The organism is Pseudomonas sp. LBUM1664 (genome assembly GCF_059695895.1).
This window is the reverse complement of record NZ_CP166791.1, coordinates 6,109,008-6,224,350: the sequence shown is the minus strand read 5'-3', so window position 1 is coordinate 6,224,350 and position 115,343 is coordinate 6,109,008. Positions and strand designations below refer to the sequence as shown.

General features: G+C 60.5%; 83 protein-coding genes, 3 tRNA genes, 4 rRNA genes and 2 pseudogenes (2 of these 92 cut by a window edge). 64 read left to right on the top strand and 28 right to left on the bottom strand.

Annotated elements, in window-relative coordinates:
• Together ACA047_RS28830 and ACA047_RS28825 are read right to left on the bottom strand one after the other, a co-directional pair.
• Window positions 1-1,012: the 5' portion of a Re/Si-specific NAD(P)(+) transhydrogenase subunit alpha gene (locus tag ACA047_RS28830; RefSeq protein WP_186708188.1), read on the bottom strand. 110 nt of this gene lie to the left of the window's left edge; 1,012 of the gene's 1,122 nt are visible here — the first part of the coding sequence; the start codon lies at window positions 1,010-1,012; its stop codon lies beyond the left edge, outside the window.
• A 435-nt stretch (window positions 1,013-1,447) separates the two neighbouring features.
• A complete protein-coding gene (locus ACA047_RS28825) occupies window positions 1,448-2,344 on the bottom strand; it encodes a LysR family transcriptional regulator (RefSeq protein ID WP_497355277.1) in 897 nt (298 codons plus the stop codon).
• A 156-nt stretch (window positions 2,345-2,500) separates the two neighbouring features.
• Here ACA047_RS28825 and ACA047_RS28820 point away from each other — a divergent pair, with 156 nt between their 5' ends.
• From ACA047_RS28820 to ACA047_RS28745, 16 genes are all read left to right on the top strand, one after another.
• Window positions 2,501-3,682: an acyl-CoA dehydrogenase gene (locus ACA047_RS28820; protein ID WP_014335919.1), complete on the top strand. Its 1,182-nt coding sequence runs from the start codon at window positions 2,501-2,503 to the stop codon at window positions 3,680-3,682.
• Between the two features lie 12 nt (window positions 3,683-3,694).
• Window positions 3,695-4,915 carry a CaiB/BaiF CoA transferase family protein gene (locus tag ACA047_RS28815; RefSeq protein WP_497355275.1) on the top strand — a complete coding sequence of 407 codons (1,221 nt, stop codon included), beginning with the start codon at window positions 3,695-3,697 and terminating at the stop codon, window positions 4,913-4,915.
• A 570-nt stretch (window positions 4,916-5,485) separates the two neighbouring features.
• Window positions 5,486-7,022 (top strand): 16S ribosomal RNA (locus ACA047_RS28810).
• Between the two features lie 123 nt (window positions 7,023-7,145).
• Window positions 7,146-7,222 (top strand) — tRNA-Ile (locus ACA047_RS28805).
• A 10-nt stretch (window positions 7,223-7,232) separates the two neighbouring features.
• A tRNA-Ala gene (locus ACA047_RS28800) sits at window positions 7,233-7,308 on the top strand.
• Window positions 7,309-7,543: 235 nt separating this feature from the next.
• Window positions 7,544-10,435 (top strand): 23S ribosomal RNA (locus ACA047_RS28795).
• Window positions 10,436-10,588: 153 nt separating this feature from the next.
• A 5S ribosomal RNA gene (rrf, locus tag ACA047_RS28790) occupies window positions 10,589-10,704 on the top strand.
• A gap of 107 nt (window positions 10,705-10,811) precedes the next feature.
• Window positions 10,812-10,927: ribosomal RNA gene (rrf, locus tag ACA047_RS28785) — 5S ribosomal RNA — on the top strand.
• The 16S, 23S and 5S rRNA genes sit together here with 2 tRNA genes alongside, the layout of an rRNA operon.
• Before the next feature lie 186 nt (window positions 10,928-11,113).
• A complete protein-coding gene (locus ACA047_RS28780) occupies window positions 11,114-11,749 on the top strand; it encodes an NADH:ubiquinone oxidoreductase subunit N (RefSeq protein WP_497355273.1) in 636 nt (211 codons plus the stop codon).
• 154 nt (window positions 11,750-11,903) lie between these two features.
• Window positions 11,904-13,409 carry a YdgA family protein gene (locus ACA047_RS28775; RefSeq protein WP_497355271.1) on the top strand — a complete coding sequence of 502 codons (1,506 nt, stop codon included), beginning with the start codon at window positions 11,904-11,906 and terminating at the stop codon, window positions 13,407-13,409.
• A gap of 245 nt (window positions 13,410-13,654) precedes the next feature.
• Window positions 13,655-16,135 carry a poly-beta-1,6 N-acetyl-D-glucosamine export porin PgaA gene (gene pgaA, locus ACA047_RS28770; protein WP_497355269.1) on the top strand — a complete coding sequence of 827 codons (2,481 nt, stop codon included), beginning with the start codon at window positions 13,655-13,657 and terminating at the stop codon, window positions 16,133-16,135.
• A 12-nt stretch (window positions 16,136-16,147) separates the two neighbouring features.
• Complete coding sequence (pgaB, locus tag ACA047_RS28765; RefSeq protein ID WP_497355267.1) at window positions 16,148-18,145, top strand: poly-beta-1,6-N-acetyl-D-glucosamine N-deacetylase PgaB; 1,998 nt, start codon at window positions 16,148-16,150, stop codon at window positions 18,143-18,145.
• 1 nt (window position 18,146) lies between these two features.
• On the top strand, window positions 18,147-19,502 hold the full coding sequence (gene pgaC / locus ACA047_RS28760) for a poly-beta-1,6-N-acetyl-D-glucosamine synthase (protein ID WP_497355265.1): 1,356 nt from the start codon (window positions 18,147-18,149) through the stop codon (window positions 19,500-19,502).
• Window positions 19,499-20,002 carry a poly-beta-1,6-N-acetyl-D-glucosamine biosynthesis protein PgaD gene (pgaD, locus tag ACA047_RS28755; protein WP_497355263.1) on the top strand — a complete coding sequence of 168 codons (504 nt, stop codon included), beginning with the start codon at window positions 19,499-19,501 and terminating at the stop codon, window positions 20,000-20,002. Before pgaC ends, pgaD begins: the two co-directional genes overlap by 4 nt.
• A 271-nt stretch (window positions 20,003-20,273) precedes the next feature.
• The gene (locus ACA047_RS28750; protein ID WP_497355261.1) at window positions 20,274-20,834 is read left to right on the top strand and encodes a YbhB/YbcL family Raf kinase inhibitor-like protein; all 561 of its coding nucleotides are present in this window, start codon (window positions 20,274-20,276) and stop codon (window positions 20,832-20,834) included.
• A 171-nt stretch (window positions 20,835-21,005) separates the two neighbouring features.
• The gene (locus tag ACA047_RS28745; RefSeq protein ID WP_497355259.1) at window positions 21,006-21,179 is read left to right on the top strand and encodes a hypothetical protein; all 174 of its coding nucleotides are present in this window, start codon (window positions 21,006-21,008) and stop codon (window positions 21,177-21,179) included.
• Window positions 21,180-21,223: 44 nt separating this feature from the next.
• Here the strand turns inward: ACA047_RS28745 and ACA047_RS28740 are convergent, their stop codons facing one another.
• Entirely contained in the window at window positions 21,224-22,102 is an 879-nt protein-coding gene (locus ACA047_RS28740; RefSeq protein ID WP_497355257.1) for a LysR family transcriptional regulator, read from the bottom strand.
• A 107-nt stretch (window positions 22,103-22,209) separates the two neighbouring features.
• Here ACA047_RS28740 and ACA047_RS28735 point away from each other — a divergent pair, with 107 nt between their 5' ends.
• Complete coding sequence (locus ACA047_RS28735; protein WP_497355255.1) at window positions 22,210-23,211, top strand: zinc-dependent alcohol dehydrogenase family protein; 1,002 nt, start codon at window positions 22,210-22,212, stop codon at window positions 23,209-23,211.
• A gap of 99 nt (window positions 23,212-23,310) precedes the next feature.
• On the opposite strand, the gene ACA047_RS28730 is transcribed toward ACA047_RS28735, so the two are convergent.
• Both ACA047_RS28730 and ACA047_RS28725 read right to left on the bottom strand, forming a co-directional pair.
• Window positions 23,311-23,895: a hypothetical protein gene (locus ACA047_RS28730; protein WP_497355253.1), complete on the bottom strand. Its 585-nt coding sequence runs from the start codon at window positions 23,893-23,895 to the stop codon at window positions 23,311-23,313.
• 16 nt (window positions 23,896-23,911) lie between these two features.
• Complete coding sequence (locus ACA047_RS28725; RefSeq protein WP_497355251.1) at window positions 23,912-24,523, bottom strand: hypothetical protein; 612 nt, start codon at window positions 24,521-24,523, stop codon at window positions 23,912-23,914.
• A 223-nt stretch (window positions 24,524-24,746) separates the two neighbouring features.
• Between ACA047_RS28725 and ACA047_RS28720 the strand changes: the two genes are divergently transcribed.
• From ACA047_RS28720 to ACA047_RS28710, 3 genes are read left to right on the top strand one after another with little or no spacing between them, the layout of a single operon-like run.
• Window positions 24,747-26,420, top strand: coding sequence for a vWA domain-containing protein (locus tag ACA047_RS28720; protein WP_497355249.1), 1,674 nt, complete (start codon window positions 24,747-24,749; stop codon window positions 26,418-26,420).
• A 40-nt stretch (window positions 26,421-26,460) separates the two neighbouring features.
• Window positions 26,461-27,033: an RNA polymerase sigma factor gene (locus tag ACA047_RS28715; protein WP_497355247.1), complete on the top strand. Its 573-nt coding sequence runs from the start codon at window positions 26,461-26,463 to the stop codon at window positions 27,031-27,033.
• Window positions 27,030-27,647 carry a hypothetical protein gene (locus tag ACA047_RS28710; protein WP_497355245.1) on the top strand — a complete coding sequence of 206 codons (618 nt, stop codon included), beginning with the start codon at window positions 27,030-27,032 and terminating at the stop codon, window positions 27,645-27,647. Before ACA047_RS28715 ends, ACA047_RS28710 begins: the two co-directional genes overlap by 4 nt.
• Before the next feature lie 107 nt (window positions 27,648-27,754).
• On the opposite strand, the gene ACA047_RS28705 is transcribed toward ACA047_RS28710, so the two are convergent.
• The 4 genes from ACA047_RS28705 to ACA047_RS28690 form a co-directional block, all read right to left on the bottom strand.
• The gene (locus ACA047_RS28705) at window positions 27,755-28,279 is read right to left on the bottom strand and encodes an AidA/PixA family protein (protein WP_497355243.1); all 525 of its coding nucleotides are present in this window, start codon (window positions 28,277-28,279) and stop codon (window positions 27,755-27,757) included.
• Window positions 28,280-28,399: 120 nt separating this feature from the next.
• Window positions 28,400-28,903, bottom strand: coding sequence for an inclusion body family protein (locus tag ACA047_RS28700; protein WP_497355241.1), 504 nt, complete (start codon window positions 28,901-28,903; stop codon window positions 28,400-28,402).
• A 213-nt stretch (window positions 28,904-29,116) separates the two neighbouring features.
• Entirely contained in the window at window positions 29,117-29,362 is a 246-nt protein-coding gene (locus ACA047_RS28695; RefSeq protein WP_497355239.1) for a hypothetical protein, read from the bottom strand.
• A gap of 194 nt (window positions 29,363-29,556) precedes the next feature.
• Window positions 29,557-29,633 (bottom strand) — tRNA-Arg (locus tag ACA047_RS28690).
• Window positions 29,634-29,864: 231 nt separating this feature from the next.
• Between ACA047_RS28690 and ACA047_RS28685 the strand changes: the two genes are divergently transcribed.
• The 11 genes from ACA047_RS28685 (at window position 29,865) to ACA047_RS28635 (ending at window position 38,729) form a co-directional block, all read left to right on the top strand.
• Window positions 29,865-30,572, top strand: a complete 708-nt coding sequence (locus tag ACA047_RS28685) for a Crp/Fnr family transcriptional regulator (protein ID WP_497355237.1) — start codon at window positions 29,865-29,867, stop codon at window positions 30,570-30,572.
• 87 nt (window positions 30,573-30,659) lie between these two features.
• Window positions 30,660-31,199, top strand: a complete 540-nt coding sequence (locus tag ACA047_RS28680) for an RNA polymerase sigma factor (RefSeq protein ID WP_497355235.1) — start codon at window positions 30,660-30,662, stop codon at window positions 31,197-31,199.
• 111 nt (window positions 31,200-31,310) lie between these two features.
• A complete protein-coding gene (locus ACA047_RS28675; RefSeq protein WP_497355233.1) occupies window positions 31,311-31,544 on the top strand; it encodes a RebB family R body protein in 234 nt (77 codons plus the stop codon).
• Window positions 31,545-31,563: 19 nt separating this feature from the next.
• Window positions 31,564-32,139: a hypothetical protein gene (locus tag ACA047_RS28670; RefSeq protein WP_497355231.1), complete on the top strand. Its 576-nt coding sequence runs from the start codon at window positions 31,564-31,566 to the stop codon at window positions 32,137-32,139.
• An 88-nt stretch (window positions 32,140-32,227) separates the two neighbouring features.
• Entirely contained in the window at window positions 32,228-32,866 is a 639-nt protein-coding gene (locus ACA047_RS28665; RefSeq protein WP_497355229.1) for a hypothetical protein, read from the top strand.
• Between the two features lie 49 nt (window positions 32,867-32,915).
• Entirely contained in the window at window positions 32,916-33,389 is a 474-nt protein-coding gene (locus tag ACA047_RS28660; RefSeq protein ID WP_497355227.1) for a hypothetical protein, read from the top strand.
• Between the two features lie 83 nt (window positions 33,390-33,472).
• Window positions 33,473-33,787 carry a RebB family R body protein gene (locus ACA047_RS28655; protein ID WP_497355225.1) on the top strand — a complete coding sequence of 105 codons (315 nt, stop codon included), beginning with the start codon at window positions 33,473-33,475 and terminating at the stop codon, window positions 33,785-33,787.
• Between the two features lie 50 nt (window positions 33,788-33,837).
• Complete coding sequence (locus ACA047_RS28650) at window positions 33,838-34,152, top strand: RebB family R body protein (RefSeq protein ID WP_497355223.1); 315 nt, start codon at window positions 33,838-33,840, stop codon at window positions 34,150-34,152.
• A gap of 316 nt (window positions 34,153-34,468) precedes the next feature.
• Window positions 34,469-35,911 carry an NADP-dependent succinate-semialdehyde dehydrogenase gene (gabD, locus tag ACA047_RS28645; RefSeq protein ID WP_497355221.1) on the top strand — a complete coding sequence of 481 codons (1,443 nt, stop codon included), beginning with the start codon at window positions 34,469-34,471 and terminating at the stop codon, window positions 35,909-35,911.
• Between the two features lie 174 nt (window positions 35,912-36,085).
• Window positions 36,086-37,363, top strand: a complete 1,278-nt coding sequence (gene gabT / locus ACA047_RS28640) for a 4-aminobutyrate--2-oxoglutarate transaminase (RefSeq protein WP_497355219.1) — start codon at window positions 36,086-36,088, stop codon at window positions 37,361-37,363.
• A 148-nt stretch (window positions 37,364-37,511) separates the two neighbouring features.
• Window positions 37,512-38,729 carry an HDOD domain-containing protein gene (locus ACA047_RS28635; RefSeq protein ID WP_497355217.1) on the top strand — a complete coding sequence of 406 codons (1,218 nt, stop codon included), beginning with the start codon at window positions 37,512-37,514 and terminating at the stop codon, window positions 38,727-38,729.
• A gap of 42 nt (window positions 38,730-38,771) precedes the next feature.
• Here the strand turns inward: ACA047_RS28635 and ACA047_RS28630 are convergent, their stop codons facing one another.
• Together ACA047_RS28630 and desA are read right to left on the bottom strand one after the other, a co-directional pair.
• A complete protein-coding gene (locus ACA047_RS28630; RefSeq protein ID WP_497355215.1) occupies window positions 38,772-39,761 on the bottom strand; it encodes a GGDEF domain-containing protein in 990 nt (329 codons plus the stop codon).
• A gap of 305 nt (window positions 39,762-40,066) precedes the next feature.
• Window positions 40,067-41,251 carry a delta-9 fatty acid desaturase DesA gene (gene desA, locus ACA047_RS28625; protein WP_497355213.1) on the bottom strand — a complete coding sequence of 395 codons (1,185 nt, stop codon included), beginning with the start codon at window positions 41,249-41,251 and terminating at the stop codon, window positions 40,067-40,069.
• Window positions 41,252-41,397: 146 nt separating this feature from the next.
• On the opposite strand from desA, the gene dibA reads away from it, so the two are divergent.
• From dibA to ACA047_RS28580, 9 genes are all read left to right on the top strand, one after another.
• Window positions 41,398-43,305 (top strand): phosphodiesterase DibA, encoded by a 1,908-nt coding sequence (dibA, locus tag ACA047_RS28620; RefSeq protein WP_497355211.1) that lies wholly within the window; start codon window positions 41,398-41,400, stop codon window positions 43,303-43,305.
• A 147-nt stretch (window positions 43,306-43,452) separates the two neighbouring features.
• On the top strand, window positions 43,453-43,635 hold the full coding sequence (oscA, locus tag ACA047_RS28615) for a sulfur starvation response protein OscA (RefSeq protein WP_497355209.1): 183 nt from the start codon (window positions 43,453-43,455) through the stop codon (window positions 43,633-43,635).
• Between the two features lie 133 nt (window positions 43,636-43,768).
• Window positions 43,769-44,782: a sulfate ABC transporter substrate-binding protein gene (locus ACA047_RS28610; RefSeq protein ID WP_497355207.1), complete on the top strand. Its 1,014-nt coding sequence runs from the start codon at window positions 43,769-43,771 to the stop codon at window positions 44,780-44,782.
• A gap of 149 nt (window positions 44,783-44,931) precedes the next feature.
• The gene (gene cysT, locus ACA047_RS28605) at window positions 44,932-45,750 is read left to right on the top strand and encodes a sulfate ABC transporter permease subunit CysT (protein ID WP_013692011.1); all 819 of its coding nucleotides are present in this window, start codon (window positions 44,932-44,934) and stop codon (window positions 45,748-45,750) included.
• Between the two features lie 12 nt (window positions 45,751-45,762).
• A complete protein-coding gene (gene cysW / locus ACA047_RS28600) occupies window positions 45,763-46,632 on the top strand; it encodes a sulfate ABC transporter permease subunit CysW (protein WP_497355205.1) in 870 nt (289 codons plus the stop codon).
• A 3-nt stretch (window positions 46,633-46,635) separates the two neighbouring features.
• Complete coding sequence (locus tag ACA047_RS28595) at window positions 46,636-47,625, top strand: sulfate/molybdate ABC transporter ATP-binding protein (RefSeq protein ID WP_497355203.1); 990 nt, start codon at window positions 46,636-46,638, stop codon at window positions 47,623-47,625.
• 280 nt (window positions 47,626-47,905) lie between these two features.
• The gene (locus ACA047_RS28590) at window positions 47,906-49,273 is read left to right on the top strand and encodes a cytochrome C (protein WP_497355201.1); all 1,368 of its coding nucleotides are present in this window, start codon (window positions 47,906-47,908) and stop codon (window positions 49,271-49,273) included.
• Window positions 49,263-49,775: a sorbitol dehydrogenase gene (locus ACA047_RS28585; RefSeq protein WP_497355199.1), complete on the top strand. Its 513-nt coding sequence runs from the start codon at window positions 49,263-49,265 to the stop codon at window positions 49,773-49,775. Before ACA047_RS28590 ends, ACA047_RS28585 begins: the two co-directional genes overlap by 11 nt.
• Window positions 49,772-51,991, top strand: a complete 2,220-nt coding sequence (locus ACA047_RS28580; RefSeq protein WP_497355198.1) for a GMC family oxidoreductase — start codon at window positions 49,772-49,774, stop codon at window positions 51,989-51,991. The genes ACA047_RS28585 and ACA047_RS28580 overlap by 4 nt, the downstream gene beginning before the upstream one ends.
• 41 nt (window positions 51,992-52,032) lie before the next feature.
• Here the strand turns inward: ACA047_RS28580 and ACA047_RS28575 are convergent, their stop codons facing one another.
• Window positions 52,033-52,557 (bottom strand): Mpo1 family 2-hydroxy fatty acid dioxygenase, encoded by a 525-nt coding sequence (locus ACA047_RS28575; protein WP_497355196.1) that lies wholly within the window; start codon window positions 52,555-52,557, stop codon window positions 52,033-52,035.
• Window positions 52,558-52,644: 87 nt separating this feature from the next.
• Here ACA047_RS28575 and ACA047_RS28570 point away from each other — a divergent pair, with 87 nt between their 5' ends.
• A complete protein-coding gene (locus ACA047_RS28570; RefSeq protein ID WP_497355194.1) occupies window positions 52,645-53,331 on the top strand; it encodes a Crp/Fnr family transcriptional regulator in 687 nt (228 codons plus the stop codon).
• Window positions 53,332-53,393: 62 nt separating this feature from the next.
• Here ACA047_RS28570 and ACA047_RS28565 read toward each other — a convergent pair whose 3' ends face one another.
• Window positions 53,394-54,398 (bottom strand): AraC family transcriptional regulator, encoded by a 1,005-nt coding sequence (locus ACA047_RS28565; RefSeq protein WP_497355192.1) that lies wholly within the window; start codon window positions 54,396-54,398, stop codon window positions 53,394-53,396.
• Window positions 54,399-54,498: 100 nt separating this feature from the next.
• On the opposite strand from ACA047_RS28565, the gene ACA047_RS28560 reads away from it, so the two are divergent.
• Window positions 54,499-55,578, top strand: a complete 1,080-nt coding sequence (locus ACA047_RS28560) for a fatty acid desaturase (protein WP_497355190.1) — start codon at window positions 54,499-54,501, stop codon at window positions 55,576-55,578.
• Window positions 55,579-55,722: 144 nt separating this feature from the next.
• Here ACA047_RS28560 and ACA047_RS28555 read toward each other — a convergent pair whose 3' ends face one another.
• From ACA047_RS28555 to ACA047_RS28545, 3 genes are all read right to left on the bottom strand, one after another.
• Window positions 55,723-58,227: a TonB-dependent siderophore receptor gene (locus ACA047_RS28555; protein WP_497355188.1), complete on the bottom strand. Its 2,505-nt coding sequence runs from the start codon at window positions 58,225-58,227 to the stop codon at window positions 55,723-55,725.
• A gap of 85 nt (window positions 58,228-58,312) precedes the next feature.
• Window positions 58,313-59,314, bottom strand: a complete 1,002-nt coding sequence (locus ACA047_RS28550) for a FecR domain-containing protein (protein WP_497355186.1) — start codon at window positions 59,312-59,314, stop codon at window positions 58,313-58,315.
• On the bottom strand, window positions 59,304-59,804 hold the full coding sequence (locus tag ACA047_RS28545; protein ID WP_497355184.1) for a sigma-70 family RNA polymerase sigma factor: 501 nt from the start codon (window positions 59,802-59,804) through the stop codon (window positions 59,304-59,306). The genes ACA047_RS28550 and ACA047_RS28545 overlap by 11 nt, the downstream gene beginning before the upstream one ends.
• A 282-nt stretch (window positions 59,805-60,086) precedes the next feature.
• Between ACA047_RS28545 and ACA047_RS28540 the strand changes: the two are divergent.
• Both ACA047_RS28540 and ACA047_RS28535 read left to right on the top strand, forming a co-directional pair.
• A pseudogene (locus ACA047_RS28540) lies at window positions 60,087-61,064 on the top strand (HAMP domain-containing protein); the annotation flags it as partial.
• Window positions 61,065-61,181: 117 nt separating this feature from the next.
• A complete protein-coding gene (locus ACA047_RS28535) occupies window positions 61,182-61,967 on the top strand; it encodes a methyl-accepting chemotaxis protein (protein WP_497360578.1) in 786 nt (261 codons plus the stop codon).
• A gap of 184 nt (window positions 61,968-62,151) precedes the next feature.
• Here the strand turns inward: ACA047_RS28535 and ACA047_RS28530 are convergent, their stop codons facing one another.
• From ACA047_RS28530 to ACA047_RS28510, 5 genes are all read right to left on the bottom strand, one after another.
• A complete protein-coding gene (locus ACA047_RS28530; protein ID WP_497355182.1) occupies window positions 62,152-62,616 on the bottom strand; it encodes an SRPBCC family protein in 465 nt (154 codons plus the stop codon).
• A 31-nt stretch (window positions 62,617-62,647) separates the two neighbouring features.
• Complete coding sequence (locus tag ACA047_RS28525; RefSeq protein ID WP_497355180.1) at window positions 62,648-66,184, bottom strand: amino acid adenylation domain-containing protein; 3,537 nt, start codon at window positions 66,182-66,184, stop codon at window positions 62,648-62,650.
• Window positions 66,185-66,194: 10 nt separating this feature from the next.
• Window positions 66,195-67,127 carry a diiron oxygenase gene (locus ACA047_RS28520; protein WP_497355178.1) on the bottom strand — a complete coding sequence of 311 codons (933 nt, stop codon included), beginning with the start codon at window positions 67,125-67,127 and terminating at the stop codon, window positions 66,195-66,197.
• Window positions 67,124-67,900: a DUF3050 domain-containing protein gene (locus ACA047_RS28515; RefSeq protein ID WP_497355176.1), complete on the bottom strand. Its 777-nt coding sequence runs from the start codon at window positions 67,898-67,900 to the stop codon at window positions 67,124-67,126. The genes ACA047_RS28520 and ACA047_RS28515 overlap by 4 nt, the downstream gene beginning before the upstream one ends.
• A gap of 687 nt (window positions 67,901-68,587) precedes the next feature.
• Entirely contained in the window at window positions 68,588-69,280 is a 693-nt protein-coding gene (locus ACA047_RS28510) for a GntR family transcriptional regulator (RefSeq protein WP_497355174.1), read from the bottom strand.
• A 203-nt stretch (window positions 69,281-69,483) separates the two neighbouring features.
• Here ACA047_RS28510 and lapG point away from each other — a divergent pair, with 203 nt between their 5' ends.
• Window positions 69,484-70,176: a cysteine protease LapG gene (lapG, locus tag ACA047_RS28505; protein ID WP_497355172.1), complete on the top strand. Its 693-nt coding sequence runs from the start codon at window positions 69,484-69,486 to the stop codon at window positions 70,174-70,176.
• Window positions 70,177-70,190: 14 nt separating this feature from the next.
• Entirely contained in the window at window positions 70,191-72,137 is a 1,947-nt protein-coding gene (lapD, locus tag ACA047_RS28500) for a cyclic di-GMP receptor LapD (protein WP_497355170.1), read from the top strand.
• 112 nt (window positions 72,138-72,249) lie between these two features.
• Here lapD and ACA047_RS28495 read toward each other — a convergent pair whose 3' ends face one another.
• Both ACA047_RS28495 and ACA047_RS28490 read right to left on the bottom strand, forming a co-directional pair.
• On the bottom strand, window positions 72,250-72,588 hold the full coding sequence (locus tag ACA047_RS28495; protein WP_497355168.1) for a tryptophan synthase subunit beta: 339 nt from the start codon (window positions 72,586-72,588) through the stop codon (window positions 72,250-72,252).
• Window positions 72,589-72,728: 140 nt separating this feature from the next.
• Window positions 72,729-85,370, bottom strand: a complete 12,642-nt coding sequence (locus tag ACA047_RS28490; protein ID WP_497355166.1) for a retention module-containing protein — start codon at window positions 85,368-85,370, stop codon at window positions 72,729-72,731.
• 357 nt (window positions 85,371-85,727) lie between these two features.
• Here ACA047_RS28490 and ACA047_RS28485 point away from each other — a divergent pair, with 357 nt between their 5' ends.
• The 7 genes and pseudogenes from ACA047_RS28485 to ACA047_RS28455 all read left to right on the top strand — a co-directional run bounded on the left by ACA047_RS28485 (window position 85,728) and on the right by ACA047_RS28455 (window position 93,761).
• Window positions 85,728-87,077: a TolC family outer membrane protein gene (locus ACA047_RS28485; RefSeq protein WP_497355164.1), complete on the top strand. Its 1,350-nt coding sequence runs from the start codon at window positions 85,728-85,730 to the stop codon at window positions 87,075-87,077.
• Between the two features lie 39 nt (window positions 87,078-87,116).
• On the top strand, window positions 87,117-89,273 hold the full coding sequence (locus ACA047_RS28480) for a type I secretion system permease/ATPase (RefSeq protein WP_497355162.1): 2,157 nt from the start codon (window positions 87,117-87,119) through the stop codon (window positions 89,271-89,273).
• Window positions 89,263-90,630 (top strand): HlyD family type I secretion periplasmic adaptor subunit, encoded by a 1,368-nt coding sequence (locus ACA047_RS28475; protein ID WP_497355160.1) that lies wholly within the window; start codon window positions 89,263-89,265, stop codon window positions 90,628-90,630. Before ACA047_RS28480 ends, ACA047_RS28475 begins: the two co-directional genes overlap by 11 nt.
• A 321-nt stretch (window positions 90,631-90,951) precedes the next feature.
• Window positions 90,952-91,854 carry a TauD/TfdA dioxygenase family protein gene (locus tag ACA047_RS28470; protein WP_497355158.1) on the top strand — a complete coding sequence of 301 codons (903 nt, stop codon included), beginning with the start codon at window positions 90,952-90,954 and terminating at the stop codon, window positions 91,852-91,854.
• A 61-nt stretch (window positions 91,855-91,915) separates the two neighbouring features.
• Window positions 91,916-92,017, top strand: a pseudogene (locus ACA047_RS28465) (hypothetical protein); the annotation flags it as partial.
• 5 nt (window positions 92,018-92,022) lie between these two features.
• Entirely contained in the window at window positions 92,023-92,883 is an 861-nt protein-coding gene (locus ACA047_RS28460; protein WP_497355156.1) for an ABC transporter ATP-binding protein, read from the top strand.
• Window positions 92,884-92,894: 11 nt separating this feature from the next.
• A complete protein-coding gene (locus tag ACA047_RS28455) occupies window positions 92,895-93,761 on the top strand; it encodes an ABC transporter permease (protein ID WP_497355154.1) in 867 nt (288 codons plus the stop codon).
• Window positions 93,762-93,864: 103 nt separating this feature from the next.
• On the opposite strand, the gene ACA047_RS28450 is transcribed toward ACA047_RS28455, so the two are convergent.
• Window positions 93,865-94,236 (bottom strand): DUF6124 family protein, encoded by a 372-nt coding sequence (locus tag ACA047_RS28450; RefSeq protein WP_497355152.1) that lies wholly within the window; start codon window positions 94,234-94,236, stop codon window positions 93,865-93,867.
• Between the two features lie 448 nt (window positions 94,237-94,684).
• On the opposite strand from ACA047_RS28450, the gene ACA047_RS28445 reads away from it, so the two are divergent.
• From ACA047_RS28445 to ACA047_RS28430, 4 genes are read left to right on the top strand one after another with little or no spacing between them, the layout of a single operon-like run.
• On the top strand, window positions 94,685-95,464 hold the full coding sequence (locus tag ACA047_RS28445; protein ID WP_497355150.1) for an efflux RND transporter periplasmic adaptor subunit: 780 nt from the start codon (window positions 94,685-94,687) through the stop codon (window positions 95,462-95,464).
• Complete coding sequence (locus ACA047_RS28440; protein ID WP_497355148.1) at window positions 95,461-96,780, top strand: efflux RND transporter periplasmic adaptor subunit; 1,320 nt, start codon at window positions 95,461-95,463, stop codon at window positions 96,778-96,780. The genes ACA047_RS28445 and ACA047_RS28440 overlap by 4 nt, the downstream gene beginning before the upstream one ends.
• Window position 96,781: 1 nt before the next feature.
• Window positions 96,782-98,878, top strand: a complete 2,097-nt coding sequence (locus ACA047_RS28435; RefSeq protein WP_497355146.1) for a site-2 protease family protein — start codon at window positions 96,782-96,784, stop codon at window positions 98,876-98,878.
• A 9-nt stretch (window positions 98,879-98,887) separates the two neighbouring features.
• Complete coding sequence (locus tag ACA047_RS28430) at window positions 98,888-99,379, top strand: GNAT family N-acetyltransferase (protein ID WP_497355144.1); 492 nt, start codon at window positions 98,888-98,890, stop codon at window positions 99,377-99,379.
• A 117-nt stretch (window positions 99,380-99,496) separates the two neighbouring features.
• Here ACA047_RS28430 and ACA047_RS28425 read toward each other — a convergent pair whose 3' ends face one another.
• Window positions 99,497-99,808, bottom strand: a complete 312-nt coding sequence (locus tag ACA047_RS28425; RefSeq protein ID WP_497355142.1) for a DUF6916 family protein — start codon at window positions 99,806-99,808, stop codon at window positions 99,497-99,499.
• A gap of 46 nt (window positions 99,809-99,854) precedes the next feature.
• Entirely contained in the window at window positions 99,855-100,442 is a 588-nt protein-coding gene (locus tag ACA047_RS28420; RefSeq protein ID WP_497355140.1) for a phage tail protein, read from the bottom strand.
• Window positions 100,443-100,767: 325 nt separating this feature from the next.
• Between ACA047_RS28420 and ACA047_RS28415 the strand changes: the two genes are divergently transcribed.
• Genes ACA047_RS28415 through ACA047_RS28395 form a run of 5 tightly spaced genes read left to right on the top strand, consistent with a single transcriptional unit; the run spans window position 100,768 to window position 113,124 of the window.
• Entirely contained in the window at window positions 100,768-101,613 is an 846-nt protein-coding gene (locus tag ACA047_RS28415) for a sulfotransferase (RefSeq protein ID WP_497355138.1), read from the top strand.
• Window positions 101,614-101,665: 52 nt separating this feature from the next.
• On the top strand, window positions 101,666-109,822 hold the full coding sequence (locus tag ACA047_RS28410; RefSeq protein ID WP_497355136.1) for an Ig-like domain-containing protein: 8,157 nt from the start codon (window positions 101,666-101,668) through the stop codon (window positions 109,820-109,822).
• Between the two features lie 42 nt (window positions 109,823-109,864).
• Window positions 109,865-111,376 (top strand): TolC family protein, encoded by a 1,512-nt coding sequence (locus ACA047_RS28405; protein WP_497355134.1) that lies wholly within the window; start codon window positions 109,865-109,867, stop codon window positions 111,374-111,376.
• A 12-nt stretch (window positions 111,377-111,388) separates the two neighbouring features.
• Window positions 111,389-112,174, top strand: coding sequence for an aspartyl/asparaginyl beta-hydroxylase domain-containing protein (locus ACA047_RS28400; protein ID WP_497355132.1), 786 nt, complete (start codon window positions 111,389-111,391; stop codon window positions 112,172-112,174).
• Complete coding sequence (locus ACA047_RS28395) at window positions 112,162-113,124, top strand: sulfotransferase family protein (protein ID WP_497355130.1); 963 nt, start codon at window positions 112,162-112,164, stop codon at window positions 113,122-113,124. Before ACA047_RS28400 ends, ACA047_RS28395 begins: the two co-directional genes overlap by 13 nt.
• Window positions 113,125-113,262: 138 nt before the next feature.
• On the opposite strand, the gene ACA047_RS28390 is transcribed toward ACA047_RS28395, so the two are convergent.
• Entirely contained in the window at window positions 113,263-114,024 is a 762-nt protein-coding gene (locus tag ACA047_RS28390; protein ID WP_497355128.1) for a slipin family protein, read from the bottom strand.
• Between the two features lies 1 nt (window position 114,025).
• Window positions 114,026-114,547, bottom strand: coding sequence for an NfeD family protein (locus tag ACA047_RS28385; protein WP_497355126.1), 522 nt, complete (start codon window positions 114,545-114,547; stop codon window positions 114,026-114,028).
• A gap of 144 nt (window positions 114,548-114,691) precedes the next feature.
• On the opposite strand from ACA047_RS28385, the gene ACA047_RS28380 reads away from it, so the two are divergent.
• The gene (locus tag ACA047_RS28380; RefSeq protein WP_497355124.1) at window positions 114,692-114,937 is read left to right on the top strand and encodes a DUF2789 domain-containing protein; all 246 of its coding nucleotides are present in this window, start codon (window positions 114,692-114,694) and stop codon (window positions 114,935-114,937) included.
• Window positions 114,938-115,088: 151 nt separating this feature from the next.
• Window positions 115,089-115,343 carry the 5' end (the start) of an alpha/beta hydrolase gene (locus tag ACA047_RS28375; protein ID WP_497355122.1) on the top strand. It continues 327 nt past the right edge of the window, so only the first 255 of its 582 coding nucleotides appear in the window; the start codon lies at window positions 115,089-115,091; its stop codon lies beyond the right edge, outside the window.

Here is a 115,343-nt window from a genome sequence, read left to right as displayed (position 1 = left end):
GGAAGTCCAGCAGGTTGCGGGCGTACAGTGCCGAGGCATCGGCCGCGACTTCACCGGCCAGGTTGGTCGGACCGGCGATGGTGACGCCGTTCTCGATAACGACCTGATCGGCCACGGTCAGCGGGCAATTGCCGCCCTGGGCGGCTGCGAGGTCGATGACCACCGAGCCGGGCTTCATCTGCGCCACCGTTTCGGCGCTCAGCAATGTCGGTGCCTTGCGCCCTGGAATCAGCGCAGTCGTGATGACGATGTCAGCCTGTTTGGCGCGCTCGTGCACGGCCTGGGCCTGGCGCTGCATCCAGCTGGCGGGCATGGGTCGGGCGTAGCCGCCGACACCGACGGCGCATTCACGCTCTTCGTCGGTTTCATAAGGCACATCGACGAACTTGGCGCCCAGGGATTCGATTTGTTCCTTCACCGCCGGACGTACGTCCGAAGCCTCAATCACAGCGCCCAGGCGCTTGGCCGTGGCAATCGCCTGCAGCCCGGCCACGCCAGCACCGAGAATCAGCACGCGCGCCGCTTTCACGGTACCCGCAGCGGTCATCAGCATCGGCATGAAGCGTGGATAGTAGTGGGCAGCAAGCAGGACGGCTTTATAGCCGGCAATGTTCGCTTGAGACGACAGCACATCCAGGCTCTGGGCGCGGGAGGTACGTGGGGCGGCCTCGAGGGCGAACGCGGTAATCCCGCGTTCGGCCAGTTTGGCGATGGTTTCGTTATTGAACGGATTGAGCATGCCCACCAGAACGGTGCCGCTCTTGATCAGCGTCAGCTCGCTGTCGCTGGGGGCGACCACCTTGAGGATCAGTTCGGCCCCGAACGCATCACTGGCGCTGCCAATGGTTGCGCCTGCGGCTTCATAAGCACTGTCGATAACGCTGGCTTTGATGCCGGCGCCGCTCTGAACAGTGACTTTATGGCCCTGGCCGATCAGCTTCTTGATGGTTTCCGGGGTTGCAGCAACCCGTGTTTCACCCGTCTGGGTTTCGAGAGGAACACCAATGTGCACGTCAAATCTCCTGCGTGATCTTATTGAGTAAACCCAGGCACTTCGGATGGTGCGGCTGGGGCGGCCGATCAGCACGATCCCGCCGAATCAGGCGGGGCGCGGCATTTTGCAGGCGAAAATTCAGCCCTTCAAGGAATTATGACGGGTGACGGAAAATTAACTACAAGTCACCCTGTGACCGAATGTCGCAACTGTTGACGCGCACACCTTGAGGGCTAAGCGTTACAGGGGTGTTACGGGCGAATCAGTAAGCTTTTCCATCGGTCAGATGAATGAGCTGTCATGGGCGCTCCGATATGGCTCAAAGCCACGTATTTAAACGGTTATTGGACGCTTGTGCTGGTTTCGTAACCGTTTGGCTTAATGCGACAAATACTTATATCTGTAGCGATTTATACAGGGTGACTACAAAGTCATGAATTTTGATTTCCCTTTCTAATCAAGACGATAGGCCATAGCCTGTTTTACTAGCCAGTCGCGGAAGGCTCGTAGAGAGGCGGATTCGACCTTTCGCTCCGGAATCATCAGGTAATAGGCCTTAATGCTCGACAGTGCGTTGCGGTTGGCAATGACCAAGCGTTTCTCTGCTAGCTCGCGCTGAATCAAAAAGGGTGGGATCAACGCGATCCCCATGTCGTGCATGGCCGCCTGGGCAAGCATGGAGAATAGTTCATAACGCGGGCCTGTCAGGTCTCGCGCAATGTTGAGCGCTTGTGAGTTGAACCACTGACGCCATGCATAGGGGCGAGTGGTCTGCTGGAGCAAGGGCAGTTCGGCGATTGCTTGCGGTGTCAGGGTGCTTTGGTTGCCCAGTAAGGCAGGGCTGCAAACCGGCATCGGATTTTCGCCCATCAGTTTGTGGGATTCGGTACCGGACCAGTCCGCATCACCGAAATAGATGGCCGCGTCAAAATCTGTGTCGGCAAAGAGGAAGGGGCGCGTGCGGTTGGTCAGATTGACGGTGACTTCCGGATGCTGCTGCTGGAAATCCTTGAGGCGCGGCAATAGCCACTGAGTGCCGAACGTCGGCACCACAGCCAACTCGATCACGTTCGCGCCGGTGTGCCCCATCACCGAAAGAGTATCGCGCTCGACGGCGTCCAGTTGGGTGGCAACCCGGCGGCTGTAGGAAAGGCCCGCCTCGGTCAGTTTGACTCCGCGCCGTGAGCGTCGGAACAGCTCCACGCCGAGGAAGTCTTCCAGGCTGGCAATCTGTCGGCAAATAGCCCCTTGCGTAAGAGAAAGCTCCTGCGCTGCCTTGGTGAAACTTTCGTGGCGCGCGGCGGCCTCGAAACTGATCAGGGCGGCGGTGCTGGGGATTTTACGGCGCATGTACGGCAACCTCACTCATCGTAGGCATAGACGGGGTTTTTGGCGTTTACGGAGTGAGAAATTAGCACAAGAGCGTGCGTAATCCTCGTTTGCCCTAGTAGGAAACGACGCCTAGGATCAATCCACGATTTTCATTTAATTGGCGAGGACTCTTTCATGGCCGGTAAAGCGAGCTTCAACTGGATCGATCCATTGTTGCTGGACCAGCAACTCACCGAAGAAGAACGCATGATCCGCGACACTGCCGAGCAGTTCGCCCAACAGAAGCTCGCGCCGCGAGTACTGGAAGCGTTCCGTCATGAAAAAACCGACCCGGCGATCTTCCGTGAAATGGGTGAAGTGGGCCTGCTGGGTGCAACCATCCCAGAACAATATGGCGGCAGTGGCTTGAACTACGTCAGCTACGGTCTGATCGCTCGTGAAGTGGAGCGCGTCGATTCTGGCTACCGCTCGATGATGAGCGTGCAGTCCTCGCTGGTCATGGTGCCGATCAATGAATTCGGCACCGAGGCCCAAAAGCAGAAGTACCTGCCGAAGCTGGCCTCTGGCGAGTGGATCGGTTGCTTCGGTCTTACCGAGCCTAACCATGGTTCCGACCCGGGCGCGATGATTACTCGTGCGCGCAAAGTGGAAGGCGGCTACAGCCTGACGGGCAGCAAGATGTGGATCACCAACAGTCCGATCGCCGACGTATTTGTTGTCTGGGGCAAGGATGACGCCGGTGATATCCGGGGCTTCGTTCTCGAGAAGGGCTGGAAGGGCCTGAGTGCGCCGGCCATTCATGGCAAGGTCGGGTTGCGGGCGTCGATCACTGGCGAAATCGTCATGGATAACGTGTTCGTTCCGGAAGAAAACATCTTCCCGGATGTGCGTGGCCTGAAGGGGCCGTTTACCTGTCTGAACTCGGCGCGCTATGGCATTTCCTGGGGCGCCTTGGGTGCCGCCGAATTCTGCTGGCACACCGCTCGCCAATACACACTGGATCGGCAGCAGTTCGGTCGTCCCTTGGCTGCCAATCAGTTGATCCAGAAGAAATTGGCCGATATGCAGACTGAAATCACCCTCGCCTTGCAAGGATGCCTACGTCTGGGTCGTATGAAAGATGAGGGGACGGCCGCAGTTGAGATCACCTCGATCATGAAGCGCAACTCCTGTGGCAAATCCCTGGATATCGCACGCATGGCGCGGGACATGCTGGGCGGCAATGGAATCTCCGATGAGTTCGGCATCGCTCGTCATCTCGTGAACCTGGAAGTGGTGAACACTTACGAAGGCACGCACGACGTTCACGCGCTGATTCTGGGTCGTGCGCAAACCGGTATCCAGGCGTTCTATTAATAGGGGGACGTTATGGGCGCGCTTTCGCACCTGCGGGTACTGGATTTATCGAGGGTATTGGCTGGGCCGTGGGCCGGGCAGATCCTGGCGGACCTGGGGGCTGAGGTTATCAAGGTCGAGCGTCCCGGCAATGGTGACGATACGCGCGCCTGGGGGCCGCCCTTCCTGAAGGATGCGTATGGCGAGAATACGACCGAGGCGGCCTATTATTTGTCGGCCAATCGGAATAAGCAGTCGGTCACCATCGACTTCACGCGTCCCGAGGGGCAGAAGCTGGTGCGAGAGTTGGCGGCCAAGTCCGACATCCTGATCGAGAACTTCAAGGTGGGTGGCCTGGCGGCTTATGGGCTGGACTACGATTCGCTGAAGGCGAGCAACCCGCAATTGATCTATTGCTCCATTACCGGGTTTGGTCAGACCGGTCCTTACGCCAAGCGCGCCGGGTATGACTTCATGATTCAGGGGCTCGGTGGCTTGATGAGCCTCACTGGCCGGCCTGAAGGGGATGAAGGGGCGGGGCCGGTGAAGGTCGGGGTCGCGCTGACGGATATCCTCACCGGTGTTTATTCGACCGTTGCCATTCTGGCGGCGCTGGCTCACCGCAATCATGCGGGCGGTGGGCAGCATATCGATATGGCCTTGCTGGATGTTCAGGTGGCTTGCCTGGCTAACCAGGCAATGAATTACCTGACCACGGGTAATGCGCCAAAGCGGTTAGGTAACGCTCATCCGAACATCGTGCCGTATCAGGATTTTCCTACTGCTGACGGTGACTTCATCCTTACCGTGGGTAATGACGGCCAATTCCGAAAGTTTGCCGAGGTTGCCGGTCAGCCGCAGTGGGCTGATGACCCGCGTTTCGCGACCAACAAGCTGCGGGTGGCGAACCGGGCGGTATTGATTCCACTGATTCGCCAGGCGACGGTCTTCAAGACCACTGCCGAGTGGGTGGTTCAGTTGGAGCAGGCCGGTGTGCCGTGCGGGCCAATCAACGATCTGGCCCAGGTGTTTGCCGACCCTCAGGTGCAGGCTCGTGGATTGGCGATGGAGTTGCCTCATGCGCTGGCCGGGAAAGTGCCGCAGGTGGCCAGCCCAATTCGACTGTCCGAGACGCCAGTGGAGTATCGCAGTGCGCCTCCTTTATTAGGGGAGCACACGTTGGAGGTGCTGCAACGAGTGCTGGGGTTGGAGGAAGCGACGGTAACGGCTTATAGAGAGGCGGGGGTCCTTTGAATCTGTCTTCTATATAGAAGGAGGTCTTAGAGGGCGCAAGCGGCTGTTTTCAGGTGTTCTGCAACTTATTGATAGAAAAGCAAAATTAAGGGTTGACGGCAGATTCTGGAAGTCTATAATTCGCCCCACTTCCGGCGCAGTCGAAACGGAAAACTCCTTGAGTTTCAATGAGTTACACGGTTTTCGACGGCGGCCCGCTTCAGTTCATCGAAGCCTGGAAGGGGTTGAAAAAGAGGTGTTGACAGCAGCGAGTAACGCTGTAGAATTCGCCTCCCGCTGATGAGAGATCAGAAGCGCAAGTGGTTGAAGTTGCAGAGGAAACTTTGAAAACTTCTTAAAATAACCGCTTGACAGCAACACCAGGCGCTGTAGAATGCGCGCCTCGGTTGAGACGAAAGGCTCAACCCACCGCTCTTTAACAACTGAATCAAGCAATTCGTGTGGGTGCTTGTGGAGTCAGACTGCTAGTCAACAGATTATCAGCATCACAAGTTACTCCGCGAGAAATCAAAGATGTAACCAACGATTGCTGAGCCAAGTTTAGGGTTTTCTCAAAACCCAAAGATGTTTGAACTGAAGAGTTTGATCATGGCTCAGATTGAACGCTGGCGGCAGGCCTAACACATGCAAGTCGAGCGGTAGAGAGGTGCTTGCACCTCTTGAGAGCGGCGGACGGGTGAGTAATGCCTAGGAATCTGCCTGGTAGTGGGGGATAACGCTCGGAAACGGACGCTAATACCGCATACGTCCTACGGGAGAAAGCAGGGGACCTTCGGGCCTTGCGCTATCAGATGAGCCTAGGTCGGATTAGCTAGTTGGTGAGGTAATGGCTCACCAAGGCGACGATCCGTAACTGGTCTGAGAGGATGATCAGTCACACTGGAACTGAGACACGGTCCAGACTCCTACGGGAGGCAGCAGTGGGGAATATTGGACAATGGGCGAAAGCCTGATCCAGCCATGCCGCGTGTGTGAAGAAGGTCTTCGGATTGTAAAGCACTTTAAGTTGGGAGGAAGGGCATTAACCTAATACGTTGGTGTTTTGACGTTACCGACAGAATAAGCACCGGCTAACTCTGTGCCAGCAGCCGCGGTAATACAGAGGGTGCAAGCGTTAATCGGAATTACTGGGCGTAAAGCGCGCGTAGGTGGTTCGTTAAGTTGGATGTGAAATCCCCGGGCTCAACCTGGGAACTGCATTCAAAACTGTCGAGCTAGAGTATGGTAGAGGGTGGTGGAATTTCCTGTGTAGCGGTGAAATGCGTAGATATAGGAAGGAACACCAGTGGCGAAGGCGACCACCTGGACTGATACTGACACTGAGGTGCGAAAGCGTGGGGAGCAAACAGGATTAGATACCCTGGTAGTCCACGCCGTAAACGATGTCAACTAGCCGTTGGGAGCCTTGAGCTCTTAGTGGCGCAGCTAACGCATTAAGTTGACCGCCTGGGGAGTACGGCCGCAAGGTTAAAACTCAAATGAATTGACGGGGGCCCGCACAAGCGGTGGAGCATGTGGTTTAATTCGAAGCAACGCGAAGAACCTTACCAGGCCTTGACATCCAATGAACTTTCTAGAGATAGATTGGTGCCTTCGGGAACATTGAGACAGGTGCTGCATGGCTGTCGTCAGCTCGTGTCGTGAGATGTTGGGTTAAGTCCCGTAACGAGCGCAACCCTTGTCCTTAGTTACCAGCACGTAATGGTGGGCACTCTAAGGAGACTGCCGGTGACAAACCGGAGGAAGGTGGGGATGACGTCAAGTCATCATGGCCCTTACGGCCTGGGCTACACACGTGCTACAATGGTCGGTACAGAGGGTTGCCAAGCCGCGAGGTGGAGCTAATCCCACAAAACCGATCGTAGTCCGGATCGCAGTCTGCAACTCGACTGCGTGAAGTCGGAATCGCTAGTAATCGCGAATCAGAATGTCGCGGTGAATACGTTCCCGGGCCTTGTACACACCGCCCGTCACACCATGGGAGTGGGTTGCACCAGAAGTAGCTAGTCTAACCTTCGGGAGGACGGTTACCACGGTGTGATTCATGACTGGGGTGAAGTCGTAACAAGGTAGCCGTAGGGGAACCTGCGGCTGGATCACCTCCTTAATCGACGACCGCAGCTGCTTCATGAGCTCCCACACGAATTGCTTGATTCATTGAAGAAGACGATAGAAGCAGCTTTAAGCTCCAAGCTGATAGCTCATGGCTAACAGTTACAAGCTCGAAATTGGGTCTGTAGCTCAGTTGGTTAGAGCGCACCCCTGATAAGGGTGAGGTCGGCAGTTCGAATCTGCCCAGACCCACCAATTTTGTTATGGGGCCATAGCTCAGCTGGGAGAGCGCCTGCCTTGCACGCAGGAGGTCAGCGGTTCGATCCCGCTTGGCTCCACCACTACTGCTTCGATTGTATAAAGCTTAGAAATGAGCATTCCATCAAGGTGATGGTGAATGTTGATTTCTAGTCTTTGACTAGTTCGTTCTTTAAAAATTTGGGTATGTGATAGAAAGATAGACTGAACATCACTTTCACTGGTGATGGCTCAGGCTAAGGTAAAATTTGTGAGTTTAATCGCGAATTTTCGGCGAATGTCGTCTTCACAGTATAACCAGATTGCTTGGGGTTATATGGTCAAGTGAAGAAGCGCATACGGTGGATGCCTTGGCAGTCAGAGGCGATGAAAGACGTGGTAGCCTGCGAAAAGCTTCGGGGAGTCGGCAAACAGACTTTGATCCGGAGATGTCTGAATGGGGGAACCCAGCCATCATAAGATGGTTATCTTGTACTGAATACATAGGTGCAAGAGGCGAACCAGGGGAACTGAAACATCTAAGTACCCTGAGGAAAAGAAATCAACCGAGATTCCCTTAGTAGTGGCGAGCGAACGGGGACTAGCCCTTAAGCTTCTTTGATTTTAGCGGAACGCTCTGGAAAGGGCGGCCATAGTGGGTGATAGCCCTGTACGCGAAAGGATCTTAGAAGTGAAATCGAGTAGGACGGAGCACGAGAAACTTTGTCTGAATATGGGGGGACCATCCTCCAAGGCTAAATACTACTGACTGACCGATAGTGAACTAGTACCGTGAGGGAAAGGCGAAAAGAACCCCGGAGAGGGGAGTGAAATAGATCCTGAAACCGTATGCGTACAAGCAGTGGGAGCCCACTTTGTTGGGTGACTGCGTACCTTTTGTATAATGGGTCAGCGACTTATTTTCAGTGGCGAGCTTAACCGAATAGGGGAGGCGTAGCGAAAGCGAGTCTTAATAGGGCGTCTAGTCGCTGGGAATAGACCCGAAACCGGGCGATCTATCCATGGGCAGGTTGAAGGTTGGGTAACACTAACTGGAGGACCGAACCGACTACCGTTGAAAAGTTAGCGGATGACCTGTGGATCGGAGTGAAAGGCTAATCAAGCTCGGAGATAGCTGGTTCTCCTCGAAAGCTATTTAGGTAGCGCCTCATGTATCACTGTAGGGGGTAGAGCACTGTTTCGGCTAGGGGGTCATCCCGACTTACCAAACCGATGCAAACTCCGAATACCTACAAGTGCCGAGCATGGGAGACACACGGCGGGTGCTAACGTCCGTCGTGAAAAGGGAAACAACCCAGACCGTCAGCTAAGGTCCCAAAGTTATGGTTAAGTGGGAAACGATGTGGGAAGGCTTAGACAGCTAGGAGGTTGGCTTAGAAGCAGCCACCCTTTAAAGAAAGCGTAATAGCTCACTAGTCGAGTCGGCCTGCGCGGAAGATGTAACGGGGCTCAAACCATACACCGAAGCTACGGGTATCACGCAAGTGATGCGGTAGAGGAGCGTTCTGTAAGCCTGTGAAGGTGAGTTGAGAAGCTTGCTGGAGGTATCAGAAGTGCGAATGCTGACATGAGTAACGACAATGGGTGTGAAAAACACCCACGCCGAAAGACCAAGGTTTCCTGCGCAACGTTAATCGACGCAGGGTTAGTCGGTCCCTAAGGCGAGGCTGAAAAGCGTAGTCGATGGAAAACAGGTTAATATTCCTGTACTTCTGGTTATTGCGATGGAGGGACGGAGAAGGCTAGGCCAGCTTGGCGTTGGTTGTCCAAGTTTAAGGTGGTAGGCTGGAATCTTAGGTAAATCCGGGATTCTAAGGCCGAGAGCTGATGACGAGTTACCCTTTGGGTGACGAAGTGGTTGATGCCATGCTTCCAAGAAAAGCTTCTAAGCTTCAGGTAACCAGGAACCGTACCCCAAACCGACACAGGTGGTTGGGTAGAGAATACCAAGGCGCTTGAGAGAACTCGGGTGAAGGAACTAGGCAAAATGGCACCGTAACTTCGGGAGAAGGTGCGCCGGTGAGGGTGAAGCATTTACTGCGTAAGCCCACGCCGGTCGAAGATACCAGGCCGCTGCGACTGTTTATTAAAAACACAGCACTCTGCAAACACGAAAGTGGACGTATAGGGTGTGACGCCTGCCCGGTGCCGGAAGGTTAATTGATGGGGTTAGCTAACGCGAAGCTCTTGATCGAAGCCCCGGTAAACGGCGGCCGTAACTATAACGGTCCTAAGGTAGCGAAATTCCTTGTCGGGTAAGTTCCGACCTGCACGAATGGCGTAACGATGGCGGCGCTGTCTCCACCCGAGACTCAGTGAAATTGAAATCGCTGTGAAGATGCAGTGTATCCGCGGCTAGACGGAAAGACCCCGTGAACCTTTACTATAGCTTTGCACTGGACTTTGAATTTGCTTGTGTAGGATAGGTGGGAGGCTTTGAAGCGTGGACGCCAGTTCGCGTGGAGCCAACCTTGAAATACCACCCTGGCAACTTTGAGGTTCTAACTCAGGTCCGTTATCCGGATCGAGGACAGTGTATGGTGGGTAGTTTGACTGGGGCGGTCTCCTCCTAAAGAGTAACGGAGGAGTACGAAGGTGCGCTCAGACCGGTCGGAAATCGGTCGTAGAGTATAAAGGCAAAAGCGCGCTTGACTGCGAGACAGACACGTCGAGCAGGTACGAAAGTAGGTCTTAGTGATCCGGTGGTTCTGTATGGAAGGGCCATCGCTCAACGGATAAAAGGTACTCCGGGGATAACAGGCTGATACCGCCCAAGAGTTCATATCGACGGCGGTGTTTGGCACCTCGATGTCGGCTCATCACATCCTGGGGCTGAAGCCGGTCCCAAGGGTATGGCTGTTCGCCATTTAAAGTGGTACGCGAGCTGGGTTTAGAACGTCGTGAGACAGTTCGGTCCCTATCTGCCGTGGACGTTTGAGATTTGAGAGGGGCTGCTCCTAGTACGAGAGGACCGGAGTGGACGAACCTCTGGTGTTCCGGTTGTCACGCCAGTGGCATTGCCGGGTAGCTATGTTCGGAATAGATAACCGCTGAAAGCATCTAAGCGGGAAACTAGCCTCAAGATGAGATCTCACTGGGACCTTGAGTCCCCTGAAGGGCCGTCGAAGACTACGACGTTGATAGGCAGGGTGTGTAAGCGCTGTGAGGCGTTGAGCTAACCTGTACTAATTGCCCGTGAGGCTTGACCATATAACACCCAAGCAATTTGCATCGGCTCTTTAACACAGGGCAGCAGATTGCGGTGTGTGAAGACGACATGAACCGAAAGTTCGAGACAAACACACAAACTATCGCATACCCATTCGCTGGAACGTGTTTAGACACGCGCCGGCTACCGAATTTCTTGACGACCATAGAGCATTGGAACCACCTGATCCCATCCCGAACTCAGCAGTGAAACGATGCATCGCCGATGGTAGTGTGGGGTTTCCCCATGTGAGAGTAGGTCATCGTCAAGATTAAATTCCGAAACCCCTATCTGCTGATGCAGGTAGGGGTTTTGTTTTAGTAGAAGTTATCGATTTTCACTGGCACGTTGCTGTTGAACGGGCCGGTCACAGAATTTCTTGACGACCATAGAGCATTGGAACCACCTGATCCCATCCCGAACTCAGCAGTGAAACGATGCATCGCCGATGGTAGTGTGGGGTTTCCCCATGTGAGAGTAGGTCATCGTCAAGATTGAATTCCCCAAACCCCTGTCTGCTGATGCAGACAGGGGTTTTGTCGTTTTGGGCCGGTAATCGGATCAAGCCCCTGATTGCTGTCGACACCCCGGCAAACCCTGAGGCCGTTGCTATGCTGTGATTGTCGGGGCACTGATAAAAAAAGCGGCCCACGACGTCACTGGTCATGGGGATTCCAATAATGAAAAACCCTTATGCTCCCGGCTTCTGGTGCGCCATTGCGGCGTTGATGCTGCTTTCAGCCACTTATTTCTATGGCGTCATGCTGACTCACCAGATCGACAGGGCGCTGCTATTCCTGGATAGCGCAGCTGCGCTGATCGGCGTGATATCCATCGCAATCGTGGCCTGGGCGTCCTTTCAGGGCCAACGCATCAAGAAAAAACACCTTGAGCAAGGCAAGACGCTGGTGTTGATCTGGGACACCAAGGTTGCGCTCCGTCGGGTCGAGACGGTGTTCGACCGTTATTTCTGGGGCAGCTACTGGCAGCCTGGCCGCACATTCCAGGAAGTCATGGGTGAGCTCACCGGTACCCCGCTGGAAAAAAGCCTAGAAGCCCTGAAGACCCAATGTGCTGTCTTGGACAAGCAAGTCACCCAGGATGGCTGGCATTGGCTCAACAACGCCCGTGAGCTGTGTGACGTCGCTAATGCCATGGCTCGGGAGCGCTACCAACTGGACTTCTGCGACTCTCGGGCAGAGTCATCAGGCGCGGCAGTGATCAATCGCGATTTCGAAGTGCTGGTGTACACCTGGACCGCCCGGCTCAAGACCTTTGACCATCAACTGGACGAGATTGAAGTCCAATATTCGTAGATTACCTCTCAAGAACACTCTTTACCCCTTTAAACATTGGGCCCGCTGGTGCGCCTGATGGTAATCTCCCTCCACTTCACGGCGTCGAGCCACACCCTTTGCGGGTCAGGGAAGACGACGACATTTTTAACCATGGATATCGATCGGGTCACTCATGAATAAATCAGCAAGCGTACTTCTGGGAATCGTTGTGGTTATCGGTGCAGTCAGCGCAGGTGGCGCCTGGTACACCGGCACGAAGCTCGAAGGAGTGCTGCAAACCGCTATCGCCGACAGCAACAAACAGATGCAAACGGCCTTGGCCGGGTCCAATGGCACCGCGTCGATCGAGCTGGTTTCCCTGGATCGCGGGATTTTCAGCAGTACCGCCCGTTACCGCCTCAAGGGCGAAGGCGAAATGTTTGGTGCAGAACCGGTTGAGCTGCTGTTCGTCGACAATATCGAACACGGCCCGCTACCGTTTTCGCGCTTGATGACGCTCAGGTGGTTGCCGGTCATGGCCACCAGCCACAGCGAGCTTGAGCGGACCCCGCTGACTGAAAAGTGGTTTGTCGCCGCCAAGGACAAGTCGCCGCTCAAAGGCGTGATCAACCTGGGTTACGACCAATCCACCAACGGTACCTTTGAGCTGTTGCCCCTGGATATCAAGCTGGATGAGCAATCCCAGCTCACCTTCTCTGGCCTGAAACTCGACCTGGCCGCCAGCGCCCAGGCACAGAAAATCAAGGCTGACGGTTATATGGACAGCTTCAAACTGACCACCGTCGCCGAAGATCAGACCCCGGTGCAGGTTGAACTGAACGGCCTGACACTGGCCAGCAACCTGAGCAAAAGCCCTTACGGTTACTACATGGGTGATAACACCCTGCTGCTGAGCAGCACCAAGGCCACCTTCGGTGAGAAGAAGTCGGTGCTGGGCCTGAAGAATTTCGAGATGAAGAACAACAGCACCGAGAGCGGCACCAGTGCTTCGGGGCGTGCCGATTACAAGATCGGTGAATTGTCGTTCAACGATAAGGTCATTGGTTCGGCGCAGATGGCGGTCAGCCTGAAGAATCTGGACATCCCTGCGACCATGTCGCTGATGCAGATCTACCAGACCAAGCTGCAACCCTACGAAAAGGCTGCTGCCGAGGCTGCTGAAGCTGGCGAACCGACGCCGGAGTTGAACCTGACCGAGGCCGAAGAAACGCAGGTCAAGGCCGACCTGGAAAAACTCTTGGCTGGCGGCCCGCAAGTGGCGTTGGAAAACCTGTCGTTCAACACCACCAATGGTGAAAGCCGCGCGACCTTGGTCGTCGATCTGGCCAAGCCGCAATCCATGGACCTGCCACCCGATGAACTGGGTCGTCAGTTGCTCGCCCTTCTGGATTTCAACCTGAAAGTATCCAAGCCGATGCTGGTGGATCTGCTGACCGTGCAGGCGCAAATGGAAGGTCAGACCGACGCCAAACTGATCGCCGACCAGGCCATCGCCACCAGCGACATGTTCAGTGCCATGGCGGTGGGTACAGAATTGGCGACGCTTGAAGGTAGCGATGTTGTCACAAAACTGCATTACGCCAACAATCAGGTCGACTTCAACGGCCAGAAAATGACCGTTGAACAATTCTCGGCATTTGTAATGAGCAAGCTTGGCGGCGGCGTCGCTATCCAGTAACGCCTCTCAGGCAACCTCCAAAGCCTGGCCCGCGCAATGCGCACGGGCCAGGCTTTTTTTTGTCCGCACAATCCCATCGCCGGAGTTTGTGTCGATTCTGAAGAATTGTGGCGTTCTGAAAAATGACCTGTCCGGGAGTGCAAAACTAGGCCTATTAGAGCTTGGCTGGATTCCTTTGATCCGGCTTCCTGTTTGATGGGCAAGGGGGCACTGCGACCCGGCTGGCCATGTAAGGATGCTGACGAATGCCGCGTACTGTGGGTCCTTTTATTCAATGTGGTTTACGCCCGTTGTTTCGCGTAGTGCTGTGCAGCCAATTGTGCTGGCCGGCGCTGGCATTTGCCGATACCGCCTATGATCAAATGGTCCGTGATGCCCGGGCAGGCCATTACACGCCTGCGTTGACCGTGTTGCGCCAGGTACCGGCCGGCCAGGCCAGCGCCGCGCAGATCAGCGATCATCTGCAGATCGCCAGTTGGGCCGGTCTCGACGCCGAAGTGGTGAAGGTCTATGAAACCCAGGGCCGCTATCGCGACCTGCCGGTCCAGGCGCTGACCGCAACAGCCCGCGCCTATCGCAACCTCAAGCGCTGGGATTGGGCTACCGAACTGTATCGCCAGGCGCTGGCGATCGACCCTCAGAACCCCGACCTGCAACTTGGCCTGGCCTTGACCCAGGCCGATGCCGGCAAGCCCGACGAAGCTGTCAACCGCGCCAGGGCCATGGTCACCGCCAAACCTGAAGATCCGACGCGCCGACTGGCCTTGGGCTATGCCCTGACCCGCGCCGGCAACCCCCACGAAGCGTTGTTCGAATACGACCAGGCCTTTACCCGCGCTGGTAACAAGCCCGAGGTTGCGCGCGAATACATCGTCGCCCTGCAACGTGCCCGCTTGCCGGAGCCGGCGTTGCGCCTGGCTCGTTTACAGCCGGGACTGATCGACCATGGCGTGCAACGGCGGTTGGAAGGCGATGTGGCGGCTGAACGGGTGCGTCTGGCGGACATGGCGAGCCGCACCGAAAAGGATCGCTTCGTCATTGCTGACCGCGCCCTGGCCGATTACGACAAGTTGCTCGCCACCTGGACCCCGGTGGCCGAGGCCCATGACGACGTGCTCCGCTGGCGCATCGACCGCATGGGCGCGCTCAACGCCCGCGCCCGTCGGGCGCAAGTGATTGCCGAATATCAGAAGCTGGTCGCCGAAGGTGTAGGCATTCCGACTTATGCCCTGCGCTGGGTGGCTTCTTCCTACCTGGAGCAGCGTGAGCCGGAGATCGCCGTCGAGCTGTACCGCCGTGTACTGACGGCGCCCGATGCCGATGCTGCGGACCGATTCGAAGACAGCACGGCGCTCTACTACGCGTTGCTGGAAAGTGAAAAATCCGAAGAGGCCCGTGTGCTGGCCGAAGACCTGGCCAAATCCCAGCCGCCACGCGTCGAGCTCAAGGGGTTGCCAATCGGTAACCCCAACGATGAATGGATGGACGCCCAGCAGCTCGCGGCCCAGGCCGGTACTTACGGCGCCGACCTGCCTTCCGCCGAGGCGCATCTGGACGATCTGGTTAATCAAGGGCCCGGCAACACCGGTATGCGCCTGGCCCAGGCCGACTTGTACCAGGCCCGTGATTGGCCGCGTCGTTCCGAAGGCCTGCTCAAGGAAGTCGAGGCTACGATCCCACGCAATCGCGACTTGGAAATCACCCAGGCCCGTGCGGCCATGGATTTGCAGGAGTGGCGGCAGATGGATGCGCTGACCGACGACGTGGTCGACCGCTACCCGGAAGACGCTCATGTCAAACGCCTGCAACGCCAGCGCGACGTGCATGACATGGCTGAACTGCGCATCGAAACCTACACCGGCAAGAGTTACGGCGGTGGCAACGGTGACGCCGGGGCGGTCACTGGCAGTCGGGATTTCGGTATCGAAACGCTGCTCTACAGCCCACCCATCGACGAAGACTGGCGCTTATTCGGTGGTGCCGGCTACGCCACCGGCGACTTTGAGGAAGGCACCGGCCATCACCGCTGGCAGCGTCTGGGCGTGGAACGCCGCACCCGTGACATGACGCTGGAAGCCGAGGTGTCCAACCACTCGTACGGTTCTGGTGACAAACAGGGCGCTCGCTTGGCCGTGGCTCGGGACATCAATGACCACTGGCAGTACGGCGGCAGCCTGGATTACCTCTCGGCCGAGACCCCGCTACGGGCGCTCAACAGTGGCATTCGTGCCAACGGCGGCAGCGGTTTTATCCGCTGGCGTGCCAATGAAAGTCGCGAGTGGCGGCTGGCTGTCAGCCCGTCTCATTTCAGCGACGGCAATAACCGTCTCGAAGCCCTGCTCACCGGTCGCGAAGGTCTCTACAGCGCCCCGCGGCTGCAAGTTGAGCTGGGCCTGGAGGTGGGGGCCAGCCGCAACAGCGGTTCCGAGGAAGTGCCGTACTTCAACCCCAAGTCGGACTTCACCGTCATGCCGACCGTGAGCGCCAACCACGTGTTGTACCGCCGCTACGAAACCACCTGGAGTCAGCAGTTCCAAGTGGGGGCCGGTACCTATAGCCAGCGCGACTACAGCACCGGTGCCATGGGATTGCTCGGCTACGGCCAGCGTTTCATCTGGAACGACGTGTTAGAGGCAGGCGCCATGCTGAGCTGGCTCAACCGTCCGTATGACGGCGACCGCGAAAGCGATCTGCGCCTGCTTGTCGACCTCACCTACCGCTTCTAGAAGAGTTTGAAGATGCCTGTCATTTCGCGATTCATCCTTCTGCTGGGGGTCTTGCTGATCAGCGCTTGTGCCCAGCAGGCCCCGGCGTTCACGCCGCCCACACAGCGTCCGCTGGCGGCCAACGACGCCCCGTGGCCGAAGAACCATGTGCTTGGCATTGCCTATCACGATGTCGAGGACCGAGACCCGGACCAGGCGCTGGTGGCCGTGCGCACTGAGCGCCTGATCGAACAACTGGCGTGGCTGCGGGAAAATAACTACCAGCCGGTCACGGTGGACCAGATCCTCGCTGCCCGCAATGGCGGCCCGAACCTGCCGCCGCGTGCGGTGTTGCTGAGTTTCGACGACGGTTACTCGAGCTTCTACACCCGGGTCATGCCCATTCTGCGCGCCTATAACTGGCCGGCGATATTGGCCCCGGTCGGTAGCTGGGTCGATACGCCGCTGAATCAAACGGTGGACTTCGCCGGTGTGCCGCGCAAGCGTTCCGAGTTTCTGACCTGGGAGCAGATTCGCGAGGTTTCGAAATCGGGCCTGGTGGAAATCGCCGCCCACACCGACGCCAATCACAAAGGTGTACTCGCCAACCCACAAGGCAACCAGCAACCTGCGGCGACCACCCGACGCTACGACCCCGCTACCGGCCGCTATGAAAGCGAAGCCGATTTTCAGGCTCGCTTGCGCAAGGACGTGGCGGCCATTTCCGAGAAGATCCGCAAGGTCGCCGGTTACAGTCCGCGCGTTTGGGTCTGGCCATATGGGGAAGCCGACGGTACCGCGTTGCAGGTGATCGGCAGCGAAGGCTATCAAATGGCCCTGACCCTGGAGGACGGCCTCGACAGCCTCGATAATCTCATGAGCGGCCCGCGCTTTCTGGTGGCCTCCGATCCGGATGGCGCTCACTTCGCCGAAAGCATCGTTTCGGTGCAGGCGCTTGACCCGATGCGGGTGGTCCATGTCGACCTGGATTACGTCTACGACCCTGACCCCGTGCAGCAGGAGGAGAACGTAGGCAAGCTGGTCCAGCGCATTTATGACCTGGGCGCCAACACCGTATTCCTGCAGGCCTTCGCCGATCCGAAAGGCGACGGCTTGGTGCGCTCGCTGTATTTCCCCAACCGTCACCTGCCGGTACGGGCCGACTTGTTTGACCGGGTTGCGTGGCAGTTGCGCACCCGGGCCAACGCCAAGGTCTATGCCTGGATGCCCGTGCTCAGTTTTGCCTTGGACGCGAAGCTGTCGCGCGTACAGCGTTGGGATCCGGAAACCGGCAAAACCGGCATCGCCCCGGACCAATACGTACGCTTGTCGCCCTTCGACCCGAACGTACGGCGGGTCATCGGCGAAATCTATGAAGACCTGGCGCGGATGAGTTCGGTGGACGGTGTTCTGTACCATGACGACGCGGTGTTTTCCGATTTCGAGGATGCCAGTCCCGCCGCCCTGAAAGTGTATGCCGCCAATGGCCTGCCGACGTCCCTCGCTGCCCTGAGGGACGACCCGGCGACACTGCAACGCTGGACCCGTTTCAAGAGCCGCTACCTGATCGACTTCACCCATGAACTCACCGCCAAGGTCCGGGCGATTCGTGGCCCGCAGGTGCTGACGGCGCGCAATATTTTTGCCGAACCGATGCTCAATCCTGAAAGCGAAGCCTGGTTCGCCCAGAACCTCGACGACTTCCTCGGCGCCTATGACTGGACGGCACCGATGGCCATGCCGTTGATGGAAAAACAGACCCTTCAGCAATCCGGCCCCTGGCTTGAACGCCTGGTGGATACCGTCAAGGCCCGTCCCGGTGCGCTCAAGCGCACGGTGTTCGAACTGCAGGCCCGTGACTGGCACAGCAAACCGGTCAGGGATATCGACGGTAAACAACTGGCCGAATGGATGGGGCGCCTCAAGCGTTCAGGCGTGACCAGTTTCGGCTACTACCCGGACAACTTCATCGAAGACCAGCCCGCCGTGAAAGCCGTGCGGCCCGCGCTCTCCAACAAATGGAATCGTTGACATGTTCGACAGACTGCTCGCCCTGCTGGTGCTGGCGATTGTCCTTGGGGTACCCCTGGGCCTGATCTTCCTGGTCACCGGGCAATTCCTGATGGACTTCGTGTTCTTTTACCCGCTGTTCATGTCCGCGCTGTGGATCGCCGGCGGCCTGTATTTCTGGCTGCACTGGGAGCGCCACTGGCCGTGGAAGGACGACACCCTGCCGCCGCCCCTGGCCGGCGAGCCGCTGATCAGCATCCTGATCCCGTGCTTCAACGAGGGCGACAACGTCGCCGACACCATTCACGCGGCGCTGGGCCAGCATTACCCGAACATCGAAGTCATCGCCATCAACGACGGTTCGAAGGACAACACCGCCCAGATGCTGGACCAACTGGCGGCTGAAGACCCACGCCTGCGCGTGCTGCACTTGGCGGAAAACCAGGGCAAGGCCGTGGCCCTGCGCATGGGTGCCATCGCGGCGCGCAGTGAATACCTGGTGTGCATCGACGGCGACGCGCTGCTGGCGCCCAATACCTGCGCCTATCTGGTAGCCCCGCTGCTGGAAAACGCCCGCCTCGGCGCGGTGACCGGCAACCCGCGTATCCGCACCCGGTCTACCCTGGTGGGCCGGGTCCAGGTCGGTGAGTTCTCCTCGATCATTGGCCTGATCAAGCGTACCCAGCGGGTCTTCGGACGGATCTTTACCGTCTCCGGCGTGATCGTCGCTTTCCGTCGCACGGCCCTGCATCGGGTCGGCTACTGGAGCCCGGACATGATCACCGAAGACATCGACATCAGTTGGAAGCTGCAACTGGACCACTGGAGCATCTTCTACGAACCCCGCGCCCTGTGCTGGATTCTCATGCCTGAAACCCTGCGCGGTTTATGGCGGCAACGGCTGCGCTGGGCCCAGGGCGGCGCGGAGGTGCTGTTCAAAAACATTCGAGGCATCTGGCAATACCGTCATCGCTACCTGTGGCCGCTGCTGTTCGAATATTGTCTGTCCACCGGTTGGGCGTTCACTTTCCTGCTGTCGGTGATCTTCTGGGGCGCCGGTAAATTCGTTGAAATGCCGGCGGCCATCGCGGTCGATCACCTCCTGCCGCCAGCCTTCACCGGGCTGTTGTTGGCGGCGGTGTGCCTGATGCAATTCGCGGTGAGCATCCTGATCGACCGCCGCTACGAAAAAGGGCTGTGGCACATCATGTTCTGGGTGGTCTGGTATCCGTTGGTGTTCTGGTTGATCAGCCTATTCACCACACTGGTGAGTTTTCCAAAAGTGCTGTTCGGGCAGCATCAGAAGCGTGCGCGCTGGGTCAGCCCGGATCGCGGCATCAAACCGTTCGATGATGAAGAAGAGGAAGCGATCCGATGAAAATTATCAGGACCCGACAAAGGCCTTTTCTGGTGGTCATCGATGTTTTCTTCACGGTGCTGGCGTGGGTCGGGCTGCTGTATCTGCTGGTCAACGGTCTCTGGCCACTCTTCGCCAGCCATTCAGGCCCGCGCCTCGGCGGCTCGTTACTGGACACCCTCGGGACGTTGCAGATCTATGGCTGGGTGGCGCTGGTCAACGCGGCGATCCTGATCACCTGGGCGCGCTATCAGCAGCGTAAAAGCCGTAGCTTCGCCCAGCGGCGACTGCCCGCCCCGGTGGTGGACGATCAAGGTTTGAGTGACAGTTTCAAATTGACCGAGGAGCGTCTGGACACGTTGCGTCAGCCGGGCTCAAAGATCATCCATAACAACCCGGAGGGTGACATCAGCCACGTCGTGCCACACTTCCATTTGCTCAGCCCGGACCTTCAACTGCCGCCTCTCGCGCCACTGGAACGGCCCCGCGTTATCCATCTCTCGGCCGATCATTCCGCGTAGGGGGCGGCCGAGGGCTGCGCTCAGTCGGCATCGATGCAAGCTGAATCGACGCTATCGCGAGCAAGCTCGGCTCCTACAGGTTCTGCGTCGTGCTCGTGAACATCGAGAAATCGCAGCCTTCGACCGCTCCTGCGATGATGAAAAAAAACGGATAAGGCGCCTTGCGACCTGAATTCCAGCGCACAGCAGCATAATTGTCACTGCAACCTAGTGGGCGCTGCGGCTATAGTTCGCAAGCCGTCCATGGCCTGATCCGCATAAGGTGCCCGGTATGACCCGATTGAACTCCCTCACCCCCTGGTTGGCGGCCGTCGCCTTGGTGCTGTGTGCACAAGGGGCTGCCCAGGCCGAGGAGCGTTTCACCCTCAACATCCCTGGTGTGTCAGACGACCGCCTCTTCACCGCTGCGGCCGCCAGTGATGCCAACAATTGCGGTGGCAAGAACATTTCCCCGGCCCTGAGTTGGAACGCCGGCCCACCCGGGACCCTCAGCTATGCCATCGTCATGTTGGACCCTGACGGCCAAAGGGGTCAGGGCGTCGACCACTGGGTCCTTTACGGCATCAAGGCTTCCACGCGGCAAATTCCCGCGGGTGCGGGCACTAAATCCGTGCTGGAAGGCATGGGCGGTATCAACAGCAAGAACACCCGTGGCTACATCGGCCCTTGCCCGCCCATTGGCGACAGTGCTCATCACTATGTGATTCAGCTCTTTGCCCTGGACCTGCCACCGGAGGCCTTGCCCGCAGGTCTTACGCGCGCCCAATTGATGGAAAAAATCAACGGCCATGTGCTGCGTAACAGCAGCGTAGTACGGCGCTATCACCGTTAATCCAACCCCTGCGGCTAGGGATTTATTCCTGCTGGGCTGCGAAGCAGCCCTAACAGTGGCGCGGGAGCTTGCTCCCGCTGGCTTGCGCAACGACCCTCCAGCCACAAAATTGGCATCACGCGCCAAAAGCGAGCACTATCGAGCTCTGTTCACTTCAGCCGGAGGATGGCGATGACGCAGAAACCCGACGGCATCGCCCGCCTCAAGAACTGCCCCACCAAGGGCGACGAAATACGCCGGGCCATCGCCCAGAGCCGCAAGGATTTCCTGCCAGCTGACGAGACCGAAGACGCCGAGCCAGGCCAACCGCCGGTACAGCCCGTGGACAACGGTCCCGACGCTTGAACCGTTGCCCGTTCTCAACTTTTTTCAATTTGCCGATCGGTCTTTCAAAGGCGCTCGCGCAGAAAGTCCACGAAGGCGCGGGTTCGTGCCGAGCGACGTCGGTCGTGGCTGAACACGGCGCTGATGGGCAGTGCCACCGGCCGGTAATCGGCAAGCAGGGTAGACACGGTTCCCTGGCGAACATCCGCGGCGAACAACCACTGCGGTGAAAGCGAAACGCCCAGCCCGCAAAGCACCATTTCCCGGATCGCCTCACTACTGTTGCTGGTGACATTGCCTTTGATCGTCACACAGTGCTGTTTGTCATCCTGGTTGAATCGCCAGACGTCGTAATGTTCCAGCAGCGTGAAACCCAAGCAGTTGTGGCGGGCTAAGTCAGCCGGCTCGTGCGGCGTGCCGTGTTGTTGCAAATACTCGGGAGAGGCATAGACCCGGCGCGGACTGTCGCCGAGGGAGACCGCCACCAGCCCTTCGTTTTTCACCACGCCGATACGAATGGCGACGTCGATGTTTTCCTTCAGCACGTCTTCGTTTTGATCGCTCAGCCTCAAGTCGATCCGGACTTGTGGATGGCGCGCCAGAAACTCGCCCACCAAGGGCGCAATGCACAACCGCCCGAAACTCACCGGCGCTGCCACGCGCAGGGGGCCGGCGATCTGTTCCTGCCCGCTGGCGAAACTGAGCCGGGCCGTGTTCAGGCTGGCGAGGATTTCCTTGCTCTGGGCGTAGAAGCGCTGTCCCTGATCGGTCAGCGCGAGATGGCGGGTGCTACGGGCAAACAACGCCCCGCCAAGATGTTGCTCCAAGGCGCGGATCTGCTTGCTCACCGCCGGTTGGCCAAGGTTCAGCTCCCTGGCGACCGCCGAGAACGAGCCGCGCTCAACCACCCGAACAAATACCTGCATTGCCTCGAACAGATCCATAAAGATTTGGCCTCTATCTGGAATAAATTCTATCCATTGCTCCTTACTTATCGGAATGCGCCGGTGCTCGCAATATGAACCTGCCCACTCATTGGAGGTTTACCGTTATGAACAACACCATGTTCGCCGCCGTTGCCCAAGCCGCCCAGGCTCCGCTGGTTGTCCGCCACATCCCCCGGCCTGTTCCCGGACAAGGACAGGTATTGATCAAGGTTCATGCGGCCGGAATCAACCCGCTGGACACCAAGATCGCGGCGGGAGGCGGTGCCCATGCCCGCCAGCCACTGCCGGCGGTACTTGGCATCGATCTGGCCGGTACGGTCGTTGAACTGGGTGAAGGCGTGAAAGACTTCGCCCCCGGCGATGACGTATTTGGCATGGCCGGCGGGATCGGCGGCGCCCAAGGTGCGCTGGCCGAATACATCGCCGTCGATGCCCGCCTGATCGCGCCCAAGCCCCGTTCACTGAGCATGCGCGAAGCGGCCGCCTTGCCGCTGGTATTCATCACCGCGTGGGAAGGTCTGGTAGACCGCGCCAACGTCCGGGTCGGCCAGCAAGTGCTGATTCACGGCGGCGCGGGCGGCGTCGGCCAAATGGCCGTGCAAATTGCCAAGGCCCGAGGCGCCGAGGTCTACGCCACCGGCTCGGCCAGCAGCCTGGATTTCATCCGCGAACTGGGCGCGACGCCCATCGACTACCGAATCCAGGACGCCGACAGCTACGTGCGCCTGCACACGGAAGGCGAGGGCTTCGACATCGTCTACGACACCGTCGGCGGCCCGACACTGGATGCGTCGTTCAACGCGGTGAAGCCCTACACCGGCCATGTCCTCAGTTGCCTCGGCTGGGGGCAGCACAGCCTGGCGCCGTTGTCGTTCCGGGGGGCGAGTTATTCCGGGGTGTTTACCTTGATGCCGCTGCTGACCGGCAGGGGGCGTGAGCACCATGGTCAAATATTGCGCGAGGCGGCGGCGTTGGTTGAGTCCGGGCAACTGCGGATCAAGGTGGATCAGCGCTGGTTTGGCCTGGGGGAAGTGAATGAGGCATTTGCGTGGGTGGCTGGGGGGCTCGGGCAGGGGAAAACGGTGGTAGAAATTGGGGTTGAGTGAGGTGGGGCCACGATGGCTGATCAGGCGTCATCCCCCACAAAAAAGCCCCGGTCCGTAAAGACTGGGGCTTTTAAACACCGCTGCCGTGGGGACAGTCAGTTACAGCAAGCGACGCTGCACCGCCTCTTCCAACGTACTGCGAGTCAGCGCCTGGACCACGTCACGGGTGTCTTGCTGGAATGGGATACCCACGATCAGCAGCAAGTGCATCCAGGTCCGCACCGATTCACTCTTTTGCACGCGTCCCAATTCCTTGCCGTCCTTGTCCTTGAACACCGTTTCGAGGGTAAAGGTGTTCTCGGCCGTGGACGGGATGATGAAGAAGGTGGCGCCGGTGATGATGGCGGAGGCCACGCTGAACTGTTCGTTGTTGTGCAAGGTGGCTTCGGCGTAGATGTCCGAGTCGACCTTGTCAGTGCTGACCCGCGCAAAGCGCCCGGAGTCGCGGAAGGTGTCGGCCACGGAGGTTTCCCAGGCGGTTGCCTGGGCGCCCGAGGAGGCAACGGCCGAGCCGCTGTTAACCTGATTCAGCGCGGTGGTGCGCACGAAAGCGGTGGGTTTTTGCTGCGCCGTGGCGGCGGGTGGCCAAGTCTGCACGGCGGGCAGTTCGTGTTGCGAATAGGACACGCAACCGGTGAGCAAAACGGCGGCGAGCACCAGGCTGTGTTTGATGAATCCCATCATGTGTTGCTCCTTGAAATTACGGTTTGGCCAGGCGCGCGGTGGCGGTATCCAGCAGTTGTGCCACCAGCTGATTCATTTGTTGGGCACCCATGGTCGGCGCCCAGTATTCGCGGCCATACAGGCCGACGTTGCGCTCGAGCTTGACCTCTTCCTTGGCCGCTGCCAGTTCCTTGCCGTCACGGTCAACGATCACCAGGTTACCGGCGACGTCGAAACTGTCGACATAGATGGGGCCGTTCACCCAGATCCAGAGGGTCAACGTCAGCAACGCCCCAGGGACGTAGCCCGGATGCACGCCGCGATGGCCTTTGAGCGAGGTCATGTTGAACTTGAGCAACACGTCGTTCTCACCCAGGCGTGTTGGGTATTCGGTGACCTGCTTGAAGTAACCGCCGGTCTGCACGTACTGATTGAGCTGGGCCGTGAGCGAGCGGCTGATGGCCGTGCGCGTTGCGTCGTTGATATCGGGTGCGGAGACGGCTACATCGGCGATCTGTGCGGTACGCGGGCTGCTGACGGGAGCAGGGTGCGCTGGAGCGCCCACCGGGCCGGTGACGGTGTAGGACACGCAACCGGTCATCGACAGAGTGGCGACGAGGGCGGTGGCCTTGAGGAGTGTTTTCAGCACGAAATGTCCTTATTGGGTTGATGGCACTTTAAGGTCTCGACCTTGGGGGCGGTAACTTGAGGGAAATCTGGAGGGTTATCAAGAGGCTGGAGAGAAGAGCGCCGCAGCGGATATACAGTGTGGTGGTTAACCGCCGGCAAAAAAAATTCCGGCCATTAACCCGAACCCCACATAACTTGCGTCTGACCTGGTGAACGGATCATTCATTCACGAGGTTCAGCCCATGTCCCGTCCACTTCCATTTCTGCGCCCTGCTGCCCAGGGCTTCGCCGTGACTTTGCTGGTGGCGTTGGCCGGCTGTGGGTTGTCTTCGTCCCGGGAGGTTGCCAAGCCGGCCGAGCCGGTGTCAGCGGCCCCCAGCCCGCAACCGCAAAGCGAGGCCACTTACGTACGTGAGCCCATGGCCAAGCGCATGGCCGCCCCGGTGCCGATGATCGCGCCAGCGGTGATGAGCGATGCCACCGCCAGGGATTACCGCGCCGAGCCGCGCGAACAGTACGAAAGGCTGCCGGACAATCCCGTCCATAGCGTTGCTGAAACACCCGTCTCGACTTTCAGTGTGGACGTCGATACCGGCAGCTACGCCAATGTGCGACGTTTCCTCAATCAAGGTAGCCTGCCGCCTGAAGGTGCTGTGCGGTTGGAGGAAATGGTCAACTACTTCCCTTACGCCTACACCCTGCCCACCGACGGTTCACCCTTTGGCGTGACCACCGAAGTGGCCCCGTCGCCGTGGAACCCCCACACTCGCTTGCTGCGCATTGGCATCAAGGCGTCCGACCGCGCCGTGGCGGATTTGGCGCCGGCCAACCTGGTATTTCTGGTGGACGTTTCCGGTTCCATGGACCGTCGCGAAGGCCTGCCGCTGGTCAAGAGCACCCTCAAACTGCTGGTGGATCAATTGCGTGACCAGGATCGGGTGTCCTTGGTGGTGTATGCCGGCGAATCCCGTGTGGTACTCAAGCCCACCTGGGGACGCGACAAAGTAAAAATCCGCAACGCCATTGATCAGTTGGACGCCGGTGGTTCCACCGCAGGCGCCTCGGGTATCGAGCTGGCTTATCAGATGGCTCGGGAAAGCTTTATCGACAAAGGGATCAACCGCATCCTGCTGGCCACCGATGGCGACTTCAACGTCGGCATCAGTGATTTCGACAGCCTCAAGCAAATGGCGGTGGATCAACGTAAAAGCGGCATCTCCCTCACGACGCTGGGTTTTGGTGTGGATAACTACAATGAGCACCTGATGGAACAACTGGCTGACGCCGGTGACGGCAACTATGCCTACATCGACACTCTGCTCGAAGCGCGCAAGGTATTGGTAGACCAGCTCAGCTCAACCCTGGCGGTGGTGGCGCGGGATGTGAAATTGCAGGTGGAGTTCAACCCCGCCCAGGTCAGCGAGTATCGTCTGCTGGGTTATGAGAACCGCGCGTTGAAGCGTGAGGATTTCAACAACGACAAGGTCGATGCGGGTGAGATCGGCGCCGGGCACACGGTGACGGCGTTGTATGAAATCGTCCCGAAAGGCGAGCAGGGCTGGTTGGAGCCGTTGCGTTATGCAAGCACGCCCAAGCTGGACGACAAGGCCGGGGAGCTGGCGATGTTGCGCGTACGCTACAAGCCCGCTGAAGGCGGTAGCAGCCGATTGATCGAGCATCCTATTGGCCGTTCGCAAAAAAATGACAAGGCCAGCGATGACCTGCGCTTCTCGGCCGCCGTGGCCGCTTTCGCCCAGCAGCTCAAGGGTGATGGGCGTTACACTGGGACGATGAGCTTGAAGGACACCGCGCAATTGGCCCGCTCCGCCCGAGGGGATGACCCGTTTGGATTGCGTTCCGAATTTGTCCAGTTGGTGGAGCTCGCGCAGAGCCTGGAACCTGCGGCCAAACACTGATCCTGAACGGCTTCAATATCGAATGGAGTTCGCCACCCTCATGCCCGTCCCGCTTGACGCCCCCAGCGACGAATCGCTGCTGGCCCGCTACCGCAATGGCGACGGGGCTTCTTTCGAAGTCCTGTACGCACGCCATCGACTGGGGCTTTACCGTTTCCTCGTGTCCTTGAGCAACAAAACCGAACTGGCCGAGGAAATCTTCCAGGACACGTGGCTCAGCCTGATCCGCAGCGCCACCCAGCCACAAGGGCGGGCGAGCTTTCGTACCTGGTTGTTCCAGATTGCCCGTAACCGTTTGATCGACCACTGGCGCAAACACGGTGTCCACAACCCGTTGCACGACAGTTACGATGAGCAGATTCACGTCCAGCCCGACGACACCAGCAGCCCCGAGCAACAGTTGAGCCTGAGTCGCGATCAGGCCCGTCTGGACGCCGCGTTGCAAGATTTGCCCGAGGACCAGCGGGAAGTCTTCCTGCTGCGTTTGCACGGCGACTTGGAACTGCCGCAGATTGCCGCGCTGACTGGCGCCCCGCTGGAAACGGTAAAAAGCCGCTTGCGTTACGCCCAGCAGAAGTTGCATCGACTGTTGGCCGAGGAGGTACCCGCATGATTGATTCCCGACATACCCCGGACCCCGCTGACGAAGTCCTGATCGAGCATTTTCGCCAACACGCCAGCGGCGAACCACCCGCTTCCCTGGACGCCTTCATCCTGGCTGCCGCCCGTGACGAAGCCCCGACTCCCACGCCGAGCCTGTGGAAACGCTGGTTACAGGCCTGCCAGCGGCCACGTTGGCAAATGGCATTCGCCACGGTCGCCGGTGTCGCGCTGATGATCGGCCTGGTGGTGCGCTCGCCGGTGCCCCAAGACGGCCTGCCCTCGCCAGCACCGCTGGAATATTCCGCCGACCGGGAGGAATCAATGGTTGCACCTGCGCCCTCGGCGGCCATGTCCGCTCCCGCGCCGATGGCCCGCTTGGCGCCTCAGGCCGAAATCGCCCAGGCCCCGGCAAACCCTGAACCGTCCCTGGCGGATAAGCCAGCGGCGAAAATGAGCAAACGCGCGTCCGTCGCACCGCCATCGCTGGAGCAAGGCCTGCTGGAAATCCTGCGCCTGCATCAGGCGGGTGATACCAAGGCCGCCGATGAAAAGCTGCTTGCGCTGCACAAGCGTTTTCCCGAGGAAGACCTGCCGGCGCGGTTGGAAGCGTTGCAAAAGCGTTGAGTAAAATACTGCCCATCAAAAAGTCCTAGGCCTCGTGACCTGGGGCTTTTTGTTTCTGCAGAGGGTTATTCGATTTCGCCGTGGCAGTGGGCGATGCCCGGCCTACTTCATTTGACCACGACTTCAACGACCCAACTGAAATACCCCACCGCCTCACACTGGCTGTTCACCAACATAAACCTCAACTCGCATTTCTCCTTTCCTTGACTGAGCGGCTGGCAACGCCAGAAGTGATCATCGGCCTCTTGGAGGATGGGTTGGGTGAGATTTTCGATATCAATGGCGGGTATGGGCTGGTTGGGGTTCACCGTCAGCTTCGGCGCTGGCAGTACCTTCCCAACCTCGACCGCGAACCCATAGATCACCACGCTGTGCTCGGCTCGAAGGGCTATGGTGCGACTGCGCAAATGGGCGACTTGGCCGAGGTTTATGGGCAACACAATACTGTCGTTTTTAACATCTGGTAGGTGGGCGCTCCCAAGGATGAAGATAAAACCTTCATCAATCGACGTCGGGTTGTCGGGGTCTTGGCTGGCTTGTGGATAACGCGAGAGCAGTGTCTGGGCGTCGACAATAAGGGAAACGTGCGCAGTGGCTGTTTCGCTGGAAATAGCGGTGGGGTCGGTAGACATCACGGCTTCCTTTCATGATGTTGGCGGTGGTCGCGGTCACGCCTGCAAGTGCGAAACATCCTGTTCGGTCGCAGCGACCGCGAGGTCGGTTGGCCCCTTGTTGCCAAGGGGCCATTTGCATCAGTTGTGAATGGAGATGAACGGATCCCACGAACAGCAGGCCACGATGCTGCAGTTGCGGTCGACGATCAGGAAGTTGAAGTGATAGGTCACTCGGCCGCAGGCCAGGGTTTCCGAAGACCAATAGTGGTTATCGACCTTTTGGCAACTGGGTACGGACGGGTTGCTGGTATTGGGTACCGCAACGCAGGCGGTAGCCTTGCGCGGGGAGGGTGGGGAGATCAGTTCGTTACCCGCGTTGCCGATGAACTTGTAGAAGATCACCGCCGTTTCGAAGCTCTGCGACAGGCTGGTTTCACGCCAGCGAATCAGATCACCGACCTGGGCCTTCAGATCGAGCTCGCCACCGGCCTGGCCGGCAACAACGTTGTCCTGATTGGTCACCATGTAAACATGTTTGTAATCGATCAGCGTTGGCGAGGCGGGGTTTTTACTAATGTTCGGGTAGTTTTTCAGGATGGTTTCAGTGTCGATGGAAACCAGCACATCCGTGACTCGAGACATTATGAAGCTCCTTTTTAGTGGGTCTTTTGGCCTGTGCCAAAAGACAACAACGTTTCACCGCGTCGCGGCCTGCGTGTGCACTATCGGAAGGAATTTTTTTGTCACGGATACGAGCTGGCCTGGCTCCATGCCGACTGGCTGACGATTCAGGTTCCTTCCTGCAGGTCGCGGTTCTGACTATAGGCACGATGATGGAGCTGTCAAAAAAACAAATCACATTAACGAGATCGGTGCTGCGCGGGAGGCGGTGGCGTGGTCTGTATCGAGGTTCTGTTTGCGCTGTTTTTTGACGATTTTTCCTGAGTTTTCCGGCAACGAAGAGACATAAATGCGGTGGGATGGAAACGTAAACTGCACCCTGAATTTCGCGATTTTTTCATCGTGGTCAGATGTGTCATCAGAAAAAAATCCCGGCTTCCTGGCTGTCCAGCGCCTGGCCTCTGGCTTCAACTCAGACAAGTATGACGGTCTATCTTCCTGACAGTAGGGCATCTTCATGTGGGAGGGGGATGCTAATCAGAGACTAGCGAGTTCGTTCTGAATCCCCCTGCGACTGACGAGTGGAGAGGGATAGCCAGAAACAACAAAGCCCGCACAGGGCGGGCTTCTTGGGGTGTTTCGTAGACTGTCTGAGACAGGTCTAGACTGCTATATGGTGCACCAGGCGGGATTCGAACCCACGACCCCTGCCTTCGGAGGGCAGTACTCTATCCAGCTGAGCTACTGGTGCATGTGCGGGCGACATCATACCCATGTCGGCTCGGGGCGTCCATGCCGGTTTGTGTCACCTGAATATTCCTCGCTGCTTCCTTCCCGACCCGCTGCGATCCGCTGATTGCGCCCGCACGGTTTCACAACTGCGTCCGCTGGACGTCCTTTTTGTTTGCTTTGCTCAATTGGCCTCAGCGCTCTAACCCGTTGCGCGGCCGCGTAGCGGTTTCCTACCAGTCAAGGCGGACGCATGCATTCCAAAGGCGCAGTAATGCTCGATTTCCCGTTGCGGCAAACCCTGTTGGCCGGCTCCGATTTGTTCAGGGATATGCCGGACAATCTGATCCGCTACGTGGCGACCCATGCCGTTGAGCGAATATTGGATGATCGAGAGGTGTTGTATCTCAAAGGCGACGCTCCGACGTTCGTGGTGCTGGTAGTGCAGGGGCATGTTTATCAGTTGATCCACGGGCCGGACGGGCGCGAGCAGATTGTCGCTACGGCGGGGTCGGGGCAGATGGTGGGCGAGTCGGCGTTGATCGATGGCCAGGTACGCGAAGTCTCGGCGATTGCCTGCGGGCAGACCCGTGTGTTGCAGCTGGGGCAGCGGCATTTCGCGGCGCTGTATGCCGAGCCGCTGTTTTTGCGACGCATGTTGATGCTGCTGATGCAGCGTTTTCTCAAGCTCGTGGAGCTGCTGGAGCTGGTTTGCCTGCACCGTCTGGAATCGCGGCTGGCGCGGTTTCTGCTGGCCAATCTGGAAGAGGCCGGGCGCACGGGCAGCGTATCGATACCCCGTAGCCAAGGGATGCTGGCCTCGATGCTTAACACCAGCCGCCCGAAGTTGAATGTGCAGTTGCAGCTCTGGCGTCGGTTGGGGTTGATCAGCGGGCAGCGCGATGTGCTGGTGGTCAACGACATCGAACATTTACGCCGCAAGGCTTATTTGCCCGGATAACGGCGGCACTGTTCCCCAGGTAACAGCGCCGCAAAATCCCAAGCCACAGACTGCCGACTCATCAGGGATGCACAGGAAGTGCTGGCGATGGGTTCTTTTGAAGACAAGGTAGCAATGGTGGCCGCCGATCGGCTGTTCGAAGCCAGTTGGCGCGCGGTGTACCCCGAACTCACGCGCCGGGCCAACCGGCGGGCCAGGGGCAATACTGCACTCGCACAGGAGTGGTTATCGGCAACGGCCATCAAAGCCCTGCTGTTCTTCAGGCGCTCGTCAGAGCGCATACGAGAACCGCAGGGCTTTTTGTTTCTGGTGCTCGAGCATGTGTTTCTCGACAGCCTGCGGCGCAGCAAGCGTGAAGGGCAACTGTTCGATTATTCGATTGATCTGGAGCACGACCATCAGGCCTTGCTCGCCGCGCCTTGGGTGTCGGTGCTTGAGCGCACGGAGTTGTGCGAGCGTCTGGTGCAGGTCAGCCGGCAGGTGGAGCAGTTGTCATCCACCCAGCAACGGTTGTTTGCCCTGCGTTTCGTCGACGACCTGCCCTATTCGCAGATCGCCGCCGAGTTGGGTATCACCCAGCCTCTGGTGCGCAAGCGTGTGCAGCTGTTGCGGGCGGCACTGAGGTGAAGTTTTTCACAACGATGTGCTTGTAGCGTTCTAGTTCAGTAAGCACCTGAAACCCATGACGTACCGATCGCCATCGCGTCTGCGCTGGCGCATTCCATCAAGGAGAGATGTATGACAGATCCGATGGTCAACAGCCAGATAACCGACGCTGTCACCCAAACCAACGTCAAGGTCGTGGCCGAGGCTCCGGCCCAGGCCATTGCGGCGTTGTACCAGGTGGCGAGTCATTCGGCGGGGTTGTCCCTGCAGAATGCGGTCAGCAGCCAGCAGGCCCTCAACCAGATTTCCAACGCGGTGATCTCCAAGGCCGTCTCGCTGATCATGCAGATCGGCGAGAAGCCTTAACGGGTAGGGGAGAGCCGTCATGTTTTGGTCCAAGAAGAAAACGGCCAGTGTTGGCGATCCTCCAACCAACGCGGCTGCCAGCCCTGCTCCAAATTCCGGCGCCAAGCCTACCCGCTCGATCATGGAGCGCATGAACGCGCACATGCTTACTCAAGCGGCCACACCGTCCACCGACAGTACCGATGCGCTGAACAGTCAGATTGTCGAGGCGGTGCAGTTCACCAACGCCCAGACCTTCGCCTACGCCCCGGCGCAGATCGCCATCGCGCCAGACATGATGATCAGCCAGGCAGCCGGGCTGGTGGCGCAATCGGCGGCGGGGTATTTCGACGGCGTGAGCAAGCTGGCGCTGGCGGCCCAGGCCGTGCTGCTCCAGCAGATGACTGAAAACATCGTCAAGAACAACATGCCGGCCGCCGCCGAAGACGCGCTGGGTGCCTTGGCCACCGACCTATTGGTGGGGGCAGCCGCTGCCGTGGCCGCAGCTGCCGGGGCGATGGAAGCCGAAGCGGCCAGTGTCGCGATCGATAAGATCGACCAGAGCATCGCCAAGTACAGCTCACTGTTGGCCAGTCGAGCCGCGTCAGCGACCTGACCTGGTCTAGGGTACTTATGTTCCAGAGCCCTTTCTGGGACGAGTGCAATTGCAAGTCAAAAGTAACTTTTCTTGAAGGAGCGACATCATGAACCCTGGAGATATTGTTTTTTCGGTGGCGACAGTGGATGACAAGTTGTCCACCAGTATTCCTCGTGCGTTTATTCGCGCGGGGCAATGGATAAAAGCCAAGTTGTTTGCCGATGATTCACCCAATGTACCCGTTGTGCATGCGGCTATTGCCGTCAGCAATACCTGCGTGATTGAAAGTGTGGGCAATGGTATTCAGTGTACGGACTTGTCCACCGAGCCGGTCAAGCGCGCGGCCATGGTGTATTCGTGTATCGATAGAGAATTGGCTTACGCGGCCAGCGTGGCTGCCCAGCAATTCAACTCTGACGTGAGTAGCGCTGAAATCAGTGGCCGTTACAGCGTCTGGAAGGCCGTCCTATCGACCTTCAAGCAAACCCCTTTTACTCCTCAATTGCAGGCGCGGATCAATGAGTCGGTCGCCATTGGCGATATCTCGTTTTGCTCACAGTTTGTCGCCAATACCTACGAAGTCGGCAACTTGTATAACAACGCCAACCTGATACCGACTCCCGCGCCGGTGTTCGATACACGTCCAACGGCGATGACGCCCTGGGACCTGGCCTCGTTCTGTGACGGCGACGGCAAGTTCTACTTCGCCGGCATCTGGCAAGACGGGATCGAGGTGCGGCTTTAGCGGTGGTTCCTCTGCTTTTGAGTTCGATTTAATCAAAGGGGAATCCCACATGAGCAAGGACGATCATCCCGCTACCCAGGACCGTCTGTTCGAGGCCCTGAGCCAGTTGACCGATGGCGAAAAGCAGATTCTGGAAGCCTGGATGCGCAGTAGCCCGCAACCGTTTGACGGTACGTCGAAGACGGTCATTGACCAGGTACTGGGCCAGACCTCTCGATTGATCGAGGCCGAAAAACAGCGCACCCGCGAGTTGATGGAACAGTCCATGACCAGCGAGAACGTCCTCAAGCAAAGTGCGCAACAGCGCGAAGCGCTCATACGACAGTTCCTGGCCGCAAAGCAGGCACCGGCTACGGGCAGCGATGGCGCAGCGGTTGGCCCCCTGGATAACGAGGCGTTGCAAAACTCAATAAAGGCACATGTAAAAGACGCCATCAGTGAGCAAATACACGGACTGATCCAGCAGATTGAATCGGCGCTTGCGAAGTTGGGCGACCCCCAAGTTCCTGGTTCCGATCATTGATCGATCACGGTTTCACAGCGGTTGTTTTGCAACGTTCATTTAAGAACACGGAATGCACCGTGTACTGAATAAGGAAATCAATCATGGCATTAGTCAACGAACAAATTACCGACGCGGTAACGCAAACCAACGTCAAGGTCGTGGCCGAAGCACCCGCAATGGCGATGAGCACCATCTACCAGTCCATGGCCCAGGCCACCGCGATTCTGTTCCAGAACGCGGTCTCGGCGCAGCAACAGCAAAACACCCTGGCCCAAGCGGCCACCAACCAGGGCGTGATGCAGATCTACAGCGTCGACACCACCGCCGGTGCCGCCGCCACCGAGAAGGTCGCCCAAGGCGGCGTGTCGGATAATTTGACCAGCCTGCTGACGGTTCTCAAATCGTTCCAGTCCTGATCGGCGAACCCAACCAATAGCGTTCTTTTTTCAACACAGGAGTGTCACCCATGAGTACAGTCAGTCCGCAAATCACCGATGCCGTCACCCAAACCAACGTCAAGGTCGTGGCCGAATCGCCAGCAATGGCGATGAGCACCATTTACCAGTCGATGGGCCAGGCGACTGCGATTCTGTTCCAGAACGCGGTTTCGGCGCAGCAACAGCAAAACACGCTGGCACAAGCGGCCACCAACCAGGGTGTAATGCAGATCTACAGCGTCGACACCACCGCCGGCGCATCTGCCACCGAGAAAGTGGCCCAGGGCGGCGTAGCCGATAACCTGACCAGCCTGTTGACTATCCTCAAGTCGTTCAACCCATAAGGCTTGAGACTGGCAACGCCCCGCCGCCTTACAGGGCCGCGGGGTTTTTTTAGGTTCGCTGATCAGAAAATTCGAGCCAGGATAAGATTTTCGTTCTTTTTTTCGAACAGACTATTGTCCTTCACCCCTATCGGCCCTAGGATTCGTTTGAGATTTCAAACGCTCTTGTCTGGGTGCTGAACCGCACGTCTGTGCTTATGTGCGTTATTTCTGTGCTTCAGCCCGGTGGATGATTTCCCTGACGGCAGCCCCTGAGGCGCCTTTCTACAAATCTAATTCGCTGCGCGTGTGCGCGGTGCTGTTAAGGAAAGCCGACATGCAGCTTAAAGACACCCAGTTGTTCCGCCAGCAAGCCTTTATCGATGGCGCTTGGGTCGATGCGGACAACGGTCAGACGATCAAGGTCACCAACCCAGCAACGGGCGAAGTGCTGGGCACTGTGCCGAAAATGGGCGCTGCCGAAACCCGTCGGGCGATTGAAGCCGCCGACAAAGCGCTGCCAGCTTGGCGTGCGCTGACTGCCAAAGAGCGCGCCAACAAGCTGCGCCGCTGGTTCGAATTGCTGATCGAAAACCAGGACGACCTCGGTCGCCTGATGACCCTGGAACAGGGCAAGCCACTGGCCGAAGCCAAGGGCGAAATCGTTTATGCGGCCTCGTTCATCGAGTGGTTCGCCGAAGAAGCCAAGCGCATCTACGGTGACGTGATTCCCGGCCACCAGCCTGACAAGCGCCTGATCGTGATCAAGCAGCCGATCGGCGTGACCGCTGCCATTACTCCGTGGAACTTCCCGGCCGCGATGATCACCCGCAAGGCTGGCCCAGCCCTGGCCGCCGGTTGCACCATGGTTATCAAGCCTGCGTCGCAAACCCCATTCTCGGCCCTGGCCCTGGTGGAACTGGCGCACCGTGCCGGCATTCCGAAAGGTGTGCTGAGCGTGGTCACCGGCAGTGCTGGCGACATCGGCGGCGAGCTGACCAGCAACCCGATTGTGCGCAAGCTGTCGTTCACCGGCTCGACCGAAATCGGTCGCCAGTTGATGGCCGAATGCGCCAAGGACATCAAGAAAGTCTCCCTGGAACTGGGTGGCAACGCGCCGTTCATCGTGTTCGACGACGCGGACCTGGATAAGGCCGTCGAAGGCGCGATCATTTCCAAGTACCGCAACAACGGCCAGACCTGTGTCTGCGCCAACCGCCTGTACATCCAGGATTCGGTCTACGACGCGTTCGCTGAGAAACTCAAGGCTGCGGTGGCCAAGCTCAAGATCGGCAACGGTCTGGACGACGGCACCACCACCGGTCCGTTGATCGATGGCAAAGCCGTCGCCAAGGTGCAGGAGCACATTGCCGACGCGGTCAGCAAAGGCGCGACCGTACTGGCCGGCGGCAAGGCGATGGAAGGCAACTTCTTCGAGCCGACCATCCTGACCAACGTGCCGAATAACGCCGCCGTGGCGAAGGAAGAAACCTTCGGCCCGCTGGCGCCGTTGTTCCGTTTCAAAGACGAAGCCGAAGTGATCGCGATGTCCAACGACACCGAGTTCGGTCTGGCCTCGTACTTCTATGCCCGCGACCTGGGCCGTGTGTTCCGTGTGGCTGAGGCCCTGGAATACGGCATGGTCGGCGTCAACACCGGTTTGATCTCCAACGAAGTCGCGCCGTTCGGCGGCATCAAGGCTTCGGGCCTGGGCCGTGAAGGTTCCAAGTACGGGATCGAGGATTACCTGGAAATCAAATACCTCTGCCTCGGTATCTGATCCTGCTTCAAGCGCAAAGGGCACGAGAGCGCTGTCCCTTTGCGCGGTTTCAAAACGCAATTTCTCTGCGGCCGGGAACGCCGTGGCAGTCGATCATCGCATGCTGCCGCCGTTGACTCCCCACCGTGTAATCCTTGAACCACGCCGACCGATGAGCGGCGAATGAGGACTTTAATGAGCAAGACTAACGCTGATCTGATGGCCCGCCGTACCGCTGCCGTTCCACGTGGTGTTGGCCAGATTCACCCGATCTTCGCCGAATCGGCGAAGAACGCCACGGTAACCGACGTCGAGGGCCGTGAATTCATCGACTTCGCCGGCGGCATTGCCGTGCTGAACACCGGCCACTTGCACCCGAAAATCATCGCTGCCGTGACCGCACAGTTGAACAAGCTTACCCATACCTGCTTCCAGGTCTTGGCCTACGAGCCTTACGTAGAACTGTGCGAAAAAATCAACGCCAAGGTGCCAGGTGATTTCGCCAAGAAAACCCTGCTGGTAACCACCGGCTCGGAAGCTGTGGAAAATGCCGTGAAAATCGCCCGCGCCGCCACGGGCCGTGCCGGTGTGATCGCCTTCACCGGCGCTTACCACGGTCGCACCATGATGACCTTGGGCCTGACCGGTAAAGTCGCGCCGTACTCGGCCGGCATGGGCCTGATGCCTGGCGGTATCTTCCGCGCGCTGTACCCGAACGAACTGCATGGCGTGAGCATCGACGATTCCATCGCTAGCATCGAGCGCGTCTTCAAGAACGACGCCGAGCCGCGTGACATCGCTGCCATCATCATCGAGCCGGTGCAGGGCGAGGGTGGTTTCTATGTGGCGCCGAAGGAATTCATGAAGCGCCTGCGAGCCCTGTGCGACCAGCACGGCATTCTGCTGATCGCTGACGAAGTACAGACCGGCGCCGGTCGTACCGGTACCTTCTTCGCGATGGAGCAAATGGGCGTTGCCGCCGACCTCACCACCTTCGCCAAATCCATCGCCGGCGGTTTTCCATTGGCCGGTGTGTGCGGCAAGGCCGAGTACATGGATGCCATCGCCCCGGGTGGCTTGGGCGGCACCTACGCCGGCAGCCCGATCGCTTGCGCCGCTGCGTTGGCGGTGATGGAAGTATTCGAAGAAGAGCACCTGCTGGATCGCTGCAAGGCTGTGGGCGAGCGTCTGGTAACGGGCCTCAAGGCCATCCAGAAGAAGTACCCGGTGATCGGCGAAGTTCGTGCCCTGGGCGCGATGATTGCCGTGGAACTGTTCGAAAACGGCGACTCCCACAAGCCGAACGCTGCGGCGGTGGCTCAGGTCGTGGCCAAGGCGCGTGACAAGGGCCTGATCCTGCTGTCTTGCGGCACCTACGGCAACGTTCTGCGGGTGTTGGTGCCGCTGACCTCGCCGGACGAGCAACTGGACAAAGGCCTGGCAATCATCGAAGAGTGCTTCTCCGAGCTCTGATTTTACGAGCGCTAAGTTGTGCGCTGATTCACAAAAAAACCCGCTTCGGCGGGTTTTTTCATATTCGGGAACATATCCCCGGGGTTTTGAGCTGTCTGGAACGGCTGCCATTGTCTAAGGTGCAAGTATGGCAAGGGAGCGATGCTGCATGACTGCTGTGGATTTACCCGCTGTACCGCGTGTGTTGATCGCCGAGGCTGATTCGGCGTCCCGTGAGCTGCTCGAGCAAGTGTTGTCGGGCATACGCTGCGATGCTCGAGTGGATACCTGCGGTGAGGGGCAGCAGGCCCTGGATTTGCTGGCGCACAATTCGTACGACCTGGTGATCGCTGATTGGGAGCTGCCGGGTGTCGATGGCCTGAGCATCCTGCGCAGCCTTCGCCAGCAGCATCGCACCCCGGCGTTGCCGTTCATCCTGATGAGCCGGCGCAACGACAGCGCCAGCGTGCGCGAGGTCTTGCCGCTGGCACCGACGGCGTATTTGACCAAACCCTTGAACCGGGAAAACCTGACTCAGCGTTTGCAGGGGTTGCTCTTGAGTGGTGGTGAAGACGCCTCCTACGACGTGCCGATACCCGGACCGGGGTTGACCCTGGCAGCCTTTCTGGAACGTCGGCATGATCTGTCCGAAGGCGCGCCGCTGATGACCGATGTGCAAGTGGCGGTCAAGCGCAGCCTCAACCCCAGTGGCCTGGATCTGAAACTGCTGGAAGGGGAAATCCGCACCGACCCGCAAATCACCGCCTCGCTGATTGCTGCCGCCAACAGCGCTGCCCAGCATCAGGGCGGCGGCCCGGTACAGACCGTGGCCCAGGCGCTGCACCAGCTTGGCACCGGGCAGAGCATGAACCTGATTCTGGGTCTGACCCTCAAGCGCTGTGCTCGCCTCAGCGTCCCGTGCCTGGCGGACTATGCCGAGCGGTATTGGGAGTTGTCGCTGCACGCCGCCGAGTACGCCCGGATGCTGGCGCGGTTGCTGGATCTGGAGCCGGAACGCTGTTATTGCGCCGGGTTGTTGCATCGTCTGGGTGATCTGGCGCTGCTGCGTTGCCTGGAGGAATGGAAGCAGGCCGGTGGCGAGCTGGATGAGCCAGAGGAAGTGGGGAATGCGCTTGACCAGTATGGGGCCAGCTTCGGCTCGGCGCTGCGTACCCGCTGGCGCTTGCCACTGGAGTTGCGCGAGTTGATTGCGGCGGCCTATGGCCTTGGTGGTGGGGTTTATTCCCGTGAAGCGCTGGTGATGAACATGGCGACGCAGATGGCCCATTTGACCGAGCATGAAGGGCTTGAAGAGCTGGCCCGGGGCCGTACGGCGCGTTTGCTGAAGATTGGGTTGCCGGAGTTGATGCGGGTAAGCAGGAAGTAGGCCACCCGCTCCCACAGTTGAACGGTGGTGGAGGCCACTGCTTCAAGCGGCGATGATGCGGTTCTTACCCTGGCGCTTGGCTTCGTACATGGCGGCGTCGGCGCGGGCGAACAGGCTGTCGAGGGTCTGGTCTTCGGCAGTGATGCTGGTCAGGCCCTGGCTTACGGTAATACCGAAGCTCTGCTCCCCACTACGGAAAGACAGACGCTGGATTTCCCGTTCTAAGCGTTCGGCCACTTGCAACGCCATGTCCGGGGCGCAGCCGGGGAACACCGCGGCGAATTCTTCGCCACCGATCCGCCCGAACAGGTCGCCGCGCCTGAGCACGGACCGTCCGCTTTCGGCGATTTTCTGCAACACGGTATCGCCTTCCTGATGGCCGTAGGTGTCGTTGATCACCTTGAAGTCATCGATGTCCAGCAACAGGAACGCCATGGGCATCCCTTGTAGCCGTGCCTGCTCGAATTCGCGGTGGGCGCATTCGAAGAAGTGGCGGCGATTGCTGCTCTGGGTCAGCACATCGGTGGTTGCCAGACGCTGCAGTTCGTTTTCCAACAGCTTCTTTTCGGTGATGTCTTCGGCGATGCCTACTACGATCACCGGTTGCCCCGGCTCGGCCTTACGGTTGATGAAGCACTTGTCGCTCAGCCAGCGGATTTGGCCATCGGCGGCGATGATGCGGTATTCACGATCCTCGACGGCACCTTTGACCAGCACTTCAGCCAGGCTGCGCTCGGCGTAGTCCAGATCGTCGGGGTAGATTGCGTCGCGCCATTCGTTGAAATCCGCGAGTACCAGACCTGCGGGCCGGCCGAAGATTCGCTCGTAGGCAGGGCTGACGTACAACACCTGTCGGGTTTCCCAGTTGAACGCCCAAAGCACCGCATTGACGCTGACCAGCAATGAGCTGAACAGCTGCTCACGCTCGCTCAGGCGCGCCACTTCGCCCTGAGCGTGCATCAGCGCCATGAGCGTCTGGGCCGCCTCGGGCCAATGAGGTTGGGATGAATCCTGTAGGTTTTTGTCGACCATCGGCACAAATCTCAAAGAGCGTGCACTGCAGTAGGTTCGCACGCGCTTACTTCAAATCCCGCCAGGATGGCGAAGTGCTCTTTGAGATAGGGGATTCGGGACGAAGTTCCTTGGCAAGCGACGAAGGGCGGGGTGCTAATTCAGCCAGTCATGATCAATTCAACACTGAAGCTGTGGCGAGGGAGCTTGCTCCCGCTTGAGTGCGAAGCGCTCACAGAAATGGGGCTGCTGCGCAGCCCAGCGGGAGCAAGCTCCCTCGCCACAACAAGCTCTTCTCCACAGCAATCCCTTGCTGGAGTTGTCTGTCAGGCCGTGGCAGGACGCAGCGAGTAGGTCTTGAGCTGGTCGGCGAAGTCCCGCAGGGACTGGATGCCGCTGGCCTCTGCTTCGTGGACCCATTCCTTGATGGCTGCGAGCATGTCGTGGCCGTTACTGCTGGTCTTGACCCAGATCTGCTGCAACGCCAGGCGTTTTTCGTAGATCACCTTCAGGGCCTGGCTGTGTTCCAGCATGTTCTGGATGCGCACATGGTGGCGGTCATCCAACAGGCTGGTTTCCCGCGACAGCAGGCGTTTGGCCCGGTGGAACTGGTGGCGCACCGAGTGATCGACCTTCTCCAGTTCCTGTTTGACCAGCGGGGCGATGACCAGCCTGCGGTATTGGGCCATGATCTGGAAACGGTTGTTGAGGATCGCCATGGCGGTGTCCATGTCCACGTGGCCCTTGCCTTCGACCCGGTGGGCGATTGGCGCGACACGCTGGACCTTGGCCAGGCGCAGGAAACTGAACACCTGGATCCAGGCCCAGCCCAGGTCGAACTCCCATTTGCGTACCGACAGCTTGGCCGAATTGGGGTAGGTGTGGTGGTTGTTGTGCAGTTCTTCGCCACCGATCAGGATGCCCCACGGCACCAGGTTGGTCGCCGCGTCGCGGCATTCGAAGTTGCGGTAGCCCACGGCATGGCCCAGGCCATTGACCACGCCGGCGGCCCAGACCGGAATCCACATCATCTGGATGGCCCAGATGGTGATGCCGATGGTGCCGAACAGCAGCAGGTCGATGACGCCCATGATCGCCACGCCCAGTAGCGGGAAGCGGCTGTAGAGGTTGCGCTCGATCCAGTCGTCAGGGCAGTTCTTGCCGTAGATGCGCAGGGTTTCCGGATTTTCCGCTTCGGCGCGATACAACTCGGCACCCTTGCGCAGCACGGTGGACAGGCCTTTGATGACCGGGCTGTGGGGATCGTCGACGGTTTCGCATTTGGCGTGGTGCTTGCGGTGGATAGCGGTCCACTCGCGGGTGTTCTGCGCCGTGGTCAGCCACAGCCAGAAGCGGAAGAAATGTTTGAGGCCGGCGTTGAGCTCCAGGGAGCGATGAGCCGAATAACGGTGCAGGTAGACCGTGACGCCAATGATCGTGACATGGGTCAGCAGCAGGGTGACTGCCACCAGTGACCAGGGCGACAAGCCAAGAAAACCTTCGTACCACATAGGCTGTAGGGCCCTCGATAAAAATAGAAACTGCCGTTGCATTATCACCAGCTCTACAGATAAAACCAGTCGGCCTTTCAGATAAGAGTGGCAGGATGTTTCTTCCTCTATAATTTCCCTTTCCTTATATGGACATGGATGGCCGAATGCTTGCTTATCGCCGTAGTGCTACGCGTGCAGCGCTGCTTTACATCGTGCTGTCTGTCGTCTGGTTGCAGCTGGTTGGTTATTTATTAAGCAATTTCTTCGATCAATCCGCCGACCGGCTTCGCTGGCTGCTGATCAACGGTTACGCCTGGGCCCTGGTCAGCGCCGGGTTGATTTTCCTGGCACGGGTGCGGATATCCCGGGTTTTCGGGAAGGCCGAGCACAATGCCGATCGCGAACGTCTGCGTCAGGCCGCCGCCGTCTTTGATTGCACCCGAGAAGGGGTGTTGGTGACGGACCGCAACGGGCTGATTGTGCATGTGAACCGGGCCTTCATGGCGATCACCGGTTATGACCGGGCCGAAGTGCTGGGCCAGCGCCCCAGCCTGTTCAAATCCGGTCGTCACGGGCCAGAGTTCTATCTCGACATGTTTGCCTCCCTGGCCAGCCTTAGTGAGTGGAGCGGCGAGATCTGGAACCGGCGTAAAAGTGGCGAGATTTTCCCGCAATGGCAGACGATCCGGGTCATTCACGACGACAGCGGCCAAATAAGCCATTACGTTGCGGTGTTCTCGGATATCAGTGCGATCAAGGATTCGGAACACGAACTGGCGCACCTGGCTCATCACGATCCGCTGACTGGCCTGCCCAACCGCCTGCTGTTTTCCGACCGCGCCGAACAAGCGCTGGCGTCGTCCCAGCTGCACAAGCGCGGCTGTGCTCTGCTGCTGGTGGATCTGGATCACTTCAAAAACATCAATGACAGCCTGGGCCACAACGTTGGCGATGAGTTGCTCAAAGGCGTGGCTGAGCGCTTTCGCGGGCTCTTTGCGCCGGGTGTGACCCTGGCCCGTCTGGGGGGCGACGAATTTGCGGTGCTGGTGGAAAACTGCTCGCAGCCTGGTCAGGCGGCAGCGTTGGCCCGGCGCATCATCGACGCGCTGAAGGCGCCGTTCCGCCTGGACAGCCAGCCATTGTTCATCAATGCCAGCATCGGCATCAGCCTGTTCCCCGGTGACGCCCTCAGCGCCGGGCAACTGTTGCGCAATGCCGATTCGGCGCTGTTCAAGGCCAAGAATGCCGGGCGTGACGGCTACGCCTTGTACACCGAAGAACTCACCGCCCACGCTCAGCAGCGAGTCGAGATCGCCTTCGAATTGCGTCGTGCCCTCCAGCAGCAGGAGTTGCGGGTTTATTACCAACCGGTACACGACCTGGCGACCAGCCGTCTGGTTGGTGTCGAGGCGCTGGTGCGCTGGCAGCATCCCAAGCGTGGGCTGATTTCGCCGGCCGAGTTTATTCCCATTGCCGAGCGCACCGGGCTGATCGCTCAGATCGATGCCTGGGTCATGGACCAGGCCTGCCGGCAGATGTGCCGGTGGCAGCAGGCCGGGGTGGTGTTGTCGTTCGTCGCGGTCAACGTCTCCAGCCGGTTGTTCGCCCATCGCGAGTTGTATGAGCAGGTCGCTCGAGTGCTGCACGACACGGGCCTGGATCCGGCTTATCTGGAGTTGGAAGTGACAGAAAGCGCAGTGATGGAAGACCCGGAGGTGGCGCTGGAACAGATGCATCGTCTGCGGGAGTTGGGTGTGCGATTGGCTATCGATGATTTCGGCACGGGCTATTCATCGCTGCTGCGGCTCAAACGTTTGCCGGTGCAGAAGCTCAAGATTGATCAGGGCTTTGTCGTCGGGCTGCCGTGGGATGAAGACGATGCGGCGATTGTCCGGGTGATCATCGCCCTGGCCCGCAGCATGGGCATGCAGGTGCACGCCGAAGGTATCGAGCAGCGCGAACAAGCAGTCTTCCTGCTCGAGCACGCCTGTGAGCTGGGGCAGGGCTACTGGTTCGGGCGGCCTGTTCCGGCGCAGATGTTGGATTGGGATTGCGCACCGGTAATCACCTGAATACCTTCGCCAGAAGGTTCGATTTGTTTTTTTGGTTATATAAAAATTCTTAAATAGTCTTTTTAAGAATATCTGCCTTTATCTAGTATTGCTCCCACGCCGCAAGCAGTGCCGCCCACTGCCAGGCATTTATCAAGGAGCAGCAGCATGAGCGCATCTCTACGTAGCGTTGACGGCCAGGACGAAGCATCCATCTTGCGTGAGATCCAGAGCGCATTGCGCGACCTGCGCTTTGGTGCGGTGGAAATCACCGTGCACAACGCGCAGGTGGTCCAGATCGAACGCAAGGAAAAATTCCGGTTGCAGCAGCCGAATCAAAAGCCGAGCTGAAAAAACAAAAGATCGCAGCCTGCGGCAGCTCCTACGGGGGGCTTGGTGTAGGAGCTGCCGCAGGCTGCGATCTTTTCACAGGCGACCCGATTTCCAGAAGCCATAAGAAACCAGAATTCCAGGAGCTTTCACCATGTCGTCAATTCGTCGTTATGCCTTGGCCGCCCTGGCCAGTGCTGTTTTTGCAGGTTCCGCCGTTGCCAAGGATTACGAGTTGCTCAACGTGTCTTACGACCCGACCCGCGAGTTGTATCAGGACTACAACGCCGAGTTCGCCAATTTCTGGAAGAGCGCGCACCCGGACGACACCGTAAAGATCCAGCAGTCCCACGGTGGTTCGGGCAAGCAAGGCCGGGCGGTGATCGATGGTCTGCGGGCCGACGTCGTCACCCTGGCCCTGGCCGGCGACATCGATGAAATCGCCAAGCTGGGCAAATCCCTGCCGGCGGATTGGCAAAAGCGCCTGCCGGACGCCAGCACGCCTTACACCTCCACCATTGTGTTTCTGGTGCGCAAGGGCAATCCCAAGGGCATCAAGGATTGGGGCGACCTGATCAAGAATGACGTGTCGGTCATCACCCCGAACCCGAAGACCTCCGGCGGTGCTCGCTGGAACTTCCTCGCGGCCTGGGCCTATGGCCTCAAGGCCAGCGGCGGTGACGAAGCCAAGGCCAAGGAATACGTGCAAGCGCTGTTCAAGCACGTGCCAGTCCTCGACACCGGCGCCCGTGGCTCGACCATTACCTTCGTCAACAACGGTCAGGGCGACGTGTTGCTGGCCTGGGAAAACGAAGCCTTCCTGGCGCTGAAAGAAGACGGCGGCGCCGACAAGTTCGACATCGTCGTGCCGTCGCTGTCGATCCTCGCCGAACCGCCGGTGGCGGTGGTGGACAAGAACGCCGAGAAAAAGGGCAACCTTGAGATCGCCGAAGCCTATCTCAAGCACCTGTACAGCCCGGCCGGGCAGGAAATCGCCGCGAAAAACTTCTATCGCCCGCGCGACAAAGACGTCGCCGCCAAGTACTCCCGCCAGTTCCCGAAACTGGACCTGGTGAGCATCGACAAGGATTTCGGCGGCTGGAAAACCGCCCAACCGAAATTCTTCAACGATGGCGGCGTGTTCGACCAGATCTATCAGGCGCAGTAAGCTGGGGCTTGTCTTCGGGCCAGTCAGTTAAGCCACAAAACCTGTGGGAGCGAGCCTGCTCGCGATAGGAGCATGTCAGTCGACAGCGATGGTGGCTGATCCGCCGCTATCGCGAGCAGGCTCGCTCCCACAGTCAACCAAGGACTTTTATGTCGCGTCGCATTTCACCCGTCATACCCGGCTTCGGGCTGACGCTGGGCTACACCCTGGTGTACCTCAGTCTGATTGTGCTCATACCGCTGGCGGCGATGTTCGTGCATGCCGCTCAACTCACCTGGGAACAGTTCTGGGCGATCATCTCGGCGCCGCGGGTGCTGGCTGCCTTGAAGCTCAGTTTCGGCACCGCGCTGTACGCCGCGATTATCAACGGCGTGATCGGTACGCTGCTGGCCTGGGTGCTGGTGCGATACACCTTTCCCGGTCGCAAGATTATCGACGCGATGATCGACTTGCCGTTCGCCCTGCCCACTGCGGTGGCCGGTATCGCGCTGACGGCGTTGTATGCGCCGACTGGCCTGGTCGGCCAGTTCGCCACTGACCTTGGTTTCAAGATCGCCTACACCCCGCTGGGCATCACCCTGGCGCTGACCTTCGTGACGCTGCCGTTTGTGGTGCGCACGGTGCAGCCGGTGCTGGCCGATATTCCCCGTGAAGTCGAAGAGGCCGCCGCGTGCCTCGGTGCCAAGCCGTGGCAGGTGTTCCGCCATATCCTGGTGCCGGCGTTGCTGCCGGCCTGGCTGACCGGCTTCGCCCTGGCGTTTGCCCGGGGCGTGGGCGAGTACGGTTCGGTGATTTTCATCGCCGGCAACATGCCGATGAAAACCGAGATCCTGCCGCTGCTGATCATGGTCAAGCTCGACCAATACGACTACACCGGCGCCACCTCCATCGGGGTGCTGATGCTGGTGGTTTCCTTTGTCCTGTTGCTGCTGATCAACCTGCTGCAGCGGCGTATCGAAACCCCTTAAGGAGGCGCGAACATGTCCCAATCGTCTATTGCCGCTGCCTCCACTAACGCGGCCCGCCGTGGCAGTGCGGCTTCGCGGCGAATCCTGATCGGCCTCGGCTGGCTGATTTTTTCGCTGTTTCTGCTGCTGCCGCTGTTCATCGTGGTGTCTCAGGGCTTGAAGCTTGGCCTGGGAGCGTTCTTTGCCGCGATTTTCGAACCCGACGCGCTGTCGGCGCTGAAGCTCACGGTGATCGCGGTGCTGATCTCGGTGCCGCTGAACCTGGTGTTTGGTGTCAGCGCCGCGTGGTGCGTCAGTAAATATTCGTTCCGTGGCAAAAGCATGCTGGTGACGCTGATCGACTTGCCGTTCTCGGTCTCGCCGGTGATCGCAGGCCTGGTCTATGTGTTGATGTTCGGCGCCCAGGGCCTGTTCGGCCCGTGGCTGTCGGATCACGACATCCAGATTGTGTTTGCGCTGCCAGGCATCGTGCTGGCGACGATTTTCGTCACTGTGCCATTCGTGGCCCGTGAGCTGATCCCGCTGATGCAGGAGCAGGGCACTCAGGAGGAAGAGGCCGCACGCCTGCTGGGCGCCAATGGTTGGCAGATGTTCTGGCATGTCACCGTGCCGAACATCAAGTGGGGCCTGATTTATGGCGTGGTGCTGTGTACCGCCCGGGCCATGGGTGAGTTCGGCGCGGTGTCGGTGGTGTCCGGGCACATTCGCGGGGTGACCAACACCCTGCCGCTGCACGTCGAGATCCTCTACAACGAATACAACCACGTGGCCGCGTTCGCTGTGGCGAGCCTGTTGCTGATCCTGGCGCTCTTCATCCTGCTGCTCAAGCAGTGGAGCGAAAACCGAATCAACCGCCTGCGCGCCAGCGCCGCGGAGGAATAAGTCATGTCGATCGAAGTCCGTAATGTCAGCAAGAATTTCAACGCCTTCAAGGCCCTGGACAATATCAGCCTGGATATCCAGAGCGGCGAGCTGGTGGCGCTGTTGGGCCCGTCGGGTTGCGGCAAGACTACTTTGCTGCGAATCATCGCCGGCCTCGAAACCCCGGACCAGGGCAACATCGTGTTCCACGGCGAGGACGTATCCGGCCACGACGTGCGCGATCGCAACGTCGGTTTTGTGTTCCAGCACTACGCCTTGTTCCGCCACATGACGGTGTTCGACAACGTTGCCTTCGGCTTGCGCATGAAGCCCAAGAACCAGCGCCCGAACGAAAGCCAGATCGCGACCAAGGTTCACGAACTGCTGAACATGGTGCAACTGGACTGGCTCGCCGACCGTTACCCCGAACAGCTTTCCGGCGGCCAGCGCCAGCGCATCGCCCTGGCCCGCGCATTGGCGGTGGAGCCCAAGGTGCTGCTGTTGGACGAACCCTTCGGTGCCCTCGACGCCAAGGTTCGCAAGGAACTGCGCCGCTGGCTGGCGCGGCTGCATGAGGACATCAACCTGACCTCGGTGTTCGTGACCCACGACCAGGAAGAGGCCATGGAAGTTGCCGACCGGATCGTGGTGATGAACAAGGGCGTGATCGAGCAGATCGGCTCACCGGGCGACGTGTACGAATACCCGGCCAGCGACTTTGTGTATCACTTCCTCGGCGACTCGAACCGCCTGCATCTGGGTGAAGACCAGCATGTGCTGTTCCGCCCTCATGAAGTCTCGCTGTCGCGCTCGGAACTGGAAGACCACCACGCCGCCGAAGTGCGGGACATCCGCCCGCTGGGCGCCACGACCCGGGTGACCTTGAAGGTGGAAGGCCAGAGCGAACTGATCGAAGCCGAAGTGGTGAAAGATCACGACAGCCTGGTGGGCCTGGCGAAGGGCGAGACGCTGTTCTTCAAGCCGAAGGTCTGGCAGAAGGTTGCCAACCTTTAAAATCAAAAGCGTCGCGAGCAAGCCCGCTCCCACAAATGGATTGGCGTTGACCACAAATCTGTCAGCCACCCAAAAAACCTGTGGGAACGAGCCTGCTCGCGATGGCGTTCTCGATATCACCTCAATCTGAATAACGACGCTTGGCCTTGCTTCGATCGGTTCTACTCCTGCACCTGTTCATGACCCAAACCCTACCTAGACTCTGACGTGCCAGGAGGCAAGTGAGAGTCCATGAAGGACCGGTGTTATCTCCTGGCGCCCTGATGCCAAGGAGATAAGTATGAGAATGGAAGTCAGTCGGCATGGCCCGTTTGGCTGTGCATTGTTAAGCGTTTTGCTGGGCTCCTCCGCCAGCGCCGCCCCCTCGTTGTCGCCGCAGATACCCTTCGATGTCACGGTCACCAAGCCGGTTTCACTGCCCAGTCTGCAGGCCAATTTCGATGACCTGTCGTGGCAGACCTTCATCGCCCTGAACTGGCCGGCCCTGGACAACGGCAATCCAAATACCGGCACCCCCATCGGCACGCAGGACGGAGCGACGGTGTGGGAAAGCTGGAAAGAGAGCTACCAGATCTTCCGGGCGAAGGGCCAGGCACCGCTGCCCTGGAACGCGCCAGCGACCCTTCCCGAGGCGTGCAAGTCGCTCAAGCCTGGCCGCTTGCTGCAGCAGATGGGCAAGGTTCCCGATGTGCTGGATGAGTTTATCCAACCCTTCGAGAGCGGCCCGCTGGTGGATCAGAACGGCACCTATACGCGCAACGAAATCGTGGTCAACCAATCGATGTTCGATGGGATTGTCGACAACGGTCTGTACAGCGTCGAAGGCCAGCAGAAGTTTTTTGCCGCGAAACCAACCAACACCGTGGCGTTCAGCTGCGGTGCCAACGACACAAAACAGGTGGGCGCGGTGATGGTGAAAGCGTCATGGAAAGTGCTCGGCACCCATGATCGCCCGCAGGATTTCCACACGGTCGATGCGCTGGTCTATACGCCGGGCAACAGCGACCCGAGCCATGGACCGATTGTCGAAGAGTCGTGTAAGTCAGAGCCGGTCGGGCTGGTCGGGTTGCACATCGTCCATAAGACGACCAGCGCAGCGCAGTGGGTCTGGTCGACCTTTGAGCATGTGAACAACGTGCCTGAAAAATCCACACCCCCTGCCCAGCGGGTGGGCCCGTATCTGTTCTACAACGCCGACAGCAAAAGCGACATCAACCAGCCTCCGCCACGGCCATGGAACCCGGCAGTCAAGGCAACGCCCTCGCAGATCGTGCGCGACGTGCCGTTGACCGAAGCCACCAAAACCCTGAATGCCACCTATCAAGCGCTGTTGCGAACGGTCAACCCGCAGAGCGTCTGGGCTAACTATCAATTGATCAGTACCCAGTGGCCGTCAGACCCGTCACCGAACTGCCAGATATCGGCCGTCAACCCGCTGGGCAGTCCGGCCCCCCTGTTCCTGGCCAACGCCACGCTGGAAACCTACATCCAGGGCACGGTGCCACAGGCGTCCTCCAGTTGCATGGCCTGTCATGGCAATGCGGCAACCCATGTCACCGAATCCCCGCGCACCAGCTTCGCGGACTTCACCTACTTGCTTGAACGTGCGCAGTCCACTGGCGGACAAGGAGTCAACCATGAGCAGTGATCTGGATAATTTCGTTGGCCTATCATCGGCCCTGACCGGCATTCCCACGGATCGGCTTGCGCCGACGATCGACCAAGTGGGTTTGCCACCGATTTTTCTCGAGTTCATCACGCCGCGAATTACGCCCGATGTGCTCAGCACGTTGCTGACTCAGTACGCCACGCTGGTGGCTGACAATGTGCCCCCAGACCAGATCGCCCAGGCGGTGCTGATGGACGGATCGCGACCGGCCGTCACGCAAGCCGCCCAAGCCGCGCGCTCGATCATGAAGCTGTGGTTGTTGGGTGTCTGGTATCAACCGTATGCCACCGGGGACTACACATCGACCGACTCGATGGTGGTGTCCGATCAGGCGTACATCCAGAGCTGGGCCTGGAAAATTGCCCAGGCCCATCCCATGGGCTACAGCGAGATGTTTTTCGGCTACTGGAACACTACGCCGCCGAGCCTTGAGGACTACACCGGGGTTCCCGCCAACTCGCAGCAAGGAGCTTCGTCATGAGTACCGAACAAGCAGAGGTGGTCATCGTCGGCGCAGGACTGGCCGGCAGCATCATCGCTTATCAGTTGGGCATGGCCGGTGTGGAGGTGCTGGTGCTCGAATCGGGCCCGGAGATCCCGGCCAATCGCGCTCAATACCTGGAGCGCTTCTACACGGCCACTCTGAAAACCCCTGAATCCCCCTATCCCCCGGTGTCGAACCTGGACACGCCGCGTGATCCGACCAAGGAAAATGCCCCTCGGGCCACCATCGCCGATCTGATCCGTGGCTGGAACGATCCCAAGGTCAGCTACCTGGTGCAGAAAGGCCCGCTGCCCTTCAACAGCACTTATGAACGGGTTGGCGGCGGGACGACCTGGCACTGGGTTGGGACGTGCCTGCGCATGGTGCCGAACGATTTTCGCCTGAAGACAAAGTACGGCGTCGGGGTGGATTGGCCCATCGGTTACGACGATCTGCAAAGTGCCTATTGCCGGGCCGAGGCGGAAATCGGTGTATCGGCCAATGTCGCCGACCAGGCCTATCTGGGCATGACCTTTCCCGAAGGTTATTCATTCCCGATGCACAGCATTCCGTTGTCGCTGGTCGATGGCAGTTTTGTCACGGCAGTGGCGGGGCAGTCTTTCGACGGCTTGCCGCTGGTGGTCAGCCCAACGCCGGCCGGGCGCAATTCGCAACCCTACGCCGGGCGCCGGGTGTGTGCCGGTAACACCAACTGCACACCGATTTGCCCGATCCAGGCCAAGTACGACGCGACCGTAACGATGAATAAGGCCTTGGCCACCGGCAAGGTCCGGGTGCTGTACAGGACCGTGGCCAGCAAAGTGACTGTGGGCGCGGACAGCAATATCAATGGTGTCGAATTCATTCAGTATCAGCTGGGCGACGGCCCGATCACTGGAACCGGCGTAGCCGTCGGGCAGCGGTATGTGATTGCCGCCCACGCCATCGAAACCCCTAAGTTATTGCTCAACTCAAAGACGCCGGCCTGGCCCAACGGCGTGGCCAACAGCAGCGGGCAAGTGGGGCGCAGTCTGTCCGATCATCCGATTTACCTGGCGTGGGGGCTGATGCCTGAAGGCAAGACGATTTTTCCATACCGTGGCCCCGTGTCCACGGCAGGCATCGAGAGCTTGCGTGATGGTGATTTTCGCAGCCAGCGAGCGGCGTGGCGCATCGAAATCGGTAACGAGGGCTGGAACTGGCCGGTTGGCGATCCCTACGTCACCGTGGCTGATTTCATCGACGGGGCGAATAAAAGCGGGGCCAACCCGTTGCCATCGACCCAGTCACCCGCGTCGCCCAGTGAAGTGCTTTATGGAACAGCACTGATTCAAAAGCTCAATGACCTGTTCACCCGTCAGTTTCGCATCGGGTTTTTGGTGGAGCAGGTGGACGCCAATCCCGATCAGTCCAATTGCTACATCGTGCCATCGGCCGATTACACGGATCAGCTCAAGATTCCCCGGCCGGAAATTCACTATGACCTGTCCGATTACACCAAGGAGGGCTTCAGACAGGCGAAGCTGTTGGCGACTCACATTATTACGCAACTACTCGGCGCCGTGGAGCTGACGAAGCCTATCAATAACGGAAGGTTCAACTACAACGGCGAGGATTACAGCTTCCAGGGCGCCGGACACCTGATGGGGACCTATCGCATGGGCGATGATCCAGCCAAATCGGTGGTCGACAAACACCAGCGCAGTTGGGATCACAAAAATCTGTTCCTGGTGGGCGACGGCGTCTTCCCCAGCACCGGAACTTCGAACCCGAGCCTGACGATTGCGGCATTGTCGTTCCAGGCCGGGGATACGCTGGCCAACGACCTGAAGGCTGTGACAATGCAGGTCCAAGCCAATCAACCCTGGCAGGGCACCGGCGTGCAGATCGGCGGTCCGCTGCCACGCTTGGTTCGCTACATCAGCGGGCGATGGCAAGCCAGCCCGGAAGGCGGCAGGGTGGATGGAAACGGTGGTTCGAGGCACATCAGTTATGACAGCTATACGTTGCCCGGTGCGGCCGAAGGCGCCTTGATCGGTCGCGTGGGCAACGGTGGAACGCCGTTCCTGGTCGGCGATCTGGCGCAGCTTCCTGGCGGGCAACAAGGGGAGTTGCAGTTGTGCATCAATGATGACCTGACAGGGCGTTACGGTGCTGGCCTGACCGATAACATTGGTGCACTGACGGTTCGGGTCGAGTTCGGTACGGTGTAAAACTTGAGCGGTAACGGCGTCGAACCGTTACCGCTCTTTTTTCAGGCGGCCGAGCGTTGGTTGCGCAAGGCCACCGGGCCGGCGCGTTCTTCAATGGCCCGTTTCAGCTCGCCTCGAAGTCCCAGCAGAAAACCCGCTTCAACCACCACAAACAATGGCCCGACAATCAGCCCGGTGAGGTCGTCGACGAACGCCGGTTTGCGGCCTTCGTAATAGTGACCGACAAACTGGATGACCCAGCCCACCACAAACAGCCCCAGGCCGCTGCTCAACCACACCGACGTGCTTTGTGCGGCAAGCACCTGACCCAGCCATATCGCCAGGCCCAGCAGCACCGTCATCAGCACACCCAGACGCAGCTCCAGGCGCAGATAGAACCAGGCACTGGCCGCGGCCACCAACAATGCCGGAGACACCAGGACCGGGCCCACCGGCCAGGCGGGTCGAGACAGCAGCACGGCGACGGCGACGAAAATCAGCGGGATGCCAATGAAATGGGTGGCGATGTTGCGCGGGTCGCGGTGATAGGCCGCATATTGACTGAGATGATCGACGAGGCTTTTCATTGTTGTTCCTCCTGAGGTGATGCCTGCATGATGCCCAGGTTCCACGATGTGTTCTGTCAGTTAGCCGACACTTGTCCCGGAGTTTCCATGAGTTCGAATCCCTGGCACTCGCACCTGATGGCCGGCCATTGGTACAGCCATTTGCCCGTTGAGTTACAGAATAGTCTGTTGGGGATGTCGCGGGTGCGCCGTTTGTTGCCGGGGCATCGGCTGTTCAAGCGCGGCGACCCGCCATGCGGGATGTACGCGGTGCTGGAAGGCGCGGTGCGAGTTGGCACGGTGAGCGAACAGGGCAAGGAAGCGTTGCTAAGCGTGGTGGAGGCGTCGCACTGGTTCGGTGAAATCGGCCTGTTCGATGGCCAGCCGCGCACCCATGATGCGGTGGGCGTGGGTCAATGCACCCTGCTGCACGTGCCTCAGGCGGCGTTGCTGGCGTTTTTGGAAGAGCAACCGATCTGCTGGCGGCCTCTCGCGTTGCTGATGAGCCACAAACTGCGCCTGACCTTCATCAACCTTGAACAGCTGAGCCTGATGCCCGCCCCGGCGCGCGTGGCCCATCGCCTGCTGTTGATCGCCGAAGGCTATGGCGAAATCGAACCGGCGCGACGGGTCCTGCAATTGCCCCAGGAACAACTGGCGTTGATGCTCTCGCTGTCGCGCCAGACTACCAACCAGATCCTCAAGGACCTGCAAAGCCAAGGCATTGTGCACCTCGGTTATGGCGAGATCGAAATCCTGGATATCGAGCGGTTGCGGGTGTTGACTGCGATCTGAAGCCGACCTGAAACCTGTGTGGGGCTTGCTCGCGAAGAGGCCAGCCCAATCAGCGCAAGTCTTTAGCGCAAACCATCCCGAAACTGCCCCGGCGTCATCCCGGTCCAGCGCTTGAAGGCGCGGCTGAAGCTGCTGGCGTCGGCAAAGCCCAGCAGATAACTGACTTCGCTCAGCGAGCACTGCGGATCACGCAGGTGCAGCAGCGCGAGGTTTTCCCGGCATTCGTTGAGCAGTGCGTCGAAGCGGCAGCCTTCGTCGGCCAAATGCCGCTGCAGGCTGCGCAGGCTCAGGTGCATGGCTTGGGCAATGTGCTCGGCGCTGGGTTCGCCTTCGGGCAGTTGGGCCTCGATGGCGGCACGCACCTTGCGCTCCCAGGTCAGCGGCTGGAGCTGCGCGAGGGTGCGCTTGAGCACCGCTTCGTTGTGTTCGGCCAGCTCCGGGTTGGCGTCGTCCAGGTGGCTGTCGAAATCGCTGAGGTCGAACTCCAGGCAATCTTGCCCGGCACCGAAATGCACCGGCGAGCGGAACACTTTATGCCAGGGGCTGGGGTCCGCCGGTTCCGGGCGCCGCAAGTACACCGCCAATGGCGCGTAGTCGCGGCCCAGGCGGTTGCGACAAGTGCGCACGTAAATCGCGGCGAATGCGTCGATGGCCTCAAAGGCCGGCGCCGGACGGCCCTGGGGCACCTCAAGACTGAAGCGGTAGCGGTCTTCGCCACGGCTCAGTTGCAGCGTCAGCGCATCGCTGACCACCGGGTGATAGCGCACGATCCGCTCGAACACTTCGCGCAGACTGCCGCTGGCCACCAGGGCGTAACCCAAGGCGTGAAACGTGGTGGGGCTGACGAAGCGCGATACACGCAGGCCGATTGCCGGGTCGCCGCTGGCCTGCACCGCCAATGCCCACAGGCGGGTGGTGGCCGAGAGTGGATAGCGGGCGTTCGGGTCGTCCATCAACTGCGGGTCGAGGCCGGCCTCAACGCACAGGGCATGACTGTCCAGGCCCAGCGCATCGAGCTGTTTGCGCAGGGCGCGGGTCCAGCTGGCGAGAGAGGTTGGTTCAGTCATGACGATTGGCGCTTGCGGTCAACAGGTTGGCGTTTACGGCTACCACCTTGTCGGGCAACGCCCTTCAGGATGAGCACATCGATAACAGAGGATTTAAGCCATGCACGGCACTTGCGCAAGCCCCGAGCGATTGAATGCACAACAGCGATCCGCCCATATTCGCCAAGTGGTGCTGGCCAGGGGCGAAGAATTGCGCCAGCGCTACCCGGTTCTGCGACATCAGGATGCGTTGGGCGCGGGCATCCTGGCGTTCGCCCTGGCCGGCATGATCGGTTCGGCGCTGCTCTACATCAACGGTCACTTGGCCGGGTGGGCGTGCCTGCTGCTCAACGCTTTTTTCGCCTCCCTGACCCACGAGCTGGAACATGACCTGATCCACAGCCTGTATTTTCGCAAGCAACGCCTGCCCCACAACCTGATGATGGGCCTGGTGTGGCTGGCGCGGCCGAGCACCATCAACCCGTGGATCCGCCGTCACCTGCACCTCAACCATCACAAGGTGTCCGGCAGCGAGGCCGACATGGAAGAGCGGGCCATCACCAACGGCGAACCCTGGGGGGTGGCGCGGTTGCTGATGGTCGGCGACAACGTGATGTCGGCCTTCATCCGCCTGCTGCGGGCCAAGACCTGGGCGCACAAGCGCAGCATCCTCAAACGCACGCTGAAGGTTTACTTCCCGCTGGCGCTGCTGCACTGGGGGGCCTGGTATGTGTTTCTCGGTTTCCATGGGATCAACGGCGTCGCCGGCCTGCTCGACACGTCGATTGACTGGTCGGCGACCATGCTGGCGGTGATGCACGTGATCGACATCGCGGCAGTGGTGATCATCGGCCCGAATGTACTGCGCACCTTTTGCCTGCACTTCGTCAGCTCGAACATGCATTACTACGGCGACATCGAGTCGGGCAATGTCATCCAGCAAACCCAGGTGCTCAATCCCTGGTGGTTGTGGCCGTTGCAGGCGTTCTGCTTCAACTTCGGCAGCAGCCACGGGATCCATCATTTCGTGGTGAAGGAGCCGTTTTACCTCCGTCAACTGACGGTGCCGGTGGCTCACAAAGTGATGCGTGAGATGGGCGTGCGGTTCAATGATTTCGGCACCTTTGGGCGGGCGAACCGGTTTGTGCGCGAAGAGGGTGTGGTGCGCGATGACGGGGATAAGATTCGGGTTGGAAGCTGACCCGTTCAAAGAGCACAGACAGAACCCGTGGCGAGGGAGCTTGCTCCCGCTGAGCTGCGCAGCAGCCCCAAAAAACAGGGCCGCTGCGCGTCCAGCGGGAGCAAGCTCCCTCGCCACAGAGAACTGGTTGCCACTGAAAACGGGTTAGAACTGATAACTCACCGTAGCCGCCACGTTGCGCTCTTCGCCCATGTAGCAGTAGCTCAGGCTGGCGCACGAGGCGACATAGTTTTCGTTTGTCAGGTTGTTCGCGTTCAGGCGAACGTCCACACCTTTCAAGCCGACTTTGCCCAAGTCATACCCCACAGATGCGTCGAACAGGGTGTAGGCCGGCACCTTCATGGTGTTCTCCGCGTCGGCCCAGCTGTAGCCGACATAACGCACGCCGCCGCCCAGTCGCAGGCCATCGAGCGCGCCGCTGTCGAATTTGTAGTCCGCCCAGACCGACGCCATGTGGCGTGGGGCCTGGGTCGGTGAGTTGCCCTTGTTTTCGATGATGTCGGTGGCGGTGCTCAAGGTGCTGATCATCGATTTCGAGTATTCGATATCGGTGAAGGTGTAGCTGCCCAGCACTTTGAACTGCTCGGTCAGTTGCAGGTGCGCTTCCAGTTCCACGCCTTGGGAGCGAACGGCACCGACGGCGCGGTAGAAATTCTCCTGGGGCAGTTTGGTCGCCAGGTTTTCCTGGTCGATGCGAAACAGCGAGGCGGTGTATAGATCATCCGTGCCCGGTGGCTGGTACTTCAGGCCCAGTTCCCATTGCTTGCCATCGGTCGGCGGCAACGGGTTCCCGGCGCTGTCGGCGTAGGAATTCGGGTTGAACGACTCGGAGTAGCTGATGTACGGCGCCAGGCCGTTATCGAACAAGTACAACGCCCCGGCGCGGCCGGTGAGTTTGCTGCGTTTATCGCTGATCTCGGTGCCTTCTGGACGACCGGATTCGGCGATGCGGTTTTCTTCCGAGGTTTCGACCCAATCCTGGCGCAGGCCCAGGGAGAAGCGCCATTTGTCCATTTCGATCAGGTCTTGCAGGTAGACGCCGGTTTGCTCCAGGCGCCGCAGGTAGCTGGTGGGGCTGAAATAGGTGATGGCCGAGTTGCCATAGCTCGGGTCAAAGGCATTGATCGATGCCAGGCTGCCGCTGGTCCAGTCGACCACGGTTTTGCGCCGCTGATAGTCGGCGCCCATCAGCACGGTGTGTTTGGTGGCACCGGTGAAGAATTCAGCCTGCAGCATGTTGTCGACGATGAAGGAATGGAGCTTTTCGTCGGCACCGGTGTAATAGCGGTTCAGTTCGTTGCTGGTGGGGGTGGTCCAGCCGTAGGCGTAAACCTGGTCGTTGCTGACCTTGGAGTCCAGGTAACGGAAGTTCTGCCGGGCCGTGAAGACATCGTTGAAACGGTGTTCGAACTGGTAACCGAACGACTGCTGGTCACGTTCAAAGCCTTCGACCCCAGGCTCGCCCTCGAAGAAGTTTTCGGAGATCCGCTGGCCGTTGCGCTGATGCAACGTGCCATCGGCCGGCATGCCGCCGTGGTAGCCACCGTCAGGGTCGTGCTGCAGGTAGGCCTGGAGCGTCAGCGAAGTGTCCTCGGTGAAATCGATGCTCACTGTGGGCGCGAGGGCGAAGCGCTTTTCCTGGGTGTGGTCAAACTGCGTGTCAGACGTATCGGCCAGGCCGATCAGGCGATAGGCGATGCGCTTGTCATCATCCACCGGCCCGCTGAAGTCAAAGCCCATGCCGCGCTGGCCCTGGGTGCCGACCGTGGCCTGGATCTGGTGGTAGGCCTCGTACAGCGGCTTCTTGCTGGTAAGCGCCACCAGGCCGCCCGGGGAACTGCGACCGTAAAGCACCGAGGACGGGCCTTTGAGAATGTCGACCCGCTCCAGGACGTACGGATCGACCTGCAAGGTGCTGTAGGTGCCGCTGTCGCCCATGGACTTGAGGCCGTCGAGGTAGATGTTGTCCACCGAGCCGTCGTTGAAGCCGCGCATCGCCACGTAGTCGTAGCGGTGGGTCGCGCCATAGGGGTTGGTCAGCACGCCGGGGGTGTAGCGCATGGCCTGGGACACGGTTTGCGCGCCCTGATCGTCCATTTGCTCTCGAGTCACCACGGAGACGCTTTGCGAGGTTTCCCGCAGCGCGGTACTGGTTTTGGTGGCGACCTGGCTGTGGGTGGCGTTGTAGCCTTGCATGCTGCCCAAGGCGTTACCGAGGGCAAAGCCCTTGATGTCGGTGCTCGGCAAGGCCAGGGTGCTGCCCTCAACCTCGGTTTGCAGCACATAGCTGCTGCCATCCTGGCTGACGGCAGCCATCCTCGACCCGCTGAGCAGTTGGCTCAGGGCCTGATCCGCCGAATAGTCGCCTTTGAGCCCCGGAGATTGGGCGCCTTGGGTTTGCTCCGGAGTGCTTGCCAGGGTAATGCCTGCCTGACGGGCGAACTGGTTCAGTACATCGCTCAGCGGGCCGGCAGGAATGTTGTAGTTCTGGCGGCTGGCTGTGACGCCGTCTTGCGCGGCGACAGCGAGTATAGGTACGGCGCTGATGCTCAGCACAGTAGAAAACAGCGCGGCCCGGATGGCCTGGCGCAACAGGCCTCTTTGCGAGGAACAGCCGAAGGGGGTCTTGAGAAGTACGCGCTCAGTCATGGTCGGTTTCCGTTGGAGTCGCTGAAGGCAGATAAGCGTTGCTTACTGTCCTAGCCGGACTCCCGCGCAAAACCCGCCAAAAAAATCAAACCGCACGCTCCACCGTGACCCACCATCGGGTCCGATAGCGTAATTGCACGGGGAGCGTGCGAGGCAGGACGGCCAGCAACTTGTCGGTGTCCTCCAGGCGAAAAACTCCCGACAAGCGCAAATCCGCAATCGACGCCGCGCATTTCAGATAACCCCGGCGGTAACGGGCAACCTCGTTGAGGAAATCTTCCAGACGCATGTTCCGGGTGACGATCAGCCCGTCCGCCCAGGCGTCGACGTCCATATCAAGCGGCTCTGCCTCGGTCGCTGTCGATGAGGTGACCCGATAGCTTTGCCCGGCGTTCACCTGGATAGGCGCGCCATCGTCGCTGTGGCGGGAACGGATCGCCACCCGGCCGCTGGTGACGCTCAGGCGCGTACAGTCGCTGTCCTGGCGTACGACGAAGCGTCCCTCCAGCCCTTCGAACAGGCCCTGTTGGCTCTGCACCAGCAGTGGTCGCCCGGGATCGCGTCCGCAGGTGATCATTATTTCACCGCGGGCCAGGGTGATCAGGCGATGCTGGGTTGTGTAGTCCAGATCGGCGGCGCTGTCGGTGTTGAGTTCAAGCCGCGTGCCGTCCGGTAGCTGGAAGCCGCGCCGTTCGCCGATGGTGGTGGCGAAGTCGGCGTTCCACGATTGCCAGCCCAGATCCTTGCTCAGCCACGCGGCGGACCCCATCAGTGCAACCCCCGACAACAGCTTCAAAGCCTGGCGCCGACCGAGGCGCTGGGCGCTGTTTTCCAGGGTTTCGAGGGCAATGTGGGCGCCGGGCACAGCCCGCAGGTTCGAGGTCAATTCGCTGTGCAGCGATTGCACCCGCTGCCAGGCCAGTTCGTGTTCGTGGTGGGCGGCGCGCCAAGCGTCGCACTGTTGGCGCAGGGTAGGGTTGGTGGCGTGGTTGCGCAGACGCAGCAACCAATTGATCGCTTGCCTGACCACCTGCTGCGACGGACCGCTGCGTCGGCTGGGTGATGAATCCGCTGGCTCAGCTTTCATAGCGCAGCACATAGCAGTGGTACAGCGCATCGGCGACATAACGTTCCACCGACCGCAGCGAAATGCCCATCTGCTCGGCAATCTGCTTGTACGTCAGGCCTTCGCACTGGGCCAGCAGAAATGCCCTGCGTACTTTCGGCTTCAGGCCTTCAAGCATTCTCGCGATGGCTTCCAGCAATTCCAGAATCAAGGCCTGGGCTTCGGCGCCTGGGGTTTGGGCTTCCGGCAGATGGGCTATGGTTTCAAGGTAGGCGCGCTCGATTTCTTCCCGACGCCAATGGTCGATGACCAAGCCTTGGGCGATGGTGCGCAGAAAGGCGCGCGGGGCCTTGAGTTCCAAGCGTTCGGTACGCTGCAGCAGGCGAACGAAGGTGTCCTGGGCCAGGTCAGCCGCATCGGCGGCATTGCCCAGCCGGGTGCGAAGCCAAGTATTGAGCCAGCCGTGATGACTGCTGTAGAGCGCCTGTACTGCAAACTCGGGAGATGACATGAATGCGACGGCCTGGGTATCACAAATGATAATAGGTCGCATTGTCATCATGGGGTGGCGAATTTGCAACCACCGTTCGACTGTCGCACCGCTCTGTATGGGAACGATTAAGCTGGCCTTTCGTCGTCTTACTTCGCAAGAGCCTAATTTTTTTCAAACGCTTGCCGAAAGAGAGATAAGCGTGCACCAAAGTGGAGCGGGGCTTAATCCCCGCCCGCGCTGTGACATGGATGTTTCAACCCGGAATGCACCCCCACTCTTTGCATAAGAAGCCCTATAAAAATGAATCTAAAGTTCAGCCACAAAATCCTTCTTGCCGCCTCTGGTGTGGTGGTTCTGGCTTTTGCCCTATTCACGTTCTACAACGATTACCTACAGCGAAAAACCATCGGCCGCAGCCTCGAGTCCTCCATCGAGCAATCCGGTGATCTGACGGCCAGCAGCGTCCAGAACTGGATGAGTGGCCGGGTGCTGGTGCTGGAAAACCTGGCGCAGAACATCGCGCATCAGGGCGCCGGTGCCGATTTGCCCGGCCTGGTTGATCAGCCAGCGCTGACGTCGAATTTCCAGTTCACCTATGTGGGCCAGGCCAACGGTGTCTTCACTCAGCGCCCTGACGCAAAAATGCCCGACGGCTATGACCCGCGTCAGCGCCCCTGGTACAAACAGGCAGTCACCGCCGATAAAACCATGTTGACCCCGCCTTACCTGGCGGCGGTCGGTGGCCTGGTGGTGACCATCGCTTTGCCGGTGAAACACAACGGCGAATTGCTCGGCGTGGTGGGTGGTGACCTGAGCCTGGAAACCCTGGTGAAGATCATCAACTCCGTGGACTTCGGTGGCATCGGCCATGCCTTCCTGGTCAGCGGCGACGGCCAGGTCATCGTCAGCCCGGACAAAGACCAGGTGATGAAGAACCTCAAGGACATCTACCCTGGTACCTCGGTGCGCATCGAGAAAGGCATCCAGGAAGTTGAGCTGAACGGGCAGGATCGTATCCTCTCATTCGCTCCGGTCACTGGCCTGCCGGGCGCCGAGTGGTACATCGGCCTCTCGATCGATAGGGACAAGGCCTACGCACCCCTGACCCAATTTCGTACTTCTGCGCTGATTGCGATGTTTGTCGCGGTGGCGGCCATTGCGTTGCTGTTGAGCCTGTTGATCCAGGTGTTGATGCGTCCGTTGACCACCATGGGTCGTGCCATGCAGGACATCGCCCAGGGCGAAGGCGATCTGACCCGGCGTCTGGAGGTGCAGGGCAAGGACGAGTTCGGCGAGTTGGGCAGTTCGTTCAACCAGTTCGTGGAGCGGATTCACGCCTCGATTTCGGAAGTGTCTTCCGCTACCCGGCAGGTGCATGACCTGTCGCAGCGGGTGATGACTTCGTCCAACGCCTCACTCGTCGGCTCGGATGAACAGAGCGCCCGTACTAACAGCGTGGCCGCCGCCATCAACCAGCTGGGCGCCGCGACCCAGGAAATCGCCCGCAATGCCGCCGATGCATCGCAACAGGCCAGCGGTGCCAGCGAACAGGCCGATGACGGTCGTCAGGTGGTGGAAAAAACCATCCAGGCCATGACCGAGTTGTCGCAGAAGATCAGCCTCTCGTGCACCCAGATCGAAACCCTGAATGCCAGTACCGACAACATCGGGCACATTCTGGACGTGATCAAAGGTATCTCCCAGCAAACCAACCTGCTGGCCCTGAACGCCGCCATCGAAGCGGCCCGTGCCGGTGAAGCCGGACGTGGTTTTGCGGTGGTGGCTGATGAAGTGCGCAACCTCGCGCATCGCACCCAGGAATCGGCAGAAGAAATCCACAAGATGATCACCTCGCTTCAGGTCGGTTCCCGTGAAGCGGTAACGACGATGAACGCCAGCCAACTCTCCAGTGAGGAAAGCGTGGAAGTGGCCAACCAGGCCGGCTTGCGGCTGGTCAGCGTGACGCAGCGCATCGGCGAAATCGACGGTATGAACCAGTCGGTGGCCGCGGCGACCGAAGAACAGACCGCCGTGGTGGAAACCCTCAACATGGACGTCAGCCACATCAACCTGCTGAACCAGCAAAGCGTGGCCAACCTCAACGAAACCCTGAAAGACTGCGATGCCTTGTCACTGCAAGCCAATCGGCTGAAGCAACTGGTGGACAGCTTCAAAATCTGACCCACTGCTATCGCGAGCAGGCTCGCTCCCACAGTTGATCGGTGTTGATCTCGATATTTGAATTCGACACGAAACTAATGTGGGAGCGGGCTTGCTCGCGAAGACGGCAGCACAGCCAACATCACCGTCAACTGACCCACCGCTATCGCGAGCACGCTCAGCTCCTACAAGGGATGAGCGTTGCTTAGGGGAACATCCCCCGCACATTCCCCATTGCCTCATCGGCAAACCCCTGGAGGAAGTCTCTGAACCCCGACGGTGTATGCGCGTCGGTGTGGTCGGCGATGATGGTCCAGGTGGCGCGGCAGTGATTGTCCGCCAGTGGCTCGACGCGCATCGCCGCCCACAGGTTGTCGATGCCCAGCGTGTTGTAGATCAGCGTCCAGGTCATGTGCATGGCCTGGTCGTCGCGGCTGTTGAGCTGTTCCACCACCAGGTTCTGCCCGTCGCGGAAGAACTTCTTGCGCAGGGACCGCACGCCGTCGCCGGTCATTTCGATGCGCGCCAGCGCCGGGATGAAATGGTCGAATCCAGCAAAATTGCCCACCACTTTCCAGACGCGCGCCGCGTCGGCTGGCACCTCTACCGAGGTTTCGACGTGGCAAGCTTGGGGATTCTTGATCAGGGTATCGGGTTGAAATGCGTTCATGGTCTTGCTCCTTCTTTTCGGTTGGGGTGCTTCAGATGAAGTCGATAGCCTTGAGGTAGTCGGCGCCACGGCGCAGCAGGGCCGGGGATTTTTCCGGGTAGCGGGCGCCCATCTGCCGCACGCCGGCGCGGGCGTTGTCGTGGCTGATCAGCGAGATGTCGCCGATGTCTTCCTCAAACCCGTTGAGGTAAAAACCCAGCACGCCAAACAACGCGTTGCCGGCATCGACCCGGCCCAATTGCTGTTGCCAGTCGGCGACGCTCACCAGCGAAAACTCCCGGCCGCTGTCGCGGAACGACGCCACATAAGCGTCCCAGCTCAGGGGCTCGGGGTTGTGCAGATTGAACACCGCTTGCGTCGGCTGGTAACGGCTGGCGTGGAAGGCGATGAAGCGGGCCAGGAAGTCCACCGGCATCAGGTCGAAATTGAGTGACAGGTCCGGCACTTGGCCGAGCTGGATCGAGCCCTTGAGCATCAACATCAACCGGTTCTTGTGGGGCTGGCAGACCCCGGTTAGGCTGTTGAAACTGATGTTGCCCGGGCGGAACAGATTGACCCACACCCCACGTTCGCGGGCCCGCTGCAGGATTCGCTCGCCGACCCATTTGGACAGGTTGTAGCCATTCTTGATGTAGATCGGCGGCGTCTTCGCTGCGGGTTGCTCCAGGACCTGGCCATCGGCATCCAGGGCACTGGACGCCGAAAGCGTGGAGACGAAGTTGAAGATTTTCTTGCTACGCCCCTCACACAGGCGCAGGCACTCGAAGATCGGCTCCACGTTGTCCCGCGCCAGGGACTCGTAGTCGAGCACATGATTGACATGGGCAGCGTTGTGCACCAGCGCGCCGAAAGTGCGGTCGATGCGGGCGTAGACGTCGTCCGGCAAACCCAATTGCGGTTGGGTGATGTCGGCGGCGTAAACGCTCACCCGACTCAGGTCCAGGTGGGTCAGGCGATTGTCCTGCAGGGCCTGGGCGAAGCGCTCGGCTGCGCTTTGCTCGCTGGACTCGCGCACCAGGCACGCGACTTCGGTGGCGCCCCAGGCCAGCAAAGCCTCGACGATGTGCACCCCGAGAAAACTGTTGGCGCCGGTCACCACCACTTTATGCACATCACCGCACTGGCTGATGGGCAACGGATCGAGGTTGAGTTCGGCTTCAGCATCGATGAAGGCTTGGGGGCTTAGGGTCGATGCACTGCTTTGTTCAGGGTCGTCGAGCAACTTCGCCAGCGTCATCAGCGTGGGTGCTTCGATGAAACGATTGATCGATAGGCTGCGACCGAAGGCCTCGCGGATGCCCAGCAGCAGCTGCGACAGCAGAATCGAATGCCCGCCGAGGTTGAAGAAGCTCTCGTCAGTGGCGATGTCTTCGACCGGCAGTTCAAGCAGCTCGGCCCACAGTTGCTGCAATTGCGTCTCCAGAGCGTTTTGCGGCTGGCGTCGCTGGCTGCCAACCTGAACCTGCACCGCCGTTGCAAGCAAGGCCCGGCGATCCACCTTGCCGTTGCTGGTGTAAGGCAAATGCGGCAACTCAACATAGGCTGCCGGATGCATGTAACTGGGCAGCGTGTTCTGCACGTGCTCGCGCAGGGCCTGGAGGGCGGTGCCGGGCTGGTCTTTCTGGGGGTGAACCAGAAACGCCAGGATCCGCCGCCGTTCATCGACCCCCACCGCCACCTGACGAAACAACTGGCTTTCCCGCAGGCAATGTTCGATTTCCTCGGGCTCGACCCGAAAGCCACGGATCTTCACCTGGTTATCGCGACGGCCACACAATTCAATCCCGTCATCGGTCCACTGGCCGATATCGCCGGTGCGATAAACCCGCAACGTTTGCCCGGCAGGCAGCGTCAGGTTCAGATAGCGGGTGGCGGTCAGCGTTGGGTCGTTCAGATAGCCCAAGCCCACGCCTGGTCCGGCGATGTACAGCTCGCCGGGTGTGCCTTGGGGAACTGGTTGCAGGTGTTCGTCCAGAATCAGCACCCGAGCATTGGCGATGGGCACACCGAGGTTGCGGTTGTTGTCGCCGATGCCGAATTGCCGCGTGGTGGCCAGCACCGTGGTTTCGGTCGGTCCATAAATGTTGTGGAACCTGCACTGTGGCGCGAGTTGTTCGATCACGAACGGCTCACAGACATCGCCGCCGGTAATCAGGTGCGCCAGGCCCAGTGGAGCGTCCAGCGGCATCACGCTCAGAAGCGCCGGCGGCAGGAACGCATGAGTCACGTGCTGCCCACCCATCAGCTCCACCAATTGCTGTGGATCGCGGCGCTGGTTTTCGTCCGGCACCACCAGTCGCGCGCCGTGGATGAAGGTCGGCAGGATATCCAGCAGCGATGCGTCAAAGTTGATGGTGGAAAACTGCAACGCCCGACTGTCGCGCTGCAACCCGACATAGTCGCCATACCAGGCACAGAAATGGCTGAGGTTGCGATGACTGAGCAACACACCCTTGGGCTGGCCGGTTGTGCCGGAGGTGTAGATCGCCACGGCCGGTTCGTCGATGTCCACTACGCGGCGGATCAGCGAGGCCGGAATGCCGGGTTTGGGCGACGGTAGCCGATGCACATTCAGCGTCGGCAGCGACAGATCGCCGAGGTCGCTGTCGCCGTCGTGCAGCAGCAGGTCGGCCTGGGCATTTTCCAGGATAAAGCGCCGACGTTGCGCTGGGTGTTGCGGGTCCAGCGGCAGGTACACCGCACCGCAACCCAGCACCGCCAGAATCGCCGCGTACAGCTGCGTGGACTTGGGCAGGCACACGCCTATCACCCTGTGGGAGGAAGGCTTGCCCCCGATGAACGATGACGCGGTTTGGTCGAGAACATCGGTGCTACCGTCGCGGGCAAGCCTTGCTCCCACAGGCCTTGCACCTTCAAATCCTGCATCTACAGAATGTGCTTCCTGTAGTTTTTCCTGCATTGCCTGTTGCAACCTCAGCGCCAGGCTGCGCAAGGACCGGTAGTCGATGAGCTGGCCATTGACCCACAGGGCCGGTTGTGTCGCGTCATCGAGCATTCGCTGCTCAATGTTGTGCATCACCGGTACTTCGGCGGCGGCCAACAGCCAGGGCACCGGCGGCCGATTGAGACGGTGTTCGAAGGCCAGCGGCTCCAGCGCATCGAGCCCCTGCAAGGGGTGATCGGCAGCGTTGCTCTGCTCCGTCGACCAGTGATCGAAGCTGGCTTGATCCCGGGAGAGTTGGCTGACCAGCCGCGCACCGCTCTCGACCACCGCCGCCAGCGTGCGCAGCCGCAAGGACTGACCGTTGCCAGAGCTTTCGGGGGCGATAACCTGCCGCGATAACAGCCGCTGCGCACCGTCGCGAAAAACCACCACTGGTTGCGGCAATGCCTGATCGGGCAAAACCTGCAGCGCCACGCGTACCTGAAAGCGTGACCGGGTTTCGATGGCGCACGGCGCCGTACCGTCGTCGATCAACAGATCCACCACACCGTGGCTGGCTGACGATTCAAGATCCACGACACCATGGCCGTGCAGTTCAAGTTCCTGGGCCAGTTCGGCCATGGCCTGGCTGCGGCCAGACACTGCAATTTCGAGGCGTCTCATTAAAGGGTCCTCATGGGGTCAGGTAGTCGGCGAGGGCGTCGCGCACGCAGGGGGAGGCAAGCATTGAGCTGCTGCGAAAAAAGCGCGTGATATTGCCCACCAACGGGTGAAAACGATTGATGGGGTAGGCCAGCGCACTGGCGTCTTCACGCAGCGACTGGCGCACCGACTCTTCAACGGGCAGCTGCGCGATCAGCTCGAAATCGAATGCTTGTTGCAGATCGCTCGCCAGGTACTGGGCGATGAAACCGGGCATCAATTGCGCAATCGCATCTCGGTCCTCTTCGGGGGCGGTGTGCCAGTAAATCTGCACCAGTCGGCTCCAGAAACTGGAGTGCCGCCCCTCGTCCAGCAAGTGGTCGGCCATCAGCCCCTTGACCGAGGCCTTGACTGAGTCGTCCCGGGCGAAAGCCGCCACTTCGTTGGTCACGGTGTTCTCGGCAATGGCGATGCAGATCAACTCCACGGCGCTGAGCAAGTGCTCCGGCGCCTGGGCGAGGGTCGCCGGTATCGCGCGGCTGAGTTCGATCTGCGCGGGCAACGGGATCGGCGCGATACCGGTCATGTCGATGGTCTGCTGCATGAAGTCCATCGCCACCAACGCGTGGTAATCCTCGTCCACCACCACCGTCATCGCGTCGTAGCGGCAGGCGAACGGGAACTCGATGCCAAAGCTGTTTTTGGCGATGCGGCGGGCGGTGTGGTCTACCAGCTCAGTCTCGAAAATCACCACGTCGTTGATGAACTTGTACAGGCTCTGCACCAGTACAAAGTCGCGCAGCTGCGGGCAGTGGCTGAGAAAGGTCTGGCTGTGCACCAGCGGCTGACGGCTCATGGGGAAGATCAGCTTGTCGTCGTCTTCGACCCGGCGCCGTGGCCGGGTGCGGATCGTGGCGCGGCTTTCCCAGATGTCGGCGAAGGATTGGTATTGGACGGCGTTCATGGGGTCACCTGTGCAACCGGTTGGGCCATGCTCTGGCGCAGGCCGTCCCACAGGGCTGCGCGGCTGTGGACGGCAGCGAGTGCGGCGGCCAGAACCTCGGTTTCGCGCTGCGGGTCGCCATTGATCAGCCGTGCCAGCAGCTTTTCCGCTGCCGGGCCGTGGTCTTCGGAATCCACTTCGATGTGCCGCTGCAGGTAATAACGAAACGTCGGCGCCTGATCCAGGCCAATGCCCCAGGCGTCCAGCATGCGTTGGAACATCTGCGGAATGACGCTTTCGCGGCCATGCACGAACGCGGCAGCCACGCTGTGGGCCGGAGCGTGCAGGGCGGTGTGCAGGGTCTGGCGGACGAACCGGGCCGCCGCCGGTTCTACCTCGACGCTCTCCAGCGCCGTCTCGGGGCTGACGCCTTCCTGTTGCAGCGTGATGAACTGCTCGATTACCCGGGTATCGGCACCGACCTCTCGCATCGCGTCCAGATACAGCTCGAAATGGCTGCAATAGCCCGCGCCAGGGCGGTCGTCCGACTCTTCGCCCAGCACGATTTCGTTAATCAGGCGTGCAGCGTGTGGGTCCGCCGGCGGCAGCCAGGGCAGGTGGACACAGGTCAGTTCCCGTTGCAGCCGTTTGGTCAGTGACATGAAGTCCCACACGGCAAAAACGTGGCTTTCCATAAAACGGCGTAACAGATCAATTGATGTTATTTCGGAAAAGACCGGGTGTTGGCCAAGTTCGTGCTTTTTCAGAAATAGTTGTTCTTTGGTTGGCTGCATTGGAACGTCCTCATCAATGATGTTTGCTCGGACAGTCGCCCATTTTTTTATCAAGGCGAGCGGGCGCCTGAACCGAAATCCATGAATTACTCAAATGACTCAAGTGCTTGCTTTGAAGGTGTGTAGTCGGCCTGTGATGCTTGATATTGAGACGTTGACCGAAAACAAGAGCGATCGATAACAACTCGACTAATAAAAAACTAATACACAAAACAAGTAAGCGGCAAGCAATTTTTAAATTATTTAAAGTGCAGAGTTTATTAGGGGCGAAGAGGATTATTAAAACTTTTAATATAAGTTTTATTCAGGCGAAGAAGCTCCTTCCGACTGGGAGATATCAGAATCGAATAGGTCGAGTGAATGCCTCACTCGGAGCACTTCAGGGAACAGGGGATTAAGAAGTTGGTGTTTTATGGGAGGGACATCGGTCGGACATCCGATCATCCCGCCGGTTGGGCGCCGCTCCTGCTTATTAGCTTCGATTCGCCCGGCTTTGCAGCCAGGCGTTGACTTCTTCAGGTCTGTTTTTGAATCGACAAGCGCAAGAGTGGGCCCAAATCGATGGCAGTGCCATTGAACGGGTGTGGCGACGAGTCGCAGCCACGGCCAGGCCGCGCCGGGCAGGCGAGAAAGGGGTCGCAAGGATATGTAAGAAGTTTTTACGCCGGCCGGACCGCCGGTGTGAGGTCAACGACTCGACTGTTGTTCCAGATACCGGCGTATGGTGGTGGAGGCCTTTTCCAGATGGTGCTCCAACACGGCAATCGCTTTATCAATGTCTTTGGCTCTCACCGCTTCGAGCAGCGCGCGATGGTCGTCCTGGGTCAGTTTGCCCTGACCCATGGACGACAGATGAAAGCGTAAGAAGCGCTCTTCTTCACTGAGCTCACGCTCAATCAAGTCCAGCAGTTTGCTGTTGGGCGCCTTATGGTAAAGCGACATGTGAAACAGCCGATTGAGTTTGCCGATCTCGGCGAGATCGGTTTGTGTTTCCAATTGCTCAATGTATTGGGCGGCCAATGCCAGGTCGCTGGCATCGAGCAGTGGAATGGACAGGCGCAAAGCGAATGATTCCAGAACGACGCGCAAGGCGTAGGTCTCGACCGCATTGTTGTTGATCAGCGGCGCCACCACGGCGCCCTTGTGCTGAACCACATTGAGCAGCGATTGCGCCTCGAGCTGGCGCAATGCCTCGCGTACCGGCATGCGGCTCACGCCGAACAGGTCGGCCAGCTCCTGCTGACGCAGGGCGGTACCACAGGGCAGGCGCCCGTCGAGAATGGCCTCGCGCAGAGACTCTTCGATGATCGAGCGTGCCTGGGCGGCGGGGATGGGCCCGTTGACCTGGATGGTGCTTAACGGCTTTGGCTTCTGTGTCACGACGACGCACTCTGACTGGTGGTGGCGAATTGGATCCACGCCAACATTAGTTATAGATTGCCAAGCCGTCAAAGTCTCGCGGCTGGGGTTCCTAAACTAAAGTTTAGCCTGCCTGCGGTGATTGCATCCTGCCATTGTCTTTTGCAGGGCCAGGCTTCACCATCCAACGAATTTCCAACGGCCCCTTTTCGGACGTATTTCCCTTGGCTGCACCGTTCCCTGTTCTCAGGTCCTTGCGTTGGCTGTGTACGGCATTGTTGCTGGCCGGCCTCATGCTGGGCGGTCTGCGGGCCGACTGGGACTTTGCGCAGATCAGCCGGCGGGCGCAAGCGCTGTACGGGCCGCTGGGCGAAGGGCAACAGAGGATCGATGCGTGGCAGCAACTGTTGGCGACCCAGAAGCAGACTCCAGAGCTGGAACAGCTCAAGGTGGTGAACCTGTTCTTCAACAAACAGGTGCGCTACGTAGAAGACATCGACCTGTGGCATGAGGTCGATTACTGGGAAACCCCGATCCAGGCCTTGTGGAAGGGCGCCGGTGATTGCGAGGACTACGCCATTGCCAAGTACTTCAGCCTGCGTCATCTCGGGGTGTCCAGTGACAAACTGCGCATCACTTACGTCAAGGCCTTGCGGCAGAACCGTGCGCACATGGTGCTCACCTACTACGCCACCCCGGAGGCCATGCCGCTGGTACTCGACAGCCTGATCGACGGCATCCAGCCGGCCAGCCAGCGAACCGATTTGCTGCCGGTCTACTCTTTCAATGCCGAAGGGTTGTGGCTGCCGGACGCCAAGGGCAACAAGAAAGTCAGTGACACCAAGCGCCTGTCCCGGTGGCAGGACGTGTTGAAAAAAATGCAGGCCGAAGGTTTTCCGGTCGAGACGACTAACTAGGAGCGCACGCTCAGATGTCCTTGTTCAAACAGCTGTTGATCGCTATCTGTCTGTTCCTGGTGGTTGCCTTCAGCGGCAGCTTCATGGTCAGCCTGGAGAGCTCGCGGGCTCAGTACGTCAACCAGTTGCGCTCCCACGCCCAGGACGCAGCCACGGCGTTGGCGCTGTCCCTGACGCCGAACATCGACGACCCGGCGATGGTGGAATTGATGGTCAGTTCCATTTTCGACAGTGGCTACTACGCCAGCATCCGCGTGGTCGACGTGGCCACCGACAAAACCATTGTCGAGCGCACGGGCATTCCGGACGCCGGCAGCGTGCCGCAATGGTTCGTCAAACTCATTGGCCTGGAGCCGGCCGGTGGGGATGCAATCGTCAGTCGCGGCTGGGAACAGGCGGCGCGGGTCGAGGTGGTCAGCCACCCGATGTTTGCCCTCGCCAAACTGTGGCAGAGCGCGTTGGGCAGCCTGGGTTGGTTGCTGCTGTGTGGCGCCGTGAGCGCGGTGCTGGGGGCCTTGCTGCTGCGTCGTCAGCTCAAGCCTCTGGATTACATGGTGCACCAGTCCCATGCCATCGCCCGTCGTGAGTTTTTGAGCCTGCCGGAACTGCCGCGTACGCCTGAATTGCGTCGCGTGGTGCAGGCGATGAACCAGATGGTCGAAAAGCTCAAGGCATTGTTCCAGGAACAGGCCGAGCGCAGCGAGAAACTGCGGGTCGAGTCCTACCAGGACAACCTGACGGGCCTGGCCAACCGGCGTTACTTTGAGATGCAGCTCAACGCTCGTGTGAGCAACCCGGAGCAGGCCAGTTCCGGGTATCTGCTGTTGCTGCGGGTCAAGGACCTGGCCGGTTTGAATCAGCGGCTGGGCGGGCAACGCACCGACCAGTTGCTCAAGGCTGTTGGCGAGCAGTTGCTGCGTGAATGCGCCCGATATCCGGAAACCCACAACCTAGTGACGCGCATCCGCGGTGGGGAATTCGCCGTGCTGGCGCCAGGGCTGGTGCGTGAAGAAGCGCTGCAACTGGCGCAGAACCTCGAAGGCGCGTTGGCGAGCCTGCACGCCACCGGCGCGACCGACGTGGCTTCGGTGGCCTCCATCGGGCTGGCGCCGTTCGTCCATGGCGACTCGCCTCAGGCGGTGCTCCAGCTCGGCGACCAGGCCCTGGCCCAGGCCGAAAGCCAGGGCGAACGGGGCTGGGCCTGCCTGGACCACAGCGCGGTGGCCAGCGTCGGCGATGATCACCATGCCTGGCACAATTTGCTCGACCAAGCCCTGAGTCATCAGCGTTTCGAGCTGTACTTCCAGCCGGTGGTGGCCGCCCGGGACACCCAGGTGGTGCTGCATTACAAAGTGCTGTCGCGGCTGCTCGACGACCAGGGCCAGACCATTCCCGCCGGGCGCTTTTTGCCCTGGCTGGAGCGTTTCGGCTGGACCGCGCGCCTGGACCGTTTGATGCTCGAACAGGTGCTCAAGCAAATGGGCGGACACGACCAGTCCCTGGCGCTGAACCTGTCCTCCGCGACCCTGGCTGACCCTCAGGCGTTGAACAAAATCTTTGAACTGCTGCGCGCCCATTCCAACCTCGGGCCGCGCCTGACCCTGGAAATCGGTGAAGAGCAATTGCCTGAGCAAGCGGTGCTGGAGCGCTTGACCAAACAACTGCGCGAGCTTGGCTTCTCCCTGAGTCTGCAGCGTTTCGGCGGGCGTTTCAGCATGATCGGCAACCTGTCACGGCTGGGGCTGGCCTACCTGAAAATCGACGGCAGCTACATCCGCGCCATCGACCAGGAAAGCGACAAGCGCCTGTTCATCGAAGCCATCCAGCGCGCGGCCCACAGTATCGACCTGCCGCTGATTGCCGAACGGGTGGAAACCGAAGGCGAACTGGCGGTCATCCGCGAAATGGGGCTGTTTGGGGTGCAGGGGCAGCTGGTTGGGGAGCCTAAGCGTTGGGTGTAAGACGTGAGTGCTGCGTCGCCAGTTAGTCAGCCATCGCGAGCAGGCTCGCGATGGCGTCAGCCCAGACAACCCCTCGCCACAGGGGATCGGGTTGTGCCAGGGGAATTAAAAGTTAGATCAACCCCTTCTCATCATCATCGATCAACTGGCTCAACCCGCCCAAGGCTTCCCGGGCCTGGTTGCGGTCCATCAGCTTGGCCTGGGCCGCCGGTGGCAGGTCGGTGACGCGGATGACGCCTTTGCTGGTCAGCACCTGGATCAAGTCGTCGAGTACCCGGATCATTTCCAGGTCGCTCTGCTTGAGCTGCTTGAGGCTGTTTTCTACCGCCTGGTTGGCGAACCAGTCCTGGATCTCGTGGTTGTCGGCCGGCAAGGTTTCGGTGGCCTCGGCATAAGCGGCGGCTTCCACGCGTACTAGCAGGCCTTGTGCATCGCGTTGCACATAAAACATTGGGCATCCCTCATGTATTAGGCGGCGTCATGCTGGGCAGCATAGGCCAACTGTGCGCGAGTATGGAGGGTGACGATGAAATCGTCATCCTGGGCGCAGCCATGCACGGCCACCCGGCGAAGGGTGGCCGTGAGGGCCGGTCAGCTGTTGTTGTGATCGACCTTGATGGTCGGGTCACTGCCGGCGATCAACGAGTTCAGGTTGACGTTCGACCAGTTGTTGCCTTCAAGCTTGATCGTCACGTCCGCAGTGGCCGCTGCGCCGTTGGCCGCGTTGAACTGGCCGGTGGTGCTGACCTGCAGCGACGACACGCCATCGACCGTGCTGATCTTCAGGAAGTGGTCGATGGTGCTGCCGGTTTCGCCCTGCAACAGATCCCGCAGGTCGATCCGGTCGCCTTCACTGGCCTTGAAGTCCTTGATCACGTCGGTGCCGGTGTCGCCGGACTTCCAGACAAAGGTATCACCGCCCAAGCCACCGATCAGGGTGTCGTTGCCCTGGCCGCCGGTCAGCGTGTCGTTGCCTTTGCCGCCGAGCAGGATGTCATTGCCCTTGCCACCGTCGAGCGTGTCATTGCCGCCCTGGCCGAAGAGGATGTCGTTGCCGCCGCCACCCAGCAGTGTGTCGTTGCCATCGTTGGCGCCAGACACATCGAACGCAGTGTAGTGCTCAGTGATGTACTGATGCACGTTGCTGGTGGTGACCTTGCTGACGTCCACGCCGTTCTGCTGGGCCACGAACGCCTGAATGGCCTGGTAACCCTCGCCGGCGATGCCATTGAAGCTCACCAGGTCGCCGAACAGGATGTCGTTGCCCTCCCCACCGTTGACCGTGTCGGAGCCCGGCAGGGTCGCTTCGGTGTGGCCGATGATCGAGTTGGCCAGGTCTTTGGGATCGATGTTGGTCTGCGGCGTTTGATCCGAGTCGTACGGCTTGAGATCGGCCAGGGTCACGTCGCTGTTCAGGCCGATGGCCTCGACCGTGCTCAGGCCCTTCAACAGCGTGAAGCTGTCGGTCGAGCCTGCTGCTGAGTCGACGTAGTTCCAGTAATCGCCATAACCGGTACCGCCCTGGTTCGACAGTTCAAAGGTCCCATTGCCCTCGGCGTGCACCGTGCCGACATAGCTGTCCTTCCAGTTCTTGCCGCTTTTAGTCGACAGGTACATCTCACCGTTTTCGTAGATGGTGTACTTGTGCGTGCTGTCGATTGTCTGGGTGTAGAGCTTGCCGACGGTGTAGTTGGCCGCGCTCAACACGTCATCGAGTTTGACGCTGCCGTACAGCGTCGGGTTGGTCTGTTCACTGGTCTGGTAGAGGGTTGGTTTACCGTCGGTAATGAAGTACGTCAGGTTTTTCGCGCCGGTATTACCCAATGCTTCGGAACTGTTGAAGAAGTTCGCCGTGGTTTTGAACACGTCCTCGTAGTTGGTGCCGCCGCCCGATGCCATCGAATCGAGCGCTTCTTGGAGCAGGGTCAGGGCGTTCGGGTCGTTGAGGTTGACCGTGACCGTCGTGTTCACCTGGCTGTCGAAGTCCGCCAGGAAGATGTTCACCGTCCCGGAGTTGCTGCCCAGGCTCTGCTTGAGGGTGTTGAACACCGAGGTCAGCGAGTTCTTGGCCGCCGTCAGAGACGAGTCGCTCATGCTGCCGGAGCTGTCGACCATAAAGGCGATGTTGTAGTTGACGCCCGGCACCACGGTCAGGCCGCCGATGTCGGCGACCACAATGTCGTTGCCATCGGTGCCGGTGACGTTGTCACTGCCGGACGTGGCGGTGATGGCGTTGTAGGTCGCCGGGTACACCGTGACCGCGATCTGCGCCGTGGTTGATGCCGATCCGCCGAGGGCTTCGGTGGCGGTGGAGGTCACGGTCAGGTTGAACTGGCCGTTGTAATAGGTCGGTGGTGTCAGGGTCAGGCTGCTCAGGTTCCAGCCAGTGACCGAGGCTTCGCCGTTGCTGCCCACGGTCACGGTGTGGCCCGCGTCGTCGCTTAGCACGCTGCCTTGCGGGATGCCGCCAATTTTCACGCTCAGGCTTTCGGAACCGTCGGTATCGGTCAGGGCCGTGCTGATCTTCGACAGATGCACGCTGGAGCCTTCGGCGCCTTCGTTGAGCTTGTAGCCGTCGTAATAACCTTCGCCATTGGTGCCGTGCAGATCGGAAACGGTCACCCCAGCGTTCGCCAGGTCGGCCACGCCGGTGTACAGCGGCACGCCGGCACTGCTCAGGTCGACCGCCGTGCTGCCGTTGACCGACAGGTTCACGTCGTAGCTGCCCGGGCCAGTCTGGTTGTGGTGGTAGATGTCCAGGGTGTAGTAGCCGCTGGTGGTCGGTGTGAACGAGCCGTTCAGCTTGCCGCCCGCGCCCCAGGTGGTGGATGCCACGTCCTTGCCACCGATGGTCACCAGCAGGCTGTCGTCGCCGGTACCGCTGAAGGTGTAAGTCTTGCCGGCCTCGAGGTAGATCAGGCCCGACGTTTTCGAAGCCGTACCGGTGTTCACGTTGCTGTCGGACTGCACGTTAGTCACGGTGGAGCTGCTGTTCGGTGTGCCAGCCGCATCGATCACCGACTTGAGCGTGCCGGACGCCGCGCCGCTGCCATCGGTGCCCAGGCCCGACAGACCGGTCCAGACTTCCTTGACCAGGCCGGTGGAGGTCACGCTGTTGCCGGTCACGTTGAGGCTCGGTGCATCGGCGACTGGCGTGATGTCGATCTTCACAGTGCCGGTATCGCCCAGCACCTGGCCGTCGGTTGGCTGGAATTTGATCTGCGCGTAGTCAGCCTGCTTGTTACCCGTGCCGCTGCCGCCATAGCCATCGGCGCCGGATTCGTTGGCGTCGGGGGTGAAGCGCAGCTTGCCGGCGTCGATGTCGGCCTTGGTGAAGGTCTGGTTGTTGGCCACGTCCTTCCAGGTTGCACCGTCCAGGTACTGCAACTTGCCATCAGCTGGCAACCCGGTGATTTTCACCCCCAGGTTTGTCGCGGAACTGTCTGAGTCACTGACGCCGAAGGTCGACCAGCCGAGAATCAGCGAAGTGTCTTCGGTACCGGTCATCGCGCCGCCGGTGGCAACCGGTGCATCGTTGACCCCGACCACGTTCACGGTGGTGGTGGCGGTGTTGGAGTAGTTGGTGCCGTCGGTCACCGTCACGGTGATGATGCGCGGCACGGTGCTCGGGTCGTCGCTGGTGTTGATGAAGCTGATGTTTTTGATCTGCTGCATGTAGTCAGCCAGCGTCGCGTTGCCCGTCAGCGTCAGCGTGACCGTGCCGTTGGTGCTGTTGGCGTTGATGCTGATGCCGTTGACGCTGTTGCCCAGGTTCAGCGCATCGCCGGGCTGACGGTTGGTCAGCACGATGGTGGCGCCGGTCAGCATGGTGCTGTCCGGGTCGGTGATTTTCAGGTCGGTGTCGCCAATCGACACGCCCGGCCCCGTGGTGCCTTCGGTGAAAGTCACTTGGTAATCGGCGCCGGTCTTGCCGCTGGAATTGTCGACGTCCAGGTCGAGTACCGGCGGCGCATCGTTGTCGATGATCGAGGTGCTGACACTGCCGTTGGTGCCGCTGACCGCCAGGTGCTCGAAGTTGCCACCGGTGGCCGAGTCGATCTTGACCACGAAATTTTCGGTGCCTTCGGTGATCTTGTCATCCAGCGTCGCTACGCTGAAGGTGGCGCTGGTGGCATTGGCCGGGATCTTCACGGTGTAGACGCCGGTGAAGTCCGTGCCGTCGGCGGCGGTGCCGCTGTAGACGATCTTGAGCGTCACCTCGGTTTGCGCCGGGTTCGTCAGGCTGACGGTGTATGTGGCAGCCTGGCCTTCGGTGACCGACGTGCTGCCGGTGATGCTGACGCTGGTGTTGTCGACCGTGTCGGTGACCGCGGTGACCGCTGGCGTGGTGCTCGGCACCAGGTTCTCGAAGTTGCCACCGGTAGCCGTCTTGATCGTTGCCGCGACATTCCCGGCGTCTAGGTAGACGTCGTCTTTCGGGGCGTCGACGGTTACGGTGCCAGTGGTGGCGCCGGCGGCGATGTTGATCACCGCGCCGTTGCTCAGGGTCACGGTCACTGGCGTGCCAGCGGCGTTGGTCAGGGTTGCGGTGTAAACGATCGAGCCGCCTTCGGCGACGGTATCGGTTGCCGAAAGCGTCAGGCCAGTGGTGTCCTGAGTATCGGTCACCGAGGTGTCAGCGGTTTTGCCATCGATGTCGAGTTTTTCGTAGTTGCCGCCCTGGGCATCATCGATCTTGACGCTGAGGTTATCGCCGCCTGCGAGGGCATCGTTCTGTGTCGTGAAGTTTACGGTGCCGCTGCTTGCGCCAACTGGGATGGTGATGGTCTGGCCGTTGCTCAATGTCACGACGAGCGGAGCACCGGTCACCGGGGCGTTGACCGAGGCGGTGTAAACAACAGTCCCACCTTCAGCGACGGTAGAAGTGGCAGTCAGGCTGACAGTCGAGGTGTCGATGGTATCGGTAACGTCAGTGACCGCAGGAGCAGTGCTCGGTACGAGATTCTCGAAGTTACCGCCGGTGGCATTGTCGATGCTGACTTCGACCTTGCCGGCGTCTTTGTAGACGTCGTCTTTTGGGGCATCGACGGTTACGGTGCCGGTCGTGGCACCGGCGGCGATGTTGATCACCGCGCCGTTGCTCAAGGTGACGGTCACTGGCGTGCCAGCGGCGTTGGTCAGGGTCGCGGTGTAAACGATCGAACCGCCTTCCGCCACGGTGTCGGTCGCGGTCAAGCTCAACCCGGTTGTGTCCTGAGTATCGGTCACCGATGTATCAGCAGGTTTGCCATCGATGTCGAGTTTTTCGTAGTTACCGCCCTTGGCATCATCGATCTTGACGCTGAGGTTATCGCCGCCTGCCAACGGATTGTTCGACGTGACGTAATTTACGCTGCCAGAGCTGTCACCGACCGGAATGGTGATGGTCTGACCGTTGCTCAACGTCACGACGAGCGGAGCCCCAGTGACTGGCGCGTTTACCGAAGCGGTGTACACAACAGTCCCACCTTCAGCGACGGTAGAGGTGGCGGTCAGGCTGACGGTCGAGGTGTCGATGGTGTCAGTGACATCGGTCACTGCCGGCGCGGTGCTTGGCACCAGATTCTCGAAGGTGCCGCCGGTGGCGTTATCGATGCTGACTTCGACTTTGCCGGCGTCTTTGTAGACGTCGTCTTTCGGGGCATCGACGGTCACGGTGCCAGTGGTGGCACCGGCGGCGATGTTGATCACCGCGCCGTTGCTCAAGGTGACGGTCACTGGCGTGCCAGCGGCGTTGGTCAGGGTCGCGGTGTAAACGATCGAACCGCCTTCGGTGACGGTGTCGGTCGCCGAAAGCGTCAGGCCAGTGGCGTCTTGAACGTCAGTAACTGAAGTTTCAGCTGGGGTTTTATCCGCAACCAGACTCTCGTAATTGCCACCCTTAGCATCGTCAATCTTGACGCTCAGGTTATCGCCGCCTGCCAACGCATTGTTCGACGTGACGTAATTTACGCTGCTGGAGCTGTCGCCAACTGGGATCGTAATAGTCTGGCCATTCGACAGGGTGACAACCAACGGAGCACCAGTGACTGGCGCGTTCACCGAAGCGGTGTAAACGATGGTGCCGCCTTCAGCCACAGTCGACGTGGCTGTGAGCGAAACGGTGCTGGTATCGATAGTGTCAGTGACGTCAGTGACCGCTGGAGCAGTGCTTGGCACCAGGTTTTCGAAGTTACCGCCGGTGGCATTGTCGATGCTGACTTCAACCTTGCCGGCGTCTTTGTAGACGTCGTCCTTCGGTGCATCGACGGTCACGGTGCCAGTGGTGGCACCGGCGGCGATATTGATCACCGCGCCGTTGCTCAAGGTGACGGTCACTGGTGTGCCGGCGGCATTGGTCAGGGTTGCGGTGTAAACGATCGAACCACCTTCGGCGACGGTGTCGGTCGCGGTCAAGCTCAGCCCGGTTGTGTCCTGAGTATCGGTCACCGAGGTATCAGCAGGTTTGCCGTCGATGGCGAGGTTTTCGTAGTTGCCGCCCTGGGCATCGTCAATCTTGACGCTGAGGTTATCGCCGCCTGCCAACGCGTTGTTCGACGTGACGTAATTTACGCTGCCGGCGCTGTCGCCAACCGGAATGGTGATGGTCTGGCCGTTCGACAGGGTGACAACCAAAGGAGCGCCGGTCACCGGCGCGTTGACCGACGCGGTGTAAACGATGGTGCCGCCTTCAGCCACAGTCGACGTGGCTGTGAGCGAAACGGTGCTGGTATCGATAGTGTCAGTGACATCAGTCACTGCCGGCGCGGTGCTTGGCACTAGGTTCTCGAAGTTACCGCCGGTGGCGTTGTCGATGCTGACTTCGACTTTGCCGGCGTCCTTGTAGACGTCGTCCTTCGGTGCATCGACGGTCACGGTGCCGGTCGTGGCGCCGGCGGCGATGTTGATCACGGCGCCGTTGCTCAAGGTGATGGTCACTGGCGTGCCAGCGGCGTTGGTCAGGGTCGCGGTGTAAACGATCGAACCGCCTTCGGTGACGGTGTCGGTCGCGGAGAGGGTCAGGCCAGTGGTGTCCTGAGTATCGGTTACCAAGGTGTCAGCAGGTTTGCCGTCGATGTCGAGTTTTTCGTAGTTGCCGCCCTGGGCGTCGTCGATCTTGACGCTGAGGTTATCGCCGCCTGCCAACGCGTTGTTCGACGTGACGTAATTTACGCTGCCAGAGCTGTCACCGACCGGGATGGTGATGGTCTGGCCGTTGCTCAATGTCACGACGAGCGGAGCACCGGTCACCGGGGCGTTGACCGAGGCGGTGTAAACAACAGTCCCACCTTCAGCGACGGTAGAAGTGGCTGTCAGGCTAACGGTCGAGGTATCGATGGTGTCGGTTACGTCGGTCACTGCCGGGATGGTACTTGGGACCAAATTCTCGAAGTTACCGCCGGTGGCATTGTCGATGCTGACTTCAACCTTGCCAGCGTCTTTGTAGACGTCGTCTTTTGGGGCGTCGACGGTTACGGTGCCGGTGGTCTTGCCGGCGTCGATGGTGATAACGGCGCCGTTGCTCAGGGTCACGGTGACTGGCGTGCCGGCGGCGTTGGTCAGGGTCGCGGTGTAGGTGATCTGGCCGCCTTCGGCGACCGAACCGGTAGCGCTCAGGTTCAGGCTGGTGGTGTCTTGGACATCACTGACCGTGGTGTTGGCCGGCTTGCCGTCGATGTCGAGTTTTTCGTAGTTGCCGCCCTGGGCATCATCGATCTTGACGCTGAGGTTATCGCCGCCTGCGAGGGCATCGTTCTGTGTCGTGAAGTTTACGGTGCCGCTGCTTGCGCCAACTGGGATGGTGATGGTCTGGCCGTTGCTCAATGTCACGACGAGCGGAGCACCGGTCACCGGGGCGTTGACCGAGGCGGTGTAAACAACAGTCCCACCTTCAGCGACGGTAGAAGTGGCAGTCAGGCTGACAGTCGAGGTGTCGATGGTATCGGTAACGTCAGTGACCGCAGGAGCAGTGCTCGGTACGAGATTCTCGAAGTTACCGCCGGTGGCATTGTCGATGCTGACTTCGACCTTGCCGGCATCTTTGTAGACGTCGTCTTTCGGGGCATCGACGGTCACGGTGCCAGTGGTGGTGCCGGTGGCGATGTTGATCACGGCGCCGTTGCTCAGGGTTACGGTCACTGGTGTGCCGGCGGCATTGGTCAGGGTTGCGGTGTAAACGATCGAACCACCTTCGGCGACGGTGTCGGTCGCGGTCAAGCTCAGCCCGGTTGTGTCCTGAGTATCGGTCACCGAGGTATCAGCAGGTTTGCCGTCGATGGCGAGGTTTTCGTAGTTGCCGCCCTGGGCGTCGTCGATCTTGACGCTGAGGTTATCGCCGCCTGCGAGGGCATCGTTCTGTGTCGTGAAGTTTACGGTGCCGCTGCTTGCGCCAACTGGGATGGTGATGGTCTGGCCGTTGCTCAATGTCACGACGAGCGGAGCGCCGGTCACCGGCGCGTTGACCGACGCGGTGTAAACAACAGTCCCACCTTCAGCGACGGTAGAAGTGGCAGTCAGGCTGACAGTCGAGGTGTCGATGGTATCGGTAACGTCAGTGACCGCAGGAGCAGTGCTCGGTACGAGATTCTCGAAGTTACCGCCGGTGGCATTGTCGATGCTGACTTCGACCTTGCCGGCATCTTTGTAGACGTCGTCTTTCGGGGCATCGACGGTCACGGTGCCGGTCGTGGCACCGGCGGCGATATTGATCACCGCGCCGTTGCTCAGGGTGACGGTCACTGGCGTGCCAGCGGCGTTGGTCAGGGTCGCGGTGTAAACGATCGAGCCGCCTTCGGTGACGGTGTCGGTCGCGGTCAAGCTCAGCCCGGTTGTGTCCTGAGTATCAGTAACCGAGGTGTCAGCGGTTTTGCCATCGATGTCGAGTTTTTCGTAGTTGCCGCCCTGGGCATCGTCAATCTTGACGCTGAGGTTATCGCCGCCTGCCAACGCATCGTTCGACGTGACGTAATTTACGCTGCCAGAGCTGTCACCGACCGGGATGGTGATGGTCTGGCCGTTGCTCAATGTCACGACGAGCGGAGCACCGGTCACCGGCGCGTTGACCGACGCGGTGTAAACAACAGTCCCACCTTCAGCGACGGTAGAAGTGGCTGTCAGGCTAACGGTCGAGGTATCGATGGTATCGGTAACGTCAGTGACCGCAGGAGCAGTGCTCGGTACGAGATTCTCGAAGTTACCGCCGGTGGCATTGTCGATGCTGACTTCGACCTTGCCAGCGTCTTTGTAGACGTCGTCAGCAGGCGCCTCAACGCTGATGCTGCCAGTCGTGGCGCCGGCAGCGATGGTGATGACAGCGCCGTTACTCAAAGTCACGGTTACCGGCGTGCCGGCCGGGTTCGTCAGGGTGGCGGTGTACAGGATCTGACCACCTTCTGCCACTTCGGTGGATGCCGACAGACTCAGGCCGGTGGTGTCGGCCGAATCAGTAATCGTGGTGACCGCCGGCGTGTTACTCGGCACCAGATTTTCAAAGTTGCCACCGGTCGCGCCGGTAATGGTGGTGCTGACAGTGCTGCCGTTGTTGTAGACGTCATTGGCCGGGGTGTCGACGGCGACGGTGCCGGTGGTCTGGCCCGCGGCGATGGTGATGACCGAGCCGTTGCTCAAGGTCACGGTCACCGGGGTCTGGGCCGGGTTGGTCAGGGTGGCGGTGTAGGTGATCTGGCCGCCTTCGGTGATGGTGTCGCTGGCGGTCAGCGTCAGGCCGGTGGTGTCGGCCGAATCTGTAATCGTAGTGACCGCAGGCGTGTTACTCGGCACCAGGTTTTCAAAGTTGCCACCGGTCGCGCCGGTAATGGTGGTGCTGACGGTGCTGCCGTTGTTGTAGACGTCATTGGCCGGGGTGTCGACGGCGACGGTGCCGGTGGTCTGGCCGGCGGCGATGGTGATGACCGAGCCGTTGCTCAAGGTCACGGTCACCGGGGTCTGGGCCGGGTTGGTCAGGGTGGCGGTGTAGGTGATCTGGCCGCCTTCGGTGATGGTGTCGCTGGCGGTCAGCGTCAGGCCGGTAGTGTCGGCCGAATCAGTAATCGTGGTGACCGCCGGCGTGTTACTCGGCACCAGATTTTCAAAGTTGCCACCGGTCGCGCCGGTAATGGTGGTGCTGACGGTGCTGCCGTTGTTGTAGACGTCATTGGCCGGGGTGTCGACGGCGACGGTGCCGGTGGTCTGGCCCGCGGCGATGGTGATGACCGAGCCGTTGCTCAAGGTCACGGTCACCGGGGTCTGGGCCGGGTTGGTCAGGGTGGCGGTGTAGGTGATCTGGCCGCCTTCGGTGATGGTGTCGCTGGCGGTCAGCGTCAGGCCGGTAGTGTCGGCCGAATCAGTAATCGTGGTGACCGCCGGCGTGTTACTCGGCACCAGATTTTCAAAGTTGCCACCGGTCGCGCCGGTAATGGTGGTGCTGACGGTGCTGCCGTTGTTGTAGACGTCATTGGCCGGGGTGTCGACGGCGACGGTGCCGGTGGTCTGGCCGGCGGCGATGGTAATGACCGAGCCGTTGCTCAAGGTCACGGTCACCGGGGTCTGGGCCGGATTGGTCAGGGTCGCGGTGTAGGTGATCTGGCCGCCTTCGGTGATGGTGTCGCTGGCGGTCAGCGTCAGGCCGGTAGTGTCGGCCGAATCAGTAATCGTGGTGACCGCCGGCGTGTTACTCGGCACCAGATTTTCAAAGTTGCCACCGGTCGCACCGGTAATGGTGGTGCTGACGGTGCTGCCGTTGTTGTAGACGTCATTGGCCGGGGTGTCGACGGCGACGGTGCCGGTGGTCTGGCCGGCGGCGATGGTAATGACCGAGCCATTGCTCAAGGTCACGGTCACCGGGGTCTGGGCCGGATTGGTCAGGGTGGCGGTGTAGGTGATCTGGCCGCCTTCGGTGATGGTGTCGCTGGCGGTCAGCGTCAGGCCGGTAGTGTCGGCCGAATCAGTAATCGTGGTGACCGCCGGCGTGTTACTCGGCACCAGATTTTCAAAGTTGCCACCGGTCGCACCGGTAATGGTGGTGCTGACGGTGCTGCCGTTGTTGTAGACGTCATTGGCCGGGGTGTCGACGGCGACGGTGCCGGTGGTCTGGCCCGCGGCGATGGTGATGACCGAGCCGTTGCTCAAGGTCACGGTCACCGGGGTCTGGGCCGGGTTGGTCAGGGTGGCGGTGTAGGTGATCTGGCCGCCTTCGGTGATGGTGTCGCTGGCGGTCAGCGTCAGGCCGGTAGTGTCGGCCGAATCAGTAATCGTGGTGACCGCCGGCGTGTTACTCGGCACCAGGTTTTCAAAGTTGCCACCGGTCGCGCCGGTAATGGTGGTGCTGACGGTGCTGCCGTTGTTGTAGACGTCATTGGCCGGGGTGTCGACGGCGACGGTGCCGGTGGTCTGGCCCGCGGCGATGGTGATGACCGAGCCGTTGCTCAAGGTCACGGTCACCGGGGTCTGGGCCGGATTGGTCAGGGTCGCGGTGTAGGTGATCTGGCCGCCTTCGGTGATGGTGTCGCTGGCGGTCAGCGTCAGGCCGGTAGTGTCGGCCGAATCAGTAATCGTGGTGACCGCCGGCGTGTTACTCGGCACCAGATTTTCAAAGTTGCCACCGGTCGCACCGGTAATGGTGGTGCTGACGGTGCTGCCGTTGTTGTAGACGTCATTGGCCGGGGTGTCGACGGCGACGGTGCCGGTGGTCTGGCCGGCGGCGATGGTAATGACCGAGCCATTGCTCAAGGTCACGGTCACCGGGGTCTGGGCCGGATTGGTCAGGGTCGCGGTGTAGGTGATCTGGCCGCCTTCGGTGATGGTGTCGCTGGCGGTCAGCGTCAGGCCGGTAGTGTCGGCCGAATCAGTAATCGTGGTGACCGCCGGCGTGTTACTCGGCACCAGATTTTCAAAGTTGCCACCGGTCGCACCGGTAATGGTGGTGCTGACGGTGCTGCCGTTGTTGTAGACGTCATTGGCCGGGGTGTCGACGGCGACGGTGCCGGTGGTCTGGCCGGCGGCGATGGTAATGACCGAGCCATTGCTCAAGGTCACGGTCACCGGGGTCTGGGCCGGATTGGTCAGGGTCGCGGTGTAGGTGATCTGGCCGCCTTCGGTGATGGTGTCGCTGGCGGTCAGCGTCAGGCCGGTAGTGTCGGCCGAATCAGTAATCGTGGTGACCGCCGGCGTGTTACTCGGCACCAGATTTTCAAAGTTGCCACCGGTCGCGCCGGTAATGGTGGTGCTGACGGTGCTGCCGTTGTTGTAGACGTCATTGGCCGGGGTGTCGACGGCGACGGTGCCGGTGGTCTGGCCGGCGGCGATGGTAATGACCGAGCCGTTGCTCAAGGTCACGGTCACCGGGGTCTGGGCCGGATTGGTCAGGGTGGCGGTGTAGGTGATCTGGCCGCCTTCGGTGATGGTGTCGCTGGCGGTCAGGGTGACGGTGGTGGTGTCGATGGTGTCGGTAATCTGGGTCACGGCCGGCGTGGTGGGCAGGGTCACGGCAATGCCGCTGCCGCCGGTGGTGCCGGTGACGGTCACGCTGATTTGGCTTGCGTCGTTGTACACGGTGTCGTTCGGCGCCAGCGGTACGTTGACGCTGCCGGTCGTTTGTCCGGCAGAGATCACGATTACCGAGCCGTTGGACAGGGTCACGGTGAGGTCAGTCTGGGGCGCTTGGGTGACGGTGGCGGTGTAGACCAGCACGCCGCCGGCTTCGGTCAACGTCGGGGTGGCGCTCAGGGTCAAAGTCGAATCGAGCACTGCGTTGGCTGTGGCATCAGCAGTGGTGTCGGTAGCGGTGATGTTGTCGGTGGTGTCGGCAGCTGTGCTCAAGCCTTCAGTCGGGAAGCCGATGGTAGGGTCGACGCTGCCGGCCGTGGCATCCAGCACCACAAAACTGTGGCCGCCACCGGCGGCGCCACCCGTACCCGCCGCGGTAGCGCCGGCAGCGGTGGCTTCCAGGGCTGTCGTCGGGTCGGCGCCTGCGGCAATGGCTTGTTGCAATTCTGTTACAGATGGCGCGGCCTGGGCAGTGGCCTGTGCGAGGTCAGTGGAAGAGTCCGGGGCGTTGGCGCTCCACTGAGTGTCGCGGCCCAGGTCCAGAGTGCGGCCGTCGGCCAGCTCCAGCGTGACGGCGCCGGCAGGGCCGGTGTCCAACTGGTCGCCCGTGTACAGGCGATCGCCTTCAATGAGTACGCGCCGAATGCCCTCGGGGGATACGACGAAAACCTGACCAACAATGCTTTTGACAACGGCAACAACACTGCTCATTGAAGACTCTCCGGGTGCCACGCTCAGTAGACTTCCATGTACCCGCAGCCTGGGGAGCCGCAGTGGTCTGGACGTTCTTGCTTACTTGATAAGGTTGTTTTGACACTTTTATCTGTCAATATTTTGGCTGTATCTTTTTGCTTACTTTGTTTGTGCCAAACTATTGACCTTATGCCGGCCATCCTAAACAATCGGCACCGTAATGTCACATTGATATTTAAGCGGCGACCTGTTCTTTCGGTGCGTGTTCAGCTCTTGTTTTGAACTATCCGACATGCGGTCATTCCGGTTGCCATCATCCGATGCAGCGCCTCATTTCGCTGTGATTCAAGACAAGAGTTTCAGGAAAATCCAACCATGCGTTCGCACCTGTTCAAGGCTTTACCCTTCGCCCTCGCCGCCAGTTTCGTACAAGCACAAACCTTGCCGCAGGCCATGCAGCAGGCGTTGGATGTCCACCCTGAAATACAGGCCGGCGTGAACAGCCGACTGGCGGCGGACTATCAGCTCAAAGCCGCCAAGGGTGGCTACCTGCCTAGGGTGGACCTCGCGGCGGGGTACGGTCGTGAAAGCACCGACAGCGTCACCACCCGGTCGGCCGGCGCTGATCATTGGGAAACCCTGAACCGCAGCGAATCGAGCCTGCGTCTGTCGCAAATGGTTTTTGACGGTTTTGCGACGTCCAGCGAAGTGGGGCGTCAACAAGCCAACGTCAATTCCCGTGCCTATTCGTTGCTGGATGCTTCCGAGCGTACCGGGCTGACGGTTGCCCAGGTTTACCTGGACGTGCTGACCCGGCGCGAATTCGTGCGCCTGGCCGACGAGAACCTCAAGAGCCACGAACGCATTTTCGACCAGATCAAGCTGCGCACCGCCCGTGGCGTGGGCAGCGGCGCCGACCTGGACCAGGCTGAAGCGCGCATGGCCCAGGCCCGCAACAACCTGATCACCGAGCAAACCAACCTGGCCGACGCCGAGACCAACTACCTCAGCGCCGTGGGCCAAATGCCCGATCAACTGGAACGCCCCGCCGATTTTCTGGCGCTGTTGCCGGCCAACCTGACCGAAGCCCGCGCTCAGATGCTGGAAAACAGTCCGACGCTGCGTTCGGCCGAGGCGGACATCGCCGCCGCCGAGAAGCAGTACGAAGCCGCCAAGTCGAGCTTCTACCCACGCTTCGACGCCGAGCTGGGCCGTACCGCCGACAACGACCTGGACGGCCAGAACGGCCACAATAACGAATGGCAAGCCATGCTGCGCATGCGTTTCAACCTGTATGCCGGTGGCAGCAACAAGGCGGATCTGGAGGCCAAGTCGTACCTGTCCAACCAGGCCCTGGACATCCGTAACAACGCGCTGCGTCAACTCAATGAAGAGCTGGGCCTGGCCTGGAACGCCCTCAACAATGCCAACGCCCAGGTGCCAATCGCCCAGCAATACGTAAACCACAGCACCAGCGTGCGCACCGCTTACCAGAGGCAGTTCAGCCTCGGCGAGCGGACCCTGCTCGACTTGCTCGACAGCGAAAACGAGCTGTTCAGCGCGTCCCGACGCTTGGCGGAAATCAAGAACGTGCAGCTGTTCACCCAATACCGGATCAAGGCAACCATGGGCCAGTTGCTCAAAAGTCAGGGCGTGGTCGCGCCGTTGGCATCCGTTGTGCAGAATGACGTGAAACCCAAGGTCCAGTTGCCTGGGATGAATTGAGTCATCCATCTAGTTTTGATCAGCAAAAGAGTGCCGAGCGTGGAATCAGAAGTCAGTCGAGTCGAACTCATCCATGATCCACGCACGCTGCACGACGACCCGTTGCTGGACGGTTTGCTGGCGCTCTGCATGCTGCATCAGAAACCGGCCAGTGCGGCGATGCTTACCACCGGTCTGCCGCTGCCCAAGCAACGACTGAGCGTCGAGTTATTGTCGCGCGCGGCGGCCCGTGCCGGTCTGCAAGGTCGGGTGCTGCAACGCAAGCTCGAGCAGATCCCGACCATTGCCATGCCGGCCCTGTTGCTGCTCAAGGATGGCCGCAGCGCCGTGTTGCTGGGCTGGGTCGGGGACGACCAGGCGCGGTTGCTGCTCAGCGAAAGCGATGGCGGTGAAGTGACGATCAGCCGCGAACTGCTGGCCGACGACTACAGCGGCAAAGTCTTCTTCGCTCAACCCCAGCACAAATTCGATGTGAGCCACGGCACGCTGATTCCCCGGGCGCGTTCGTGGTTTCGCGACACCCTCAAGCGTTCCCGCTGGCTGTACGCCGACGCTATTGCGGCGAGCTTTCTGATCAACATCATCGCCATGGCCGCGCCGCTGTTCGTGATGAACGTCTACGACCGCGTGGTGCCGAACCAGGCCGAATCGACCCTGTGGGTGCTGGCCATCGGCATCACCGGCGCCTACGTGTTCGACCTGGTCCTCAAGATGCTGCGCAGCCTGTGCCTGGACCTGGCCGGCAAGAAAACCGACCTGATCATTTCGGCAACGCTGTTCGAACGCATCGTTGGCATGGCCATGAAATACCGCCCGGCGCGGGTCGGCAGTTTTGCCCAGAACATCCATGAATTCCAGAGCCTGCGAGACTTCCTCGCCTCGCTGACCCTTACCAGTCTGATCGACCTGCCGTTCACCCTGTTGATCTTCATGGTCATCGCGATCCTCGGTGGGCACCTGGTGTGGATTCCGGTGCTGGCGTTCCCGATTGCCCTGTTGATCGGCTATGCGTTGCAGAAACCCCTGGTGGCGACCATGGAACGAACCATGGCCCTGGGCGCCGAGCGTCAATCCAGCCTGATCGAAACCCTGGCCGGCCTCGATGCGGTGAAGGTCAACAACGCCGAGAGCGAGCGCCAGTACCAGTGGGAACAGACCATCGGTACCCTCAGCCGTCTCGAGCTACGAGTGAAAATGCTGTCCGGGCTGGCGATGAACATCACGTTGCTGATCCAGCAACTGGCCGGCGTGATCATGATCGTCTTCGGCGTCTACCAGATCATCGCTGGCAACCTGAGCATGGGCGGGCTGATCGCCTGCTACATGCTCAGCGGTCGCGCCCTCAGCCCATTGGCGTCGCTGTCGGGGCTGCTGACTCGCTATCAGCAGGCGCGGGTAACCATGACCTCGGTCGACCAGATGATGGAGCTGCCCCAGGAGCGTAATTTCGAAGAGCGCCCGCTGAGCCGCAAGGTCTTGCAGGGCGCCATTGAATGCCGTCAGTTGAATTTCACCTACCCGAACCAACAGAACGTCGCGCTGAAGAACATCAACCTGGTGATCAAGCCGGGCGAGAAAATCGGCATCATCGGCCGCAGCGGTTCGGGCAAGAGCTCCCTGGCCAAGTTGCTGGTGGGCCTGTACCAGCCGGACAACGGCGCGTTACTGGTGGATGGCGTGGACATCCGCCAGATCGATGTCAGCGAGCTGCGCTACAACATCGGCTACGTGCCTCAGGACATCCAGCTGCTGGCCGGCACCCTGCGGGACAACCTGACCTCCGGCGCCCGTTACGTCGAAGACGAGCTTGTGCTCCAGGCCGCGGAGCTGGCGGGCGTACATGAGTTTGCGCGCCTGCATCCTCAAGGTTATGAACTGCAGGTCGGCGAGCGCGGGCAGAACCTGTCCGGTGGCCAGCGCCAGAACGTCGCCCTGGCCCGCGCGTTGCTCCTCAACCCACCCATTCTGCTGCTGGACGAACCCACCAGCGCCATGGACAACACCGGTGAAGAACGCTTGAAACAGCGCCTGACCGCCGTAGTGGAAAACAAGACCGTCTTGTTAGTGACGCACCGGGCATCCTTGCTGTCGCTGGTGGACCGCCTGTTGGTGATCGACCGCGGGCAGATCCTGGCCGACGGCCCGAAAGCTGTTGTGATGGAAGCGTTGAAGAAGGGGCAGATCAGTGTTGCTTAAGCCAGGTATCAAGGGGGCTGTGGGCCGCTATTTCAAGGGCTCCGATTCGTTGCATGGCCAGCCTTTGCCGGAGGTCAACAAGGCCCTGATCGAAGATGCCCCACGGGTGGTGCGCCTGACGATCTGGGCGATCATCGGCTTCTTTGTGTTCCTGATGCTATGGGCCAACTTCGCCGTGATCGACGAAGTGACCAAGGGCGACGGCAAGGCGATTCCGTCGTCCAAGATCCAGAAAATCCAGAACCTGGAAGGCGGTATCGTCGCCGAGCTGTTCGTCACCGAAGGGCAGATCGTCGAAGCCGGAGCGCCTCTGATTCGCCTGGACGACACGCGGTTTGTCTCCAATGCGGGGGAAACCGAGGCCGATCGCCTGTCCATGCTGTTGCGGGTCGAACGCCTGAGTGCCGAGGTCGATGACCGGCCGCTGAACTTCCCGGCCGATGTGCTCAAGGCTGTGCCGGGCCAGGCCGCCAGCGAGGAGTCGCTGTACATCAGCCGCCGCCAGCAATTGCATGATGAAATCGGCGGGCTGCAGGAACAGTTGATTCAACGTCAGCAGGAACTGCGCGAGTTCGCTTCCAAGCAAGCGCAATACCGCTCCGGCCTGGCGCTGCAACGCCAGGAAATCAACATGTCCGAGCCACTGGTGGCCCAGGGCGCGGTGTCGCCGGTGGAAGTGCTGCGGCTCAAGCGCGCTGAAGTCGAAACCCGTGGGCAACTGGACGCCACGACGCTGGCGATCCCCCGTGCCGAATCGGCGATCAAGGAAGTGCAGCGCAAGATCGACGAGACCCGCGGCAAATTCCGTAGCGAAGCCCTGACCCAGCTCAACGAGGCGCGCACCGACCTGAACAAGGCCCAGGCCACCGGCAAGGCCCTGGAAGATCGCGTGAGCCGTACATTGGTTACGTCGCCCGTGCGGGGCATCGTCAACAAATTGTTGGTGAACACCATTGGCGGGGTGATCCAGCCTGGCAGCGACCTGGTGGAAATTGTGCCGTTGGACGACACCATTCTGGTGGAAGCGAAAATCCGTCCCCAGGACATCGCCTTCCTGCACCCCGGCCAGGACGCCACAGTGAAATTCACCGCGTACGACTACACCATTTACGGTGGGCTGAAAGCCAAGCTGGAGCAGATCGGTGCCGACACCATCACCGACGAAGACAAGAAAACCACCTACTACGTCATCAAGCTGCGCACCGAGCGTAGCCATCTGGGCACTGATGAAAAACCGCTGCTGATCATTCCGGGTATGGTGGCCTCGGTGGACATCATCACCGGCAAGAAAACCGTGCTCAGCTACCTGCTCAAACCAATCATCAAGGCCCGGGCCGAGGCGTTGCACGAGCGGTAAGAGGGGCGGCGCTATCCTCTGTGGCGAGGGGATTTATCCCCGCTGTGTGGGCGCAAAGCTTGCTCGCGAAACAGGCGCCGCGGTCCCTGAAAGATCGCATTGTCTTCATCGCGGGCAAGCCTTGCTCCCACAGTGGTGCGGTGCAAAACTCCAGGCCATATCGTTATTCACTAACGGTATTTAAATTAAACTTCTTATACCTATAAAGTCATCCTCCTGCGTACCTGCCGACCAATCGGCGCGCCGCACGACACAAACCAACACGGTAACGCCGTGAGTTTTGATCGATGCGCGCCTGTGAAGCGTGCGTGGGAGTGATGTATGCCAGCCGTCTCTTGTTCTCCAGATTCAACCGTCGCGAATAGTGCGCCGCAGTCGTTCGAAATCCGCCCGTTCAGCCATGCCGTCGGCGCCGAGATCATTGGCCTGGACCTGTCCCGGCCGATCAACGATCAGGACTTTGTCCGCATCCACCGCGCTCACCTGGACCATCACGTAGTGGTGTTGCGCGAACAACGCATCACCCCCGAGCAACACATCGCCTTCAGCCGCCGTTTTGGCGTGCTGCAGATTCATGTGCTCAAGCAGTTCCTGCTGACCGGGCATCCGGAAATTCTCATCGTTTCCAACATCGTCGAAAACGGCCAATCCATCGGCCTGGGGGATGCCGGTAAATTCTGGCATTCCGACCTCTCCTATAAAGAGCTACCCAGCCTGGGCTCGATGCTCCATGCCCAGGAGCTGCCGAGCGAAGGTGGCGACACGCTGTTTGCCGACATGCACAAAGCCTGGGATGGCCTGCCCGAGGCGTTGCGCAAGGCAGTGGAAGGTCGCTCGGCGGCGCATTCCTACACGGCGCGCTACAGCGAAACCAAATTCGAAGGCAACTGGCGCCCGACGCTCACGCCGGAGCAACTGGCCCAGGTCGCTGAAGTCGTGCATCCGATCGTGCGCACCCACCCGGAAACCGGGCGCAAGGCGTTGTTTGTCAGCGAAGGTTTTACCACCCGCATCGTCGGTTTGCCGGAGGACGAAAGCAACGCGCTGCTGGCCCAGCTGTATGCCCACAGCGTGCTGCCCCAAAACATCTATCGCCATCAATGGCAGCCCCACGACCTGGTGTTCTGGGATAACCGTTCGCTGATCCATCTGGCCGCCGGTTGCCCGAGTCATCTGCGCCGCAAGTTGTATCGCACCACCATCCAGGGCGACGCCCCTTTTTGATCGGCTGTGCATCGCGCCAAGAGCCCGGAGAATCACCATGTCCAAACGCATTGCTGTTGCACCGCTGGCCGAGTTCCTCTACTGCGTCGGCGCGATCAAAAACAAACCCGCGTCGTGGGAAGACTACTTCTTCCAGGACGCCAAGCCGTTGCAGGGGAGCTGATTGTCATGAACGCGCGTTTGCAAGGCCACGCGGCCAGCAACCCCACCCGCACCGACACGGCGTTGTTGTCGGTGGATAACGTCAGCCTGGAGTATCGCACCCCGCAGCGAGTGGTGCGGGCCACCCACCAGGTGAGTTTCGAGGTCGACCCGGCGGACCGTTTCGTATTGCTCGGCCCGTCTGGTTGCGGCAAATCCACGTTGCTCAAGGCCATTGGTGGTTTCATCGCGCCTTGCGAGGGTGAGATTCGTCTGCAAGGGCAAGCCGTCATCGCGCCGGGGCCGGACCGGATCGTGGTGTTCCAGGAATTCGATCAACTGCCGCCCTGGAAAACCGTCAAGCAGAACGTGATGTTCGCGCTGTTGGCTTCCCACACCCTCAAGCGTCGCGAGGCCGAGGAGCGGGCGCTGCATTATCTGGACAAGGTCGGGCTGGCGGCGTTTGCCGATGCTTATCCCCACACGTTGTCCGGTGGCATGAAAGCCCGGGTCGCGATTGCCCGGGCACTGGCGATGCAACCGAAGATCCTGCTGATGGACGAACCCTTCGCCGCCCTCGATGCCCTGACCCGGCGCAAGATGCAGGAAGAACTGCTGCTGCTTTGGGAAGAGGTGCGCTTCACGTTGCTGTTCGTTACTCACTCCATCGAAGAGGCGTTGGTGGTGGGCAATCGCATCCTGCTGCTGTCCCCCCATCCGGGGCGCGTACGGGCAGAAATCCACAGCCATCAATACGACTTGCACAGTCTCGGTGGCGTGGCGTTTCAGCACACGGCGCAGCGTATTCATCGATTGCTGTTCAATGAAAGCCAGTCACCGGACACCGAGCGTGAGTTGGATTTCGCTGATATCCGCCTCGCGTATTAAGGGAGCGTTCCATGAGCCATTTATCGCCTGCGCGCGAAGAATACGAAGTTGACCTGCAACCCTTGACCCACGTGCCGCTGGAGCGCGAATTACCCCTGGGCCAGCGTCTCTGGCAACAGGGCTGGCTGCGCAAAAGCCTGATCCTGTTGTTGCTGGCGCTGCTGTGGGAGGCGGTGGCCCGTTACCAGAACAATGACCTGCTGCTGCCGGGTTTCCTGCAAACCGCCAGCGCGTTGTACGGCGGCTTGCTCAGCGGTGAGCTGCTGGACAAGGTCTGGATTTCCCTGGTGGTGCTGCTCAAGGGGTATCTGTTGGGCATCGTCCTGGCGTTTGGCCTGACCTCGCTGGCCGTATCGACGCAGTTGGGTCGCGACTTGCTCAGCACCCTCACGTCGATGTTCAACCCGTTGCCGGCCATCGCCCTGTTGCCGCTGGCGCTGCTGTGGTTCGGCCTGGGGCAGAACAGCCTGATTTTCGTGCTGGTGCACTCGGTGCTGTGGGCGTTGGCGCTGAATATGTATGCGGGGTTTCTCGGCGTGTCCGAAACGTTGCGCATGGCCGGGCGCAACTATGGGCTCAAGGGGTTGCGCTTTGTGCTGTTCATCCTGATTCCGGCGGCGCTGCCGTCGATCCTCGCCGGGTTGAAAATCGGCTGGGCCTTCGCCTGGCGCACCCTGATCGCCGCGGAACTGGTGTTTGGCGCCACCAGCGGCAAGGGCGGCCTGGGCTGGTACATCTTCCAGAACCGCAACGAGCTGTACACCGACAAGGTGTTTGCCGGGCTGGCGGTGGTGATCCTGATCGGGTTGCTGGTGGAGAACCTGGTGTTCGACAGCCTGGAGCGGGTGACGGTGAAGCGCTGGGGGATGCAGCGTTGATCAGTTTGCTCCTGTAAAGGATGAGTGGACCCGTGGCGGTCCAAGCAGTTCTGAGTTGTCTGGGCTTGCTCGCGAAGGCGATCTTCAATCCACCACAGGAATGTCAGCCTGACGCTTGAACCTCAAGCCGATCCATCGCCCGCTCCACCAACAAATGCACCCCATCGGCCATCCGACTGATCGCTAGGATCACGCTACGGCGTGTACCTTCAACATCATCAGCCAGGTCGGCGGCGATGGCGCTGATGGACAGCAGGTCTTTGGAGGCATTGGCCAGCAGGGTTTCAGTGTCGATGTCCGGGGCGACGATGAAGAGCTGGGCTGTTTGGATTTTGCCCGAGGCTTGATCGGCTGGTTTGGGGTTGAGGTAATAGTCGAGGGCGCGCTCGGCGGCTTCGTCGAGTTTTTTGGATTTCGAGGATTTGTCAGGGACGTTGCCAGGGCTTCCTGGCGGATTTGGAGTTACTTTGAACATGTTTTGGCTTCCTATTCAATCGGAGCCGCCCTAGCTCGCTTGCACGCGATATAAGGGTGGCAGCTATGTGAGGGTGTGCAAGACCGAGTAGGAAACTCCAAAAAAACCTCGGCAGACCCGAAGGTCTCCCCACACACAGCCGCCATAAAACACGGGCACGAATGCTCATAAAATAGCTGCTGGTATCATTTGGCGTTCTTTTACCCGGACTTGCACGTCCGTGTCACCGTTTTTTCAGTGACAAACCCAGACTAGCGGTGGGCCCGAAGCCGGACAAGTTCACCAACGCCGCTACAACTTGAAGGAAATCTCCTAGGAGCTTGCTGCTTGCTAACAGGACCTCTCCACTTGGCATGTACAGCCAAGAGTTTCTCACTCCTCACGGCTATTCCCTTGACGCTCTCCACTGCTGTCGTAGACTCCGCCCATCCGTCAGGGAGTAACGGTCATGCGGCGTTTGAGTAGTTGGGTTGTGGGATTAACCTTTGTAACGTGCGGGGTTCAGGCGCAAACGCTTGCTTGCGACGATCCGTTGTTCGAGAGCAACGTCACGGCCAGTGCGCCGAGTGGCAACGAAGCGCGAGGGGTGCTTCGGGCGCGGGATCAGGCGGTGCTGGCCAGTGAGCTGGCCGGGCGTATTGTCGAACTGCCGTTCAGTGAGGGCGAGTCGTTCAAGAAGGGCGATACCCTGGCGCGTTTCGATTGCTCGGCCTATCAAGCGCAGCTCAATGCGGCCCAGGCGGCAAGCCGTGGTGCCAGTGAAGAGCTGGCCCATAACCGGCAATTGGCTGAGCTGAAGTCGGTCGGGCGTTTCGAGGTATCACGGGCCGAGGCCCGGCTCAGTGAGACTCAGGCGCAGTCCCAGGTTTATCAAGTTCAGGTCAAGCGTTGCAGCGTGATTGCACCGTTCGACGGCCAGGTGGTGGCGCGCAAGGTCCAGCGTTATGAAAGCGTGGCGGCCGGCGCGCCGTTGCTGGATGTGGTCGACAACCGCACCCTGGAGATCCATCTGCTGGTGCCGTCGCGCTGGATGGGCAGGCTCAAGCCCGGTCAGTCCTTTACCTTCGTTCCCGATGAAACCGGCCAGCCGCTGCAAGCGACGGTCAAGCGTCTGGGCGCGCGCATCGACGAGGGTAGCCAGACGTTGCTGCTGGTGGCGACGCTGCCCACCGCCAGTGGCTTGCTGTCTGGCATGAGTGGTACCGCGCGTTTCGCGGAGCCCAAGTGAACGCGCCGATAACGGGCAGCGCCGAGCAGGTGTTCGCCCGCTTCCTCGACTTGGAGCGCCAGACGCGTGCCGCGCGTACCCCGGCGCAACTGAGCTACAGCCTGGTCAACGACGGCCAGGCGCTGTTCGGGTTTCGCCATGCGGCGCTATTGATTGCCGGCAAGGTTCAGGCCGTGACCGGCGTCAGTGCTGTGGAGCCGAACGCGCCGTTCGTGGCGTTTGTCGAGCAGGCGGTGGCGCCGCTGTTCAAACAGGGGCTGCTGAACCAGGCCCGGGTGATTGCCGCCGATGGGTTGAGCGAAGCCATTCAAGCGGACTGGCGAAGCCTGTCGGCCGGGCAGGTTTTCTGGCTGCCGTTGATCGATCATCAGGGTCAGGTGTTCGGCGGTTTGTGGATAGCCCGTGACTTGCCATGGCCCCCCGCTGAGCAAGTGCTGCTGTCGCAATTGGGCGACACCTACAGCCACGCCTGGCTGGCGCTGCAACCGCGTAAACCGTGGCGCCTGCGTTGGACGCGCAAACGTCAGGTCGCGCTGGTGGCGGTGCTGTTGCTGGGGTTGCTGGTTCCGGTGCGCCAGTCGGTGCTGGCCCCGGCCGAAGTGGTGCCGCTGGGCGGGCAGGTGGTGGCGGCGCCGCTGGACGGGGTGATCGCCGAGTTCATGGTCAAGCCCAACCAGGCGGTCAAGAACGGCGACCTGCTACTGCGCTTCGAAAGCACCAGCCTCAAGGCCCAGGCCGATGTGGCCGAGCGTGCGTTGGGCGTGGCCGAGGCCGAACTCAAGGCCAACTCCCAACGCTCGTTTACCGATGCTGAATCGAGCGCCAAGATCGACCTGCTGGCCGCCCGCGTCGAACAGAAACGCGCCGAGCGCAACTATGCCCTTGAACTGCTCAAACGCAGCGAAGTGCGCGCCGAACGGGACGGCATTGCGGTGTTTGCCGATGCCGAACGCTGGCTCGGCAAACCGGTGCAGACCGGCGAGCGACTGATGGAAATTGCCGACCCGAACCAGGCTGAGTTGCGCATTGAACTGGCGGTCGGTGACGCGATTGCCCTGGCCCCCGGTGCGCAAGTGGCGTTGTTTCTCGACAGCGATCCGTTGCAGCGGCACCTGGCCTGGCTCGAACGCTCGGCCTACGAGGCGCAACCCACCGCCGCCGGGCAACTGGCGTATCGGCTGGATGCGCGTTTCGATGCTACGGCGCCGCGCATCGGCCTGCGGGGCACGGCGAAAATCTTCGGTGACCGCGCTCCGCTGGCGTTGTACCTGTTGCGTCGGCCGCTGGCCGGCCTGCGCCAGAGTGTGGGCTTGTAGCATGAACCTGCCGAGCTTGCGGGCAGACTTGCAATTGTCCCCGGCGGCCCCGGACCCGGACGGCTCGCCGAAATGGACCTTGGCCGATCCGGTGCGCGGGCGTTATTTCAAGCTCGGCGCGGCGGCGATGCGCATGTTGCGGCACTGGTCTCTGGGCGATCCAGAGCAGGTGCTGCAAGCCGCGAACCGTGAGCCAGGCCTGCCGCTCAATGGTGAATCGCTGGAACAGTTACTGGGTTTTTTGCGCGGTCATGATCTGATCAGCGCGATGGACCCGCAACAGCGCGACAGTTATCAGTTCAAGACGGCCGCCCAGCGACAGAGCCTGTGGCAAATCCTGCTGCATCAATACCTGTTTTTCCGCATTCCGCTGTGGCGCCCGGACGCCTTTCTCAACCGAGCCTGGCCCTGGGTGGCGCGGTTCGGCCCCCGGATCCTGCGCTATGGAATGCCGCTGACCCTGGGCCTGGGCGTTTTCCTGGTGTCGCGGGACTGGCAGCGGTTCGTGGCGACGTTCCCGCATCTTTTCAGCCTTGGCGGTGCGCTGGCGTTTGGGGTGGCGTTGTTCTTCGCCAAGCTGTGCCACGAGTTTGGCCATGCCTTCATGGCCAAGCGCGCCGGTTGCCGCGTGCAAAGCATGGGCGTGGCGTTCATGGTGCTGTTGCCGATGTTTTATACCGATGTCAGCGATGCCTGGCGGATCAACGACCGTCGGGCCCGGCTGTTGATCGGTGCCGGCGGGGTGTTGGCGGAATTGCTGCTGGCGTGCATCGCATTGTTGACCTGGTCGCTGCTCCCCGATGGGCCGGTGCGTACCGCGGCGTTCATGCTGGCCAGCGCCACCTGGATCACCACGCTGATTATCAACCTGAACCCGTTCATGCGCTTCGATGGCTATTTCCTGGTCAGTGATTTCTGGGCGGTGGATAACCTCCAGGGCCGTGCGTTCGCCCTGTGTCGCTGGCGTCTGCGCGAAGCCTTGTTCGGCTATGGCGTGGCAGCGCCGCAACCTTGGTCGCCGAAGATGCGCCGCCGCTTGCTGGTGTGGGGGTACGGCGCCTGGTTGTGGCGCGCGGCATTGTTTTTCGGCATTGCCCTGGCGGTCTATCACTTGTTCTTCAAGGTGCTGGGCATTTTTCTGATGTTGGTGGAATTGGTGTGGTTCATTTTTATGCCCATCGTCAATGAATGGCGACAATGGTGGAGCCGCCGCGAGCAGGCCCACGGCCCGCGGGTGCTGCTGACTGGCCTGGTGTTGCTGGGGTTGGTGTTGGCCCTGTTGCTGCCCTGGCGCAGCGCCGTGGAAGTCCCTGTCATGCTTGAGGCCGGCCGTGCCAGCGCCTTGCATGCGCCTGTGGCGGCGCGGGTCAAACGGGTGAATGTGCACGACGGCCAGACCGTGGCCCAGGGTGATGTGTTGATTGAATTGGAGTCACCGGACATGGCGTCGCGCCTAGCCATCGTGCGCCGGGAAATCGAGATCCAGCAGTTGCAAATGCGCCGTCAGGCCGGGCGCAGCGAAACCGCCGCCGATGCCGGCATCGTCGAACAGCAACTGGCCGAGGCAGTGGCCGAGTACCGGGGCCTGACCGCCCAGCGTGAGCGTCTGTTGTTGCGTGCGCCCCATGCCGGCCAGGTGCGCGACTTACTGCCGCAATTGTCGGTAGGGCGCTGGTTGTCGCCCACGCAGCCGTTGGCGCGGGTGGTGCAGGCCGACTCCCGGTTGCGCGGGTACCTGACCGAGGCCGAGCTTTGGCGGGTCGGGCCCGGTGCCACGGGACGGTTCATCGCGGACGATCCGATGCACCCCTCGATTGCCGTGCAACTGAATGAAATCGATACCAACGGCGTGGCCTGGGTCGAGCAGCAGGCGTTGACGTCCGATCACCACGGGCCGATTGCCGTGCGCCGCGATTCGCAACAACGGGCGGAGCCGGTGCAGGCGCAATACGGCGTGCGCTTGAGTGCCGTTGACGAAACGCCCGCCCCGACACAACCGCTGCGTGGCTTGGTGGTGTTGCAGGGGCAGGGTGAGTCGGTGTTGGGAGCGGCCTGGCGTCGGTTGGCGGCGTTGGGTGTCAGGGAAAGTGGATTTTAAGGAGCGAGCATGGATTCAGTGGCGGCAGAGGGGCTGGTGGTGCGTCCATCGCGGGTCAGTGATGGCCCGTTTTTGCAGAGCCTTTATCAGGCAGCGCGGCCGGACCTGCAATGGATCGACGGCGAGCCTGAGCAGGTGCAGCAGGTGATTGCGCAGCAGTTTCAGGTGCAGGAGCAAGGGTTGGGGGAGAGCTATCCCAATGCCTTGCACTATGTTGTGGAAAAACTCGGCACTGCTATCGGCGCCTTGAGCACGGACTTTGGTCCCAATGAAATCCGCGTGCTGTACCTGGCCTTCATCCCCCAGGCCCGCGGGCAGGGTTATGGTCGGGCGGTGCTGCAAGGGGTGCAAAAAGCCGCTCAACAGATTCGCTGTCCGGTGGCGACCGTGGTCTGGACCAGCAACCCTCACGCGCGCCAGCATTACCTGGCGTTGGGTTTCGAAGTGCAAGAGCGCAACCCGGCGGCGGAGCGGTTGGTGTGGTATCCGAAAGGAAACTGAACCGCCTATTCAATGTGGGAGCGAGCCTGCTCGCGATGAGGGCAGTACATTCAACATGGATGCAAGCTGACCCACCGCCATCGCGAGCAGGCTCGCTCCCACAAGGGGTCATCGGCTTTAGTTAAACGCGATGTAGAAATACCCCACCGCCGGATCTCGTCCCATGGGCGGTATCCGCGACACAAACACCCCTTCGAGCCTTCCCAGTTCTGGCACCTCCAATGCACAGAGCCCGTCCACGAACGTTGTGGTTTCCAGGCTGTTGAATTCAACGCTGAACGGCGTGCGTTCGGTGTTCGGCAGCTTCGCCCGGGGTGTCTCTTCGAGGCTCTCGATCCGCACGGGCAAGCAACTGCCGTCGGGTAGGGTCAGGCTGCTGGTCTGGCCCAGCAGCGGTTGAAAATGGCGGCTATGAACCTGTTGCAGCATGTCGACACTCCAAAAGGCCGGAGGGCCGCAACCCCCCGGCGGCTCATCAGTTACGGGACGGGAAATAGCCTTGAAGGGCGATGCTGAAGTTGATCGCCAGGAATGGGTTCATGATCGCCATCGGCATGCTGTTGCCCGTGGCGGAAACCGAGCCACTGACAGTGGTGGTCACGCCTTTTAGCGCTACCGGCGAAGCGCCTATCTGGTCGGAATAGATCGCCGCCGAGCCCGGCCCGGTGCCCGAGGTACCGATGAACGAGTTAGTGGCCGTTGGCGTATTCACCGGGTTGCTGGCCGGGTTCGCCAGTTGCAGGGTGGTCGCGGCGGTGATGCTCGTAAGGGCGTGAGTGTGGTTGGGCAGGTTGTTCAGCGTTGGGCTGACGTTTTCGGTGCCGGAGAGGGTGCCGATGACACGCGGCGTCAGGCCCTGGCCGTTGCCCTGGCCCAGAGGCAGGCGGCCTTGCAGGTTGGGGAGCAGAAAGGTGTTCTGGCCATCGCCTCCGTAAGTCACGCCGAGCAAGGCGAACACCACCTGGTATTGGGAAATGCTGAGAGTCTGCCCGTTGCACAGCGCCCAATTCATGGGTGCGAAGTTAAAGGCGAACGATTGAATAGTGCCGACAAATACTTCCATAGAATCCTCATCCCTCAGGTTATTGGTCTGACGGTGCCCGGCAGGGTCCAAGGGAGAAGAGTGCGATCAGCCCGACTGCTTCGCTCCCTGGCATAGTGGCCTGCGTGGCCACTATCACGCACGGCTGAGCGTAGACCGGGTTTTTTCATTCTGCCGGGTGAGAGGAAGAGGAAAAATATTGTCGTTCAACTTAATCGATTCATCCGCCCAGGCCCGCTTTACCGTCCATCTTTTTTTCAGATTGGGGTGTAATTGATATCAAAGTAGTACTAGTCGGCGATTATTTCCTCGGCTACGCTTCGGATACAAAAGGACTACAAACAAGGTGAATGGATTGCCGCAGTTTCACTTTATTTCAGGTTTGCCCCGCTCGGGCTCGACCCTGCTTTCGGCTATTTTGCTGCAGAACCCGCGCTTTCACGCCGGAATGACCAGCCCCGTGGGCTCGCTATTCAGCAGCGTCCTGCAGCAATGCAGCGCCGGTAGCGAGTTTGGTTCGGTGATCGACACCGACCTGCGGCGCCGTCTGTTGCGCGGGCTGTTCGACTCCTACTACGCCGACAAGGCCGACAAACCTGTCATCTTCGATACAAATCGCCAGTGGTGCGCCCGCCTGCCGGCCCTGCAGGACCTGTTCCCCCAGGCCAAGACCATCGCTTGTGTGCGCAACGTTGCCTGGGTGCTCGACAGCCTGGAACGGCTTTACCGCGCCAACCCATTCGAGAACACCAAGCTGTTCAATGACGATGACGAGCGCAACACCGTCTACAGCCGCTGCGAAACCCTGGCCCAGCGCAACCGCCTGGTGGGGTTTGCCTGGACCGCGCTCAAAGAGGCCTATTACGGCGAGAACGCCGAGTCGCTGCTGATCGTGGATTACGACCTGCTGAGCCAGGCCCCGGAGCGGGTGATGCGGCTGGTGTACGAGTTCATCGACGAGCCCTGGTTTGAACACGATTTCAATCATTTGACCTACGACGCGCCGGCTTTTGATCAGGCCCTGGGCGTTGCCGGCTTGCACAAGGTCAAGCCCAGGGTCGCGCCGCAAGTCCGGCGCACCCTGTTGCCGCCGGACCTGTTTGAGAAGTATGCCGAGTTGTCGTTCTGGCGCGATGGGTCCTCCAGCGCTGCCAATGTCATTCGTATGAAAACCGACGCCGCGATCAGTTGATCGCGGTTTTTTTCATGGGTGTGTTCTAGAAGTTCGAGTCTGGGTGATCGTTATGTGGTGGAGCAAAGGCAAATCGCGGGTAACCGAGGGCGCACAGGCCCTGGCATCACCAATGATCATGTCCCTGGAACCTAGAATGCTGTTCGACGGTGCGGTGGCCGCGACCGTGGCCGATGCCGCGCAGCCGGAGGCCCACCCCACCGCTGAGGCGGCCAAGACGACCAGCGCGGACCAGACTGCTGACAGTCACGCAGCCCAGGGGCAGGCCGATGCCACCGAGGCCGCCGTTCCGGGCAAGGCCGTGGTGTTTGTCGATTCCCGGGTCAAGGATTCCGCCAGCCTGCTAGAAGGCGTGGCGGCCGGTACCGAGGTGGTGCAACTAGATGCCACCCAGGACGGCCTGCAACAGATCGCCGACTACCTGGACACCCACCAGGGCATCAGCTCGGTGCAAATCATCGCCCACGGCAACGCCGGCGATTTATGGCTGGGCAATACCTACCTGTCGGCGGACAACGTCCAGGCCCGCAGCGAAGTGCTGGCGCAGATCGGCCAGGACATGAACGTCGGTGGCGATATCCTGATCTACGGCTGCTACACCGCCGAAGGTGACAGCGGCCTGAGCCTGGTCGATTCCCTGGCACAGTTGACCGGCCGCGACGTGGCGGCATCCGACGACCGCACCGGCCTTGGCGGCGACTGGGACCTGGAAATCGCCACCGGCAACATCGAAAGCGCCAACGTGCTGTCGGCCGATGCCATGAGCGACTACCAATGGGGCCTGGCCACCTGGACGGCGACCAACAACCTCAATAGCGGCGTCGGTTCCTTGCGCGCGGCCCTGGCTTCCGCGCAGAACGGCGACATCGTGACCTTCAACGCCGGCATGACCGTCGCCCTGACCCAGGTGTTGACGGTCGACAAGAACGTCACGATCGATGGCGATCTCAACAACGATAACGTGGCCGACGTCACCCTCGACGGGCAATACCGCACCCAGGTTATCAACGTGACGACCGGTACGACGGCCACTCTCGAAGGTTTGGTGATTACCCGAGGCATGGTCGCGGGTGACGGCGGTAACGGTGGCGACGATGCGCTGGTGGCCAAGGGCGGCGGGATCTACAACGCCGGGACCTTGACCCTGAAAAACGTCACGGTCACCGCGAACGCTGCTTCGGGCGGTGGGGGCGGTGGCGGTGTAACGCCACAATACGCCGGTGGCGGTGGCGGCGGCGGTGGTGCAATCACCGGCGGTACCGGTGGCAAGGGCGGCGATACCCTCAACTCCACCGGATCCAACGGCTCGTCTGGCCAGGGCGGCGCCGGCGGCGGTTTCTTCAACATTGGCGGGCGTGGCGGTTCTTCTACCGGTGGGTCGGGCGGCTCGGCGTATCCGGGCTACAGCACCGGTTCAGCCGGTGGCACGGCCAGCAGTGGTGGATTGTCCATCGGTGGTGGCGGCGGTGGCGACGGCTATAACGACATTGGCGGCGCCGGTGGCGGAGCGGCCGGCGGTATCTACAACGATACCGGCGCGACCTTGCGGATCATCGGCAACTCGGTGATTTCCAACAACGTCGGTGCGGGCGGCGGCGGTGGCGGTGGTGGTGCCGGTGGTGGCTACAACCAAGCGGGCGGTGCGGGCGGTGTCGGTGTCGGCGCCATCTGGAACAAGGGTTCGATCCTGATCACCGCCGCCAACTTCGCGGCCCTGGCCAGCAACGTCGGCGGCAGCGGCACGGGTGGGACGAGTGCCGGTAGCGCAGGCGTTTCGCCTGCGTCGGTGGCCAACATCTACGGCGACGGCGGCACCATCAATACCAATTACGTGCCGGACGAGACACCGCCCACCGCGACTGTCGTGGTGGCCAATACCAACCTGAACTCCGGCGGTACGTCGCTGGTGACCATCACCTTCTCCGAGGCCGTGACCGGCCTCACGGCGTCGGACCTGACAGTGCAGAACGGCACCGTCGGAGTCTTGAGCTCCGGCGACGGTGGCATCACCTGGACCGGCACACTGACTGCGGCAAGCAACATCGCCGACACCACTAACATCATCACCCTGAACAACACAGGCGTTGCGGACCTGGCCGACAATGCCGGCGTGGGCACCACCGACTCGAACAATTACGTCGTCAACGACACCGTGGCACCCACGGCTACCATTGTGGTGGCCGACACCGCCCTGAGGAGTGGTGAAACCTCGTTGGTGACCATCACCTTCTCCGAAGCCGTCAGTGGGTTTACCAGCGCTGATCTGACGGTCGCCAACGGTGTCATTTCCGGGCTAAGCAGCAGCGACGGTGGTATCACCTGGACGGCCACCCTGACACCGGACGCGGGCATCACCGACACCACTAACCTTGTGACCCTGAACAACACCGGCGTCGCGGACCTGAACGGCAACGCCGGTGTCGGCACCACCAACTCCAACAACTACGCCATCGATACCCTGCGCCCGACGGCCACTATCGTGGTGACCGACACCGCGCTGAGTGCCGGCGAAACGTCGTTGGTGACCATCACGTTCAACGAGGCGGTGAGCGGTTTCACCACCGCCGACCTGACCGTTGCCAACGGCACGGTCACCGGGATGAGCAGCAGCGACGGCGGCATTACCTGGACCGGAACACTGACCCCGAGCGCTAGTGTCAGCGACACCACCAACCTGATCACGTTGGCCAACACCGGTATCGCCGACCTGTCCGGAAACACCGGCACCGGCACCACCGATTCGAATAACTATGCAATCGACACGCTGCGTCCGACCGCCACCATCGTGGTAGCCGATACCGCGTTGAACATCGGCGAAACCTCTCTGGTGACCATTACCTTCAGCGAGGCAGTGACCGGTTTCACCCTGGCCGACCTGACCGTTGCCAACGGCTCCTTGAGCGGGCTGAGCAGCAGCGACGGTGGCGTCACCTGGACCGCAACGCTCACCCCGAGCGCCAGCATCACCGACGCCACCAATCTGATTGTCCTGGCCAATACCGGCGTGCTGGACGCGGCCGGTAACGCCGGCACCGGCACCACCAACTCCAATAACTATGCTGTCGATACGCAGCGCCCAACCGCCAGCATCGTGGTGGCCGATACTGCACTAAGCGTCGGCGAAACGTCCCTGGTAACCATCACGTTCAACGAGGCGGTGAGCGGCTTCACCAGCGCCGACCTGACCGTTGCCAATGGCACCGTCACCGGGCTGAGCAGCGGCGACGGCGGCATTACCTGGACCGGGACACTCACCCCGAGTGTCAGCGTCACCGACGCCACTAACCTCATCACCCTGGATAATACCGGCCTGAGCGACCTGGCGGGCAACGCCGGCACCGGCACCATCGACTCCAACAACTACGCCATCGACACCGCGCGTCCTACCGCCACCGTCGTCATCGCCGACACGGCCATTGCCGTTGGCGAAACGTCGTTGGTGACCATCACCTTCAACGAGGCGGTGACCGGTTTCACCTTGGCTGACCTGACCGTTGCCAACGGCTCCTTGAGCGGGCTGAGCACCAGCGACAACATCACCTACACCGCGACCTTCACCCCATCGGTCGGCATTACCGACGCCACCAACCTGATCACCCTCAATAACAGCGGCGTCGTGGACGGAACGGGCAATGCCGGCACTGGCACCACCAACTCCAACAACTACGCCGTCGATACGCAGCGCCCGACGGCCGTTATTGTTATCGACGACACCGCGTTGAGCGTCGGCGAAACGTCGCTGGTGACCATCACCTTCTCCGAGGCGGTCAGCGGCTTCGACAATTCGGACCTGAGTGTGGCCAACGGCACCCTGAGTGCGGTCAGCAGCAGCGATGGCGGCATCACCTGGACGGCCACTTTCACCCCGGCTCTGGGGGTCAGCGACATGTCCAACGTCATCACCCTGAACAACACCGGCGTGAGCGATGCGGCAGGCAATACCGGCACCGGCACCACCAACTCCAACAACTACCAGGTCGACACCAACGTGCCGACGGCGACCGTCGTGATTGCCGATACCACGCTGAGCATCGGCGAGACGTCGCTGGTGACCATCACCTTCAACGAAGCGGTAAGCGGTTTCGACAACAGCGACCTGACCATCAGCAACGGGACCCTGAGCACCATGAGCAGCAGCGACGGCGGCGTCACCTGGACGGCGACTTTCACGCCGAGCGCCAGCATTTCCGATACCAGCAACCTGATCACCCTGGATAACACCGGTGTGCGCAACGGCGCGAACAACGCTGGCGTGGGCACTACCGACTCCAACAACTACGTGGTCGATACCGTGCGACCTACCGCGACCATCGTCATGGCCGACACGGCCATTGCCGCAGGCGAGACCTCGTTGGTGACCATCACCTTCAGCGAGGTGGTGACCGGTTTCACCAGCGCCGATCTGACGGTTGCCAACGGTGTGGTCTCGGGGCTGAGCAGCAGCGACGGTGGCATCACTTGGACCGCAACCTTCACCCCGACCACTGGCATCACTGACACCAGCAATGTCATCACGCTCAATAGCGGTGGCATCGTCGACTTGGCAGGCAACGCCAACAACGGCACCACCGATTCCAACAACTACACGCTGGACACTCAACGTCCAACCGCAACCATCGTATTGGCCGACTCCAACCTCAGTGTTGGCGAAACCTCATTGGTGACCATCACCTTCAGCGAAGCGGTGACTGGCTTCACCAACGATGACCTGAGCGTGGCCAACGGCACCCTGAGTGCGGTCAGCAGCAGCGATGGCGGCATCACCTGGACGGCGGTTTTCACCCCGGCCACCGGCACGCGGGACGCGACCAACCTGATCACCCTGGATAACACCGGCGTGAGCGATGCGGCGGGCAATGCCGGCACCGGCACCACCAACTCCGGCAATTACGCCATCGACACCCAGGTGCCGACCGCCACCATCGTGGTAGCCGATACGGCCCTGAGCATCGGCGAAACGTCGCTGGTGACCATCACCTTCAACGAAGCGGTAAGCGGTTTCGACAACAGCGACCTGAGCATCAGCAACGGGACGCTGAGCAACGTTTCGTCCTCTGATGGCGGCGTCACCTGGACGGCGACTTTCACGCCGAGCGCCAGCGTTTCCGATACCAGCAACCTGATCACCCTGGACAACACCGGCGTGCGCAACGGTGCGAACAACGCCGGTGTGGGCACCACTGACTCCAACAACTACGCCATCGATACCGCGCGCCCCACCGCGAGCATCGTCGTGGCCGACACGGCCATTGCTGCGGGCGAGACCTCGCTGGTGACCATCACCTTCAGCGAGGCGGTGACCGGTTTCACCAGCGCCGATCTGACGGTTGCCAACGGTGTGGTCTCGGGGCTGAGCAGCAGCGACGGTGGCATCACTTGGACCGCAACCTTCACCCCGACCACTGGCATCACTGACACCAGCAATGTCATCACGCTCAATAGCGGTGGCATCGTCGACTTGGCAGGCAACGCCAACAACGGCACCACCGATTCCAACAACTACACGCTGGACACTCAACGTCCAACCGCAACCATCGTATTGGCCGACTCCAACCTCAGTGTTGGCGAAACCTCATTGGTGACCATCACCTTCAGCGAAGCGGTGACTGGCTTCACCAACGATGACCTGAGCGTGGCCAACGGCACCCTGAGTGCGGTCAGCAGCAGCGATGGCGGCATCACCTGGACGGCGGTTTTCACCCCGGCCACCGGCACGCGGGACGCGACCAACCTGATCACCCTGGATAACACCGGCGTAAGCGATGCGGCGGGCAATGCCGGCACCGGCACCACCAACTCCGGCAATTACGCCATCGACACCCAGGTGCCGACCGCCACCATCGTGGTAGCCGATACGGCCCTGAGCATCGGCGAAACGTCGCTGGTGACCATCACCTTCAACGAAGCGGTAAGCGGTTTCGACAACAGCGACCTGAGCATCAGCAACGGGACGCTGAGCAACGTTTCGTCCTCTGATGGCGGCGTCACCTGGACGGCGACTTTCACGCCGAGCGCCAGCGTTTCCGATACCAGCAACCTGATCACCCTGGACAACACCGGCGTGCGCAACGGTGCGAACAACGCCGGTGTGGGCACCACTGACTCCAACAACTACGCCATCGATACCGCGCGCCCCACCGCGAGCATCGTCGTGGCCGACACGGCCATTGCTGCGGGCGAGACCTCGCTGGTGACCATCACCTTCAGCGAGGCGGTGACCGGTTTCACCAGCGCCGACCTGACCGTTGCCAATGGTGTGATCGCCGGGTTGAGCAGCAGCGACGGCGGTATCACGTGGACGGCGACCTTCACGCCGTCCGATGGCATCACCGACACCAGCAATGTCATCACCCTCGCCAACAGCGATATTGCCGACCTGGCGGGTAACGTCGGTGCTGGCACCACCGATTCCAACAATTACACCCTCGATACCGAGCGCCCGACCGCCACGATCGTGTTGAGTGATTCCGTGTTGAAACCGGGCGAAACCGCTCAGGTGACCATCACCTTCAGCGAAGCGGTGACCGGTTTCACCAACGATGACCTGAGCGTGGCCAACGGTACCTTGAGCGCCGTCAGCAGCAGCGACGGCGGCCTGACCTGGACGGCGACGTTCACGCCGACCCAGGGCGTAAGCGATACCACCAACCTGATCACCCTGGACAATACCGGCGTGAGTGACGCCGCCGGCAACACCGGGACAAGCACCACCGATTCGGCCAACTACGCGGTCGAGACACAGGTACCGACGGCCACGATCGTGGTGGCTGATAACGCTCTCAAGGTGGGGGAAACTTCTCTGGTGACCATCACCTTCTCGGAGGCGGTCAGCGGGTTCGACAATGCCGACCTGAGCGTGAACAACGGCACGTTGAGCAACGTGTCTTCCAGCGACGGCGGTGTTACCTGGACCGCCACTTTCACCCCGGCCAGCAACATCACCGACACCAGCAACCTGATCAGCCTGGACACCAGCGGTGTGGTCAACGCTTCGGGCAACAGCGGCGTCGGCGTGGTGAACTCCAACAATTACGCCATCGACACGGTGCGCCCGGGCGCCACCATTGCGTTGGGCGACACCACGCTGGGCATCGGCCAGACCACCACCGTGACCATTACCTTCACCGAGGCGGTGTCCGGTTTCGACCTGTCGGACCTCAGTGTCGCCAATGGCGTGTTGTCCAACCTCGCCAGCAGTAACGGCGGCCTGACCTGGACGGCGACCCTGACGCCTACCGCTGGGGTCAACGACGCCACCAACCTGATCCTGCTCGACAGCAGCAATGTGCAGGACGGCGCAGGCAACGCTGGCGTGGGCATCGCGATCTCCAGCAACTATGCACTCGACGCCACCCGACCCACCGCGACCATCGTGGTCGCCGACCCGAACCTGGGCGTGGGCGAGACGACTCAGGTGACCTTCACCTTCAGCGAGGCGGTGACCGATTTCGACCTGTCGGACCTCAGCGTCACCAACGGTGAACTGACCAATCTGACCACCAGTGATGGCGGCAAAACCTGGACGGCGACATTCACGCCTACCGTGAGCCTTACTGACCCGAGCAACTTTATCGCCCTGGACACCAGTAACGTCAGCGACCTGACGGGCAACGCCGGGGCAAGCGTGGCGGTGTCCAACAATTATGCGATCGATACCGTGGTGCTCGACGATGTCAAGCCTCCACCGGAGTTCCTGACGTCGGACCCTGTCACGGTCGTTGCGCCGTCCGAGGTGCCGTTGCAGTCGATCGTCTTTACCCCGCCGACGGGCGATCTTGGTTCGCCGCTGGGCTTCCCGCCGCTGTTCGAGCAACGGGACGTGGGCGGCGGCCTTCGCCCGATTGGGGATATTTTTATCAACCAAGGCGCACTCGCGCCGAGCTATATCGCTCAGGTATTCAGCAGCGATGCCGCTGGCGATGGTTCCGCCCAGGGCTTCCTGGGCTTTGGTGGTGGCGATGGCGGGGTGTTCGGCAGCAGTACGGTGTCGAGCCTGTTTAGCCAGGATTTCGCTTCCGACAGTGAATCGATGAACACCTTCGGCAACCAGTCGATCCAGGGCGGTGATGTTTCCCAAGGCGTGCGCGGGACGTTCGGCGCACCGACCCTGGGCCAGCAGCTGCAACACCTCAAGGACACTGAACAGCGTCAGGTCGATAGCCTGGCAATGGCTTTAAAACAGGTCGGCATCAGCCAAGCGCAGGCCTGAGAACTCCAAAAAAATAATGGGCAGCCAGGGGCAATCCAGGGAATGAATAGAAGTCAGAAGTTATTCGCAGTGAGTGTGCTGGCGTTGGTGGTCAGTGGATGTGCGGTCACCAGCGAGCCGATCGAGCGTAGCGTCAGCGAACAGCGCGCCCGGACTGACCTGCAGAATATGTACAAGGATCAGGAGCCCCTCAAGGGCCCGCTGACCCTGCACCAGGCCATGGCCCGTGCGGTGAAGTACAACCTGGAAGGTCGCTTGAAGATCATGGAAGAGGCCCTGGCCAAGCGTCAGCTGGACTTGGCCAGTTTCGACATGCTGCCGCGCATGGCCTTGGACGCCGGCTATGTGGGCCGCAACAACGTCAGTGCTTCCAGCAGCCAGAGCGTGGAAACCGGCACCCAGTCCCTGGAGCCGTCGACTTCCCAGGACCGCGACCGCGAAGTGGCCGACCTGACCATGGTCTGGAACGTGCTCGACTTCGGCGTGAGCTACATCAGCGCCAAGCAGGCTGGGGACCAGCGATTGATCGTGCAAGAGCGCCGGCGCAAGGTAATCAACACCATTGTCCAGGACGTGCGTTCGGCTTACTGGCGAGCCATGGCCGCCGAGCGCCTGCTCAAGCAGATCGACAGCCTGATGGCCCGGGTCGAGACGGCGCGGGGCAACAGCCAGAGCATGAGCGAACAGCGCATCGGTGACCCGGTGCAGGCCTTGGGTTACCAGCGCTCGCTGATCCAGGCGACCCGTCAGCTGGAAGAGCAGCGACGCGCGTTGTCACTGGCCAAGACCGAGCTGGCAACCTTGATCAACCTGCCCCTGGGCACCGAACTGACCCTGGCGACCCAGGATGAATACGAAATCCCGGAACTCAAGGTCGACCTGGCCCGCCTTGAACAGGAAGCCCTGACCAACCGTCCGGAACTGCGCGAGCAGGATTACCAGACGCGCATCACCGCCGCCGAAACCCGCAAGGCCATGTTGCGCCTGTTGCCGGGGCTGGAGTTTTCCGCCGGTGGGCATTACGACAGCAACTCGTTCCTGGTGGAGCAGGGCTGGGCCGACTATGGCGTGAAAGTCACCTGGAACCTGTTCAACGTGATCTCCGCTCCGGCGGCCATCGATGTCGCCAAGGCAGGTGAGGAAGTGGCGTCGGCGCGGCGCCAGGCCATGTCGATTGCCGTGCTGGCGCAGCTCTACGTGGCCAATGCCAACTACCGTGAGGCGTTGCGTCAGTTCAAGACCAACCAGCAACTGTCGGATATCGACGGGCAAATCGTCGGCCAACTGCGCAGCCGTCACCAGGCCGCCGGTTTGGGCGAGTTGGACCTGATCCAGGGCGAACTGAACACCTTGCAGGCCGATCTGCGTCGGGATCTGTCCTATGCCGACCTGCGCAACGCCTATGGCCAAATCTTCGCCAGTGCCGGCCTCGACCCGCTGCCCAATGAGGTGCAATCGACCGCCGTGCAGTCGATTGCCACAGCGTTGGCTAACCGCGAATCGGCTTGGGCCCAGGGCAATATCGCCGTGCCGACAGCTGCGGTGAGCCAATAACAGGCCGCAAGCATGACGCGCCCAGCGTATGCCCGGCTGCCGGTGACGGTGAACTTGCCCTTGCTGTTGCAAGCGCTGGCAGCCATTGAAGACGACCGTTGGCAGGGGCATTTCAACAGCGCCTATTACAGCGGTGATTGGAGTGGCGTGGCGCTAATCTCGGCGACCGATGCCTTGACCGAACTGTCTCCTGGGCGCGGCCAGCCCGTGCGCCGCGGGCCTTGGTCAGAGGATGGTCGTTGGGCTGAGGCGTTGCGTGATTGGCCGTTGGATATCGTCTCGGCCCGGTTGCTGCGCCTCGGGCCTGGCGGGCGCATCCACGAGCATCGCGACTACGACCTGGGCGGGCCGGACGCCGACCTGCGCCTGCACATTCCATTGCTCAGCCCACCTGAAGTGGATTTCTGGCTGGACGGGGAGCGCATGCCGATGACGGCGGGCGAATGCTGGTTTCTCGATTTGGCGCGACCTCATCGCGTTGACAACCGGGGTGCGGCCCCCAGGATTCATCTGGTGATCGATTGCCGCCCGCGCCCTTGGCTGGAGCAGGCGATTACCGTCGGGCTGCTCACCACACCCGCTGCCACGCCTGGGCAGAGCGACTTCATCCGCTTTCAGCAGCGTGTGGAAACCGATCCCCACCTCGCCCGGACCTTGCAGAGCCTGCATGACGTGGACGCTTTCATTGACTGCGCCCTGGCGCTGGGTGCCGGACAAGGCCTGCATTTTACCCGCGAAGAATTGTGGGCAGCCATGCGCAACGGTCGCCGGCAGTGGAGTGACCAATGGAAAGCCTGAGCCTGGACGGCTGGCTGCCGATTCGCGTGTGGCAAGAGGCGGGGCAGTGGCGGGTCGATTGGTGCTGGTTCGGTGATGCGCGCTTGTCACAACCGTTCTTCGGTGACGCCGTGGAGCAAGCACTGCGCTTGCCGTTCAACCAAGTGTTCCGTCGTCAGACGCCCTTGAGTGCGCTAGGCCAATGGCAGCAGCAAAGTCCCGGCCTGGCGCCCAGTGCGTTCATCTTCCATGCCTCCCGCTGCGGCTCGACCTTGATCAGCCAGATGCTGGCGCAGTTGGACGACCACATCGTCATCTGTGAACCGCCGCCTCTGGATACTCTGCTGCGCAGCAACTTACCGCCGGCTGAACGGTGCGTGGCGCTCAAGGGATTGCTGTCGGCCTATGGGCAGCGTCGCCGAGGCGTGGAGCAGCGATTGGTGATCAAACTCGATGCCTGGAACATCGGTGAACTGGCGCTGCTGCGTGAGTGTTGTCCCGACACACCCTGGCTGTTCGTGTACCGCGACCCATTGGAAATCGCCGTCTCCCATCTGCGCCGACCCGGCGTGCATATGGTGCCGGGGATGATCGGAGCAAGCGTGCTGGACGATGGATTGCCACTGCGCAACCGGGAAGACTTCATCCCGAGGCGCTTGGGACGACTGTTGCAAGCGGGGCTGGAGCACTGCCAGACCTTTGCCGGCCTGGCGGTTAACTACAACGAACTGCCTGCGGTGATGGAGGGGAGACTGGCGGCGTTTTTCGGACTTGACGATGAACAATGCAGGCAGGTGTTTGCGTCGGTGGGGCTACACGCCAAGCAGCCAGCGCAGCCGTTTGCCGACGATAGCGAGGACAAGCGCCGAGAGGCTTCGCAACTGCTGCGGGATCGGGTGATGCAGTGGGCGCGGGAGCCCTATGACGCTCTGGAAATGTTGCGCAGCCGTTCTTGTGGCGAGGGGATTTAGCGAAACGTCGCACCGCCCCGCTGTGGGAGCAAAGCTTGCTCGCGAAACAGGCGCCTCGATTTCTGAAAGACCGCATCGCCTCCATCGCGGGCAAGCCTTGCTCCCACAGCGGGCAGTGCGTGCTTTTTCGGCAACGCATCAAGACTTGTTGGGAGACAGCTCCGCCATCCCCTTGAGCAACTCGATCGGCAGCGGAAACACGATGGTGGAGGTCTTGTCTCCGGCAATCGAGCCCAGCGTCTGCATGTAGCGCAGTTGCATGGCGCCTGGCTGGCGCCCCAGCATTTCGGCGGCCTGCATGAGCTTTTCCGACGCTTGCAACTCGCCTTCGGCGTGAATCACCTTGGCGCGGCGTTCACGCTCGGCCTCGGCTTGTCGAGCGATGGCGCGGATCATCGATTCGTTGAGGTCTACGTGCTTGATCTCGACGTTCGCCACTTTGATGCCCCAGGCGTCGGTCTGGGCGTCGAGCACTTGCTGGATGTCGCTGTTCAACTGCTCACGCTCGGCCAGCAGTTGGTCCAGGTCATGTTTGCCGAGGACCGCGCGCAGCGTGGTCTGGGCCAGTTGGCTGGTTGCCATGAGGAAGTTTTCGACCTGAATGATTGCCTTCTGCGGGTCAAGCACGCGGAAGTACAACACCGCATTGACCTTCACCGAGACGTTGTCGCGGGTAATCACGTCCTGCGGCGGCACGTCGAGCACAATCGTGCGCAGGTCGACGCGGATCATCTGCTGAACTACCGGAATCAGCAGGATCAGCCCCGGCCCTTTGACCTGCCAGAACCGGCCGAGCTGGAACACCACCGCGCGTTCGTATTCGCGCAGGATCCGGAACGTCGAAGCCGCCAGCGCGATCAACAGCAACAGCAGCAGCGCAAAACCGATTTGCATGCCCATCTCATATTCCTCCTGAATCAGCGGCGGCCACTTCCAGCAGCAAACCCTTGCGTGCAATGACCCGCACCGCTTGCCCAGGCCACAACGGCGTCGCGCTTGTCACCTGCCAGCGCTCGCCTTCCAACTGGACCCAGCCATGATGATTGTCAGCCTGCAACGCGGTCACCGCCGTGATACTGCCCAACAGCACGGCATCGCCGCTGACGGGGTGGCGGGGTCGGGTTTTCAACGCTCGGACCAACAGGAAGATCAGCAGCAAGGCACTGACCAGGCCCAGGCCGATCATCAAAGGAACAGGCACTTCGGCGTTGGTCAGGATGAGCGCGCCAATCACGCACAAGACAATGCCGCCCAACCCGGCAACGCCGTAATTGGGCAAGGCAGCCTCGGCCACCAGCAAGGCCACGCCCAAGGCAACCAACCAGAAACCCATAGGATCGGCGCTCAGCAGCGCGAGGCCATCGGCCGCGAACACCGGACCGCTCATGGCCAGCAGCGCGACTGTATAGCAGCGAATGTTCACTGGACCTCCGCAACGCATTCGTCGTGAGATACCTAGAGTCTAGTCGAGTCCAGGGTTGATTGAATTTTGATCAGTCTGGCTACCTTCATGGACTAGACTTCGGGGAAAGTCCCCCAGCCATTCCTTGATGCTCAGGAGCCCGCAATGGAACCCCCTCTTCACAGCCTTGCATCACTGTTCAAGCAACTGGGTTTGGCCGACGACCCCGTCGGCATCGATCAATTCATCGCCACCCATTCCCCCCTAAAGCCCGGGCTGCATCTGGCGGATGCGTTTTTCTGGAGCAAGAGCCAGCGCCAATTGCTGCGTGAGGAAATCCTTGAAGATGCCGACTGGGCGCAAGTGGTGGATCAGTTGGATGTGTTGTTGAGGAAGGGGCGCAGCGATTGATGCGTTGGCAAGACATATGGGAGCGAGCTTGCCCGCCCCCACAGAAAAAACTCTTATTCTTTTAACGTATTAATAAATAGCTTCTTATTCCTTAAATAATATAACTCTCCTCCCTATACTTGTCCGGGAACAGACACGCAGGAGAGCACCCATGCGCAACGAATCGATTCGCTACCTGATTGTGCCGGGCTGGCAAGGATCGCCGGAAAATCATTGGCAAACCCATTGGCAGAACAGCCTGCCCAACAGTGCCCGGGTCGAGCAGGCCGACTGGTTGACGCCCCGGCGTGAAGACTGGGTCGCGGCGCTGGCCGAAGCGATTGCCGCCGACAGCACGCCGGTGATTCTCATTGCCCATAGCCTGGGCTGCATCACGGTTGCCCATTGGGCCGCCACTGCGCCGGTG

Coding starts and splice junctions, on each gene's coding strand:
- ACA047_RS28825 (WP_497355277.1), bottom strand. CDS start 2,344: ATGCGCCGTAAAATCCCCAGCACCGCCGCCCTGATCAGTTTCGAGGCC.
- ACA047_RS28820 (WP_014335919.1), top strand. CDS start 2,501: ATGGCCGGTAAAGCGAGCTTCAACTGGATCGATCCATTGTTGCTGGAC.
- ACA047_RS28815 (WP_497355275.1), top strand. CDS start 3,695: ATGGGCGCGCTTTCGCACCTGCGGGTACTGGATTTATCGAGGGTATTG.
- ACA047_RS28780 (WP_497355273.1), top strand. CDS start 11,114: ATGAAAAACCCTTATGCTCCCGGCTTCTGGTGCGCCATTGCGGCGTTG.
- ACA047_RS28775 (WP_497355271.1), top strand. CDS start 11,904: ATGAATAAATCAGCAAGCGTACTTCTGGGAATCGTTGTGGTTATCGGT.
- pgaA (WP_497355269.1), top strand. CDS start 13,655: ATGCCGCGTACTGTGGGTCCTTTTATTCAATGTGGTTTACGCCCGTTG.
- pgaB (WP_497355267.1), top strand. CDS start 16,148: ATGCCTGTCATTTCGCGATTCATCCTTCTGCTGGGGGTCTTGCTGATC.
- pgaC (WP_497355265.1), top strand. CDS start 18,147: ATGTTCGACAGACTGCTCGCCCTGCTGGTGCTGGCGATTGTCCTTGGG.
- pgaD (WP_497355263.1), top strand. CDS start 19,499: ATGAAAATTATCAGGACCCGACAAAGGCCTTTTCTGGTGGTCATCGAT.
- ACA047_RS28750 (WP_497355261.1), top strand. CDS start 20,274: ATGACCCGATTGAACTCCCTCACCCCCTGGTTGGCGGCCGTCGCCTTG.
- ACA047_RS28745 (WP_497355259.1), top strand. CDS start 21,006: ATGACGCAGAAACCCGACGGCATCGCCCGCCTCAAGAACTGCCCCACC.
- ACA047_RS28740 (WP_497355257.1), bottom strand. CDS start 22,102: ATGGATCTGTTCGAGGCAATGCAGGTATTTGTTCGGGTGGTTGAGCGC.
- ACA047_RS28735 (WP_497355255.1), top strand. CDS start 22,210: ATGAACAACACCATGTTCGCCGCCGTTGCCCAAGCCGCCCAGGCTCCG.
- ACA047_RS28730 (WP_497355253.1), bottom strand. CDS start 23,895: ATGATGGGATTCATCAAACACAGCCTGGTGCTCGCCGCCGTTTTGCTC.
- ACA047_RS28720 (WP_497355249.1), top strand. CDS start 24,747: ATGTCCCGTCCACTTCCATTTCTGCGCCCTGCTGCCCAGGGCTTCGCC.
- ACA047_RS28715 (WP_497355247.1), top strand. CDS start 26,461: ATGCCCGTCCCGCTTGACGCCCCCAGCGACGAATCGCTGCTGGCCCGC.
- ACA047_RS28710 (WP_497355245.1), top strand. CDS start 27,030: ATGATTGATTCCCGACATACCCCGGACCCCGCTGACGAAGTCCTGATC.
- ACA047_RS28705 (WP_497355243.1), bottom strand. CDS start 28,279: ATGTCTACCGACCCCACCGCTATTTCCAGCGAAACAGCCACTGCGCAC.
- ACA047_RS28700 (WP_497355241.1), bottom strand. CDS start 28,903: ATGTCTCGAGTCACGGATGTGCTGGTTTCCATCGACACTGAAACCATC.
- ACA047_RS28685 (WP_497355237.1), top strand. CDS start 29,865: ATGCATTCCAAAGGCGCAGTAATGCTCGATTTCCCGTTGCGGCAAACC.
- ACA047_RS28680 (WP_497355235.1), top strand. CDS start 30,660: ATGGGTTCTTTTGAAGACAAGGTAGCAATGGTGGCCGCCGATCGGCTG.
- ACA047_RS28675 (WP_497355233.1), top strand. CDS start 31,311: ATGACAGATCCGATGGTCAACAGCCAGATAACCGACGCTGTCACCCAA.
- ACA047_RS28670 (WP_497355231.1), top strand. CDS start 31,564: ATGTTTTGGTCCAAGAAGAAAACGGCCAGTGTTGGCGATCCTCCAACC.
- ACA047_RS28665 (WP_497355229.1), top strand. CDS start 32,228: ATGAACCCTGGAGATATTGTTTTTTCGGTGGCGACAGTGGATGACAAG.
- ACA047_RS28660 (WP_497355227.1), top strand. CDS start 32,916: ATGAGCAAGGACGATCATCCCGCTACCCAGGACCGTCTGTTCGAGGCC.
- ACA047_RS28655 (WP_497355225.1), top strand. CDS start 33,473: ATGGCATTAGTCAACGAACAAATTACCGACGCGGTAACGCAAACCAAC.
- ACA047_RS28650 (WP_497355223.1), top strand. CDS start 33,838: ATGAGTACAGTCAGTCCGCAAATCACCGATGCCGTCACCCAAACCAAC.
- gabD (WP_497355221.1), top strand. CDS start 34,469: ATGCAGCTTAAAGACACCCAGTTGTTCCGCCAGCAAGCCTTTATCGAT.
- gabT (WP_497355219.1), top strand. CDS start 36,086: ATGAGCAAGACTAACGCTGATCTGATGGCCCGCCGTACCGCTGCCGTT.
- ACA047_RS28635 (WP_497355217.1), top strand. CDS start 37,512: ATGACTGCTGTGGATTTACCCGCTGTACCGCGTGTGTTGATCGCCGAG.
- ACA047_RS28630 (WP_497355215.1), bottom strand. CDS start 39,761: ATGGTCGACAAAAACCTACAGGATTCATCCCAACCTCATTGGCCCGAG.
- desA (WP_497355213.1), bottom strand. CDS start 41,251: ATGTGGTACGAAGGTTTTCTTGGCTTGTCGCCCTGGTCACTGGTGGCA.
- dibA (WP_497355211.1), top strand. CDS start 41,398: ATGCTTGCTTATCGCCGTAGTGCTACGCGTGCAGCGCTGCTTTACATC.
- oscA (WP_497355209.1), top strand. CDS start 43,453: ATGAGCGCATCTCTACGTAGCGTTGACGGCCAGGACGAAGCATCCATC.
- ACA047_RS28610 (WP_497355207.1), top strand. CDS start 43,769: ATGTCGTCAATTCGTCGTTATGCCTTGGCCGCCCTGGCCAGTGCTGTT.
- cysT (WP_013692011.1), top strand. CDS start 44,932: ATGTCGCGTCGCATTTCACCCGTCATACCCGGCTTCGGGCTGACGCTG.
- cysW (WP_497355205.1), top strand. CDS start 45,763: ATGTCCCAATCGTCTATTGCCGCTGCCTCCACTAACGCGGCCCGCCGT.
- ACA047_RS28595 (WP_497355203.1), top strand. CDS start 46,636: ATGTCGATCGAAGTCCGTAATGTCAGCAAGAATTTCAACGCCTTCAAG.
- ACA047_RS28590 (WP_497355201.1), top strand. CDS start 47,906: ATGAGAATGGAAGTCAGTCGGCATGGCCCGTTTGGCTGTGCATTGTTA.
- ACA047_RS28585 (WP_497355199.1), top strand. CDS start 49,263: ATGAGCAGTGATCTGGATAATTTCGTTGGCCTATCATCGGCCCTGACC.
- ACA047_RS28580 (WP_497355198.1), top strand. CDS start 49,772: ATGAGTACCGAACAAGCAGAGGTGGTCATCGTCGGCGCAGGACTGGCC.
- ACA047_RS28575 (WP_497355196.1), bottom strand. CDS start 52,557: ATGAAAAGCCTCGTCGATCATCTCAGTCAATATGCGGCCTATCACCGC.
- ACA047_RS28570 (WP_497355194.1), top strand. CDS start 52,645: ATGAGTTCGAATCCCTGGCACTCGCACCTGATGGCCGGCCATTGGTAC.
- ACA047_RS28565 (WP_497355192.1), bottom strand. CDS start 54,398: ATGACTGAACCAACCTCTCTCGCCAGCTGGACCCGCGCCCTGCGCAAA.
- ACA047_RS28560 (WP_497355190.1), top strand. CDS start 54,499: ATGCACGGCACTTGCGCAAGCCCCGAGCGATTGAATGCACAACAGCGA.
- ACA047_RS28555 (WP_497355188.1), bottom strand. CDS start 58,227: ATGACTGAGCGCGTACTTCTCAAGACCCCCTTCGGCTGTTCCTCGCAA.
- ACA047_RS28550 (WP_497355186.1), bottom strand. CDS start 59,314: ATGAAAGCTGAGCCAGCGGATTCATCACCCAGCCGACGCAGCGGTCCG.
- ACA047_RS28545 (WP_497355184.1), bottom strand. CDS start 59,804: ATGTCATCTCCCGAGTTTGCAGTACAGGCGCTCTACAGCAGTCATCAC.
- ACA047_RS28535 (WP_497360578.1), top strand. CDS start 61,182: ATGACTTCGTCCAACGCCTCACTCGTCGGCTCGGATGAACAGAGCGCC.
- ACA047_RS28530 (WP_497355182.1), bottom strand. CDS start 62,616: ATGAACGCATTTCAACCCGATACCCTGATCAAGAATCCCCAAGCTTGC.
- ACA047_RS28525 (WP_497355180.1), bottom strand. CDS start 66,184: ATGAGACGCCTCGAAATTGCAGTGTCTGGCCGCAGCCAGGCCATGGCC.
- ACA047_RS28520 (WP_497355178.1), bottom strand. CDS start 67,127: ATGAACGCCGTCCAATACCAATCCTTCGCCGACATCTGGGAAAGCCGC.
- ACA047_RS28515 (WP_497355176.1), bottom strand. CDS start 67,900: ATGCAGCCAACCAAAGAACAACTATTTCTGAAAAAGCACGAACTTGGC.
- lapD (WP_497355170.1), top strand. CDS start 70,191: ATGTCCTTGTTCAAACAGCTGTTGATCGCTATCTGTCTGTTCCTGGTG.
- ACA047_RS28495 (WP_497355168.1), bottom strand. CDS start 72,588: ATGTTTTATGTGCAACGCGATGCACAAGGCCTGCTAGTACGCGTGGAA.
- ACA047_RS28490 (WP_497355166.1), bottom strand. CDS start 85,370: ATGAGCAGTGTTGTTGCCGTTGTCAAAAGCATTGTTGGTCAGGTTTTC.
- ACA047_RS28485 (WP_497355164.1), top strand. CDS start 85,728: ATGCGTTCGCACCTGTTCAAGGCTTTACCCTTCGCCCTCGCCGCCAGT.
- ACA047_RS28470 (WP_497355158.1), top strand. CDS start 90,952: ATGCCAGCCGTCTCTTGTTCTCCAGATTCAACCGTCGCGAATAGTGCG.
- ACA047_RS28460 (WP_497355156.1), top strand. CDS start 92,023: ATGAACGCGCGTTTGCAAGGCCACGCGGCCAGCAACCCCACCCGCACC.
- ACA047_RS28455 (WP_497355154.1), top strand. CDS start 92,895: ATGAGCCATTTATCGCCTGCGCGCGAAGAATACGAAGTTGACCTGCAA.
- ACA047_RS28450 (WP_497355152.1), bottom strand. CDS start 94,236: ATGTTCAAAGTAACTCCAAATCCGCCAGGAAGCCCTGGCAACGTCCCT.
- ACA047_RS28445 (WP_497355150.1), top strand. CDS start 94,685: ATGCGGCGTTTGAGTAGTTGGGTTGTGGGATTAACCTTTGTAACGTGC.
- ACA047_RS28435 (WP_497355146.1), top strand. CDS start 96,782: ATGAACCTGCCGAGCTTGCGGGCAGACTTGCAATTGTCCCCGGCGGCC.
- ACA047_RS28430 (WP_497355144.1), top strand. CDS start 98,888: ATGGATTCAGTGGCGGCAGAGGGGCTGGTGGTGCGTCCATCGCGGGTC.
- ACA047_RS28425 (WP_497355142.1), bottom strand. CDS start 99,808: ATGCTGCAACAGGTTCATAGCCGCCATTTTCAACCGCTGCTGGGCCAG.
- ACA047_RS28420 (WP_497355140.1), bottom strand. CDS start 100,442: ATGGAAGTATTTGTCGGCACTATTCAATCGTTCGCCTTTAACTTCGCA.
- ACA047_RS28410 (WP_497355136.1), top strand. CDS start 101,666: ATGTGGTGGAGCAAAGGCAAATCGCGGGTAACCGAGGGCGCACAGGCC.
- ACA047_RS28405 (WP_497355134.1), top strand. CDS start 109,865: ATGAATAGAAGTCAGAAGTTATTCGCAGTGAGTGTGCTGGCGTTGGTG.
- ACA047_RS28400 (WP_497355132.1), top strand. CDS start 111,389: ATGACGCGCCCAGCGTATGCCCGGCTGCCGGTGACGGTGAACTTGCCC.
- ACA047_RS28395 (WP_497355130.1), top strand. CDS start 112,162: ATGGAAAGCCTGAGCCTGGACGGCTGGCTGCCGATTCGCGTGTGGCAA.
- ACA047_RS28390 (WP_497355128.1), bottom strand. CDS start 114,024: ATGGGCATGCAAATCGGTTTTGCGCTGCTGCTGTTGCTGTTGATCGCG.
- ACA047_RS28380 (WP_497355124.1), top strand. CDS start 114,692: ATGGAACCCCCTCTTCACAGCCTTGCATCACTGTTCAAGCAACTGGGT.